Origin of the sequence: Amycolatopsis sp. NPDC051372 (assembly GCF_040682095.1) — a bacterium.
In the GTDB taxonomy this organism is placed as follows: domain Bacteria; phylum Actinomycetota; class Actinomycetes; order Mycobacteriales; family Pseudonocardiaceae; genus Amycolatopsis.
The window spans coordinates 55,144-141,735 of sequence record NZ_JBFBAF010000028.1 but is presented as its reverse complement, the minus strand read 5'-3'; the positions used below and the strand labels follow the sequence as shown (position 1 = coordinate 141,735).

At 69.9% G+C, this 86,592-nt stretch carries 81 protein-coding genes and 5 pseudogenes; 37 read left to right on the top strand and 49 right to left on the bottom strand.

Annotated features, from left to right (window positions below):
• Positions 1-135 precede the first annotated feature (135 nt).
• The 9 genes from AB0M56_RS35675 to AB0M56_RS35635 form a co-directional block, all read right to left on the bottom strand.
• Positions 136-1,974, bottom strand: a complete 1,839-nt coding sequence (locus AB0M56_RS35675; RefSeq protein ID WP_364184605.1) for a feruloyl-CoA synthase — start codon at positions 1,972-1,974, stop codon at positions 136-138.
• A 48-nt stretch (positions 1,975-2,022) separates the two neighbouring features.
• Positions 2,023-2,499, bottom strand: coding sequence for a MarR family transcriptional regulator (locus AB0M56_RS35670; RefSeq protein ID WP_364184603.1), 477 nt, complete (start codon positions 2,497-2,499; stop codon positions 2,023-2,025).
• A gap of 27 nt (positions 2,500-2,526) precedes the next feature.
• The gene (asnB, locus tag AB0M56_RS35665) at positions 2,527-4,362 is read right to left on the bottom strand and encodes an asparagine synthase (glutamine-hydrolyzing) (RefSeq protein ID WP_364184615.1); all 1,836 of its coding nucleotides are present in this window, start codon (positions 4,360-4,362) and stop codon (positions 2,527-2,529) included.
• A 165-nt stretch (positions 4,363-4,527) separates the two neighbouring features.
• The gene (locus AB0M56_RS35660; protein ID WP_220243583.1) at positions 4,528-5,118 is read right to left on the bottom strand and encodes a TetR/AcrR family transcriptional regulator; all 591 of its coding nucleotides are present in this window, start codon (positions 5,116-5,118) and stop codon (positions 4,528-4,530) included.
• Positions 5,119-5,140: 22 nt separating this feature from the next.
• Positions 5,141-6,445 carry an ABC transporter substrate-binding protein gene (locus AB0M56_RS35655; protein ID WP_364184601.1) on the bottom strand — a complete coding sequence of 435 codons (1,305 nt, stop codon included), beginning with the start codon at positions 6,443-6,445 and terminating at the stop codon, positions 5,141-5,143.
• On the bottom strand, positions 6,442-7,512 hold the full coding sequence (locus tag AB0M56_RS35650) for a branched-chain amino acid ABC transporter permease (protein WP_364184599.1): 1,071 nt from the start codon (positions 7,510-7,512) through the stop codon (positions 6,442-6,444). Before AB0M56_RS35650 ends, AB0M56_RS35655 begins: the two co-directional genes overlap by 4 nt.
• Positions 7,509-8,387 carry a branched-chain amino acid ABC transporter permease gene (locus tag AB0M56_RS35645; protein WP_364184598.1) on the bottom strand — a complete coding sequence of 293 codons (879 nt, stop codon included), beginning with the start codon at positions 8,385-8,387 and terminating at the stop codon, positions 7,509-7,511. The genes AB0M56_RS35650 and AB0M56_RS35645 overlap by 4 nt, the downstream gene beginning before the upstream one ends.
• Entirely contained in the window at positions 8,387-9,094 is a 708-nt protein-coding gene (locus AB0M56_RS35640) for an ABC transporter ATP-binding protein (RefSeq protein ID WP_364184596.1), read from the bottom strand. Before AB0M56_RS35640 ends, AB0M56_RS35645 begins: the two co-directional genes overlap by 1 nt.
• Entirely contained in the window at positions 9,087-9,965 is an 879-nt protein-coding gene (locus tag AB0M56_RS35635) for an ABC transporter ATP-binding protein (protein ID WP_364184594.1), read from the bottom strand. Before AB0M56_RS35635 ends, AB0M56_RS35640 begins: the two co-directional genes overlap by 8 nt.
• Positions 9,966-10,031: 66 nt before the next feature.
• Between AB0M56_RS35635 and AB0M56_RS35630 the strand changes: the two genes are divergently transcribed.
• Positions 10,032-12,242: a DUF6351 family protein gene (locus tag AB0M56_RS35630; protein ID WP_364184592.1), complete on the top strand. Its 2,211-nt coding sequence runs from the start codon at positions 10,032-10,034 to the stop codon at positions 12,240-12,242.
• Between the two features lie 58 nt (positions 12,243-12,300).
• Here the strand turns inward: AB0M56_RS35630 and AB0M56_RS35625 are convergent, their stop codons facing one another.
• The 3 genes from AB0M56_RS35625 to AB0M56_RS35615 all read right to left on the bottom strand — a co-directional run bounded on the left by AB0M56_RS35625 (position 12,301) and on the right by AB0M56_RS35615 (position 15,055).
• Positions 12,301-12,471, bottom strand: coding sequence for a hypothetical protein (locus AB0M56_RS35625; protein ID WP_364184591.1), 171 nt, complete (start codon positions 12,469-12,471; stop codon positions 12,301-12,303).
• A gap of 41 nt (positions 12,472-12,512) precedes the next feature.
• Entirely contained in the window at positions 12,513-13,385 is an 873-nt protein-coding gene (locus AB0M56_RS35620) for a hypothetical protein (protein ID WP_364184588.1), read from the bottom strand.
• Positions 13,386-13,513: 128 nt separating this feature from the next.
• The gene (locus AB0M56_RS35615) at positions 13,514-15,055 is read right to left on the bottom strand and encodes an alpha/beta hydrolase domain-containing protein (protein WP_364184586.1); all 1,542 of its coding nucleotides are present in this window, start codon (positions 15,053-15,055) and stop codon (positions 13,514-13,516) included.
• Positions 15,056-15,428: 373 nt separating this feature from the next.
• Between AB0M56_RS35615 and AB0M56_RS35610 the strand changes: the two are divergent.
• Positions 15,429-15,557: pseudogene (locus tag AB0M56_RS35610) on the top strand (oleate hydratase); the annotation flags it as partial.
• A gap of 37 nt (positions 15,558-15,594) precedes the next feature.
• On the opposite strand, the gene AB0M56_RS35605 reads toward AB0M56_RS35610, so the two are convergent.
• On the bottom strand, positions 15,595-15,951 hold the full coding sequence (locus AB0M56_RS35605; protein WP_364184584.1) for an oleate hydratase: 357 nt from the start codon (positions 15,949-15,951) through the stop codon (positions 15,595-15,597).
• Between AB0M56_RS35605 and AB0M56_RS35600 the strand changes: the two genes are divergently transcribed.
• Both AB0M56_RS35600 and AB0M56_RS35595 read left to right on the top strand, forming a co-directional pair.
• Positions 15,935-16,324 (top strand): oleate hydratase, encoded by a 390-nt coding sequence (locus AB0M56_RS35600; RefSeq protein WP_364184581.1) that lies wholly within the window; start codon positions 15,935-15,937, stop codon positions 16,322-16,324. The genes AB0M56_RS35605 and AB0M56_RS35600 overlap by 17 nt on opposite strands.
• Positions 16,325-16,456: 132 nt before the next feature.
• Complete coding sequence (locus AB0M56_RS35595) at positions 16,457-17,917, top strand: alpha/beta hydrolase (protein ID WP_364184578.1); 1,461 nt, start codon at positions 16,457-16,459, stop codon at positions 17,915-17,917.
• A gap of 51 nt (positions 17,918-17,968) precedes the next feature.
• Here the strand turns inward: AB0M56_RS35595 and AB0M56_RS35590 are convergent, their stop codons facing one another.
• Positions 17,969-18,376, bottom strand: a complete 408-nt coding sequence (locus AB0M56_RS35590; protein ID WP_220243591.1) for a YbjN domain-containing protein — start codon at positions 18,374-18,376, stop codon at positions 17,969-17,971.
• Between the two features lie 124 nt (positions 18,377-18,500).
• Here AB0M56_RS35590 and AB0M56_RS35585 point away from each other — a divergent pair, with 124 nt between their 5' ends.
• Complete coding sequence (locus AB0M56_RS35585) at positions 18,501-19,052, top strand: dihydrofolate reductase family protein (protein WP_364184575.1); 552 nt, start codon at positions 18,501-18,503, stop codon at positions 19,050-19,052.
• Here AB0M56_RS35585 and AB0M56_RS35580 read toward each other — a convergent pair.
• Together AB0M56_RS35580 and AB0M56_RS35575 are read right to left on the bottom strand one after the other, a co-directional pair.
• Positions 19,049-20,440 (bottom strand): aspartate aminotransferase family protein, encoded by a 1,392-nt coding sequence (locus AB0M56_RS35580; protein ID WP_364184572.1) that lies wholly within the window; start codon positions 20,438-20,440, stop codon positions 19,049-19,051. The two genes, AB0M56_RS35585 and AB0M56_RS35580, sit on opposite strands and share 4 nt — an antisense overlap.
• A gap of 178 nt (positions 20,441-20,618) precedes the next feature.
• Positions 20,619-21,116, bottom strand: coding sequence for an Lrp/AsnC family transcriptional regulator (locus tag AB0M56_RS35575; RefSeq protein ID WP_364184569.1), 498 nt, complete (start codon positions 21,114-21,116; stop codon positions 20,619-20,621).
• Between the two features lie 166 nt (positions 21,117-21,282).
• Here AB0M56_RS35575 and AB0M56_RS35570 point away from each other — a divergent pair, with 166 nt between their 5' ends.
• Positions 21,283-21,864, top strand: coding sequence for an amino acid permease (locus AB0M56_RS35570; RefSeq protein WP_364184566.1), 582 nt, complete (start codon positions 21,283-21,285; stop codon positions 21,862-21,864).
• Between the two features lie 40 nt (positions 21,865-21,904).
• Positions 21,905-22,816 (top strand): APC family permease, encoded by a 912-nt coding sequence (locus AB0M56_RS35565; RefSeq protein ID WP_364184564.1) that lies wholly within the window; start codon positions 21,905-21,907, stop codon positions 22,814-22,816.
• A 4-nt stretch (positions 22,817-22,820) separates the two neighbouring features.
• On the opposite strand, the gene AB0M56_RS35560 is transcribed toward AB0M56_RS35565, so the two are convergent.
• The 3 genes from AB0M56_RS35560 to rho all read right to left on the bottom strand — a co-directional run bounded on the left by AB0M56_RS35560 (position 22,821) and on the right by rho (position 26,736).
• Entirely contained in the window at positions 22,821-25,049 is a 2,229-nt protein-coding gene (locus AB0M56_RS35560; protein WP_364184561.1) for an LLM class flavin-dependent oxidoreductase, read from the bottom strand.
• Between the two features lie 105 nt (positions 25,050-25,154).
• On the bottom strand, positions 25,155-25,646 hold the full coding sequence (locus tag AB0M56_RS35555) for a MarR family winged helix-turn-helix transcriptional regulator (RefSeq protein ID WP_364184559.1): 492 nt from the start codon (positions 25,644-25,646) through the stop codon (positions 25,155-25,157).
• A 22-nt stretch (positions 25,647-25,668) separates the two neighbouring features.
• Positions 25,669-26,736: a transcription termination factor Rho gene (gene rho, locus AB0M56_RS35550; protein ID WP_364184556.1), complete on the bottom strand. Its 1,068-nt coding sequence runs from the start codon at positions 26,734-26,736 to the stop codon at positions 25,669-25,671.
• A gap of 207 nt (positions 26,737-26,943) precedes the next feature.
• On the opposite strand from rho, the gene AB0M56_RS35545 reads away from it, so the two are divergent.
• The gene (locus AB0M56_RS35545; protein ID WP_364184554.1) at positions 26,944-27,249 is read left to right on the top strand and encodes a DUF6412 domain-containing protein; all 306 of its coding nucleotides are present in this window, start codon (positions 26,944-26,946) and stop codon (positions 27,247-27,249) included.
• A gap of 81 nt (positions 27,250-27,330) precedes the next feature.
• Complete coding sequence (gene yidC / locus AB0M56_RS35540) at positions 27,331-27,909, top strand: membrane protein insertase YidC (RefSeq protein ID WP_364184552.1); 579 nt, start codon at positions 27,331-27,333, stop codon at positions 27,907-27,909.
• 220 nt (positions 27,910-28,129) lie between these two features.
• On the opposite strand, the gene AB0M56_RS35535 is transcribed toward yidC, so the two are convergent.
• Entirely contained in the window at positions 28,130-30,145 is a 2,016-nt protein-coding gene (locus AB0M56_RS35535) for a glycogen debranching N-terminal domain-containing protein (protein WP_364184550.1), read from the bottom strand.
• A 175-nt stretch (positions 30,146-30,320) separates the two neighbouring features.
• Here AB0M56_RS35535 and AB0M56_RS35530 point away from each other — a divergent pair, with 175 nt between their 5' ends.
• Genes AB0M56_RS35530 through AB0M56_RS35515 form a run of 4 tightly spaced genes read left to right on the top strand, consistent with a single transcriptional unit; the run spans position 30,321 to position 34,517 of the window.
• A complete protein-coding gene (locus AB0M56_RS35530) occupies positions 30,321-31,322 on the top strand; it encodes a LacI family DNA-binding transcriptional regulator (protein ID WP_364184547.1) in 1,002 nt (333 codons plus the stop codon).
• A gap of 30 nt (positions 31,323-31,352) precedes the next feature.
• Positions 31,353-32,594, top strand: a complete 1,242-nt coding sequence (locus tag AB0M56_RS35525) for an extracellular solute-binding protein (protein ID WP_364184545.1) — start codon at positions 31,353-31,355, stop codon at positions 32,592-32,594.
• A gap of 7 nt (positions 32,595-32,601) precedes the next feature.
• Entirely contained in the window at positions 32,602-33,693 is a 1,092-nt protein-coding gene (locus tag AB0M56_RS35520; protein ID WP_364184542.1) for a sugar ABC transporter permease, read from the top strand.
• Positions 33,690-34,517, top strand: coding sequence for a carbohydrate ABC transporter permease (locus AB0M56_RS35515; RefSeq protein WP_255638388.1), 828 nt, complete (start codon positions 33,690-33,692; stop codon positions 34,515-34,517). Before AB0M56_RS35520 ends, AB0M56_RS35515 begins: the two co-directional genes overlap by 4 nt.
• Positions 34,518-34,531: 14 nt before the next feature.
• Here AB0M56_RS35515 and AB0M56_RS35510 read toward each other — a convergent pair whose 3' ends face one another.
• The 3 genes from AB0M56_RS35510 to AB0M56_RS35500 all read right to left on the bottom strand — a co-directional run bounded on the left by AB0M56_RS35510 (position 34,532) and on the right by AB0M56_RS35500 (position 38,337).
• A complete protein-coding gene (locus AB0M56_RS35510) occupies positions 34,532-35,299 on the bottom strand; it encodes a metalloregulator ArsR/SmtB family transcription factor (RefSeq protein WP_364184613.1) in 768 nt (255 codons plus the stop codon).
• Between the two features lie 429 nt (positions 35,300-35,728).
• Positions 35,729-37,192 (bottom strand): M81 family metallopeptidase, encoded by a 1,464-nt coding sequence (locus tag AB0M56_RS35505; RefSeq protein ID WP_364184539.1) that lies wholly within the window; start codon positions 37,190-37,192, stop codon positions 35,729-35,731.
• Complete coding sequence (locus AB0M56_RS35500; protein ID WP_364184537.1) at positions 37,189-38,337, bottom strand: ROK family protein; 1,149 nt, start codon at positions 38,335-38,337, stop codon at positions 37,189-37,191. Before AB0M56_RS35500 ends, AB0M56_RS35505 begins: the two co-directional genes overlap by 4 nt.
• A 162-nt stretch (positions 38,338-38,499) precedes the next feature.
• On the opposite strand from AB0M56_RS35500, the gene AB0M56_RS35495 reads away from it, so the two are divergent.
• The 5 genes from AB0M56_RS35495 to AB0M56_RS35475 are packed head-to-tail and all read left to right on the top strand — an operon-like array spanning position 38,500 to position 44,617.
• Positions 38,500-40,311 carry a peptide ABC transporter substrate-binding protein gene (locus AB0M56_RS35495; RefSeq protein ID WP_364184535.1) on the top strand — a complete coding sequence of 604 codons (1,812 nt, stop codon included), beginning with the start codon at positions 38,500-38,502 and terminating at the stop codon, positions 40,309-40,311.
• 4 nt (positions 40,312-40,315) lie between these two features.
• Positions 40,316-41,275 carry an ABC transporter permease gene (locus AB0M56_RS35490; protein ID WP_364184533.1) on the top strand — a complete coding sequence of 320 codons (960 nt, stop codon included), beginning with the start codon at positions 40,316-40,318 and terminating at the stop codon, positions 41,273-41,275.
• Positions 41,272-42,102: an ABC transporter permease gene (locus tag AB0M56_RS35485; protein WP_364184530.1), complete on the top strand. Its 831-nt coding sequence runs from the start codon at positions 41,272-41,274 to the stop codon at positions 42,100-42,102. The genes AB0M56_RS35490 and AB0M56_RS35485 overlap by 4 nt, the downstream gene beginning before the upstream one ends.
• On the top strand, positions 42,099-43,724 hold the full coding sequence (locus AB0M56_RS35480; RefSeq protein WP_364184528.1) for an ABC transporter ATP-binding protein: 1,626 nt from the start codon (positions 42,099-42,101) through the stop codon (positions 43,722-43,724). Before AB0M56_RS35485 ends, AB0M56_RS35480 begins: the two co-directional genes overlap by 4 nt.
• Positions 43,721-44,617, top strand: coding sequence for an ROK family protein (locus AB0M56_RS35475; protein ID WP_364184526.1), 897 nt, complete (start codon positions 43,721-43,723; stop codon positions 44,615-44,617). The genes AB0M56_RS35480 and AB0M56_RS35475 overlap by 4 nt, the downstream gene beginning before the upstream one ends.
• Here AB0M56_RS35475 and AB0M56_RS35470 read toward each other — a convergent pair.
• The gene (locus AB0M56_RS35470) at positions 44,604-45,356 is read right to left on the bottom strand and encodes an MBL fold metallo-hydrolase (RefSeq protein WP_364184523.1); all 753 of its coding nucleotides are present in this window, start codon (positions 45,354-45,356) and stop codon (positions 44,604-44,606) included. The two genes, AB0M56_RS35475 and AB0M56_RS35470, sit on opposite strands and share 14 nt — an antisense overlap.
• Before the next feature lie 86 nt (positions 45,357-45,442).
• Between AB0M56_RS35470 and AB0M56_RS35465 the strand changes: the two genes are divergently transcribed.
• Positions 45,443-46,396 (top strand): helix-turn-helix domain-containing protein, encoded by a 954-nt coding sequence (locus tag AB0M56_RS35465; RefSeq protein ID WP_364184521.1) that lies wholly within the window; start codon positions 45,443-45,445, stop codon positions 46,394-46,396.
• Here the strand turns inward: AB0M56_RS35465 and AB0M56_RS35460 are convergent.
• Positions 46,374-48,419 carry a glycoside hydrolase family 2 TIM barrel-domain containing protein gene (locus AB0M56_RS35460; RefSeq protein ID WP_364184518.1) on the bottom strand — a complete coding sequence of 682 codons (2,046 nt, stop codon included), beginning with the start codon at positions 48,417-48,419 and terminating at the stop codon, positions 46,374-46,376. The genes AB0M56_RS35465 and AB0M56_RS35460 overlap by 23 nt on opposite strands.
• A 494-nt stretch (positions 48,420-48,913) precedes the next feature.
• On the opposite strand from AB0M56_RS35460, the gene AB0M56_RS35455 reads away from it, so the two are divergent.
• Both AB0M56_RS35455 and AB0M56_RS35450 read left to right on the top strand, forming a co-directional pair.
• Complete coding sequence (locus tag AB0M56_RS35455; protein ID WP_364184515.1) at positions 48,914-49,846, top strand: MBL fold metallo-hydrolase; 933 nt, start codon at positions 48,914-48,916, stop codon at positions 49,844-49,846.
• Positions 49,847-50,076: 230 nt separating this feature from the next.
• The gene (locus AB0M56_RS35450) at positions 50,077-50,238 is read left to right on the top strand and encodes an aldehyde dehydrogenase family protein (protein ID WP_364184512.1); all 162 of its coding nucleotides are present in this window, start codon (positions 50,077-50,079) and stop codon (positions 50,236-50,238) included.
• Positions 50,239-50,307: 69 nt separating this feature from the next.
• Here AB0M56_RS35450 and AB0M56_RS35445 read toward each other — a convergent pair whose 3' ends face one another.
• The 10 genes from AB0M56_RS35445 to AB0M56_RS35400 all read right to left on the bottom strand — a co-directional run bounded on the left by AB0M56_RS35445 (position 50,308) and on the right by AB0M56_RS35400 (position 60,241).
• A complete protein-coding gene (locus tag AB0M56_RS35445; protein WP_364184510.1) occupies positions 50,308-51,312 on the bottom strand; it encodes an iron-siderophore ABC transporter substrate-binding protein in 1,005 nt (334 codons plus the stop codon).
• Between the two features lie 16 nt (positions 51,313-51,328).
• Positions 51,329-52,129 (bottom strand): ABC transporter ATP-binding protein, encoded by an 801-nt coding sequence (locus AB0M56_RS35440; RefSeq protein ID WP_364184611.1) that lies wholly within the window; start codon positions 52,127-52,129, stop codon positions 51,329-51,331.
• Positions 52,130-52,162: 33 nt separating this feature from the next.
• Positions 52,163-53,209 carry an iron chelate uptake ABC transporter family permease subunit gene (locus AB0M56_RS35435; RefSeq protein ID WP_255638390.1) on the bottom strand — a complete coding sequence of 349 codons (1,047 nt, stop codon included), beginning with the start codon at positions 53,207-53,209 and terminating at the stop codon, positions 52,163-52,165.
• Positions 53,206-54,225 (bottom strand): iron chelate uptake ABC transporter family permease subunit, encoded by a 1,020-nt coding sequence (locus tag AB0M56_RS35430; RefSeq protein WP_364184507.1) that lies wholly within the window; start codon positions 54,223-54,225, stop codon positions 53,206-53,208. Before AB0M56_RS35430 ends, AB0M56_RS35435 begins: the two co-directional genes overlap by 4 nt.
• Before the next feature lie 206 nt (positions 54,226-54,431).
• Entirely contained in the window at positions 54,432-54,851 is a 420-nt protein-coding gene (locus AB0M56_RS35425) for an Lsr2 family protein (RefSeq protein WP_364184505.1), read from the bottom strand.
• A 57-nt stretch (positions 54,852-54,908) separates the two neighbouring features.
• Positions 54,909-55,487, bottom strand: coding sequence for a GNAT family N-acetyltransferase (locus AB0M56_RS35420; protein ID WP_364184502.1), 579 nt, complete (start codon positions 55,485-55,487; stop codon positions 54,909-54,911).
• Positions 55,488-55,575: 88 nt separating this feature from the next.
• Entirely contained in the window at positions 55,576-55,959 is a 384-nt protein-coding gene (locus tag AB0M56_RS35415) for a hypothetical protein (protein ID WP_364184500.1), read from the bottom strand.
• A 180-nt stretch (positions 55,960-56,139) separates the two neighbouring features.
• Positions 56,140-57,780: an alkaline phosphatase family protein gene (locus AB0M56_RS35410; RefSeq protein ID WP_364184497.1), complete on the bottom strand. Its 1,641-nt coding sequence runs from the start codon at positions 57,778-57,780 to the stop codon at positions 56,140-56,142.
• 59 nt (positions 57,781-57,839) lie between these two features.
• On the bottom strand, positions 57,840-59,069 hold the full coding sequence (locus AB0M56_RS35405) for a Dyp-type peroxidase (protein WP_364184494.1): 1,230 nt from the start codon (positions 59,067-59,069) through the stop codon (positions 57,840-57,842).
• A complete protein-coding gene (locus tag AB0M56_RS35400; RefSeq protein ID WP_364184491.1) occupies positions 59,066-60,241 on the bottom strand; it encodes an EfeM/EfeO family lipoprotein in 1,176 nt (391 codons plus the stop codon). Before AB0M56_RS35400 ends, AB0M56_RS35405 begins: the two co-directional genes overlap by 4 nt.
• A gap of 608 nt (positions 60,242-60,849) precedes the next feature.
• Between AB0M56_RS35400 and AB0M56_RS35395 the strand changes: the two genes are divergently transcribed.
• The 4 genes and pseudogenes from AB0M56_RS35395 to AB0M56_RS35380 all read left to right on the top strand — a co-directional run bounded on the left by AB0M56_RS35395 (position 60,850) and on the right by AB0M56_RS35380 (position 66,058).
• Positions 60,850-61,554 carry an RraA family protein gene (locus tag AB0M56_RS35395; RefSeq protein ID WP_364184488.1) on the top strand — a complete coding sequence of 235 codons (705 nt, stop codon included), beginning with the start codon at positions 60,850-60,852 and terminating at the stop codon, positions 61,552-61,554.
• The gene (locus AB0M56_RS35390) at positions 61,544-62,266 is read left to right on the top strand and encodes an SDR family oxidoreductase (RefSeq protein ID WP_364184486.1); all 723 of its coding nucleotides are present in this window, start codon (positions 61,544-61,546) and stop codon (positions 62,264-62,266) included. The genes AB0M56_RS35395 and AB0M56_RS35390 overlap by 11 nt, the downstream gene beginning before the upstream one ends.
• Positions 62,263-62,648, top strand: a pseudogene (locus tag AB0M56_RS35385) (NUDIX hydrolase). The gene AB0M56_RS35390 and the pseudogene AB0M56_RS35385 overlap by 4 nt, the downstream one beginning before the upstream one ends.
• Before the next feature lie 158 nt (positions 62,649-62,806).
• Positions 62,807-66,058 (top strand): AAA family ATPase, encoded by a 3,252-nt coding sequence (locus tag AB0M56_RS35380; RefSeq protein WP_364184483.1) that lies wholly within the window; start codon positions 62,807-62,809, stop codon positions 66,056-66,058.
• A gap of 6 nt (positions 66,059-66,064) precedes the next feature.
• Here the strand turns inward: AB0M56_RS35380 and AB0M56_RS35375 are convergent.
• From AB0M56_RS35375 to pucL, 8 genes and pseudogenes are all read right to left on the bottom strand, one after another.
• Positions 66,065-67,147 (bottom strand): annotated as a pseudogene (locus AB0M56_RS35375) (glycerate kinase); the annotation flags it as partial.
• Positions 67,144-67,521 carry a gamma-glutamylcyclotransferase gene (locus tag AB0M56_RS35370; RefSeq protein ID WP_364184480.1) on the bottom strand — a complete coding sequence of 126 codons (378 nt, stop codon included), beginning with the start codon at positions 67,519-67,521 and terminating at the stop codon, positions 67,144-67,146. The gene AB0M56_RS35370 and the pseudogene AB0M56_RS35375, both read right to left, overlap by 4 nt.
• 29 nt (positions 67,522-67,550) lie before the next feature.
• Positions 67,551-68,993, bottom strand: a complete 1,443-nt coding sequence (locus tag AB0M56_RS35365) for an NCS2 family permease (RefSeq protein WP_364184477.1) — start codon at positions 68,991-68,993, stop codon at positions 67,551-67,553.
• 210 nt (positions 68,994-69,203) lie between these two features.
• Positions 69,204-69,692, bottom strand: coding sequence for a nucleoside deaminase (locus AB0M56_RS35360; RefSeq protein ID WP_220243638.1), 489 nt, complete (start codon positions 69,690-69,692; stop codon positions 69,204-69,206).
• 30 nt (positions 69,693-69,722) lie between these two features.
• Positions 69,723-72,032 carry a xanthine dehydrogenase subunit D gene (gene pucD / locus AB0M56_RS35355; RefSeq protein ID WP_364184474.1) on the bottom strand — a complete coding sequence of 770 codons (2,310 nt, stop codon included), beginning with the start codon at positions 72,030-72,032 and terminating at the stop codon, positions 69,723-69,725.
• Positions 72,029-72,498: pseudogene (locus AB0M56_RS35350) on the bottom strand ((2Fe-2S)-binding protein). Before AB0M56_RS35350 ends, pucD begins: the two are co-directional and overlap by 4 nt.
• Positions 72,489-73,373, bottom strand: coding sequence for an FAD binding domain-containing protein (locus AB0M56_RS35345; protein WP_364184471.1), 885 nt, complete (start codon positions 73,371-73,373; stop codon positions 72,489-72,491). Before AB0M56_RS35345 ends, AB0M56_RS35350 begins: the two are co-directional and overlap by 10 nt.
• A 13-nt stretch (positions 73,374-73,386) precedes the next feature.
• Positions 73,387-74,259 (bottom strand): factor-independent urate hydroxylase, encoded by an 873-nt coding sequence (gene pucL, locus AB0M56_RS35340; protein ID WP_364184468.1) that lies wholly within the window; start codon positions 74,257-74,259, stop codon positions 73,387-73,389.
• Positions 74,260-74,425: 166 nt separating this feature from the next.
• On the opposite strand from pucL, the gene AB0M56_RS35335 reads away from it, so the two are divergent.
• Positions 74,426-75,976, top strand: coding sequence for a helix-turn-helix domain-containing protein (locus AB0M56_RS35335; RefSeq protein WP_364184466.1), 1,551 nt, complete (start codon positions 74,426-74,428; stop codon positions 75,974-75,976).
• On the opposite strand, the gene AB0M56_RS35330 is transcribed toward AB0M56_RS35335, so the two are convergent.
• Entirely contained in the window at positions 75,977-76,483 is a 507-nt protein-coding gene (locus AB0M56_RS35330) for an SDR family oxidoreductase (protein WP_364184463.1), read from the bottom strand.
• Positions 76,484-76,676: 193 nt separating this feature from the next.
• Here AB0M56_RS35330 and AB0M56_RS35325 point away from each other — a divergent pair, with 193 nt between their 5' ends.
• The 3 genes from AB0M56_RS35325 to AB0M56_RS35315 are packed head-to-tail and all read left to right on the top strand — an operon-like array spanning position 76,677 to position 77,553.
• Positions 76,677-77,066 carry a hypothetical protein gene (locus AB0M56_RS35325; RefSeq protein WP_364184460.1) on the top strand — a complete coding sequence of 130 codons (390 nt, stop codon included), beginning with the start codon at positions 76,677-76,679 and terminating at the stop codon, positions 77,064-77,066.
• Between the two features lie 5 nt (positions 77,067-77,071).
• A complete protein-coding gene (locus tag AB0M56_RS35320; RefSeq protein WP_364184609.1) occupies positions 77,072-77,383 on the top strand; it encodes a DddA-like double-stranded DNA deaminase toxin in 312 nt (103 codons plus the stop codon).
• Positions 77,296-77,553: an Imm1 family immunity protein gene (locus AB0M56_RS35315; protein ID WP_364184457.1), complete on the top strand. Its 258-nt coding sequence runs from the start codon at positions 77,296-77,298 to the stop codon at positions 77,551-77,553. The genes AB0M56_RS35320 and AB0M56_RS35315 overlap by 88 nt, the downstream gene beginning before the upstream one ends.
• 93 nt (positions 77,554-77,646) lie before the next feature.
• Here the strand turns inward: AB0M56_RS35315 and AB0M56_RS35310 are convergent, their stop codons facing one another.
• Both AB0M56_RS35310 and AB0M56_RS35305 read right to left on the bottom strand, forming a co-directional pair.
• On the bottom strand, positions 77,647-77,832 hold the full coding sequence (locus AB0M56_RS35310; protein WP_364184454.1) for a DUF397 domain-containing protein: 186 nt from the start codon (positions 77,830-77,832) through the stop codon (positions 77,647-77,649).
• Positions 77,829-78,689: a helix-turn-helix transcriptional regulator gene (locus AB0M56_RS35305; protein WP_364184451.1), complete on the bottom strand. Its 861-nt coding sequence runs from the start codon at positions 78,687-78,689 to the stop codon at positions 77,829-77,831. Before AB0M56_RS35305 ends, AB0M56_RS35310 begins: the two co-directional genes overlap by 4 nt.
• Between AB0M56_RS35305 and AB0M56_RS35300 the strand changes: the two genes are divergently transcribed.
• The 4 genes from AB0M56_RS35300 (at position 78,688) to AB0M56_RS35285 (ending at position 80,796) form a co-directional block, all read left to right on the top strand.
• On the top strand, positions 78,688-79,041 hold the full coding sequence (locus AB0M56_RS35300) for a hypothetical protein (RefSeq protein ID WP_364184449.1): 354 nt from the start codon (positions 78,688-78,690) through the stop codon (positions 79,039-79,041). The genes AB0M56_RS35305 and AB0M56_RS35300 overlap by 2 nt on opposite strands.
• A 67-nt stretch (positions 79,042-79,108) precedes the next feature.
• Positions 79,109-79,336, top strand: a complete 228-nt coding sequence (locus tag AB0M56_RS35295; RefSeq protein ID WP_364184447.1) for a hypothetical protein — start codon at positions 79,109-79,111, stop codon at positions 79,334-79,336.
• Positions 79,333-80,163 (top strand): Scr1 family TA system antitoxin-like transcriptional regulator, encoded by an 831-nt coding sequence (locus AB0M56_RS35290; RefSeq protein ID WP_364184444.1) that lies wholly within the window; start codon positions 79,333-79,335, stop codon positions 80,161-80,163. Before AB0M56_RS35295 ends, AB0M56_RS35290 begins: the two co-directional genes overlap by 4 nt.
• A gap of 69 nt (positions 80,164-80,232) precedes the next feature.
• Positions 80,233-80,796 carry a TetR family transcriptional regulator gene (locus AB0M56_RS35285; protein ID WP_364184441.1) on the top strand — a complete coding sequence of 188 codons (564 nt, stop codon included), beginning with the start codon at positions 80,233-80,235 and terminating at the stop codon, positions 80,794-80,796.
• Here the strand turns inward: AB0M56_RS35285 and AB0M56_RS35280 are convergent.
• Entirely contained in the window at positions 80,772-81,665 is an 894-nt protein-coding gene (locus tag AB0M56_RS35280) for a hypothetical protein (RefSeq protein WP_364184607.1), read from the bottom strand. The two genes, AB0M56_RS35285 and AB0M56_RS35280, sit on opposite strands and share 25 nt — an antisense overlap.
• 214 nt (positions 81,666-81,879) lie before the next feature.
• Between AB0M56_RS35280 and AB0M56_RS35275 the strand changes: the two genes are divergently transcribed.
• The 3 genes from AB0M56_RS35275 to AB0M56_RS35265 all read left to right on the top strand — a co-directional run bounded on the left by AB0M56_RS35275 (position 81,880) and on the right by AB0M56_RS35265 (position 83,897).
• Positions 81,880-82,179, top strand: coding sequence for a hypothetical protein (locus AB0M56_RS35275; protein WP_364184439.1), 300 nt, complete (start codon positions 81,880-81,882; stop codon positions 82,177-82,179).
• A 117-nt stretch (positions 82,180-82,296) separates the two neighbouring features.
• Positions 82,297-83,166: a dihydropteroate synthase gene (gene folP / locus AB0M56_RS35270; RefSeq protein WP_364184436.1), complete on the top strand. Its 870-nt coding sequence runs from the start codon at positions 82,297-82,299 to the stop codon at positions 83,164-83,166.
• A complete protein-coding gene (locus AB0M56_RS35265; protein WP_364184434.1) occupies positions 83,166-83,897 on the top strand; it encodes a pyrimidine reductase family protein in 732 nt (243 codons plus the stop codon). Before folP ends, AB0M56_RS35265 begins: the two co-directional genes overlap by 1 nt.
• Before the next feature lie 250 nt (positions 83,898-84,147).
• Here the strand turns inward: AB0M56_RS35265 and AB0M56_RS35260 are convergent, their stop codons facing one another.
• The gene (locus AB0M56_RS35260; protein ID WP_364184432.1) at positions 84,148-85,245 is read right to left on the bottom strand and encodes a DNA alkylation repair protein; all 1,098 of its coding nucleotides are present in this window, start codon (positions 85,243-85,245) and stop codon (positions 84,148-84,150) included.
• Positions 85,246-85,281: 36 nt separating this feature from the next.
• Here AB0M56_RS35260 and AB0M56_RS35255 point away from each other — a divergent pair, with 36 nt between their 5' ends.
• Positions 85,282-85,974 carry a TetR/AcrR family transcriptional regulator gene (locus AB0M56_RS35255; RefSeq protein WP_364184430.1) on the top strand — a complete coding sequence of 231 codons (693 nt, stop codon included), beginning with the start codon at positions 85,282-85,284 and terminating at the stop codon, positions 85,972-85,974.
• A gap of 87 nt (positions 85,975-86,061) precedes the next feature.
• Here AB0M56_RS35255 and AB0M56_RS35250 read toward each other — a convergent pair.
• Positions 86,062-86,395, bottom strand: a pseudogene (locus AB0M56_RS35250) (DUF664 domain-containing protein); the annotation flags it as partial.
• Positions 86,396-86,592 lie beyond the last annotated feature (197 nt).

Below are 86,592 nucleotides of genomic sequence, written 5' to 3'. Positions count from 1 at the left end.
GCGTCCGAGAAGAGGATCCGCACGTGAACGACGACCGCAACCGCTCCTGGCCCGACCGGGATCCCGATCCGCGGCGTCACGATCGAGACGCCGGCACGATCTCGCGGGGGGTGCCTCAAGAGGCGAGGGGGGCGGTCAGCCCGCGGCGATGATGGCGACGTCCGGGCTGTCAGCGTAAAGGCGTTCGACGAACGCCACGCGCCGGGCCAGGACGCGGCGCTGGTTGAGGTAGCCCTTGTCCGTGATCTCGCCCGCGTCGAGGTTCGGCGGCTCGGCCAGCACCACGAGCCGCTCGACTCGGCCCGCCGACCCGGCCGCCGCGTTCATCGCGGCGAGCAGCTTCCCGACGTGCGCGCGCAGCTCGGTGTGGACCACACACCCGTCCGAGGCATCGAGCGAACCCCCGAACAACGCCCGCGCTTCGGCCTGGTTGAGCCAGGCCAGCGCGCTGACGTAGGAGCGGTTCTCCCCCGCGATCACCGCGTCGGACAGCAGCGGCACGGCCGAGAGCAGCCCCGTGCGCAGCGCGCCGACGCGGACGAACGTGCCCGTGTCGAGCTTGAAGTCCTCCGCGATGCGGCCACCGAACAGCAGCCCGGCGTTCGGGTCGGCCGAGGCCGGCACGGCGGCGTCGCCGGTGCGGTAGAAGCCTTCGTCGTCGAATGCCGCGTCCGTGAGGTCGGGCCGGTGCAGGTAGCCGGGCGTCACGGAGGCGCCGCGCACGCGGATCTCCCGCGCCTCGCCCACGGGCGCGAGCTTGACCTCGAGCCCCGGCAGCGGCACGCCGATGCACCGCGCGTCGTCGAACGGGAAGTGCGCGCTCGTCACCGCGGGCGCCGTCTCGGTCGCGCCCCACGAGCTCGTCAGCGGCACGTCGACGCCCGCTGCCCTGGCCGCATCCGCCAGCCGCGTGCGCAACGCCGCCGGCAACGCGGCCGCCGCGTTGAACAGCAACCGCAGCCGCGAGAAGAACACGCGCGCGAAGTCGGGGTCCTGCTCCAGCACGGGCACGAGCTGCGCGTAGCCGGCAGGCACGTTGAAGTAGCGCGTGGGCTGCGCCGAACGCAGGTTCTCCAGGCTGCGGCCGAACAGCTGCGGCGCCGGCTTGCCGTCGTCCACGTAGAGCGTGCCGCCGTTGTGCAGCACCAGGTCCACGTTGTGGTTGCCGCCGAAGGTGTGGCTCCACGGGAGCCAGTCGACGAGCACGGGCCGCTCCTCACCCAGGAACGGCCACGCCTGCCGGATCGACTGCTGGTTCGCGCACAGCATCCGGTGCGTGTTGAGCACGCCCTTCGGCGAACCGGTCGAGCCCGACGTGAAGAGCACCTTCGCGAGCGTGTCCGGTCCCGTCGCGGCGTACGCGGCTTCAAGCTCCGGGCCCGGCGAAGTGGCCAGCAGGTCGTCGAGGGATTCCGCGCCCGGCACGGTGTCGACCTCGCGCGCCAGCACCACGCTGGGCCGCTCAAACCTGGGCCGATCAACACCGCGCCGATCAACGCCAGGCCCCTCGACGGCGGCGAGCGCCTTCGCGAACGGACCACCGGCCTCTGCGAACACCAGCCCCGGCTTCAGCACCTTCGCGATCTCCCGGATCCGCGCGTGGTCGCCGCTGAGCAGGGAGTACGCCACACTGATCGGCGCCACCGGCACGCCCGCAGTCAGCGCGCCGAGCGTGAGCGCGAAGTGCGCGACGGAGTTGCCCGAAAGGATCATCACCGGCCGGTCCGGCCCCAGGCCGCGGTCGAGCAGCGCCTGCCCGAGCGCGTCGGCGCGGCGGCGGACCTCGCCGTAGGTCAGCGTCGTCCAGCCGTCGCCGTCGCGTTCGGCCACCAGCGGGTAATCCGGGTCGGCTTCGGCCCAGTCCCGCAGCATCGCGGCCACGCTGCGCGGATAGGCGCCCAGCGGGTCGCGGGAGCGGAAGACGACGCTCCCGTCCGGCCGGTCCTCGCGTTCGACGTCGGGTTCAGCGAACATTCGACCGTCTCCTCCGTGAGACCCGTGAGAACGCAGCATCTCACGCAACTATTGCGGGTCGCGAGAAATTTGTCGAATGTCAGTTTCCGCGCCGTCGGTCATCCGGCGCAGCACGGCGCCCGCCTTGAGCAGCAGCTCGACCTCGTCCTGCTCGAGGTCGCCGAACCGCTCCACGAGCACCCGCGACTCGTCGCGCACCACCGCGCCGAGCCGGCGCCGGCCCAGCTGGGTGAGGTGCACGTAGCTCACGCGCTTGTCGCCGGCGTCGGCCGCGCGCGCGACGAAGCCGGCCTCCTCCATGGCGTGCACGACCTTCGTGGCCGTGGGCTGGGAACAGCCGACCTCCTCGGCGAGCGCGCCGATGCGCAGGGGTCCGGAGCGGGCCAGCTTGGCGAGCACCAGCAGCTGCGTGCGCGGCAGATTGTCGGGTGGCGCCGCCCGGTGCAGCTCGCGCAGCAGCCGGTACAGCGACAGCACGAACTGGAACGCCTCGTCGGCGTCGACGTCCGGCGACTCGCCCACCATGGCCCGCTCCTCACCCTCGTGGTCACCTCACCGGATGCGCAGCTCCGGTGAGTACAGATCGAACCAGGTCGCGAAGTTCAGCACACGCTCCACGAGTGGCCGGAGGAAGGGCACGGTGTCCTCCCGGGCAAGCAGGCCCACGAGCAGGCCGCGGTCGAACAGGTCGAACACGGGGTGTGCCGGCGCGGCCAGCAGGTCGCCGACCTGGTCGCGCAGGGCTTCGAGGTACTTCGGGTCCTGCGTCGACGGGTACGGGCTTTTCACCCGTTCGGCCACCGACACCGGCAGCACATCGCGGGCCGCCGCGCGCAGCAGGCTCTTCTCGCGGCCGTCGAACGTCTTGGTCGTCCAAGGTGTGTTGTAGACGTACTCGACGAGCCGGTGGTCGCAGAACGGCACGCGCACCTCGAGGCCGGTGGCCATGCTCAGCCGGTCCTTGCGGTCGAGCAGGATGCGCACGAACCGCGTGAGGTGCAGGTAGCCGATCACGCGCATGCGACGCTCGTGCTCGGTCTCGCCGGGCCGCGTGCCGGCCTCCGCGACCGCGGCCGAGTAGGAGTCCCGCAGGTGCGTGGCAAGGTCCAAAGAAGACCGCACACCCTCGGCGAAGATCCGGCTCACCCCGCGCTCGCCCGACTGCAGCCGCCGCACGAGCCACGGGAAGGTGTCGGCCTGCTGCACCTCCGGGTCGTGGAACCACGCGTAACCACCGAAGACCTCGTCGGCCGATTCACCGGACAACGCGACGGTGGAGCGCTCGCGGATCGCACGGAACAGCAGGTACAGCGAGCCGTCCATGTCTCCCAGCCCCGTCGGCAGGTCGCGAGCGCGCACCACGGCGCGGCGCACGGCCGGGTCGGCGAGCTCCGCCGAGTCGAGCACGATGTCCTGGTGCATCGAGCCCACGTGCTCGTGGACATCACGCACGTACGGCGCGTTCGGAGTGGACCGCAACGCGTCCGGCACGAAGTTGTCTTCCTGCCCCACGAAATCCACGGCGAAGCTGCGCACCCGCTCGTCCTGGTCGGCCAGCTGCCGCGCGGCCAGCGCGGTGATGACACTGGAGTCGAGACCGCCCGAGAGCAGCACGCAGCGCGGCACATCGGCCACGAGCTGGCGGCGCACGATGTCGTCGAGCAGCTCGCGCACGTGCTGCACGGTCACGCCGATGTCGTCGGTGTGCTCGGCCGGCTGCAGCTGCCAATAGCGGCGCACCTTCAGGCCGGTGCGGTCCAGGGTCACGACGGTGCCGGGCTCGACCTCGCGCATGCCCGCCCACACGGCCTGGCCCGGGTTCTTGGTGAACGACAAGAGCTCACGCAGGCCGTCCGTCTCCACGACGGGCCGGATCTCCGGGTGCGCGAGGATCGCCTTGGGCTCGGAGCCGAACAGCAGCCCGTCGCCGTGCGGCGAGTAGTACAGCGGCTTGATGCCCATCCGGTCACGGATCAGGACCAGGCGCTCCTCGCGCGGGTCCCAGATCCCGAACGCGTACATGCCGTTGAGGCGCTCGGCCAGGCCGGTGCCCCATTCCAGGTAGCCGCGCAGGACCACCTCGGTGTCGCTGTTGGTGGTGAAGCGGTGTCCGCGCGTCTGCAGCTCCGTGCGCAGCTCGGCGAAGTTGTAGACCTCACCGCTGTAGGTCAGCGCGACGGTGCCGCCGGCCTCGGCCGTCATCGGCTGCGTGCCCAGCTCGAGGTCGATGATGGCCAGGCGCCGGTGGCCGAAGGCCACGTGACGGTCGAACCACATCCCGCTCGCGTCCGGCCCGCGGCACGCCATGGTGGCGGTCATGGCCGCCACCGTCTCCCGCTCGGCCGCCAGGTCGCGGCCGTAGTCCACCCATCCCGTGATCCCGCACATGTCCAGCCCCCGGAACATCTTCAGAGAGAAACATTCATAGGGAATGAAACTGGTTTACGGGTGCGGGCGCCACCCGGACGAACCGGACTTGCGCGTGCCGATCCGGCCGGGACGCCGACGTTTGCGCTGCTTGAGCGAGCGTGGGACCGAGAGGGGTGACCTGCGTCACGAAGTGGGGTAGAGGCGGCCCATCAGCTCGAGGACCTCCTCGATCATCTGCCCCGCCTTCGCCTTCGACCCAGCGGCCGCGACCTCGCGGCCCGCCTCGGTCGACATCGCGGTGAGCGAGAGCACGAGCATGTCCGAAAGCGGCCGGGTGTGGCCGTTGACCAGCGTGGCGTTGGCCGTGAGCCACTCCCGGAACCGCTCGCGCGTGAGCAGGCCGAAGCCCGCCGGGCCATTGCCGGACAGGAACAGCCGGGCGAGCTTGCGCTCCTGCCAGCACCCTTCGAGGTAGGCGCGCGCTCCGGAGATGTAGAGCCGGAGCGCGTCCTCCTCGCCCTGCGCCAGCGCCGTGCGGAACGCCTTGGCGGACCGGTGCTGCTGGCGGCGGTTGTATTCGTTGTAGAGCGTGATGTACAGATCGGACTTCGCGACGAAGTGGTGATACAGGCTGCCGATGCTGGCGCCGGCCCGTTCGGCGATGGCGGCCATGCTCGCCTGCTCGTACCCCGACGCGGTGAAGACCTCACCGGCCGCCTCGAGCAGCGCCGCGCGGGTCGCTTGCGCCCGCTTGCTCCCTGTCGCCTCCGTCATGGCGTGATTGTGCCGGACGGACTCACGCCGCGGGGATGCCGTTGGCCGGAGCCGGAGGTTGCGGTTGTGTGTAGGGGGTCACGGGACCGTCACCGTCGTCCGTGGTGAGCGGCGTCCCGGACGGCACCTGCTTGCCGTCCTTGATGGTCGCGATCTGCCCGCCGGTGTAGCCGGCGTGCGAATCGGCGCCGTAGCGGAACGGCACCAGGCCCGGCCCGGTGAGGCCGCCCTTCTTCAGCGCGTCGACCACGCCCTGGCGCGTCGGGTTCTGCCCGGCGCGGGCGAGCGCCTGTGTGAACGTGTAGGCGTAGGCCATGGCGTAGTAAACGTTGCCGTCGAAGGGCACATTCGGGATGTACTGGTCGTGGATCTTCTTGAACAGCGCGGTCCACGAGTTGCTCGTGTCGTCGAGCGGCGGCAGGTAGGCCGAGGTGACCAGGCCTTCGATCAGGTCCTGGCCCTTCACCGACGAACCCGCCTGCTTGGCGAAGTTCTCCAGCAGCCCCGACACCGTGATCGGGTCGGCGCCCACACTGGACGCGACGAGCGTCGGCGAGTAACCGAGCTTCAGCGACGTCAGCTTGAACAACGCGGTGTAGGCCGGGATCGCCTCGAGCACCACGACGTCGGCCTTCGACGCCGCGATCGCCGACACCTGCGCGGCCACGTCGGTGTTGCCCGGCTGGTACGGCTGGCGCGAGACGACGAGGCTCTGGTCGATGTACTTGTCGAGGCCCTTCATGCCGTCGCGGCCGAAGTCGTCGTCCTGGTAGAAGTACGCGACCTTCTTGCCGGCCAGGTTCTTCTTCACGTAGTCGCCGAGGATCTTGCCCTCCACCGTGTAGTCCGGCTGCCAGCCGAACGTGTAGGGGTTCTTCTGCGGCTGGTCCCAGCATGTGCAGCCGGACGCGACGAACAGGTCGGGCACGCGCGAGGAGTTGAGGAAGTCGACAACCTTCGTGTGCGTCGGTGTGCCGAGCGAGCCGACGATCGCGAACACCTTGTCCTGCAACACGAGCTGCTTGGTCAGCGTGACGGTCTGGGCCGGGTTGTAGGCGTCGTCGAGGTACTTGAGGGTGATCTTGCGGCCGTTGATGCCACCGTTGGCGTTGACGTAGTCGAAGAACGCCTTCGCGGCCGGGCCCTGCTCGCTGTAGCCCGGCGCGGCCGTGCCCGTGAGCGGGATGGTGGACCCGATGGTGACGGTGTCGGCGGTGATCCCGGGCGTGGACTCCGCGGCGTCGTCGCCCGAGGCACAGGCGGTGGCGGTGAGGGCGACCACCGCGGCCAGGGCGACCGCGACGGATACTGGTCGGCGTACGGTCATCTTCTCGTCTCCTGACGGGTCTGGAGTGGACGGACGAAACGAGCCTTGAGCAGGGCGCCGAGTTTGCGGACCCCCGACTGGATGCCGCCGGGGAACGCGATGATCACCACGATCAGCACCAGCCCGTAGAGCACGAGCGGGATGTTCGCGTAGATCGCGCGGGGCAGGTCGGCCTGCTGCGCGAGGTCGGCGGTCCAGTTGGGCAGCAGGGTCACGATCACCGCGCCGTACACCGCGCCGGCGAGGCTGCCGAGCCCGCCGAGCACGGCCGCGGTGAGCAGGGACAGGGAAAGTGACAGCGTGAACGCCCCGGGCGCAGCCAGGCTGTTGACGATCGCGAACAGCCCGCCCGCCAAGCCCGCGAACGCCGCGCTGATGCCGAAGGTGACGATCTGCGTGCGGGCCACGTGCACGCCCGACAGCGCGGCGGCCTGCTCGTCTTCGCGCACCAGCCGCATGTCCCGGCCGATGCGGCTGCGCGTGAGGTTGGCGAGCAGAAACAACGTGAGCACCAGGCACAGGCCGCAGATCCAGGCCTGCCAGCGTTCGAGCGGAAAGGTCTCGCCGAGGGAAAGCGGCGGCGGGTCGGAGGTCACGATGAGGCCGTTGGCGCCGCCGAGCAGGTCGCGCAGGCCGTGGTAGTCGGCCAGCGACGGCAGGCCGACGGCGAGCGCGAGCGTCGCACCCGCCAGGTACGGCCCGCGCAACCGCGCCGCCGCGACGCCGACGAGCGAACCCAGCGCGCCGCCGACGACCACCGAACCGAGCAGCACGAGCACGAGCGGCCAGTCGAGGTGTTCCAGCAGCAGCGCCGTGGTGTAGGCGCCGACGGCCACGAACGCGCCGTGGCCCAGGGAGATCTGGCCGGACAGTCCGGAGAGGACGGTCAGGCCCGCCGTCGCGATGGCGGTGTAGCAGATCTGGGCGAACTGCAGGTTCGCGAACGAGTCGAGCGAGGTCGTGACGAAGTACAGCACGATCAGGCCCAGCACCGAGAGCGTGAGGTGGCGGACCAGCGTGGACCGCTGCCAGACGCGGACCGGTGCCGCCGCGGCGAGCGCCGTCATACCCGCCTTCCCTTCGTCGAACCGAACAGCCCTTGCGGACGCAGCATCAGCACCCCGATGAGGACGACGAGCGAGGCCAGCGTGACGATGTCGGACCCGAGGTAGCCGGCCACGTAGCTGAGCACGATGCCGAGCGCGAGCCCGCCGACGACGGCGCCCGGCGGGCTGTCGAGGCCGCCGATCACCGCCGCGGTGAAGCCGAACACCAGTACCGCGTCGAACGCCGTGGGGCTCACGAACGTGCTGGGCGCGACGAGCACACCGGCGATCGCGCCGACCGCCGCGGCCAGGGCCCAGCCGACCGTGAGCATCCGCCCGACGCGCACGCCGAGCAGGCGCGCGACTTCCGGTGCGAAGGCCGAGGCCCGCATCCGCAGGCCGAGGTTCGTCTTGCGGAACACCAGCGCCAGCACGGCCATCACGACGAGGACCACGAGCACGATCCACAGGTCGTTGGGTGCGAACAGCAGCTGGCGGTCGCCCGCCTTGAACCCCGCGATTCCGAACGCCGGCGGGTACGAGCGCGGGGTGCCACCGAAGAGCATCCCGGCCACGCCCTGCAGCAGCACGAGCAGGCCGAAGGTGACCACCACCGCGTCGAGCGGCGATCTCTTCTCCACCGGCCGCACGAGCACGCGTTCCACCACGGCGCCGAGGACCAGTCCACAGAGGACGGCCACGATCAGCGCCAGCCAGTACGAGCCACCGTGGGAGACGATCGTGTAGGCGATGAACGTGGTGATCATCAGCATGCCGCCCTGCGCGAAGTTCACGATCCGCGTGGAGCGCCAGATCAGCACGAGCGCCAGCGCGACGGCCGAGTACACGGCCCCGCTGGTGAGCCCGGCGAGGGTCAGGTCGAGGAAGCGGCCCATCACACCTCCAGGTAGGCGCGGCGCACGCGGTCGTCGGCCGCGAGGGTGTCGGCGGTGTCGTCGGCGACCTTGCGGCCGAGGTGCAGGACGACGGCCCGGTCGGCGACCGACAGCGCGGTCGCCGCGTTCTGCTCCACCAGCAGCAGCGTGAGGCCGTTCTCCTCGCGCAGTGTCCGCAGCACGGCCACGATCCGGGCCGAAACCCGTGGTGCGAGGCCGAGTGAGGGTTCGTCGAGCAGGAGCAGCTCGGGCCGGCTCATCAGCGCGCGGCCGATGGCGAGCATCTGGCGTTCACCGCCGGAAAGCGCTTCCGCGCGCTGGTGGCGGCGTTCGGCCAACGGGGGGAACAGGTCGTACATCTCGCCGGTGCCCGAGCGCAGCCAGTTCCGGTCGCGCCGCCACAGGCCGCCGAGGCGCAGATTCTCCTCCACCGTCAGCTCGGCGATCACGCCGCGACCCTCGGGCACGTGCGCGACCCCGAGGCGCACGAGATCTTCGGGCGCCAGGCGGGTGATGTCGTGGCCGTCGAGCTGCACGGCGCCGTCGCGCGGGCGGTGCAGACCACTGAGCGCGCGCAGCAACGTGGTCTTGCCGGCGCCGTTGGAGCCCAGCACGGCGGTGATGGATCCCTGCTCCACCACCAGGTCGACATGGTCGAGCGCCCGCACCGGCCCGTAGTCCACGACGAGCCCGCTGACGTCAAGCATGCGCACCGCCTTCTCCCGCGACGGCCGCCACGGGGTCGCCCAGATAAGCTCGCTGCACCTGCGGGTCGGCTCGCACCTGCGCCGGCGTGCCGCGCGCGATGACTTCGCCGAAGTCGAGCACCACCAGCCGGTCGCACAGGTTCATCACGAAGTCCATGTGGTGCTCGACGAGCATCACGGTGGTGGCCGGCGCCAGGCCGCGGACGATGTCGGCCAGCTCCCCCACCTCTGTCGCCGACAGGCCGGCCGCCGGTTCGTCGAGCAGCAGCAACCGGGGCTCGCTCACCAGGGCGCGCGCGAGGGCGACGCGTTTGCGCACTCCGTAGGGCAACCCGGCGCAGATCCGCCCCGCGTCACCGTCGATCCCGAGCTCGCGCAGCACCTCCATGGCGCGGCCGGCGAGGGCTCGCTCGTCGCGGTCGGCCCAGGGCGACGCGAGCAGCGCGCCGCCGAGGCTCGTGCGCGAGCGGTGCGTGGCGCCCGCGACCACGTTGTCCAGCACAGTCAATCCCGCGAACAGACCGAGGCCTTGCAACGTGCGGGCGATGCCGTGGCGGGTGAGCCGCTCGGGCCTGGGCCGCTCGAGGGCGTGGCCGGCGAAGGTGATCGTGCCGGAGTCGGGCCGCACGAACCCGCAGATCGTGTTGAACAGCGTGGTCTTGCCCGCGCCGTTCGGGCCGATGACGCCGAGCACGCACCCGGCGTGAACCTCCAGCGAAACCTGCCTGAGCACCTCGAGCCCGCCGAAGGAGACACAGAGTCCCTCAGCGCGCAGGAGTACAGGATCCTCGACCACGCTCACCCCACCGCCTCGTTGCAGTGACACCGGCAAAGCAGAATCCGATTCGGACGCGACGAACAGTACAGTCATCTCCCTTGCTTGCCCAGACCTGTTATCGGGCCGAGTTCGCGGTTACCGAAGCTTGATCCGGCTCGTTTGATCAACTCGGGTGGCCGAATGTTGTTCTGGCTAAGTAACGCGTGCTATACCCGGCACTTGCGTGGCACCGCACCCGAGCGGTGCCGTGAGCAACGAGGTGCGAAGTTGAGAAACCGTACTTGGCGCTCGACCGCGGTAGTGGCCGCTCTGGCCGTGCCGATCCTCCTCACCACAGCGGCGACCTCGGCCGTCGCGCAACCGGATCACCACTCCCGGTTGGGAATCACGACCGTCTCCAACCCGCGGCCCGATCTGGTCAGCGGAGGCCAGGTCCTGGTCAGAGTCACGCCGCCGGACGCGCACTCCGGTGTTCGTGTCTCGGCCGGCGGCCATGACGTCACGCGGGCCTTCCACGCCGAGTCCGACGGGAGCCTGCTCGGGCTCGTCACCGGACTGCGCGACGGCTCGACCGACCTGGTCGCGACGGCCGGGCATGATCGCGCGAGCGTGCGCGTGGTGAACCATTCGATCACCGGTCCCGTGTTCTCGGGACCGCAGCAGAAGCCGTTCTACTGCGAGACCACCGCGTACGGCCTGCCCCCGGCGACCATGCCGCTGTGCAGCGCCCCAACGCAGGTTACCTACCAGTACAAGAACACCGCCGGGAAGTTCGTGGCCTTGGCCGACCCGGCGAGCCGCCCGGCCGACCTGGCTTTCGCGACCGGCGGCGCGCCCTACATCGTCCGGGTGGAACGCGGCACGATCGACCGCGCGGTGTACGAGATCGCCGCCCTGGCTTCCGGGCCGGCCACCCCGTCACCGTTCGCTGCCACTCCGGGCTGGAACGGCAAGCTGGTCTACACCTTCGGCGGCGGCTGCAACTCCGGCTACCACCAGGGCGCCGGCACCGGTGGCGTGGTCAACGACCTGTTCCTCTCCCAGGGCTACGCGGTCGCGTCGTCGAGCCTGAACGTGCTCGACAACAACTGCAGCCCGATCATCTCGGCCGAGGCCGCGATGATGGTGAAGGAACACTTCATCGAGACCTACGGCCCCGTCCAGCACACCATCGGCTGGGGCGGTTCCGGCGGCGCGATCCAGCAGTACGACATCGCCGAGAACTACCCCGGCATCGTCGACGGCATCATCCCCGGGGTGTCCTTTCCGGACCCGATCACCACGGCCGGGCCGGTGGCAGACTGCCGGTTGCTGAACCGGTACTTCTCTTCCGCTTCGTTTACGGATGCCCAAAAGCTCGCCGTAGCGGGCTGGAACTCGTACTCGAGCTGCCTCTCGTGGGACGCCACCTTCGCCAGCCGTGCGACCGCCACGGACAGCTGCAACTCGGCCATCCCCGTCGACGTGCGGTGGGATCCAGTGACGAACCCGCATGGCGTGATCTGCAATTCCAACGAGCAGTTCGCGAACCAACTGGGGCGCGACCCGCGCACGGGGTTCGTGCGGAACACGCTGGACAACGTGGGAGTGCAGTACGGGTTGGACGCGTTGAAAGCGGGTGCGATTTCGGCGGCGCAGTTCGTGTCGCTGAATGCCTCGATCGGCGGGCTGGACTACACGGGTAAGCCGGTGGCCGCGCGGTCTTCGGCTGACCCGAAGGCCCTGGATGCTTTGTACCGCGACGACATTTTCAACACAGCGTCGCAGGGCCTGGCGTCGACGCCGATCATCGATCAGCGCACGGACCTCGACCTGGCGGGCGCGGGGAACGACATCCACACTTCGGAGTGGTCGTTCGTGCTGCGGCAGCGGTTGTTGGCCGCGAATGGGACTGCGGCCAATCAGGTGATCATCGCCAACCACCCGACGGCTGCGGAGCAGGCCGCCGCGAGCGCGTATGAGCTGGACGCGATGGACCGCTGGCTGACGGCGATCGACCGGGATCACTCGGGTCGGAGTGCTGCTTCTCGCGTCATTGCGAACCGACCGCACGACCTTTCGGACGGTTGCTACCTCTCCGCAACCCAGCGCGTGCAGGAAAAGCTGACCGACCCGTCGTCGGGCCAGTGCGGTGCGCTGTACCCGGTGGCCGAGAACACCCGCATGGCAGCGGGTGAGAGCCTGGCCATGGACGTGCTGAAGTGCCAGACGAAGCCGCTGGACTTCGGCTCGTACCCGGTCAAGTTCACTTCCGCCGAGAAGGCCACCCTCCGGGCAACCTTCCCGACCGGCGTCTGCGACTACCACCGCAACGGCGTCGGCGAGCGCAAACCCGCCGGCGTGTGGCGAAACTACGGAAGCCGCGCGTAAGCACTGCTCGAAAACGGCTCCTCGCCAGGGTTCCCGCCCTCGCGAGGAGCCGTTCTCGTCAGTGGTGGAACAGGCGCAACCCGGTGTGGGTCAAGCTCATGCCGTGTCGCGCGCACGCGTCGGCGACACCCGGGGAACGCGTGGAGCCGCCAGGTTCGACCACGTGACTGATGCCGATCGTGGCGGCGTGCTCGATGTTGTCGCGGAACGGCAGGAACCCGTCGGACACGAGGGTCGCGCGGCTGGCCCACGGCCCAGGGTCGGGCAGAACTAACGGGAAACCTGGGAAAAGCTCGGTGAACTCCACTTCCTGGGCCGGCGTGAGTCGGCCCTCGGCGAGGCGGATCTGCCAGTTGAGGCGATCCTGCCGGGACATGCCGGGGACGCGGGGCAGCGTGCGCACCACGGGGTGCCGGCGCAGCCACCAGGTGCGGCCTTGCCGACGGCGAGGCGGACGCAGTCGACGCGGTTCTGCTGCCCGGCGCCGATGCCGAGGGGCATCCCGTCGCCGACGACCGCCACGGAGTTGGACTGCGTGTGGCGAAGGGTGGCCAGGCCGAGCAGGGCGTCGCTCGGGAGTCCAGGCAGGAACGGCGCACGGTCGCGGCGCTGCGCGACAACGACACCGTGGACGTCGCGGCGCTCGCACTCGGGTGGCTCGTACGCCGGATCTGCTTCCAGGACCAGGAAAGTGCCGGATTTCTTGCGCACGAGCACTTCCAGCGTGCCGGGCTCGAAGCCGGGCGCGATCGCGGCGTCGGAGATCACCTGCGACAGCAGGTCGGCCAGCTCCGCGTCGACGGGCGCGGAAACAGCGACGACGTCACCGAAGCCGGACTTCGGATCGGCGTCGCGGGCGCGCACGTAAGCGCCGGTGAGCGGGCCGGGTTCGGTGACGCGCCAGGTTTCCCGAATCACGTCGTCCAGCGGGCCGGCCGAGGCCACACCCGCGGGAGACACGTGTTTGAACGACGCCGCGACCACGGCCCCGGTGGCGGCCGAGGCCGTGCGAACGAGCTGCCACGCGTTGAGCGCGTCGAGCAGGTTGATGAAGGACGGGGTACCGGCGCGGACCCGTAACGGTCCGTCGTCCAGTACCCAGGCGGGTTGGTGGGGGTGCGTGCCGTAACGCAGGTCGATCACGCGAAGCGCTCCTCAGTGCCGGGCACCGAGGAGCCCCCAGGCGGACGACGCTCCCACTGCTCGCGCTCCCCGGTGGTGACCCACCCTCGCCAGTCGCGCGGGGCCAGGCTACCACCGGGGAACGTCCGTCAGAACAGCTTGCGCTTCGCAGCCTGGTTGATCAGCGTGCGACCGTCCTCCGGGAGAAGGAAACGCTGGGTCTCCAACCGCTGCACGACGTCAGCCACCTGCTGCCGGTAGTCGTTGTTGTTGTAGTACAACGACTTCAGCTGCGCAGCGTCGAAGTCGCGGTGGGTGCCGTACAGGACGCAGAACGAAGACAACGGGTTGTCGAGGTTGGCGGGGGAGTTGATGCCGTCGTTGAGGCCTGTGGGGACTTCCACGTCGGGCAGGCGGATGCCGCCCTGGGCGATGCCGTTGGCGTCGCGGGCGATGTCAGCGGGTGGGCCCGGGTCGATCAAAGCCAGCGGCGCAGCGCGGCGCGGCGGGATGCCGCGGCTGACCCACTTGTCGAGGGCGTCGTAGGCGGCGTGGAAGACCGTCCAGGATTCGACCTGGCTCGGGCCGGGGTTGGTGCAGGAGAAGGGAGCCTGCTCGCCGAACTCGCGGGACTGGATGGCGCCGAGGGTGGTGCGGAAGTCGTTCGGGTCGGTGCCGGTCGAGTAGGCGGGCACGTGCGAGGCGCCGGCGATTTCCCAGGTGCGCAGGGAATCGCTGTCGGGCGCGGTCTTGCTCGGCACGCCGGCGCCGCGGTAGACGTCGTTTTCGGTGTAGACGCGGATGGCCTTGGTGCCGACGCCGTCGCGCGGGGGCAAGGAGCTGTCGGACAGCGCGAAGAGGAAGCCGTCGTAGACGTGGCGCAGGGGCTGCACGGTGTTGTAGTACACGCCGAGGTAGCGGCCGGACTGCGACGCGCCGCCGGCGTACACGCGGTCGATGCCGAGGTCGGCCAGCGGGTTCTTCTTGCCGCGGCCCTTGAGCAGCTGCGCGATCTGCGTGTAGATGTCGAACGACTGCGAGTCGTCGAGCACGGCGCCGCCGTTGGTGACGTCGAGCGAGCCGTAGCGCTGCGGGCTCCACTGGGTGAGGCCCAGGCCGGCGGTCCCGCCGGTGGTGGCGCCGTTGACGCCGACGCGCTGCACCGAAGCGCCTACCCACGTCCAGCCGTTGCGGACGTAGTAGTCGGCGCTCGTGCCCCACTCGGTGTCGATGTCGTGCCCGGCGGTCACGTTCTGCCAGTCGACCACCGCGACGCCGGCCGACTTCGCGGGCTTCACCGGGCGCCGCACCACGATCCGGGTCGTGTACGGCGTGGTGCCCAGGGGGATGGCTGCCTGCTTCTGCTCGTCGACGGTCGGGTTCGGGTTGTACCGCGTGGCGGTGCCGGAGATGAAGAACTCCTCCTCCTCGTAGCCGGCCTTCTTCAGGTCGTACGGCGTCGAGTAGAAGACGTAGTCGTGCGCAGAATCCCCAGGTTTGCCCTGCGCGGGGATGGGACCGGTGATCTTCGCCGGGCCGTTGCCCGGGGCGGAGGTCGGGGGCTTCGGCGGCGGGGCCTTCGCAGCAGGAGCGGCAGGAGCGGCGAGCGCCGGCGTCGCGGCGAGCAAGAGGGTGAGCGGTGCCAGGAGGATGGTGGTTCGCAGTCTTCGTTGAGTGCGGTTTCCGGACATGTACGTCCCTTCACGAGGGTGACAGCCTCTTTCCGGCGCCAGCCAGTGAACGCCCGCTTAGTGAGCGATGTCAAGAATCTGATTCGGTTTTGACCGCCGGCCACGGCCGCGCCGGCACCGAGGCGAGCGGACACCCACCACCCGGACCGGCGAACACTCTCCGTCACCCGAACAGGTGCAGCCCGTCGCAGGGCCCGGAACCCCTGTTATGTTTCGAAGGGAAGCGTGCTTACTTCCGAGCCCATTCCCGCGGCGTTTTCGCCGCCTTCACTGAAAACAATTCAAGTTCCTCCCCGTGGCCATAACAGCGGGTTGAAACCTGTCATTTTCCGGGGAGCGCTTGGTCGGAGGAATCCTCGAGCTCGCCAAGTGCGTGTCGACGCCGGAAAGACTCCTTGACGGCAAGCGGATCTCCGAATGCTTCCAACCTGAGTTCTTCACCACGAACTTCTGGTACATGTGATGCACGACGTTCGCGTTCGAGTCCTGGCACAGCGCGATCGAGTTCCGCCGGTACCTCAACCGGTTCGTCCACCTTTTCAAGACCTTCGACACGATGTCGCCGCCAGCGTGCGCCACAGCTTCCACGCGTCCGCCGAACGGGTGGTGTGCAGCGTCGGGGGCGTGGTGGTCGAGCCCAGCGTGGAGTCGGCGGTCATCGAGCCGTCGGTGACGAAGACGAACTCGTCGGGTCCGAGGGCGATCTGCTCGGTGGCGCCGTTGCGGGTCCAGTGCAGTGCCTGGACGGTGACCTCGGAACCGGCGGCGAACGCGAGGTCAGTCACGGTCGTGCCGAGCTGGATGGTGACTCCCTGTGCGTCGAGCCAAGCCAGCAGGGCGCGAACGATCGAGTCGTACTGGTTGAACTTCGTTCGGTAGATGCCCGGCACAACCATGGCCGAGAGCTCCGGGCGCGACATCCTCGCCGAGGTACTGGGCCACCTGCACTTCGACGACGTCCGCGACCGGATCCTCGACAGCTCCATCGTGCTGCCGGCGACCATGCCGTACATCACCAGCCAGTTCCTGGTCCGCAAGACCGGCGACCGCCCGCAGGTCGTCCCGCCGGGCTCCACCAACCTGGCCTTCATCGGCCAGTACGCCGAGGTCTCGGACGACGTCGTCTTCACCGTCGAGTACTCCGTCCGCACCGCGTGGACGGCCGTCGCACAGCTCCTGCGCCTGGACCGGCAGCCGCCGGCCGTCTACAAGGGACAGCACAACCCCAAGGTGCTCGTGGAAGCGCTCGAGACGCTGCACCGCCGCTGACGCCCTGGCTCGCCGAGCTCCCCCGGTACGACCGGGGGACTCGGCGAACCCCTCCTCACCGGGCCAGGACGACGTTCTTCTGGCAAGATCCACGCCCGAACGGTTGATCTTCACCACCGGAAGGCGTGGCGCATGGCCCTGGGCCGGAAACTGACCGTCGTCACCGCGGCGGCCACCACTCTCGCGGCCCTGCTCGCCGCCCCGGCCGGCGCCGCGCGCGAGACCGTCGACTGGAAACCGTGCCCCACCGCCGCCGGCGTCGACTGCGGCACGGTCACCGTCCCGATCGACTGGGCGAATCCCGGCGACGGCACGATCCAGCTCGCCCTCGCGCGGCGCGAGGCCACCGACCCCGCCCACCGCATCGGCTCCATCCTCATGGATCCCGGCGGCCCGGGCGGCGAGGGCGCGGGTGAGGTGCAGGACGGCTGGACCCTGTCGCCGGCCATCACCGCCCGCTTCGACACCGTGGGTTTCGACCCGCGCGGCGTCGGGCAGAGCAGCCCCGTGCGCTGCGGCCTCACCGAGGTCACGGCCCCGAACCCGCAGCTGCCGAAGAGCGTCGCCGAGTTCCGCCAGCTCACCGCCCGCAACGAGGCCCTCGGCACGAGCTGCGCCAAGACCACCGGACCGCTCGCCTCGCACGTCGACACCACGAGCGTCGCCCACGACATCGACGCCATCCGCGCCGCACTCGGCGAAAGCAAGCTGACGTACTACGGCACTTCCTACGGCACGCTCATGGGCCAGGAATACGCCGAGGCCTATCCCGGCCGCGTCCGTGCGCTGGTGCTCGACGGCACGATGGACCACTCCGTGCGCAGCACCTGGGCGTTCCTGAGCTCGCAGACTCGCGCCACGCAGGAGATGTTCGACCAGTTCGCCCACTGGTGCGCCACCACCCCGTCCTGCGCTCTGCACGGGCAGGACGTCCGCTCGGTCATGGCCCAGCTCTACACCCGCGCCGAACACGGCAACCTCGGCACTCCCGACGACTCCCTCGACCCGGTCGCGCTGATGGGCATGATCACCCACGCCTTCTACGGCCCCGACTGGTCCGGCCTCGCCACGAGCATGGTCAACCTGCGCGACGGCAAACCCGCCGAGTCCGCGTTCGGCGACATCACCGTGCCGACCTCGTTCAGCAGCATCTTCTGCTCCGACTGGCGCCTGCCCGTCAGCGGCTACGGCGAGCTCGAAACCTTCCGCCGCTCCCTCAGCGCGATCGCCCCGGACATCCGGTTCTCACCCCTGGCCTGGACCTCCGCCACCGGCTGCCTCGGCTGGCCCGGCACCGTCCGCGACCCCCAACGCGCGCCCGGCTTCCTGGGCAACCTGCCCGTTCTCCTGCTGAACAGCCGCTACGACCCCGCCACGCCGTACTCCTGGGCCCAGCACGTCTCCCGCCAAACCGGCGCACCCCTGCTGACCTACGACGGCTGGGGTCACAGCGCGTACTTCAAGAACAGCGACTGCATGGTGTCGGCCACGGACAAGTTCCTCATCGACGGCGTGCTTCCCGCCCGCGGAACCCACTGCGCCGCGGTGACTCCTGGTCCGTCGAAGTCCAGAATGGACGGACCTGCCTACTGAACCGAGAAGGGCCTCCCAGGTTTCCCGGGGAGGCCCTTCTCGGTTTACAGGTCAGTAATCGTCACGTCCGGTGAACTGCTGCTCCAGCAACTCCGCCGACCCCGCCACCAGCTCCAACGGGTCCGTGAACTCGTTGATGTCGAGGTTCACCAACGGCAACGAATGCCGCAGGACGACGTGCTCCCCCATCACCACGATCCCCCCGACGACGAGCGTGTGCCCCACCTCGGTCAGCACGTCGAGCAGGTCCACCTCGTCCACCCGCGCGAACGGCGTCGCGATCTGCACCCAGTCTTCCTTCTTGTCGAAGACCTCGTGCGCGACCACGACCACCTGCGCGCGCCCGGTCGTCTCCGCATCCTCCCCGAACGCCATGCGAATCCGCACCTCGTCGGGCTCCTCCCGGATCACCCGGTACTCCTGCCTCATGAACGCGACCAGATCGGCCCATCCCGCCACGCGGCTTCCTCCGTTTCGTGAGTGAACAGGGGAAAGCGTAGTGAAGGCGGGCACGCGCGGCTCGCCTTGCGCAAACTGTCCGCTTTGCGTAGTTCGGCAGCCCGTCCGCCGCTATTCTGACTCCATGCGACCCTTGCGGTACACCATCAACGTCACCCTCGACGGCTGCGTCGACCACCGCGCCATCGAGCCCGACACCGACACCCATCAGCACGCGACGGCCGCCCTGCGCCGCGCCGACGCCCTGCTCTTCGGCCGCGTCACTTACGAAATGATGGAAGCAGCCTGGGGCCCGCACGCGGACATGGCGGCGATGCCGACGTGGACGCGGCCGTTCCACGAGGTGATTGACCCGGCGAAGAAGTACGTCGTGTCAAGCACGTTGGCCGCCGTGGACTGGAACGCCGAACTGATCACCGGCGACCTCGCCGACTCCGTGCGGCGCCTGAAAGCCGAGCCGGGCGAGGGCCTCTACGTCGGCGGCGTGAGGTTGCCACTGGCCTTGGCCGAGCTGGGCCTGATCGACGAGTACGAGTTCCTGGTTCACCCGAGAATCGCCGGCTACGGCCCGAAGCTGTTCGAAGGCCTGCCCACCCCGCTCGACCTGCGTCTGGTGAACCGCCACGAGTTCGGCTCCGGCGCCGTGGCCCTGACCTACGAACCCAAGACGACTTAGAGCAGCTTCCACGCTCCCGTCAGCGCCTCGCGGAGGATCTGCTCCATCTCGTCGAATTCCCTCTGCCCGCAGATCAGCGGCGGCGACAGCTGGATCACCGGCTCGGCACGGTCGTCGGCTCGGCAGTACAAACCAGCTTCGAAAAGGGCGTCGGAGAGATAGCCGCGAAGAACGCGCTCTGATTCCTCAGCCGTGAAGGTCTCCTTCGTGGACTTGTCCTTCACCAGTTCAATACCGTAGAAGAAGCCCGCACCGCGGACGTCACCGACGATGGGGAGATCCAGCAGGCGGTCGAGGGTGCCGCGGAACACTGTCTCCTGGGTGAGGACGTGGCCGTAAAGATCCTCCCGCTCCATGAGGTCCAGGTTCGCCAACGCGACAGCACACGAAACCGGATGACCACCATACGTAGAGCCGTGCATGAACGTCGTGGATCCAGTCTCAAAAGGCTCCATCAGACGATCACTGGCCAGCACGGCACCCAGCGGGGCATACCCAGACGTCAGCCCCTTGGCCGTCGTGATGATGTCGGGCTGATACCCATACCGCTTGGCCGCGAAGTCATACCCGACCCGACCGAACGCACAGATCACCTCGTCCGAAACCAGCAACACATCATGCCGGTCACAGATCTCGCGAACCCGCTCGAAGTACCCAGGCGGCGGAACAAAACACCCACCAGTGTTCTGCACCGGCTCCAGAAACACCGCGGCGACCGTGTCCGCACCTTCGAACTCGATCGCCTGCTCGATCTGATCAGCAGCCCACCGGCCATAAGCCGCATAGTCATCAGCATGCTCGGGAGCACGGTAGAAATTCGTGTTCGGCACCCGCACCGTACTGGGCACCAACGGTTCGAAGTCCGCCTTCGCACCAGGGATGCCCGTGATCGACAGCGCCCCCTGAGAAGTGCCGTGATACGCGAGCGCGCGGCTGATCACCTTGTGCTTGGTCGGTTTCCCGACGATCTTGAAGTACTGCTTGGCCAACTTCCACGCCGTCTCCACGGACTCACCACCGCTGACAGTGAAGAAGACCCGGTTCAGATCCCCAGGCGCGGCAGCCGTCAGACGCTCGGCCAACTCGATCGCCGGCGGATGCGCATGGCCCCACAACGGGAAGTACGCGAGCTGCTTCGTCTGCCGAGCAGCCGCCTCCGCCAGCTCATCGCGACCATGACCAACCTGCACCGCGAACAACCCGGCAAGCCCGTCGAGGTAACGCTTCCCACGGGAGTCCCAGATATAGGCACCTTCCCCGCGCACGATCACGGGGACCTCGGCGGAGTCAAAGCCCGAGTGGCGCGTGAAGTGCAGCCAGAGGTTGTCGCGCGCGGACTCGGCCAAGGCAGTCGCGGGGGCGGCGTTGGGGTCGGCGGTGGTGGTCATGGCTCCTCGCAAGCGGGCCTCGAAGTGCCGGGCACGCATGGCGGCGCGAACCGGCCGGACCTCTTCGTTATCGCACGAGCCCGCCACTCAACGCAAGCGTATCGGTTGCCGAACGGAGTAACCTCGACTAATTCTAGGCCAGTGGGCGCCAAAGACCTTCGGATTTAGTCGCTCAGGATCAGCGGGTGCCCCACTGGTACGACTGCTTGCGCAGCTTCAGGTACACGAGCGTCTCCGCAGTACGCACACCAGGCAAGGTGCGGATCCGGTTCGAGATCAAATCCAGCAACGCCTCGTCGTCGGCGCACACCGCCTCGCACAGCACGTCGAAGCGGCCGGCGCAGAGCACGACGTAGTCGATTTCCGCCATCTCCGCGAGCGCGTCCGCGACGGGCTCGAGCGGACCGTCCACGGTGATCGCCACCATGGCCTGACGCAAAAGCCCTACCTGCAAGGGATCCGACACCGCGACGATCTGGATCACCCCGGAATCGGACAGGCGCTGCACGCGCTGGCGCACCGCGGCCTCCGACAGGCCGACGGCCTTGCCGATCGTCGCGTAGGCGCGGCGGCCGTCCTCCTGGAGCTGGGCGATGATCTTCTTCGAGATGTCGTCGATCACCGGCGGCGCGGGCCGGGGGTGGTTCGGTTCCTGGCTGGTCACCCCCGGGATCATCCCCGACCCGCCCGAGGCCCGGCAAGCCAGCGCGTGTGCCGCTGAACGCGACCGTCCACAGTGCGACGGGCGACGGATTTAGTCGTCTTGGTGGCGTTGACAACACCGAATCAGTGCTGTTCCATCCGTCGAAACATTGCGCCGCCGACGGAGGGACATCGCCCCCATGCCCCCTGAACCGGCTCTCGCCGAGTCCACCACGACAGGCACCGCAGCACCCCGCGAGCTGACCCGCTCCATCGGCGTCACCGGCGGAACACTGCTGACACTGAGCTGCGTGACGCCCGCGTCCTCATTGTTCGTGCTCGTGCCGCCACTGTTCGCCGACCTCGGCACGGGCACCGCGCCGGCCATCGCGCTGGCCGTGCTGCTGTGCGTGGGCATCGCGTTCTGCTATTCGGAGCTCGGCACGCTCGTGCCCAGCGCGGGCGGCGAGTACGCCATCGTCACCACGGTGCTCAACCGCTTCTCCGGCTGGATCACGTTCGTGCTGTCGTTCATCGTGATCCTGGTCGTGCCGCCGATCATCGCGCTCGGCGTGGCCGACTACCTCGCGCCCATCGTGCACCTCGACCCCTCGCCGGCCGGCGCCGCGGTGATGCTGGCGTCGACCGTGATGGGGGTGCGCCATCGTGTTCTCCACGAGCTCGGTGACGACCAGGCAGGCGTCGTCGCCCAGGTGCGGTACCCGCCAGTCCGCGCACTTCTCCCTCACGAACCATCTCGCGTGCGCCGCCGCCCGCGGTGAGCGCACGATCTCCTGCTGCCCTCTGAGCCGGACGGGCCGGATGGCGAACCTGCGCTCCAACGCGTGGATCACCGGCGTGTTCCTCGCCATCGAGCTCATCGCCGTGGTGGTCGTGTCGGTGCTCGGGTTCGCGCACGCCGACCGCTCGCCCGCGGTGCTGGTGCGCCCGAGCCTCGACGGCGTGAGCGGCGTCGGGCTCGTCACGGTGATCGCCGGGCTCGCCATGGCTCTCTTTGTGGTGCAAGGGTTTTCGACGGCCGTATACCTGGCTGAGGAGATGCGCGAGCCACACCGGACCGTTTCGCGAACCGTGCTGTGGACGCTCGGCATCAGCGCGCTCGTCATCCTCGTCCCCGTCGTCGCCATCACGCTCGCCGACACCGGCTCCCTGGGCGAGGTCGATCTCACCGCCCTCGTCGTGAGCTGGAGCGGCTCGACACTCGGCACCGTCATCAGCCTGTGCATCGCCGCCGCGATCGTGAACGCGGTGATCGTGATGGTCATCCAGAACTCGCGCGTGCTCTACGCGTCGGGCCGCGACCGTGCCTGGCCGGACCCGGTGAACCGCGCCCTGAGCGTGGTCAGCTCCCGATTCGGCTCGCCGTGGGTCGCGACGCTGGTGGTGGGCCTGTCGGAGGCCGTGCTGTGTTTCGTCCCGGTCGAGACGCTGAGCGGCGTCACGGGTGTCGCCGTGGTGGCGCTCTACCTGGCCATCGCGATCACCGTGCTCGGCGCCCGCCGCGCTGCCCACCGCGGCCCGCACGTCTGGCGGATGCCGGGCTGGCCCGTGATCCCGGTGGTCGTGGTGCTGGCGCTGGGGTACGTGCTCGTCGAGCAGACCGCGCTGGACCTGGGCATCACGGCCGCGGTGCTCGTGGTGTCGGGCGGGTACTGGCTTGGCTACCTGCGCCGGCGATCCGACCGGTGGCTGGTGACCATTCCGGGCCACTGACCCGTCAGCTGATCGGGAAGTTGCGGTTGAAGACGCCGTCCGGGTCCCATTCCGCCTTGAGGGCGCGCAGTTTCGTGAGCACCGGCTCGGGGAACGCGTCGAGCAGGCGTTCGGGGCGGGTGTCCGTCTCGAAACTCAGGTACATGCCGTCCAAGTACGGGCGGAAGCCGTCCCAGCGGCGGTCCATCCTCTCGCGCAACGCGGGGGCGGTGGTGGCCAGCACGGAGAAGTTCTGCGTGCGGTGCGAGTAGGCCATGGCGTCGGCCGGCTGGTCGTTCACCGCGCCGCCGGCCGAGCGGAACTGGACCATGAGGATGTCGCCGGAAGCCACGAGGTCGGCGACGGCGTTCGCGACCGGCGGGGTCACGTGCGTGAGCAGGCCGCTGCGGGTGTCGGACAGGCCTTGGCCGTGGTGCGGACCGTGGTGGGCCACCATGATCGCCGAGTACGGCACGAGCTGCGCCTGCTGCGCGAGCACCGGGCCGACGTCGAGGAAACGACTGAAGACCTCCTGTGCGGCTTCGACGTCGTCGTTGGCGTAGATCAGGGTGATCTGCGCGGTGGGCGCGCTTCGGCGGCGCCCGGGCAGCAGAGCCAGGAAGCTGCTCAGCTCGCGCGGCGCGCTCTCGACGGTCGCGGCCCAGGCTTCCAGCAGGCCCGCAGTATCGGTGGCGTCCACGGTGAGGTTGGCGAACGCGACATTGTCCACTTCGTACGCTTCGAGCTCGAACGCCGTGACCACACCGAAGTTGCCGCCCGCTCCGCGGATGGCCCAGAACAGGTCCGGGTAGTGGGCGGCATCCACGCGCAGCACCCGTCCGTCGGCGACCACCAGCTCGGCCGCGACGACGTGGTCGATGGTGAGCCCGTACTTCCGGGCCAGGTACCCGAGACCGCCGGCGGTGGCGAGGCCGCCGACCCCGACGTCGCCGTAATCACCGGAGCTCATGGCGAGGCCTTCACGCGCCAGCACCTGCGCGACGTCACCCCACCGCGCACCCGGCTCGAGGCGCACCAAGCGTTTCGCGCGATCCAAGACCTCAACGGAGTTCATCCGGCCCAGGTCGAGCACAACCCCACGGTCGAGCGTCGATCGACCACTGATGCCGTGGCCACCGCTGCGCACGGCCAACGTCAGGTTCTGCTTACGCGCAAAAGCGAGTGTGTCCACCACGTCCTGTGTGGACCGAGCGCGGACCACCAGGCTCGGCGACCCCGTGCGCACGTACGTGTGCCGCACCTGCTCGTACGCGGAATCCCCCGGCTCCACAGCCTTGCCCGCCAACGACGACGGCAGCGCGTCGTAGTCCACCCCATGGTGCCGCTGAGCCAACGCAGCCGCCGAGCGCACCCCACTGCGTTCCTTCTCCACGGCCTCCCGCACTGCCGGCGCGACCTCCTCGCCGAGGATCCGCATCACGCGCGGATCGTCACCGCCGAAGAGGAAGCCGGTGATGCCGACGTCGAGGATCAGCGGCAGCAGCTCGTCGACCCACTGTTCGGGCGGCCCCTGCAGAAACCCTTGCCGCGTGGGCGAAAAGCCGACGTTCATCACGTTCAGCAGCCGCCGCACCGCCGCCGGGTCGCGCCCGGCTTCGGCGGCGGCGTGGTCGATGCGCTTGATCGCCTCGGTGAGGCCGGGGTTGCGGAGGTACTCGTAGGTGGGCAGCCAGCCGTCGGCCGCGCGGCCGGTGAGGGCGAGCATGCGCGGCTGGTACGCCCCGAGCCAGATGCCGATGTCGTGTGCCGGCCGCGGCCCGCGGTTGAGGCCCGGGACCTGGTAGTGCTTGCCGTCGTGGCGCAGCGGACCGGACGTGTCGGTGTCCCAGATGCCCCGCAGGATGTCGATGGCTTCGGTCAGCGCCTCGATCGACTCGCCCGTGGTGCGGCGCTCGCCGGTCATCCGGAACGCGGCGTCGGCGAACGCGCCGGCGCCCAGCCCCAGCTCGAAGCGCCCGCCGGACAACAGGTCCAACGACGCCGCGGCCTTCGCCAGCACCTGTGGCGGGCGCAGCGGCAGGTTGGTGACGTTCGCCGCGACCCGCAGCTTCGTCGTCCTCGCCGCGAGCCAGGTCAGGAGCGTCTGCGTGTCGAGGTAGCCGGCGTTGTACGGGTGGTCCTGCACGGTCACCAGGTCCAGCCCCGCGCGTTCGGTCTCGATCGCCAGGTCGACGACGTGCTCGGGGTGGTGCGCGTCGGGCGTCAGGAACGTCCCGAACAGCAGGTCGTGCATGGGTTGCCGCCTTCTCGTCTGTGCTGCAACTTATATAACTCACAACTCATCTGTTTGACAACCTATTCCGGGGCAAGCGTCAACCAGGTGACAAGGCGAGAAGGATCAGCGCAGGGCTTCGGAGACGGTGCGGCACGAGTCCGCGACCGGGTCTTGCTCGTGGATCAGGCACGCGGCCTGGTAGGTGAGGTTCTGGAACAGCGCGCGCTGCTCAGCGCTCAGCCCGCCCAGCACGGCTTCCTCCACGGCGGCGACGCGGCGCTCGGCGTCGGCCAGCGCTTCGCGGCCCTGGACCGTGGCGACGATGCGGCGGACCCGGCGGTCTTCCGGCGCGGGCTTGCGTTCGACGAGATCCGCGGCGACGAGCTCGTCGATGAGGTAGGTCATCACCGTGCGGTCGATGCCGAGGTGCGCGGCGAGCGCGGCCTGCGTCGGGATGTCGGCGTGGACGACGGCGCCGAGGACCTGGAAGCCGCGCGGACCTTGGGGCAGGCCTGCGAGGACGTGGTCGACCTCGCCGTTCCAGCGGCGCAGCACCGTGCCCAGTGCCCAGCCCAGGTTGCCGGCCGGCCGGTCTTCGGGCCCGTGTGTCGCCATGTTTCGAGATTACCTCCCGCGCTCACGCGGCGAGCTCGGCCGGCGTGCCGAGCGACGCGGCGACCCGGGCGATGAACTCGGAGTTGGACTTCGTGGTGCGGACCTGGTCGAGGAACTGTTCGGTCGCGCGCTTGGGGTCCTGGCCGGACAGGGCGCGGCGGACCTCGTTCATGACCTGGAGCTCCGCGGCCGGCACGAGCAGCTCGTCGCGGCGGGTGCCGGAGCCGAAGAGCTCCACGGCGGGGAACACGCGGTTGTCGGCCAGCAGGCGGTCGAGGCGCAGCTCGGAGTTGCCGGTGCTCTTGAGCTCCTCGAAGAACACCGTGTCGGCGAGCGAGCCGGTGCCGACGAGCGCCGTGGCGATGATCGTGAGCGAACCGCCGCCCTCGATGTTGCGCGCGGCGCCGAGGATCTTCTTCATCGGGTGCAGCGCACCGGCGTCCACACCGCCGGAGAGGACGCGGCCCGACGTGCGAGCGGCGAGGTTGTAGGCGCGGCCGAGGCGGGTGAGCGAATCGAGCAGCAGCACGACGTCGCGGCCGCTTTCCACGAGCCGCTTGGCGCGCTCGACGGCCAGTTCGGCCACGGCCACGTGCTCGGACGGCTTGCGGTCGAACGTCGACGCGACGACTTCACCGCGCACCGACCGCTGCATGTCGGTGACCTCCTCAGGCCGCTCGTCGGCGAGCAGCACCATGAGGTGCACGTCGGGGTGGTTCACGGCCACCGCTTGCGCGATCGCTTGCAGCACCGACGTTTTCCCGGTGCGGGGCGGCGCCACGATCAGCGCGCGCTGCCCCTTCCCGACGGGCGCGACGAGGTCGAGCACGCGGGTGGTGAGCTGGTGGCGAGTGGTTTCGAGGACGAGGCGCTGGTCGGGGTGCACCGGCGTGAGCCGTTCGAACTCCGGGCGGTTCTGCGCCGGAGGAGCACCGTTGACCGAGACGACCTGCTCGCCGTCGACGACGATCTCGTCGCCGCGCCGCAGGTCGTGCTTGCGGATCAGTCCAAAGGGGACGGACGGACCGCCCGGCGTGTAGCCGAGGGTGGCGGTCTTGCCGTGGATGTCGAGAATTCCTTGGTATGACATGGTTTTGACTCCTTGAGGATGAAAGGCGCGATCAGTGGGATCGCGAAACGAGCGAACGCCACATCGAGATCGACGGGGCTTTCGTGAAAGTGAGAACTCCCCCGGGCGGCCGGGCCGGCATCCATGGGGATCGAGGTGAGCATAGCGCAAGGGCGCCGAGGACCACAACCGGCTACAATCGCGGCGACGGAGAAAGGGGGCGTCACCATGCATACGCTGCTGCACCTTGCTTCACCACTGCAGCTGGCGTTCCCCGCCGTGCACGTCTTCGACCAAGCCGGCCCGGCCGCGATCCTCGCGTTCGCCTCCGTGGTGGCCGCGAGCCTGCTCGTGGTCCTGGTCGTCAGCAACGCCAACCGCGGTGAGCTGGCCGCGTGGACCGTACCGGTCCGCGCCCGCCGCACCGCTCTGAACCAGCGCGCGCGTCGCGCGGCTTTCCTGCGGCTGCGCGATCCCGGCGCCCCCGGCCGAAGCCGGCCCCGCGCACCCGGGTGGCACTCCCCGGCTGCGTAACGCCTTTCCAGGTCAGTCCGATCAGGACGGTCCGCAGCCGATTCCGCCTGCCCTGAAACGACTTTCCCCTGGAGTGCTGTCATGCCCGAAATCTTCGACGTGCCCGTCGCCGGCGCGTACCACCTTGTCGGTTGGCTCGCCTCGGCGACCGAACCGCTCACCGGCTCGTTCGCGGCCGCCGCCGCGATCGTGCTGTTCACCGTCGCCGTGCGGCTGCTGCTCGTGCCGTTCGCCCGAGCCGCGGCGCGCGGTCAGCAGGCCCGCACCGCGTTGGCCCCGGAAATCCGCAAGCTGCAGGAGAAGCACGGCAAGAACCGCGAACGGCTCGCGGCGGAGATGGCGAACCTCCAGCAGGAGTCGGGCACGTCGATGTTCGTCGGGTGCCTGCCGATGCTCGCGCAGCTGCCGTTCTTCTGGGTGATGTACCACCTCTTCAGCACGGCCGTGATCTCCGGCGCGCCCAATGCCCTGCTCGGCAGCACGTTGTTCGGCATCACCCTCGGCGCCCACGGACTGGCGGCGGCACCGGTCGTGTTCGTGGTGGCCGGCCTGCTCGCCGTGGTGTCGTGGTTCTCGATCCGGTGGCAGGACCGCCGGCGCGACTCACCGCTCCCGGCGCTCGGTTCCTGCGCCTCCTGCCCTATGGAACAGTCGCGGTAACCGCTTTTGTTCCCTTGGCCGCTTCGCTGTATCTGCTGACGACCACGACGTGGACGGTCGTGGAGCGGGCGATGCTGTATCGGATGAGCTGAACTCACGACACCGAGGTCCCCTGGCGCAGGGTCGTTCCAGGGAACCTCGGGTTCGTGGCAGGAGCAAGGTGACTTTCACACCACGGTTCGGCGGCACCCCCCGAAGCGTGGCGTGAGACTCGAGGGCCTCAGCCCAGCCGCAGGCCCGGCGGCAGTCGCAGCTCCGTCACCGTCCCATCGGCGGCCACACTGACGTCCAGCGTGCCCCCGGCCAGCGGCAGGTCCGTCACGCGCAGGGCACCCACCGGGCTCGGCCGCGGCGGGTCGAGGGTGACCACGCCGGCGGGCACGTCGACGCGCAGGCCCAGGAACGTGACGAGCAACGTCACCGCGGACGCCGCCGCCCAGGCCTGAGGACGGCACGACGCGGGGTACGGCAGCGGTGACGACACGTCGGCCGAGCCGTAGCCCGAAAACAGCTCCGGCAGGCGGTTGTCGAACCCGCCGGCCGCACGCACGAGTTGCAGGCCGAGCGCAGCGGCGCGCGACGACTGGCCCGCCGCGTGCAGGCCGCGGACGACCACGGCCGTGTCGTGGGGCCAGACGGAGCCGCAGTGGTAGCTCAGCGGCGAGAAGCCGCCCGCGGTCGAGGACATCGTGCGCAGGCCGAAGCCGGCGGCCATCGACGGGTGGAGCAGCAACTCGCCGACCGAAGCACTCTCGGCCGGGTCCAGGATGCCCGTACCCAGCAGGTGCCCGATGTTGCTCGTCAACGAATCCACCGGTTGCTTCGCGCCGTCCAGGGCCAGCGCCGGGAAATGACCGTCTGCAGTGGACACCCAGAAGTGCGAGCGGAAGCGCGCGCGCAGGGCCGCGGCCCACGAAAGCAGCCCGTCGGCCGGTTCGCCGAGCGCCGCGAGCAGCTCGGCGGCGTGGACGGCTGCCTCGTACTGGTAGCCCTGCACCTCGGACAGCGCGACGGGCGGCTTGGCGATCGTGCCGTCGGCGAAGCGCACGGCGTCGCCCGAGTCCTTCCAGCCCTGGTTGGCCAGGCCGCGGCCGCTTTCGTCGAGGTACTCCGCGAAGCCGTCGCCGTCGGTGTCGGACAGGCCGGTGATCCAGAACAACGCGGCGCGCAGGTTCGGCAGCAGCGCGCGGACCTCGGCCTCGGGCAGGCCCCAGCGCCAGGCGTCGTACAGCAGGCCGACCCACAGGGCGGTCGCGTCGACGGTGCCGTAGTAGCGCGCCGGCAGTGACATGCCGTGGACCTCGAAGCCGGCGCGACGGCGTTCGTGCAGGATCTTGCCGGGCGCCTCGCCGGTCGCCGGGTCGTGGCGCTCGCCCTGGGCCCGGGCGAGCGTGCGCAGCGTGCCGCCCGCCAGCGAAAGCGAGAGCGGCAACGCCAGGCGCGCGGCCCACAGGCTGTCGCGGCCGAAGAGCGTGAAGAACCAGGGTGCACCGGCGCCCGCGAACACGTCACGCGGGTGCTCGCGTTCGGCCAGCAGCAACGCATCCAGGTCGTCGAGCGAACGGTTGAGCAACGCGGTGAACCGCCGGTCGTCGGCCTCCACCACGGGCACCGGCAGCCGCGCGGCGGAGCCCGGCACGAAGGGTGCTTCCGGGTCCGTGGCGGTCAGCGTCCAGTGCAGCTCCACGCGGTCCTCGACGCGCACGCGCCACTTCACCAGCACGCGAGCACCGTCCACAGTGGTCCCGCCGTCGGTGGCGACCACCGCCTTGACCAAGTCCTGCTCCCACCGCACGCCACCGTCGACGCGCACCGGCTCCAGCGGGACCGTCGAGCCGCCGGACTTGATCACCTCGATCGACGCGAAGTCCGCCGCCAGCGCGAGCTCGACCACGCACTCCACGGCCTCAGATGCCGAGGACACCAGCTCCAGCTCCTCCGTCACCCCGCTCGCCGTGACGCGGCGGTGGCGGCGCAGCCACACCGTCGGGTCCGGGCCGGGATTGCCGAGGTGGCGCACCAGCCCGGTGAAGGTGCCGCGGTCCGCCGCCGGCTCCTCGAAGCCGATCGGTTCGGGCTCGTGACCGTCGACGGTCACCACCGCTTCGCTCACCAACCGCAGGTCACCGTGCAGCAGACCCTGCGTGCCGTTGCCGCGGATCTGCCCGTCGCGACCGGAGAGGACGACGGTCGGCGCGCGCAGGGCGATCGCGAGGTCATGGAGCAGCGGCTGCATGGAAACGTCCTCCGGTGGGGTCGGGTGCCCTCGATTTGATCGATCAAACCAGGTTCGTGTCAAGTTCAATTGAAGTCTTGACAGGTCAGCGGCCACCGTTCAGAGTAGCCGCCAGATTGAACGTTCAAATCGGTACCTCGATCGAGGTACGACACCAGGTCACCAGGAGGCGAGCATGGCGCAGCGGGCCACGCTGAACTCGGTCGCGGAAGCCGCCTCCGTCTCGCGCCAGACCGTGTCGAACGTGATCAACTCGCCCGAGCTCGTGAGCCCGGAGACCCGCGAACGCGTACTCGAGGCCATCGACCGCCTCGGCTACCGCCCGTCCACTGCGGCCCGCCAGCTGCGCACCGCGCGCTCGCAGATCATCGGGATGCGCATCGCGCCGGTCGGCAACGGCGTGAGCGGCGTGGTCCTCGACCAGTTCCTGCACTCCCTCACGGCCACGGCCGAGGAGTACGACCACCGGATCATGCTCTTCACCGCCGCCGACGACGAAGCCGAGACGCGCGCGTACGCCGATCTCATCGCGTCGGTCGGCGTCGACGGCTTCGTGCTCACCCATACCCACCACGACGACCTGCGCACGCGCTGGCTCAAGGAGCGCGAGCTGCCGTTCGTCACCTTCGGGCGGCCGTGGGGCGACGAGCGGGCGCACGGCTGGGTCGACGTCGACGGTGCCCGCGGCACCCGCCTGGCCACCGAGCACCTCGTGCGCCAGGGCCACCGCCGCATCGCGTTCGTCGGCTGGCCCGCGGGCTCCGAGACCGGTGACGACCGGCGCGCCGGCTGGGAGGCGGGGCTCGCCGCCGCCGGACTGGCGGACCGGCCGCAGATCCCCGTGTTCGACGGCGTGGAGGGCGGGCGCTCGGCCGCCGCCCGGCTGCTCGACGAGCCCGCCGCGCCCACCGCGTTCGTGTGCGCCAGCGACTCCCTCGCGCTCGGCGTGGTCGGCGAGCTGCGCGACCGCGGCCTGCGCCCCGGCGCCGACGCGTCCGTGATCGGTTTCGACGACACCCCGACCGCCGCCGTGCTCGGCCTGAGCTCCGTGGCGCAGCCCATCGCCGAAGTCGCCGCCGAATGCGTGCGCCAGCTGCGCGCGACCCTGCGCGGCACCGCCGGCCCCGAACCCGCTTCGACCCTGCTCGCCCCCCGGCTCGTGCTGCGCACGACCTGACATCCCCACCTGCACGATCAAGGAGGATCGATGCGTCACCCCCGTTCCCTCCCGCGCACGACTGTCGCCGCTGCCGGCCTGTTGCTCACGCTCACCGCGTGTGGCGGCGGCTTCGACGACTCGACGGCGCCCGCCACCCAGCAGTCCGGCCCGGCGTCACTCAAGCTGATGATCGCCTCCAGCGGCGGCGCCGAGCTCACCGCGGTTCAGGACGCCACCGCGAAGTGGGCGGCGGGCTCCGGCGGCTCGAAGGTGCAGGTGATCGCCGCCAACGACCTGCCGCAGCAGCTGAGCCAGGGCTTCGCCGCGGGCAGCCCGCCCGACGTGTTCGCCGTGGACGCCACCAAGTTCCAGAGCTACGCCGACGAGATGCTGCCCTACGGCGATTCGGTGTCCTACAAGGACGATCTCTACCCGACGCTGCGCACCACGTTCACCAAGGACGGCAAGCTCTACTGCGTCCCCAAGGACTTCTCCACGCTGGCGCTGGCGATCAACACCGACCAGTGGACCGCCGCGGGCCTGACCGACAATGACATCCCGAAGAACTGGGACCAGCTCAAAGCCGCCGCGCAGAAGCTGACCACCGGCGGGCACACCGGGCTCGTGTTCAACGACACCCGCGACCGCGTCGGCGCGTTCCTGGTCCAGGCCGGCGGCTGGCCGCTCGACGCGGACCAGAAGAAGGCCACGGCCGACACCCCGCAGAACCTGCAGGGGCTCACCTTTGTGCGCGACCTGCTGGCCTCCGGCGTCGCCAAGTACCCGAAGCAGATCGGCGCGGGCGACTCGGGTGAGGCGTTCGGCCAGGGCAAGGCCGCGATGAGCGTCGACGGCAACTGGATGGTCGGCGGGATGACCAAGGACTACCCCAACGTGAAGTACCGCGTGGTGCCGCTGCCGGCCGGCCCTGCGGGCGCGGGCACGCTCTCGTTCACGCAGTGCTGGGGCATCGCCGCGAAGAGCAAGTTCCAGGACCAGGCCAAGCAGCTCGTGGACGCGCTGATGCAGCCGCAGCAGGAGCTGGCGTTCGCGAAGACGTTCGGCGTGATGCCCTCGCGGCAGTCGGCGCGGACGCAGTACCAGCAGGAATTCCCGCAGCAGGCGGCGTTCCTCGCCGGGGCCGACTCGGCACACGGCCCGGTGACGCTCACCAAGATGGACCCGGTGCTCACCGACTTCGACGCCCAGATCCAGCAGCTGCCCGGCGCGGACCCGAAGCAGATCCTGCAGCAGCTGCAGACCAACACCACCGCCGCGCTCGGTCAGTGAGCTGGGCATGACGACCCTGCTCACCACCACGAGCACCCCCGCCGCGCCACCATCCCCGGCGCGGCGGGGGAAGGGCCCGAGCCGACGTGAAGGCCGCGTGGGCTGGCTCTTCCTCGCGCCGACGCTGGTGGTGCTCGCTCTGTTCTTCGTGCTGCCCATCGGGATGGCGCTGTGGGTGAGCGTGAGCGACTGGACCGGCAACGGCAGTCCGTTCTCCTCGCGCGTGCACTTCGTCGGCGGCGACAACTACGCAGCGCTGCTCACCGAACCCGGCCTCACGCAACGCAACTTCGCCACGAGCATCCGCAACAACGGCTACTTCGTGCTGTTCGTGGTGCCGCTGCAGACGGCGCTCGCGCTGTTCCTCGCGATGGTGCTGAACCAGCGCCGGCTCAGGGGCAAGCAGTTCTTCCGCACGGCGTTCTACTTCCCCACCGTGACCAGCTCCGTCGCGATCTCCGTGGTGTTCCTGTTCCTCTTCTCCAGCACCGGCACGGTGAACGCCGCGCTGAAGCTGTTCGGAGTGGACGGTCCCAGCTGGTTCGCCGACCCCCGCGGCGTCTTCCAGATCGTCCTCAACGGACTCGGGGTGCCGAAGAACCCGGCCGCGCTGACGTCGCACGGTTTCCTCGGACTGACCTGGTGGGACTGGCTCTCGGGCCCGAGCGTGGCGATGTGCTCGATCATCGTGCTCGTGGTGTGGACGACCACCGGCGGCTTCATGCTGATGTTCTACGCGGCGCTGCAGAACCTGCCGCCGGGCATCGACGAGGCCGCGTTGATCGACGGCGCCAACGGGTGGCAGCGCTTCTGGCGCGTGACTCTGCCGCAACTGCGCCCGACGTTGTTCCTCGTGCTCACCCTCGGGCTGATCGGCACGTGGCAAGTCTTCGACCAGATCTACGTGCTCAGCCGCGGCGCCCCCGCCAACACCACGCTCACCCCCGCGTACCTGTCCTACTCGACGTCGTTCATCGGGAAGGAATGGGGCCAGGGCTCGGCGATCGCGTTCCTGTTGTTCTTGGTGATCGTGGTGCTCACGCTCGTGCAGCGCTGGCTGTTGAAGGAGAAGGACGGAAAACGGAGGAGCCGGCGGTGAAGCGACGCGGATACCTTCGGTGGGTCGGTCTCGGCGTGCTGCTGCTGGTCGCCGTGGCCTACATCTACCCGTTCCTGATCCAGCTGGCCACGGCGTTCAAGACCGACGCCGACGCCACGGCCCACCCGCTCACCCCCTGGCCGCACGAGTGGTCCGTGGCCGTGTTCTCCACGCTCGCCCAGCAGGACTTCCCGCGCTGGGCGCTGAACTCGATCTTCATCTCGGTCACGATCACCGTCGGCCGGGTGGTGTTCAACTCGATGGCCGGTTACGCGCTGGCGCGGCTGCGGTTCCGCGGCCGGAGCGCGGTGTTCGGCGCGATCGTGGCCGTGCTCGCCGTGCCGAGCGTGGTCCTGCTCATCCCGAAGTTCCTGGTGCTCAACCAGTTCGGCATGTACGACACCTACGCGGCGATGATCATCCCGCTGCTGGCCGACGCGTCGGGCGTGTTCATCATGAAGCAGTTCTTCGAGAGCGTGCCGCTGAGCGTGGAAGAGGCGGCTCGCATCGACGGCGCCGGACCGCTGCGCACGTTCTGGTCCGTGGTGCTGCCGATGTCGAAGCCGGCACTCATCACCATGACGATCCTGGCGTTCCAGGGGTCCTGGAACGAGCTGCCGCACTACATCGTGTCGCGGCAGGACCCGGCGCTGAACACGCTCACCACCGGCGTCGCCTCGCTCGTGTCCGGCGAGCTCGGGCAGGGCAACCAGTTCCCGCTCAAGCTCGCCGCCGCGCTGCTGATGACGGTGCCGGTGGCGATCGTGTACTTCGTCTTCTCGAAGCGCTTCACGCGAGGCACGTACGAGGGTGTCGACAAATAGCCGGCGCCTGGTGATCAGGGCATCGTCCACGGCTGCTGCGGCAGCACGTGACCGGTTTCCAGCAGCGACTTGAGGTTCGCCAGCACGGCGGGCCAGCCGCGGCCGACGTCGCGCTTCGCCTGCTCGTCGGGCAGCTCCTCGTGGGTCACGGTGAGCCGCACGATCGCGTCGTACTGCTCGATGTCGAACGTCGCCCGGGACGGCGGGACCTCCGGGTTGCCGACGTCGTACCAGCTGGTGACGAGCCGCTTCGGCGGCACGGCCTCCAGCACATCGCCGTAGACGTCGGCGATGCCGGAGCCGTCGAGGCGCACGTGCTCCCAGCGTGAGCCGACCTGCCAGTCGGATTCGTTGCGGTGGCCCCAGAACTGGCCGGTCAGCTCGGCGCTGGTGAGCGCCTGCCACACCTTCTCCGGTGTGCTCTCGATGTAGGTGACGTAAACGTAACTCGGCTTGTCGGTCATGGCTTCCTCTGCTCGGCGTTTGACGGCGCTCAGCGCGCGCAGCCGGGGGCGCTCGAACTTGTCCACCCAGCGTTCCTGCATCTCGTGCAACGGGACCGGATTGAGGTAGTGCAGCTTCTCCCGCCCGCGGCGCACCGTGCTGACCAGGTTCGCCGCCTCGAGGACGGACAGGTGCTGCGTGACCGTCTGGCGCGTCATGTCCAGCCGGGCGCACAGCTCGTTGAGCGTCTGTCCGTTGTCCTCGTGCAGCTGGTCGAGCAGGTAACGCCTTGTCGGGTCGGCCAGCGCCTTGAACACCGCGTTCAAATCCGGTTGCACACTCACAGTAAGGCAGTCAAACGACTGCATGTCAAGCCCTCGGGCATACTGGCCTGGTGAAGAGCGTGGTCAAGGCCTGGACAGTGGCAGCGACCGGCAGCGGGCTGCCGTCGACCCTGCACGCAGTGATCACGCGTGGTGATCCGCTGGCGGCGACGCGCGCGGCAGGCACGCTGGCGCCCGGCGGCAAGGTCGGACTGGTCCGCGGCGCCCTCGTCCACGGGCTCGTGTCCGCAGGCTGGACGGCCGCGCTCGCCTACGTGGACCGCCGCCGGCCGCTCTCGGTCGCCGACGGGGTGGCCGCGGGAGCGGCCATCGCGGTGCTGGACCTGGAGATCGTCGGGCGGCACAACGCGGCGATCCGGGCGTTGCCGCGCGGGGCGCAGTGGCTTGACCACCTGGCCTTCGGCGCGTTGACGGCCGTGGCGCTCAGAGCAGCTCGGGCAACAGCTTCGGGCCCGCCATCTCCGCGTCGAAGGGGAACATCGGCCGCTCGATCCCGGCGTGCCCGAGGCGCAGCAGGTCTTGGTCGACGCCCCCGGGCGTGAGGGCGAGCAGCCAGTCGGCGGCCATGTCGTACAGCTCCGGTTCCAGGTAACCGATTTTCACGATCACCACGTCGGCTTCACGCGGGCGCAGGCCGAGGGCGAGGAAGTCGGACTCCAGGTGGTACGGCTTGCGCAGTGCGGTGACGATCACGCGCAGGCCGCCGACGGCGAACACCGCGGCCGTGCCCGCGACCGGGTCTTCGGTGTCGATCGCCTCGACGCGCGCGGTCACCGGCACCGGGCCGTGCGGGCCGGAATCGACCTTTCCGCCCAGTTCCACGGAAACCGTGGCACCCACGCCGGCCGATACCGCCGCCGCGACGGCTTCCGGGTCCACGATCGCGGCGTACAGCGCGGTCAGCTCGGAGTCCACAATGGCCGGAGTGCGCAGGAGGACGTCGAGGCTCCAGGAGGTGTCGCCGGCGCCACCGGCGGTCGGGTTGTCGCCGGAGTCGCTGACGAAGAACGGCCGCGCGGTCGACGCGACGGCTTGCTCCAGACATTCGGCCAGGGTCCCTGTCGGGGCGACGAAGGCGAAGTCGCGGCGGGCGTCCCAATAGGACTTGGCAAGCCGTTCGGCCTGCTGCAGGAGCACGTCTTCATCGTCGCCGGACACGACCACGGCCGCTTGGCAGCGTGGTTCGTCGGCCCAGGCGTAGCCGACCCAGATGGCGGCGTCGAGCACCCCGTCGAGCGCTTCGACCTCGTCGACCGCCGCGTAGACGCTCTTCGCGGGTTCGAGGCGGGTACTGGTCTTCTCGCCGGGCAGCAGCACCGGCACCTGCACCCACGCCTTCTTCGGCTTGCCCCCGTGCCGCAGGCGAGCGGCGAGGTTGCGGGCCGCGCGCTCGCGCGTGTCCCACGCGTCGATGTGCGGCGCCTTGCGATAGCAGGTGATCAGGTCCAGCGCCGCGGCCAGTTCACGCGAAACGTTGCCGTGCAGGTCCATCGACGCCGAGATGAGCACTGAAGGCCCGAGGATCGAGCGGATCTCCTCGGCCAGCGCGGCTTCGACGTCCGTCCGGCCGACCACACTCATCGCGCCGTGGATGTCGAAGAACAGCCCGTCGAGCTGCTCCGCCGCGCGCACCCGCTCCAGGATCTCCCCCGACAGCTCCGCGTACGCCTCCTCCGTCACCGCGCCACCGGGCAGCGAACGGGCGTGCACGAGTGGCACCCATTCGACGTCGTCCGTCCATGAAGGACGGTCATCGCGCAGGAACGGGTAGCGGGCCAGCAGTTCGTCGCCCCGGGTCACGTGGAAGTCGGCCACGGTCGAGCGGTGCGGGGAGAACGTACTCGACTCGATGGCGATCCCCGTGATCCCGATCCGCACCTTCGTCATCGTCTGCTCCGTATCGCTTCGTCGAAGACCTCGTCCAGCACCAGCGCGCCCGCGCCGTAGAGCCCGGCGTCCGGGCCGAAGCGCACCCGATCGATGCGCAGTTCCCTGGTGGCCAGGGGAAGACAGCGTTCGTAGAGCGCGCCGCGCACGGCGGCCACGAACGCCTCCGAACCCGACAGTGCGCCGCCGAGCAGCACTTCGTCGGGGTTGCCGAAGTTCACCACCGTGGCCAGCACCTCGCCGAGCTGCAGGCCCGCGCGCCGCACGGCCGTGGTCGCGTCGGGGTGCCCGTCCTCCGCCGTCGCCATCACCTGCGCGGTGCTGTTCACGTCGACCCCCTGCTCGCGCAGCTGCGCGACGAGGGCCGCACCGCTGGCCACCGTCTCCAGGCAGCCACGGTTTCCGCAGGTGCACGGACGATCTCCGGCCGCGGGCACGCGCACGTGGCTGATGTCGCCCGCGACGCCGGCACGGCCACGGTAGAGCCGGCCGGTGACGACGAGGCCCGAGCCGATGCCCGTGCCCGCCTTCACCACGAGCAGCGTGCGCCCGGGCGCCCCGGCGACGGATTCGCCCAGCGCCTGCAGGTTCGCGTCGTTGTCCACCGCCACGGGCAGGTCGAAGTGCTCGCACAATGCGTCGCGCACCGCGAACCCGCGCCAGCCCGGCATGCGCGAGGGCAGCGTGATCGTGCCCGCGCCGACGTCGACCGGTCCGGGGAACGCGACGCCGATGCCGAGTTGCCGGCCCGGGCACCGCGCCTCGGCCGCGACTTCCCGCACGGTGTCGGCGAAAGCCGCGACGACCTGCATCGGTTCGCGGTTGATGTCCAGCGGCCGCTCGGCCACGTGCAGCAGGTTGCCCGCGATGTCGAGCGCGCCGATGCGCACGTGCCGCGAACCGACGTCGGCGGCCCAGACGTGGCCGAACCCCGCGTTGACGGACAACAGCTTCGGCCGCCGCCCGCCCGCCGAGCTGCCCTCGCCGGACTCGACGAGAACCCCGGCGGAGATCAGCGCCTGCGTCCGGACGGACACCGTCGACTGCGGCAGACCGAGCACGCGCGCGAGGTCCATTCGCGAGACGGCGTGCTCGTGGGCGACGAGCCAGAGCAGCCGCAGCAGACCGGCGGGATCCTGGGCCACGGCCGTCACCTACTTACTTCATGTCTGATGTAACTGTCCGGAAACTTGCCCCCGAAATCACCTCTTGGCAATTTCCAACGCGCATGCGACATTACACGGCAACCAAGAACACGCCCAGTCCCTCGACATCGACTTACACCAAGGATGTTGGAAGTGATGCGGATGGCTCGACACCGGTGGCGCGCCGCGCTCGGGGTCACGCTCGCCGCCGCGCTGGCGCTCTCCGGCTGCGCGACGAGCCGCGAGCAACACGGCGGTGGCGCGGGCAAGCCGGTGACCGGCGGCAGCGCGCGGTTCGCGCTGCCCCCGTCGGCGACCCCGAACTGGATTTTGCCGATCTCGATCCCCGGCTACGGCGCGAGCTACAACGGCGTCGTCCGCAACGAGTTGTACGTGCCGCTGTACAACTACGACGGCAGCTCGGGCTCGGTCACGCTCGACGATCCCTCCAGCGCCGCGAACCCGCCGGGCTACTCGGCCGACGGCTTGACCGTGACGATCACGCTCAAGCCGCTGACCTGGTCCGACGGCACGCCGCTGACCAGCCGCGACGTCGAGTTCTGGCTCAACCTGGTGCGCGCGGGCAAGGACAATTGGGGCAAGTACTCCGAAGGCCTGATGCCCGACAACATCAAGGCCTTCCACGCGGTGGACGACCACACGTTCACGCTCACCCTCGACAAGCCCTACAACGCCGACTGGTTCACGGCCAACCAGCTCAGCCTGGTGGTGCCGATGCCACAGAAGGCGTGGGACCGCACGAGCGCGGGCGGCCCGGTCGGCGACTTCGACCGCGACCCGGCCGGCGCCAAGCAGGTGTTCGACTTCCTGGTGGGGCAGGCGAAGCAGCTCGGCACGTACTCGGCGAATCCACTGTGGAAGGTCGTGAACGGGCCGTTCACGCTCGGTGGGTTCACCGCGGCGGGCCAGGTGACGCTGAACAAGAACCCGAAGTACACCGGGCCGGACGCGGCGAAGCTCGACACCGTGCAGTTCCTGACGTTCACGAGCTCCTCGGCCGAGTACAACGTGCTGCGCGCCGGTGGCGTCGATTACGGCTACGTGCCGACGACGAACCTCGGCCAAAGCCCGAAACTCGAGGCGCAGGGTTACCGGATCGAACCGTGGAACGGCTGGTCGATCACGTACTCGCCGTTCAACTTCAACAACCCGCAGCTGGGCGCCGCGTTCAAGCAGCTGTACGTGCGCCAGGCCCTGCAGCACGCCGTGGACCAGGACAGCATCACGTCGGTGATCTGGCGCGGCACGGCCCGCGTGGACTACGGCCCCGTGCCGCAGGACAACGACGTGAAGTACCTGTCGGCGCGGCAGAAGACCAACCCGTACCCGTTCGACCTCGACGCGGCACGCGAGCTGCTCACCCGCCACGGCTGGAAACCCGGCTCCGACGGCATCCTCGAGTGCGCGGCGCCCGGCAACGGACCCGCGCAGTGCGGCGAAGGTGTCAACGCCGGCACACGGCTGTCGCTCACGATGCTGACCGAGTCGGGCTCCGACGAGACCGACGGGACGATGCAGGAGCTGCGCTCGGAGCTGTCGAAGATCGGCGTGGAGCTGAAGATCAACGCGCAGCCGCTGAACACCGTGCTGGCCAACGGCACGGCGTGCAAGCCGGAAGAGCCGTCGTGCTCGTGGCAGCTGTCGTACTTCGGCACGCAGGGCAGCTGGTACTTCCCCGCCAACCCCAGCGGCGAGGACCTGTTCGCCACCGACGCGGGCACGAACTTCGGCAGCTACGCCGACAAGCACGCCGACGAGCTGATCACCGCGACCAACCTGGCCACGGGCGATCAGCCGATGCTCGACTACAGCGCCTACCTGGCCGAGCAGCTGCCCGTGCTCTGGCTGCCCAACCCGCCGTACCAGGTGTCGGCGATCGACACCGCGCTGCGCGGGGTGAACCAGGATCCGCTGGCCGGGCTGCAGCCGCAGCGCTGGTACTGGACGAGGTGAGGACATGACCCGCTACCTCCTCAAGCGGCTCGTGCTGGCCGTGGTCGTGGTGCTGCTGGTCACCGTGGTCACGTTCGTGCTGCTGCATCTGCTGCCCGGTGGTCCGGCGCGTGGTGTGCTCGGCGTGAAGGCCACGCAGGAGCAGATCGACGCGTTCAACAAGGCCCAGGGCTTCGACCAGCCGCTTCCCGTGCAGTACTGGGAGTACCTGGTGCGCCTGCTGCACGGCGACCTCGGCGACTCGTACACGCAGAACTCCCCCGTCTCGACGCTGCTGGAACAGCGCGTGCCGAAAACGCTGCTGCTCACCGCGATCTCGACGCTGCTCGCGATCGTGGTGGCGCTGCCGGTGGGCGTGTGGCAGGCGGTGCGGCGCGGCAAGGCCGCGGACCACGTGACCACCGGCGTGACGTTCCTGCTCTACGCGACACCGGTGTTCTTCCTCTCGCTGGTGCTGATCATCGTGTTCGCGCAGGTGCTCCCGTTGTTCCCGGCGCAGGCCGCGCAGGGCGAGACGATCGGTGAGCTGCTCTCGCAACCCGGCTCGCTGGTGCTGCCGGTGGTGGCGGGCATGGGGGCGGCGCTGGCCGCGTTCAGCCGGTACATGCGAGCGTCCACTCTGGACAACCTCGCCGAGGACTACGTGCGCACCGCCCGCGCGAAGGGCACGCCGGAGCGCACGATCATCTGGCGGCACGTGTGGCCGAACTCGCTGACGTCCGTGGTCTCGATGCTCGGCTACTACGTGCCGGTGGTGTTCAGCGGTTCGCTGGTGGTGGAGTCGATGTTCAACTATCCCGGCGTCGGCCTGCTGTTCTGGACGGCCGCGCGCAACGCCGACTTCCCCGTACTGCTCGGGGTGGTGCTGGTGATCGCCGTGGCGACCGTGATCGGCTCGCTGCTCGCGGACGTCGTGCAGCTCGTGATCGATCCGCGCGTGCGGGTGAAGGGGGTGCGGTCTTGACCGTCCTTTCGCGAGTGTTCGCGCGGCGCACGGCGCTCGTCGGCGCGATCCTGCTGCTGGCGGTGATCCTGTTCTGCTTCTTCGGGCCGCTGCTCTACGGCACGGACCAGTCGCACACCGATCTCGCGGCCGCGCGGCTCGGGCCCGGCAGCGGCCATCCGCTGGGCACCGACGACCTCGGCTACGACGTGCTCGGCCGGCTGATGGTGGCCGGGCGGACGTCGCTGATCATCGGCGTGCTGGCCGGGCTCATCGCGACCGCGATCGGCGCGGTGTGGGGCGCGCTCGCCGGCTACACCGGCGGCTGGCTCGACACGGTGCTGATGCGCGTGGTCGACACCGGCGTCGCGATTCCCGCGCTGTTCCTGCTGCTGGTGGCGGCCACGCTGGTCACCCCGAGCGTCGGGGTGCTGGCGCTGATCATCGGCTGTGTGTCGTGGCTGGTGCCGGCGCGGCTGATGCGCGCGGAGACGGTGAGCCTGCGCGAACGCGACTACATCCGCGCGATCACGGTCCTCGGCGCGAGCCGCACGCGCGTGGTGTTCCGGCACGTGATCCCCAACGCCATCGGCACGGTGGTGGTGAACGCGACGTTCCAGATCGCGGATGCCATCCTGCTGGTGGCGTACGTGAGCTTCCTCGGCCTCGGCGTGCCGGCGCCGGACACCGACTGGGGCGCGATGCTGTCGAAGGGCATCACCTACACGTTCGACGGCGCGTGGTGGCTGATCCTGCCGCCGGGCATCGCGATCGTGCTCGTGGTGTGCGCGATCAACTTCCTGGGCGACGGACTGCGCGACGCGTTCGCGGTGAAGGGACGGCGATGAGCGAGCCGGTGCTCGACATCCGTGGCCTGCGGGTGTCCTACGGGGACGGTGACCCGGCCGTCGACGGGCTGTCGCTGACGGTCGAGCCGGGTGAGATCGTGGCGGTGGTCGGCGAATCCGGCTCGGGCAAGAGCACGGCCGCGCTCGCGGTGCTGGGACTGCTGCCCGAGTCGGCCTCGGTGTCCGGGGCGATCGAGCTGGCCGGGCACAACGTGCTGGAGCTGCGGGGCGAGGAGCTGCGGAAGCTGCGCGGGCAGGGCGCGGGCATAGTGTTCCAGGAGCCGATGACGGCGCTGAACCCCTTGCTGCGCATCGGTTTTCAGCTCGCGGAGGCGATCCGCAACCACGATCCCCGGAAGCGGCGGCACAAGCACTATCACCCGCGGTGTGTGGAGCTGCTGGAACGCGTCGGGGTACCAGAGCCCGAGGCGCGGCTGAAGCAGTACCCGCACGAGCTTTCGGGTGGGTTGCGCCAGCGCGTGATGATCGCGATCGCGCTGGCCGCACGGCCCAAGCTGATCATCGCGGACGAGCCGACCACCGCGTTGGACGTCACCGTTCAGCAGCAGATCCTGGACTTGCTCAGGGACATCCGTTCGACGGAAGGTACGGCGACGCTGCTGATCACGCACAACATGGGCGTGGTGGCGGACGTCGCCGACCGCGTGCTCGTGCTGCGGTCGGGACGGCTGGTGGAAGAGGCTCCGACTGCCGAGCTGTTCTCCTCGCCGCAGGCCGCGTACACGCGTGAGCTGCTGGCTGCCGTGCCACGGTTGGGCACGGGCGAGCATGCCGAAGCCGCTGCGGCGCCGGAGAAGCCGGTGCTGGCATTGACGGACATCGTGGTGGAGTACGGCGGGAAGCGGGCCGTGGACTCGGTGTCGCTGAACGTCAGGCCGGGCGAGATCGTGGGGCTGGTCGGGGAGTCGGGCTCGGGCAAGACGACGCTGGGTAACTGCGCGCTGGGCCTGGTCACGCCGAAGTCGGGCCGGGTCGAGGTGCTCGGCGGGCCGCTGCCACGCGGTACCGGACGCTCGGCGCGGGCGGTGCGGCGACAGATCGGGGCGGTGTTCCAGGACCCGGCGTCTTCGCTGGACCCGCGGATGACGGTGGCCCAGACCGTGGCCGAGCCGCTGGTCATGCACACCTCGGCCGGCCGGTCCGAGCGGCGACGGCGCGTGCGCGAGCTGCTCGACGCCGTGGAGCTGCCGGAGTCGCTGATGGAGCGCTACGGCCACGAGCTGTCCGGCGGGCAGCGGCAGCGCGTCAGCCTCGCGCGGGCGCTCGTGCTGGGGCCGAAGCTGCTGATCGCGGACGAGCCGACGAGCGCGCTCGATGTGTCCGTGCAGGCCGTGGTGCTGGACGTGTTCAAGCGGCTGCACGAGGAGTTCGGGTTCGGCTGTCTGTTCGTGAGCCACGACCTCGCCGTGGTCGACAGCCTGTGCGACCGCGTCGGCGTGCTGCGCGGGGGCCGGCTGGTGGAGCAGGGGCCGGCCGCGCGGGTGCTGCGCGAGCCGTCGCACGCGTACACGCAGGCGTTGCTGCTGTCCTCGCCCGTGCCGGACCCCGCGGTGCAGCGGAGCCGTCGGGACGCGCTGGCGGACGTGGATCCCGCGGCGTGAGCGAAGTGTGGGCCGGGGTCGACATCGGCGGGTCGAAAACGCTCGTGGTCGTGTGCGATGCCGACGGCCGGGAGGTGGCGTCGGCGTCGGCGGATTCGGGAGCGCACCTGGGCGGTGCGGCGATCCTGGACCGGGCGGCCGCGTTGGTGTTGTCGCTGGCGCCCGGCGAACTGGCGGGGGTCGGCGTCGGCGCGGCCGGCGTGGTGGAGCCGGAGACCGGGACGATCGTGGTCACCGGCGACTCGTTCACGGGCTGGGCAGGCACGGCCGTCAACGCCGGGCTGTCCGCCCGGCTGGGCGGCGTGCCGGTGGTGACGGAGAACGACGTGAACGCGTTCCTGCTGGGCGAGCTGTCCACAACGGACCGGCACGTGCTCGGCGTCGCGCTGGGCACGGGTGTCGGCGGCGCGCTGTACGTGGACGGCACCCTGCTGCACGGCGGCGGCACGGGCGCCGGCGAGATCGGCCACGTCGGCACCTACGGACCGGCGCCGTGCACCTGCGGGCAGACCGGTCACCTGGAGGCCTACGCGTCCGGCCGGTCCCTGGCCCGCCGCTACACGGAGGCGACGGGGGTTTCCCTGCCTGCCGAGTCCGTCGCGGCCGCCGCCCTCGACGGCGACGAGGCCGCGTCGGCGGTGTTCACCGACGCCGGGCGCTTCCTCGGCGAGGCGATCACGCACGCGTGCGGCCTGCTCGGCATCGCGACGGCCGTGATCGGCGGCTCCGTGACGAACTCGTGGGCGCTGCTGGAGAAGCCGATGCAGGAGGCGCTGACCGAGCACCCCCTGCTGTCGGGCTCTCCGGTGGAGGTGCGGCTGGCCCGGGGCGGCGCCAAGGCGGTCGCGCTGGGTGCGGTCGCCCTCGCGCGATCGACGTTCAGCCGAGGGTGACCTCAGCGCCTGGCTCCAGCAGGTGCAGCCGCGGCTTGCCGGCGGCGGCAAAGGCTTCCGCCAGCGTTTCCGGTCCCTGCGTGAAGTGTCCCCAGCCCTCGAAGTGCAGCGGCACCACGTCTTCGGCGCCCAGGATCTCCGCGGCTTCGGCGGCGGCCGTGGACTCAAGGGTCAGGTAGGCGTCGATGAGCGGCGTGCGCGCGGCACCGGCGAAGAGGACGGCGATGGGCACGGGCCCGAAGCGACCGGCGATTTCGCGGACACGGTCGAGCGAGGCGTTGTCACCACTGACGTAGACGGTCGGCAGGCCGTCTTTCGACAGCAGGAACCCCGTGACCTCACCGACCTTGGCCTCGGCGCCTTCCGGCCCGTGCAAAGCCGGCAGTCCGGTCACCCGCACTCCCCCGACGTCCGCGTGTGTCCAGTTCGGCAGCGCCCGCGCCGTGCCGCCGAGCCGCTCGGCGCCCGACGTCGTCGTGAGGGTGAGCGGCGCCGTCGCCAGGTACTCGCGCCCGCCGCGGTCGAGGTTGTCCGCGTGCTGGTCGTGCGACAGCAGCACGGCGTCCACGGCGCCGACCTCGGCGGGACTCGCCACCGGCCCGGTCGTCTTCACGAGCACGCGGTTGCCGACCGGGTACTCGCCCGGCTGGTCGAACGTCGGGTCGGTCAGGAACCGCACCCCGCCGTAGGTGATCAATGACGTCGGTCCGCCCAGGTGGCGCAGCGAGAAAGTGGTCATGCCGCCATCCTGCCCCGGCGCGCCGGCGAGCAGTGAGTGGCAGTGACGTCGTTCATCGATGAGATCCTGCCAGCTACTGTGGAACCGTGCAGAAGATCGCGCTGGTGCTGTTCGACGGGGCCCGGCTGTTCGACACGGCGGTGGTCGACGAGGTGTGGGGTGCGCGCAGCGGGCCCGGGGCGGAGCTGCGCCGGTGCGCGGCCACGAAGGAGCCGGTGGAGCTGGCCGGCGGGGCCGTGCTGAAGCCCGAGCGGACGTTCGCCTGGTTGCGCACGGCGGACGTCGTCGTGGTTCCGGGCCTGGCGAACGTCGATGCCGAGCCCGCGCCGGAGCTGCTGGCCGCGTTGCGCGCCGCCCATCGGGCCGGGGCGCAGGTGGCGGGGCTATGCCTGGGCGCGTTCGTGCTGGGTGCGGCCGGGTTGCTGGACGGGCGACCGGCCGCCACGCACTGGCGCTTCACGACCGAGCTCGCGCGGCGGCATCCGTCCGCGCGGGTCGACCCCGGCGTGCTGTACGCGGGCGGCGACGGCGTGTGGACGTCGGCGGGTGTCGCTGCCGGCATCGACCTGTGCCTGCACCTCGTGCGGATCACGCAGGGCGCGGACGTCGCGGCGGGAATCGCGCGGGCCATGGTCACGGCGCCGTTCCGCTCGGGCGGGCAGGCGCAGTTCATCACGGTGCCCACGCCGCCGCGCGACGAGGAACCGCTGGCCGCCGTGCGGGAACGCGCGTTGCGGGAACTGCGGCGGCCGCTCACGGTCGCGGAGCTTGCGGGCTGGGCGTCGATGTCCGAGCGCACGTTCGCGAGGCGGTTCGTGGCCGAGACGGGCACCACGCCCGTGCGCTGGCTGCTGGACCAGCGCATCGCCCGGGCGCAGCAGCTGCTGGAAAGCTCCGACCTGCCCGTCGCCGAGATCGCGGGCTGTTGCGGGTTCGGCTCACCGGTGTCGTTCCGGCAGCACTTCACCCGCCACGTCGGTGTCGCGCCCAGCCGCTACCGCACGGATTTCCGCCCTGCTACTGCGCCAGCGTCCAGGTGACGGTGTCCGTGTAGGAGTGTCCCTTGCGGACTCCGGTCACCTTCACGACGTTCTTGCCGGGCTCGAGGGTGACCGGCCAGGTGTAGATGTGATCGGGTGACGCGGCGGGCGTGCCGACCGGCTTTCCGTTCAGGGTGAGCGAAACCGTGTCCACGCCGTTGCCGTACGCCTTCACCGTGGTGGCCGCGGTCGTGCGGTCGGTCCAGCGGCGGCTGGTCAGGTAGACGAACGGCGTGGTGGTCCAGTTGGCCTTGTACCAGTAGAACGCGTCCTTGCGGACCTGCCGGTCGTAGGTGACCAGGCCCTTGTCGTTGCGGCCCAGGGTGTCGCCTTCGGTGCGGCCGTCGGAGGCGAAGTCGAACATGTTCCACACGAACGTGCCCCACAGGTAGGGCCGCGTTTCGATCTGCTTCCACGAGTTCTCGTGCACGAAGGTCTCGTACTCCTCGGGGTGCACGCGCGACGGGATCACGGGCGGCTTCACCGTGGAGTTCTCGACGTGGTCGTAGATGCTGCCGCCGGCGCCGTACTCGCTGATCGCGATCTTGCGCGCGGGGTCGGCCGCGTGCAGCTGGTCGGTCCACGGGCCGGGGCCGGGCGCGGACAGGTCGTACCAGCCGTAGTACTTGTTGTAGGCCGCGAGGTCCGCGTGGCCGGAGACGGCGTCCTGCCCGCCCTTGTGGTTGGCGTACACGGAAAGCCGCGCCGGGTCCTCGGCCTTCACCTGGTCGGCGAGGCTTTGGAGGATGCCGTTGGTGACGTCGTCGTTCTTGGCCTGCTCGTTGCCGATGCCCCAGAACGCGATGGACGGGTGGTTGTAGTTCTGGCGGATGAGCTCGGACATCTGCCGGGTGGCGTTGGCGCGGAACGCGGCGCTGTCGGTGATGCCGTTGACCAGCGGGATCTCCGCCCACACCACGTACCCGCGCTGATCGGCGAGGTCGTAGACGTGCTGCGACTGCTGGTAGTGCGCGGTGCGCAGCGCGTTGACGCCCATCTCGTCCATGAGGTCGAAGTCCTGGTCACGCTGCCGGTCGGCCACGGCCCAGCCTTCGTCGAGGCGGTCCTGGTGCGCGTTGACGCCGTGGAGGGCGACGTGCTGTCCGTTGAGGAAGAATCCCTCGTCGGAGTCCACTGTGGATTCCCGGAGCCCCAGCGGTTGACTCACGGTGTCGGTGACGCGACCGGTGCGCGCGTCGAGCACGTCGACGGTCGCGTGGTAGAGGTACGGGTCGGCTTTGCCTTGCCAGAGGTGGGGCTTGGCGATACCCAGCTGCTGCTTGATGTCGGCGTCACCGGTGAGCTGCTGCGGCTCCGACGTGGCCTGCGCGACGACGTGACCCCGGGCGTCGGCCACGGTCGTGCGCACGGATGCCTCGCGGCCGGCGCCGGAACTGTTGCGCACCTTGGTGACCACGTCGACGTTCGCCGCCTCCGCCGTCACCTCGCGCGGCGTGAGATAGAAGCCCGAGCCGCCGAAATCGTCCATCCGCACGGCGAGCGGGTCGACGGCCACCAGCGAGACGTCGCGGTAGATGCCGCCGAAGAACGTGTAGTCCGCGCTGAGCGGGGCGACATCGGCCTGCGCCGAGTTGTCCACGCGCACCGCGATCACGTTGTCGCGCCCGGGTTTCAGGGCGTCGGTGGCGTCGAAGCGGAACGTCGCGTAACCCCCGCGGTGCTGCCCGAGGTGCACCCCGTTGACCCACACGTCGGCGACGGTGTTCACGCCGTCGAACTGCAGCCACAACCGCTTGCCCTGCGCGGTTCGCGGCGGCGTGACGTGCTTGCGGTACCAGCCGGCGCCCCGGTAGTAGTTGCCGCCGCCGTCCTGTCCGTCGAGCGCGTTCCACGTGTGCGGCACACTCGTGCGCTCCCACGACCCGTCGGCGAACCCGGGCTTCTCCGCTCCGGGCACATCGGCCCGCACGAACCGCCACCCCGCGTCGAGGTCCGTCTGCACCCGCCCCGCGTCCTTCGCGGCGCTCGAAACCGCCGGCGTGAACGCCAAACTCAGAGCCACGGCCAACACCACGGGCAACCAGCGCCGCACGACACACCTCGTCATTCACAGATATGAACGGGGTTCAACAGATTGAACGGACTGTAGGCGGCTGGTCACCGAGGAGTCAACGCACGAAGCTGACAAAGGCGAGTCAAGCGCCGGAAGCAGTACCAAAGTTCTGGACCGCACCCACGAACTGGTCCGGGTCGAAGTCCATCGCCTGGTGCGCCTGCCCGCTCGGCGGCACCACCTCGGCGCCGAGAGGCGGGGACGTCCTCACGAGAAGTGACCACACCGTCACCATAAGTCGCCGACCTGAGGGAAGTTCGAACCGGAGGTATGGTCTGCCCGTCGGCGTAGGGAGGAATCGGCCCGGGCTGTGCGACGTAGCACACGGTGGGCTCGCAGCCTGCTGACATACGCCCACCTGGTCTATACCATTCAGAGGGCCAGTGATCCACTACCATGCAGTGGTCCGGGATCACGGCGGCGCAGCCCACGAGGGGGACCCCATGCCCGCCATCAGGCGAAACATCGTGCCGCTCAGGTACTCCGACCCGAGCGTGGTCGCCTACGTCCGCAGCCCGACCGACTGGCTCGTGTCCAACTGCGGCTGGATCCGCGGCCGGTCCGGCGTGATGCTGGTCGACACGTGCGGCACTGAGCGGGACACGCTCGACCTGGTCTCCGACGTCCGCAAGTACTCGACCGTCGAAATGCCGCTCACGCTCGTGCTCACCCACGCCCACGGCGCGCACCACAACGGCGCCGGCGTGGCGTTGCGCAATGGCGGGCGCATCCTCGCCGCCGAGTCGGCCGTGTCCGCGGTGCGGGCGGGGCCGCAGCGGTACGAGGACACGTTCGACTGCAAGAACTGGGGCACGCTCGAAGCGCCCGAACCCGAGGCGGTGCACGCCGTCACCACGCCGCGCGAGGTCGACCTCGGCGGGGTGGTCGTGGAGGTCGTGCCGTTCCCCGGCGTCGCGCACACCGACGGCGATCTGGTGGCGTTCGAGCCCAAGACCGGCACGCTGTTCACGGGCGACTTGCTCTCCGTCGGCTCCACGCCGATGGCGCTGCACGGCTCGATCCCCGGCTGGCTCGACGCGCTTTACTGGCTGGACAAGACTTTCCCGACCGTCCGCACGTTCGTGCCCGGCCACGGCGCGCTCAGCCACCCCGGCAGCTTCCCGGTCGCCGTGCTGCGCACCTACCTCAACTGGCTGCTCGACGCGACCACCCCGGAAACCCCCGACTTCGCCGAGCTGGCCACGATCGCGCGCCGCCGCTGGCCGAACTGGAGCAACCCCGAGCGCCACATCGGCAACCTCATGCGCGCGCACGCCGACCAGCACGGCCGGACGCTGCAGGAGAAGACGGCGCTGCGCGCGATCCTCGACGCGGTGGGCGGCAAGATCGACCTCGACGCGCGACTGGGCCGCTAAGACCCGGTCATCCGCCGCCGAAGCCCCGAGGGCGTCACCCGTACTCCGCCCGGAACGCCCGCGAAAGCCACGGCTGGTCCGTGATCCCCCAGCGCGCCGCCACGGCCGCGATGCCGCGCCCCGCCAGCAGCGGATCGGTGAGATCCCGCCGATCTTCGCCGACGTGGACAACTCCGCCACGATCTCGCGCGAGGAGATCTTCGGACCACCGACGCCGACCGCGGCATGCCGTGGCCCGGCGCGTCGAGACGGGCACGATCGGCGTGAACACCTACCTGCCCGACCCCGTCGCGCCGTTCGGCGGCGTGAAGGCCGGCGGCATCGGCCGTGAGCTGGGCCCGGAGGCGCTGGGCAACTATCAGCAGTTCAAGACGATCTACTGCGGCGCCTGACGCCACAATCGGACAGGCCTTCCCGGGATCACCCGGGGAGGCCTGCTCGGTGCCACAGCGGAGAAGCGGTCAGCCGAGGTACTTCTTCAGGTCGTCGAGCACGTGGTCGGCGCCGATCGGGCCGAGCCCGAGGAACCACACCTCGTCGGAGACACGGATGGCGTGCTGCGACTTCACGGCGCTCAGGCCGGCCCACAGCCCGCTGCTCGTCACGGCCTTCTCGTCCGCGTTCGGCCCCGCGCCGTAGCTGGAGTAGAAAATCCAGTCGCCGTTGGCCTCGTCGATGCGCTCGCGCGAGATCTGCTTGGCCAGCTCGTTGATGTGCTGGTTGTCCGGCCGCTGCAGGCCGACATCCTTGAAGATCACGCCGATGAACGACAGGTCACCGTAGATCCGGATGCCCGTGGAGTGGAAGCGCAGCAACGAGATCTTGGGGTTGCCCTTGATCCCGGCCTTCACCTCGTCGGCCTTCTTCTGGTACGCGTTGAGCGCCGCCACGGCCTTGTTCTCCTGGCCCAGCGCCGCGCCGATCAGCAGCAGGTTCTCCTTCCACGGGAAGCCCGGGCGGATGCTGAACACCGTCGGCGCGATCTTCGACAGCTGCGGGTACAGGTCGTTGGCGCGCAGCTTGCTGCCGAGGATCAGGTCCGGCTGCAGCGAAGCGATCTTCTCGAGGTTGAGGTTGCTGACGTCACCGACGGTCGGGATGCCCTTGACTCGGTCGGCGAGGTAGCTCGGCACGCCGGTCTGGCCGGCGGTCGTGGCCATACCGACGGGCGTGACTCCCAGCGCCAGCACGTCGTCGAGCTCACCGCTGTCGAGCACGACCACGCGGGTGGGCGCTTTCTCGATCTTCGTCTGGCCCAGCGCGTGGGTGACCGTGCGCGGGAAGACGCCGGGGCCGACGTCGGCCTTCAGCTTGGCGGTCTCGGAGTCGGCCGTGGAGAACAGGCGGCCGCCGGTGGCGACATCCTTGTCCCCGACGCCCGAAGTGGTCGTGTTGGCGGGCTGGCTGCACGCGCCCAGGAGCGTGGCGGCGGCGAGGACGCCGAGGACCTTGGTCCATCTGGCCATCGTGGGGTGTTCCTTCCTAGGGCTGTGTGGTGGGAATACCGGCGCGGTGGCGGCCGATCGGGACGACCATGGGGGTGCCGGACACGGGATCGGCGATGATCCGGCAGGGCATGCCGAACACGTCCTCGACGAGCTCGGCGGTGAGGATGTCGCCGGGAGCTCCCTCTGCGGCGATCGACCCGTTTTTCATGGCGATGAGGTGGTCGCCGTAGCGGGCCGCGAGGTTGAGGTCGTGCAGCACGATCACGACGGTGGTGCCGTCGTTGTGGTTGAGGTCCGCGAGCAGGTCGAGCACCTCGACCTGGTGGCTGATGTCGAGGAACGTGGTGGGCTCGTCGAGCAGCAGCAACGGCGTGCGCTGCGCGAGCGCCATCGCGATCCACACGCGTTGGCGCTGCCCGCCCGACAGCTCGTCGACGGGCCGGCCGGCCAGCTCCACGGTGTCGGTGGCCAGCATCGCGCGCGCCACGGCGTCGTCGTCCTCGTCGTTCCAGCGGCGGAACACGCCCTGGTGCGGGTAGCGGCCGCGGCCGACGAGGTCGGCGACCGTGATGCCCTCCGGCGCCGTCGGCGACTGCGGCAGCAGACCGAGCACCCGGGCGACGTCCTTGCTGCGCAAGGAGGAAATGCGCTCGCCGTCGAGGAACACCGCACCGGCCGAGGGCGCGAGCAGGCGCGCCAGGCCGCGCAGCAGCGTCGACTTACCGCACGCGTTGGTCCCCACGATCATGGTGACCTTGCCCTCGGGGATGCGCACCGAGAGGTCCTTCACCACGGTCACGGGCCCGTAGCCGAGCTCGAGACCTTCGGTGTGCAGGGTGGGTGTCGTCGGTTTCACGCGCCTTCTCTCTCAGACTCGGCCGGCCCGGTTCGCCGTGGCGAGGAGGTACAGCAGGTACGGCGCGCCGACGGCCCCGGTCACGACACCGACCGGCAGCTGCGTGCCGAGCAGGTGCTGCGCGACGAAGTCGCCGAGCAACGTCACGAGCGCGCCGGTGAGGGCGGGCGCGACGAGGCCGACGCGGGCGCCGCCCACGAGCCGCGTCGCCACGGGGTTCGCCACGAACGCCACGAAACTCACGGGCCCGGCCGCCGCCGTGGCGAACGCGGCGAGCGCGGTGGCGACGAGGAGCAGCAGCAGGCGCATGCGTTCCACGCGCAGGCCGAGCCCGGCCGCGGTGTCGTCACCCAGCTGCAGGCCGGTGAGCGCGCGGCTGAGCAACAGCGCGGCCGGCCCGAGCACCACGAGGGCGATCGCGAGCGGCACCACCTTGTCCCAGCTCGCGCCGTTGAGGTTTCCGGTGAGCCACACCAGGGCCTGCTGCGCCAGCGTCACGTCGGCCCAGGTCATCAGGTACGACACGATGCTGGCGAGCACCGCGCCGACTCCGACGCCGATGAGCACGAGGCGGTAGCCGTTCACGCCGCCGCGGCGCGAGAGCACGTAGATGATCACGCCGGTGAGCAGCGCGCCGACGAACGCGGCGGCCGAGAGCACCGGACCGGACACCCCGAACAGGACCAGGCAGATCACCGCGGCGGCGCTGGCACCCTGCGTCACGCCGATCACATCGGGGCTGGCGAGCGGATTGCGCAGCAGGCGCTGGAAAAGCGCGCCGCCGAGTCCGAACGCGACACCCACCAGCACAGCCGCCACGGCACGCGGCAGCCGCAGCTGCGTGACGACGTAGGCGCCGCCGCCCGTGCCGTCGCCGAAGAGGATGCCGGGCAGCTGTCCCAAGGGGACGTCGAAGTCACCGACGGCCAGGGACAGCGCGAAAACTCCGACCAGCAGCACGAAGAGCACGATCGACACGAGCCACACCCGCGCCGCGCCCTGGCGACGGGCGGCCGAGACCGCCTTCAGCGCGTCGGGGAGCGCCTGCGGCGGGTTCACACCTTCACCAGCTTCCGGCGCCGCACCAGCACGATGAACACGGGCGCGCCGATCACGGCGGTCACGATGCCCACCTGCACCTCGGCCGGGCGCGCGATCACGCGGCCGATCACGTCGGCCACGAGCAGCAGCAACGGCGCCAGCAAAGCGGAGTACGGCAGGAGCCACCGGTGGTCGGGCCCGGTGATCAGCCGCGCGACGTGCGGCACGGTCAGCCCCACGAAGGCGATCGGGCCGGCGATGGCCGTCGCCGATCCACAGAGGACGACCACGGCGAGCGCGCAGATCGCCCGCGCCACGGCGACGTTCTGCCCGAGCGCGCGGGCGACGTCCTCACCCAGCGCCAGCGCGTTGAGCATCCGCGCGGACACCAGCGCGAGCACCACGCCGACCACGATGAACGGCACGGCCTGCGTGATCGTCGATGCGTCGCGCCCGGTCAGCGACCCGACCTGCCAGAAGCGGAACTGGTCGAACGTGGTGGTGTCGGTGAGCAGCAGCCCGCTCGTCACCGATTGCAGCGCCGCCGTCACCGCGGCGCCCGCGAGCGCCAGTTTCACCGGTGTGGCGCCGACTCGCCCGAGCGCGCTGATCCCGTAGACGACCACTGCGGCGGCAGCCGCACCGGCGAAGCCGAACCAGACGTAACCGGTGACGGTGGTGATACCGAGCGTGCTGATGCCGAGCACCACGAACAGCGCGGCGCCCGCGTTCACGCCCAGCAGGCCCGGGTCGGCGAGCGGATTGCGCGTGGCACCTTGGATCACGGCGCCGGACAGTCCCAGCGCGACACCCGCCAGCACGCCCACGAGCGTGCGCGGCAGGCGCAGCTCGTGTACCACGAGGTGATCGGGATTCGAGGCGTCGTAGTGGAACAAGGAGTCGAGGACGGTGCCGAACGACAACCCGCGCGATCCGACGGCGATGCTCAGCGCGGCGGCGAGCACGAGCGCCACCAGGAGCACCACGAGCCCCGCCGTCAGCGAGAGTGTTCTCGGGCGGGCTCTCTCGGCCACAGTCGGTTACCTTCACTCACAGGACATTTAGGCTTGGCTACCCTACCCCGCGCGTGGCGCCGCCGTCGTGTGGCCATCACCACGGTCGTCGCGTGTCATCACTGCTACACCGCCCGGTGATTCCGCCGTGGCGGGCGAAGCATCCCAGCAAACGCCGAAAGGGGTCCGTCACCGCGGTGACGGACCCCTTTCACGGAAAGCTCGGCTCAGGCGTTCGCCTTCTTGCGCGGCGCACGCTTGCGGGCCGGCTTGGCGGGAGCCTCTTCGACCTCGTCGATCTCTTCTTCACGCTCTTCGAAGGCCCTCACGATCTCCGCGGGGAGCCGGCCCCGGTCGGACACCTTGAAGCCGTTGGCCTCGGCCCACTCCCGCATGAGGCGGTTGCGCTCCCGATCGGCGGCGGACGACGTCGCCCGCGGCGCCTGCCCGGCGGCCATGCGCACCTTGCGGCCCCCGACGCGGCGGGAAGCGGTGACGTAGCGCGCGAGCTCATCACGAAGCGCGGCGGCGTTGTCTTCGGACAGATCGATCTCGTAACTCACACCGTCGAGGCTGAAGGGGACGGTCTGATCGGCAATGCTGCCGTCGATGTCGTCCACCATCTCGACGTGAACCTTCTGCGCCATGGTTCGTCGTTCCTTCACCTTCTACAGGACGTGCCTGGGGGAACCCTATCGTGTCGACTAATGTCGCGCGGTGCTGGACACCCATTCCTCTCTGGACAGCGCGTACTCGACATCGCCGTGTTCCGCGCCTTCCAGGTATTCCGGCCACTCGAGGAAGAAGGTGCGCACGAGCTTGAGCCCCGCCTTCTCGAGCACGCGACGGGAACGGGTGTTGACCGTCATCGTCGTCGCGACGACCCGCTCGACACCGAGTTCCGCGAATGCCTTGCGAAGCACCGCTTGCAGCCCTTCCGTCGCGAACCCGCGCCCCCACACCGCGGGCAGCAGGCGGTAGCCGACTTCGATACCGCCTCCCCCGAGTCCACGGCTCGTCGCCGGCCGCACCGAGAACCACCCGGCGAATTGGTCCGTCTCCGAATTCACGGCGGCGAAACACCCGAGTCCCGCGGGCAGATCCCGGTATTCCGCGAGGAAACCCGGAAGTGTCATGCCCTCGACGACTTCACGGGACACCGGACTGCCGTCGTCGATGAAGCGCATCACCCCGGGATCACCGTGGAGATCCGCGAGCACGCCCGCATCGGCGGGCGTGAACCGGCGCAGCCGCAGTCGCGGCGTTTCGGTCCACGTGGCCATGGCGGGGATTGGACCAGTGCGGCCGTCCGAGCGCAAGGGGCATTTCCGAACTGTTGCCCCCTGCCGGAAAATCGCCGCGAAAATGTGCTCAGGCGCGCGTGAAGCCGCCCAGGTGGTGCGGGAAGACGGTGATCGGCACACCCGCGCCGGCCAGGTCACGCAGCATCGTCAAGATCGCCTCGGTGGGCGTGCCGTGGACGCGGATGTTCGTGGTGGCCGTGAGGTTCTCCCGGAACGCCGGGTCGGCGTGCTCGGTGAGCACGCGCATGTGGTGCTCGAACGAGTCGGTGTCCGGGTGGATCTGCACGAATTCGACCTCGGTGCCGTCGGCGTTCGCGTACTCGTGGAACGCGATCAGCCGCGGCTCATGGTCCTCGACGAACCGGGCCCAGCCGGGCGCGCGGTCCTTCTCGGCGTCGAACCTGCCGGGGACCACGCTGTTGGTGGCGATGAAAACGAACGGACCGGACATGATTTCTACCTCCCATGTACTATCCAACCAGTTGGTTACCTGATTCGCTACCGCCGCCCGCTGTCTCGTCGCCCACAGCAGGCGAGCCCGGAAACGGCCGAAGGCCACCGGATTCGACGAACCCGGTGGCCTTCGGAGTGGTGCTGGGTACTGCTGGTGTTACTGGGTACTACGCGGTGTTCAGTGGTGCCCGTTCTTGACGGCCGCACCCGTCTTCGGGTCCAGCGGCAGCTTGCCCGCCTGCGGGTACCAGAAGTTGAACATGTTCCACAGCCCGCCGGCACGGGAGTCGAACGACGAACCGCCGACGCGACCGGTGAACCAGTTGTCCTCCACGAACTGCAGCACCGAGGTCTGGTCGGTGCGGGTGTGGTCGACGAAGTTCACCTTGCTGTAGGGCGAGATGACCTGCAGCGGCAGACGCGGGCCGTAACCGCAGCGGTCCGCGGTCGTGCCCAGCTTGGTCTTGGTGCCGGTGCAGACCGACTGGTCCTGCGCGGCGTCGTTCGACCCGTTGACGATCGTGGACTTCTGGTGGTCGTACCAGCCGTCCGAGTCGTCGTAGGCGAGGACGATCGCGGTGGACTTCCACTCCGGCGACTGCTGGATCTTGTTGATCTCGCTGACCGCGAACTGCTGCTCGTCGAGCGGGTCGGAGTTGGCCGCGTGGGCGTCCTCGTAGGCCGGGGCCTTGAGGTAGCTCACGGCGGGCATCGAGCCGGCCTTCAGAGAAGCGTCGAAGTCGCTGATGTCGTACTGGTGGTTGGCCTGGTCGGTCTGACCGATGGCCTGCACCGAGGACGGCGGCAGGTGGTGCGGGTTCGACGTCGACTTGTAGTACGAGAACGCGTTGTGGTGCGGGCTGTAGTCCGTCACCGGGATGCCGCCGACGTTGTTGTGCTGCGCACCGCAGACCGCGAACCCGTTCTGGGTGCCGGTCGGCTTGAAGCCACCCTGGAACCAGCCCCAGGTCACGTGGCGCTGGTTCAGCATGTCACCGATGTTCTTGCCCTGCAGCGAGGCGAGGTTCTCGGTGGCGGTGTGGTTCTTGTCCGAGCAGTCGTCGTACGCCGGGTCAGGGTCGTTGATGACCGTGCCGATCCCGTTCTTGTCCGGGGAAACGACGGCGTAGGAGTCGGTGGTCGGCTGGTGCGTCACCGAAGTGAGCGCCTGCGCCCCGCCCGTCTGGCCGGAGATCAGGTTGAGCGCACCGGGGGTCGACGGGCCGAAGTTCGTGTTGTAGGAGTTGTCGCTCATCGCGTAGTTCTGAGCGTAGTTCCACAAGCCCGTGACAGTGTTGCCGTCGTAGTAGTCCATGACCAGGCCCGGCGCGCCGTAGAGGATCGGCTGCCCCGTGCACTTGTCGGTCTCGGTCTTCTCGACGAACTTGTCCATCTTGCCGCCGTTGAACGCGGCCTGCTCAGCACCGTAGGAGTGGTTCTGGTCGCAGGTCAGCGCCCGGTCGGGGGAAAGGCGCTTCGGGTCGTAGGCGTTGGGGTTGTTGTTCAGCAGCTTCTTGTCGAGGCCGTTGACCTTCGGGGTGTTCTTCGCGGCCTTGAACGGCGTGCCGTCCTGGTTGGTCGCGTTGGGGTAGGTGCCGAAGTAGTGGTCGAACGAGATGTTCTCGCCGAAGATCACCACGACGTGCTTGATCGGGGTGAGCGTCGGCAGCCACGACGCCGGCAGCGTGTGCAGCGCCTGGGCGTCTGCGGTCGACGCCGCGGAGCCGGTGACGATCGCCAACACGGCGGCCGAAGCGAGCGCACCCGCGCCGATCAGCCCGCGTGAACGGCGACGCCGTCTGCCGATTCCTTTGTCCACTGGGGAATCCTCCTGATTTCGATGACTTCGTGGTGGGAACTGCAACTGCGGGAACACGGTCAGGCCAGCAAAGCCCGTCCGTAGTGGTCGTCGGGACCGGTCACCCCCGGCAGCGCCAGGAAGTAGCCGCCACCGAACGGGGAGATGTAATCGACCAGCGGCTCGTCGATGAGCCGCTTCTGGACCGCCTCGAACTGACGCTCGAGGTCCTGCTGGTAGCAGGTGAAGATCAGGCCCATGTTCAGGTTGCCGTTGGTGTCCACGCCGCGGTCGTAGTTGACCGCGCGGCGCAGGATCCGGCTGGAATCCGTCTCCGGCTTGCGAGGGTTCGCCATGCGGATGTGGCTCGTGAGGGGGATGACGGTGCCGACTGGGTCGTCGGCGTACTTCGGCACGTCCTGCTCGTCGGCGCCGTCGAGGGGCGCGCCGGTGTCGCGGCGGCGGCCGAACATGTTCTCCTGCTCGGTCAGCGACACGCGGTCCCAGAACTCGACGAGCATCCGGATCAGCCGCACGACCTGGTAGCTGCCGCCCTTGGTCCACGCCGGCTCGCCGCTGCCCTCGCCGAGCCAGACCAGCTTGTCGTACTCGGCGTCGGTCGGGTTCGAGATGCCGTCCTTGAAGCCCATGAGGTTGCGCGGAGTGCCGGAAGGCCGCGGCTGCGAGGCGAAGCCGTTGATCTTCCAGCGCAGCTGCATCCCGCCGCGGGTGGCGCGGGCGATGTCGCGCAGCGCGTGCAGCACGGTGTCGGTGTTGTCCGCCGAGAGCACGAGCGACAGGTCACCGTGGCACTGCGCGGCGTCGAGCGCGTCGTTGGGGAACATCGTCATCGGCTTGAGCTTCTTCGGCTTGAGCGCCGCGAGACCGTAGCGGTCGTCGAACAGCGACGAGCCGACGCCGAGCACCACGCCGAGGTTGCCCGCCGGCACGACCGGGCCCAGCACGCCGGAGTCGGCGGGCGGCGCGGTGATGCCGAGCGCCGCGGGGGCGCCGCCGGTGGTGAGGAAGCGGGCCCGGTCGGTGATCTCCTTGAACAGGTCCGTGAGCTCGGCCTTGTTGTCGGCCACGACGTCGAACGACGCCACCACGCTCTGCGCGGGCGGCCGACGCACGATCGCGGCCTGGCGGTCGCCGTGGAACGCGACGGAACCGGAGCCGGAGTCGGCGGCGCTCGCGGCGACCGAGCCGACCCCCACACCCGCGGCGGCGGTCAGGCCGGCACCGACGACGGTGCGGCGCAGGAACGTCCGGCGGGAGGACTCCCCCGGCTGGGCGGGCTTGGCGGTCACGAAACCCTCCTGGGTTCGGCGATGGCCGCGATCGGGGCGAGCCGCTCGGTGAGCTCGCTGACGTCGGCGTTGATCTTCTGGCGTTGTGGCGCGGTGAGCGCGGACACGGGCGTCCACGAACCGTCGGGCTTGCGGGCGCCGTCGAGGGTCGTTTCGGTCCGCTTCATCCAGCTGTCCACACCGGACAGTGCGGGGTAGCGCGGGGCGAGCACCGGGCGCAGGACGTCGAGCACGGTCTGCACGCCGTCGAGGTTCGCCCGCGTGGTGGCGAGGTTGGTGCCGCTGCCGTAGTCGGTCTTGGCGGTGAGCTCGAACTGCAGGGCGTTCTCCACGATCTCGTGGGCGCGCAGGCCGAGGTCGTTCGCGTCGACCTGGCTCTGGGGGAAGGCCGTGCGCAGGTCCTGCACGTCGGAGGACAGCTGGTCGACGACGCCGCCGAGCGAGCCCATGTCCTCGTTGTGCCAGAGGCCGTACTCGAGGCGGTGGAAGCCGGTGAAGTCCGGGTCGGAGGTGCCGCCGGGCAAGCCGGCGGTCGTGCCGTTGATGGCGCCGTCGGAGTCGCCGAAGGCGTCGTACGCGGCGCCGAGGCGCTCGTAGGTCAGGTGCGCGGTGAGCCAGGTGGACTCGGCGGCGCCGCGGTCGCCGCGGTGCACGGCGTCCTTGAGCGCGCCGACGTCGGTGACCAGTGTGTCGAGCCCCTGCGTCACCTTGGCCTCGTAGACCTTGAGCGGTTGCAGAAGGTCGTTCTGCGTCACCGCCGCGACACCCGGGCCGCGCTCGGCGCCGCCACTGACGGTCGTCGTCGGGCCCACGATCGCGGACGAGTCCTCCGGCAGGCACCGGAAGGCGTACAGCCCATTACCGAGTGTCACCGACATCGGCCTGGTCGTCCCGGTGCCGAGACCCTCGACCTCGCCGTAGATCACGCCGGTCTTCGGGTCGATCAGATCGACCTCCGACGTGACGGCGCCAGTGTTGTGAAGGTTGAAGATTTGCGGACCCGGCTTGGGGTCCGTCCAGCCCTGACCACAGGCGGAGCGGGAGATCTGGATCTCCGGATCCTGCGCGGACGCCCCGTCGGGCCAGACCGCGAAGGCGATTCCCACGGCAGCGGCGGCGACCACGACACCCGCGGCCCCCACCACCCAACGGGCACGTACAGACCCCGGCACGCGCACACTCCTGCCACTCGTTCGGACTACCGGGACGGAATTATGCGTGCGGAACGTGAAGAAACAGGGGGTCGAGACCACCTCCCGCCCGGGAATTCACCAGGACTTCAACCAAAAACCCGATGAAATCGGATATAAGGACCAAAGCGCCGCACCGCCATAAGTCCCTTTCGGCACTTATGGCGGCTTTTGTATCTTGGACCTGTGTCTTCGACCCCGGCTCGCCCGCGCACGCCGCCACCGGACCGCCCAGCCGCCGCACCTCGGCCACGGGGTTGTCCGGCACCGCGAGCCGGGTGCGGACCTCCCGCCACACGCGCTCCCCGACCCAGCCCGCCGAAGATCTCCGAGCACCACAGCAAAAGACACCCGCCCAAAGCCGACCCACCTGCGAGATCGCGCCGGCTTCCGGATGTGGGTGGTTCGATCGGCCCCCGGCCGATCCGACCGCCCACATCCGGAAGCCGGCTCAAAGGCGATCTCGCACGCCCCGGCGAAGCCGGGGCCAAAGACATTGCGCGCGAGACTCCGTACGGCGATTTCCGTGCCATGGTGCGGGATCCGTCCGGCAACGTCTTCCAGCTCGCTGCGAGAAAGGCCTGAACGAAATGAAGAACGACGAGCTGCGGCGCCGCTTCGAAACGCTCACCACCGCGCACCTCACCGACGGCTGCATCCGCGCGCGGTTGCAGGTGCGCTGTGCGCCGGCGGGCACGCGGGCGGCGATCGGTGGGCGTGTGGCCGGGCGGGTGTTGCCGGCGCGGCACGCGGGCAGCGTCGACGTGTTCCTGGAGGCGCTGATGAGCGCCGCGGAGGGCGACGTACTGGTGGTGGACAACGGCGGGCGCCTCGACGAGAGCTGCGTCGGCGACCTCGTGGCGATCGAGGCCGCGACGGCGGGCGCGTCCGGCATCGTGATCTGGGGCCTGCACCGCGACACCGCCGACCTGCGCGCGATCGGGCTGCCCGTGTTCAGCCTCGGGTCCCTGCCGACCGGACCGCTCTCGCTCACCGACCGCGCCGCGAACGCGCTCGAGTCCGCGCGCGTCGGCGAGTGGGAGGTCACGTCGGACGACCTGGTGTTCGGCGACGACGACGGCGTGGTCTTCATGCCCGCCGCCGAGGCCGACGACGTGTTCCGCCTCGCGGAGTCCATTCGCGACACCGAGCGCCGCCAGGCCGAACTCATCCGCGGTGGCAAGACGTTGCGCGAGCAGGTGCGCTTCGCCGAGTTCCTGCGCGCCCGCGAGGCCAACCCCGCGCTGACCTTCCGCGAGCACCTGCGCGCCGTGGGCGGGGCCATTGAAGAGTGAGCGCCCGGTCGCCCTGGTCACCGGCGTCGGCCGACGCGCGGGCATCGGGGCGGCCATCGCCGAACGCCTCTCGACGGACGGTTGGCTCGTCGCGTGCACGCACTGGCAGGCCTACGACGCGCGCATGCCTTGGGGCGCGGATCCGGTGCGGGCCGGGGATTTCTCGGTCGAAGCGGACTTGGCCGATCCTGCGGCACCGGCTTTGCTGTTCGACCGCGTGGCTTCTTCTCTGGGCGAGGTGACGGCTTTGGTGCTGGCGCACTGCGAATCCGTCGACTCCGGTCTCCTCGACACGTCGCCCGAAAGCTTCGACCGGCACTTCGCGGTGAACACGCGCGCGAGCTGGCTGCTGATGCGCGAGTTCGCGGTGCGATTCGGCGGACCCCACGGCAACGGCCGCATCGTCGCCCTGACGAGCGACGCCGTGGTCCACAACGTCCCCTACGGCGCCAGCAAAGGCGCCCTCGACCGCCTGATCGTGGCCGCCGCCGCGGAACTCGGCCCCCGCGGCATCACCGCCAACGCCGTCAACCCCGGCCCGACCGACACCGGCTGGATGGACGGCCCCCTGCGCACCGCCCTTCGTGATCGCACACCGCTGGGCCGCCTCGGCACCCCGCGCGACTGCGCCAACCTGGTGTCCTTCCTCTGCGGCCCCGACGGCACCTGGGTCACCGGCCAGCTCCTCACCTCCAACGGCGGCTTCTCATGACCACCAAGCTCCTCGCCTACGTCTGGCTCTCCCGCGGCGCCACGGTCCTCCTCCTTCGCCGTGCGCCCGGCACGTTCCTCGGCGAGCACTGGGAGCTCCCCGGCGGCACCGCCGAGCCCGGCGAAGCCCCGGAGACCACCGCGGTCCGCGAGGTGGCCGAGGAAACGGGCCTGCACGTCCGCCTCCTCGGTGAACGCGCCCGCCTCTCGTGGCCCGACCTCGACGGCCGCCCGCTCACGATCCACGCCCGCGTCTACGACGCCGCCGAACCCACGCCGGGCACGGTGACCCTCAACCCGCCGAACACGACGACTTCATCTGGGCGACAACCGAAGATGCCGCGGCACTCCGTCTGGCGCCCCACCTCCACCTGCTCGGATAGGGCGGCGGCTGGTCACCGGGTGCCGCTGGGGGTGGTGAAAAGCGGGCGAATCCGGGGAAGAAGAAGCCGGTTCACCGCCGGCCCGGAAGGGTCGCGATCGCGCTGAGATGGGTGTAGGCAGAGGTTGCGTCGAGACCGACGGTGCGTGGAGGTGTCGGGTGGGCACAGCTGAGCTACCGGGCCGAGATCCGGACACCCGGGTCTCAGTACTTCGCGAGGACGAGCGCACGCGGATCGTCCGGCTGTTCCTCCCTGATCACACCGTCGTCTGCAAACAGCCGCTCGGGCCGGACGCGCCGGGACGGCTGCGGCACGAGCGGGCGGTGCTGGAACAGCTCCGCGGGGTCCCGGGGGTGGCGCAGCTGGCGGACGCACCGCAGTACGCGGGGGCGATCGTGCTGGCGGACGTCGGCGGCACGAACCTGGCCGGCCTGTCGAAGCCGCTTCCCGTCGATGTCCTGGTCGACGTCGCGCTGGGCCTGGCCAGAGCCGTGGCGGCCATGCACCGCCGCGGCGTGCTGCACCGGGAAATCACCCCCGCGAACGTCGTGATCTCCCGCGACGGTGCTCCGTACCTGGTGGACTTCACGCTGGCCACTTCGCTCGCCGACGCCGGCCGTCCGTTCTCCGATCGCAGCGAGATCGTGGGGACTCTCGCGTACCTGGCGCCGGAACAGACCGGGCGGACCGGCCGTTCCGTCGACCAGCGGGCCGACCTGTACTCGCTGGGTGCGACGCTTTACGAACTGGCGACGGGGGCACCGCCGTTCGGCTCCGGCGATCCGCTTCGCCTCACCCACGACCACCTGGCGCAGGTCCCGGTGCCGCCGGACGAGGTGAACCCGGCTTTGCCGGCGGCCCTGCCCGAGATCATCCTTCATCTGCTCGAGAAGGAGCCGGACAGCCGGTACCAGACGGCGGAGGGCGTGGTCCACGACCTGGAGCGGCTGCGGGACGCCCGGGCGGGACCGGTCCGGGTCGGTGAACACGACTTCCCGCTCCGGCTGGTCGCGCCACCGAGACTGGTCGGGCGCGAAGCCGAGGTGGCCGTGCTCCACGCGGCGTTCGAGGACGCGCTGACGGGCCGGTGCCAGGGAGTCATGATCAACGGCGAGGCGGGGGTGGGCAAGACGGCGTTGGTCGACGAGCTGCGCCCGGCCGTGACGAGCCGGGGCGGCTGGTTCGTGGCGGGCAAGTTCGACCAGTACCGGAGGGATCTGGAGTTCGACGGGGTGCACCAGGCGTTCCGGGCGTTGGGAAGGCTGCTGCTGGCCGAGCCGGAGGGCGAGCTGACCGAGGTCCGGCAACGCATCTTCGCCGCAGCCGGCCCGAATGTGGGCCTGCTGACCGCTGTGGTGCCGGAGTTCGCCGCGCTGCTGAAGGTGCCGCCCGATCCCGGCGATCCGCTCACCGCGCAATCGCGGGCCCAGCACAACAGCGTCCAGATCCTGCGGGCGATCGCGTCGCCGGAACGACCGGTGGTGCTGCTCCTCGACGACCTGCAATGGGCCGGGCGAGTCCCACTCGGGTTCGTCGACCTCCTGCTCGACGAGGAACCGATCGCCGGCCTGCTGCTGGTGGGTGTGCGCCGCGACGACGACGTGGCTTCGGCAGAGCCACCGGCAGGGTCGGAAGACCGAGCCGGTGTGCGGTACCTGCGGCTGGGCAACCTGCCCAACCCGAGCCTGGTCGCCATGGTCGCCGAGATGCTGCACGCCGACGCCGTCGCGGCGGCGAGCCTGGTAGAGGTGATCGAGCCGCGCACGTCCGGCAACCCGTACGAAACCGTGCAGCTGCTCAACGCGCTGGGCCGCCACGGTGTTTTCGAGCGCGGAGCTCCACTGTCCGAATTGGACGAGGTGATGCGGTGGCTGGCCGCGCGGGTCAGGGACGCACCGGAAAACTTCCTGCACCTGGTGCGGTTGCTCGAGGCCGAGCGGGCCTGGGCGGTCGACGACTTCCGCGGTGCCGTGCGGGCGTTCGACGCCGCCCGGCGCGAGGTCGTCCAGCGTCGGCGCCCCTGGCACCGGGCCCTGATCGCCGAGCGCGCGGCGCGCTTCCACTTGGCGCACGACATCGACCACACCGGCTTCGACCTGCTCGCGCAGGCCCGCGACGACTACGCCGCCTGGGGCGCGACCGCGAAGGTGGCGCAGCTCGACTGGGCCTACCCGGCTCTGCGATCAGGAGCCGGCGCGACGGCCAGTCTCGAGGAGGCCCGACCGGCGGGTGCCGTCCACGAGCGCTCCGCGGTCACCACGGGCACCCTCGACCTGCTCGGCGTCCTGTCCGCGTCGCGGGCGCTGAGCTCCGGGACGAGTATCGAACGCCTGCATTCGCGGGTCGTCGATGTGCTCAGCGCGATGACCGGTGCCACCGTCGTCCGCCTCGTGCTGTGGAGCGACGACCGGCGGGACTGGCTCCTGCCCGCCTCCGCTCCCCCGAACACAGCGACGGGCGCCGATCATGACCACGCGGTGCCGATGTCGGTGCTGCGCTACATCCGCCGGACGGAGGCACCACTCGTCGTCGACGACGTCACCCGCGACGACCGCTTCGCCCACGACCCGTGCTTCGCGGGCCTCACGCGCTGCTCCTTCCTCGCCGTGCCCGTCCTCAGCCGCGGCACTCCGCGGGCGGCGCTGCTGCTGGAAAACCGGCTGATCCGCGGCGCGTTCACCGCGGAGCGGCTCGACGCCGTCAAGCTCATCGCGGGCCAGCTCGCCGTTTCCCTCGACAACGCCCAGCTCTACGCCCAGCTCACCGCGTCGCGGGCGCGGATCGTCACGGCGGCCGACCAGGCACGCCGGCGCATCGAACGGGACCTGCACGACGGTGCTCAGCAACGGCTCGTCGCTCTCGCGTTACGGCTGCGCGCGACACAGGCGCAGGTGCCACCGGAACTCACCGAACTCGCCGCCGATCTCGGTGACCTCGCCGCCGAAGCCACCAGTCAGCTCAACGAGCTGCGCGAGATCGCGCGCGGTATCCACCCGGGGATCCTCGACACGGGAGGACTCCAGGCGGCCGTGCGCACGCTCGGCCGCCGCTCGCCCATCCCGGTCGACGTCGACCAGCAGCCGGCGCAGTCGCTCCCCAAGCACGTCGAGGTCAGCGCCTACTTCGTCGTCGCGGAGGCGCTGACCAACGCGGCCAAGCACTCACGAGCGTCTTCCGCCTCGGTGACCATTCGCCTCGACGCCGCGAAAGCCCTCTTGCTCGTCACGGTCCTCGATGACGGAGTCGGTGGCGCCGACTTCACCCGGGGCACCGGTTTGCTCGGCCTCAAAGACCGGGTCGAAGCGATCGGCGGCCGGATCGTCCTGCAGAGCCCGCTCGGAGCCGGGACCAGCCTGCACGCGGAACTTCCGCTCGCCGACCCCAGCCGATCCTCCGCGCTGGACGGTTGAGGCGCGGTCGCGGGCCAGGCGTTCGGCGAGGCGGCGCAGCAACGGCGCCGCGTTCGTCATGCAGCGCGCCGGGTCCGGTTCGAGGTCGGTGAGGGCGTGGACGGCGGTGAAGCCGGCCGCGCGCCACTCGGCCGGGGACAGCAGGCAGCGGCCCGCCACGGCAACCGTCGGGACGCCGGCGCCCGTGGCCGCGCGCAGGACGCCGACAGGGGCCTTGCCGTGCAAGGACTGCGTGTCCAGGGAACCCTCGCCGGTGATGACGAGACGGGCATCGCGAACCGCGGCGGAGAAGCCCAGGAGGTCGAGCAGCAAGGAAATACCCGGCCGCAGCCGAGCGCCCAACGCCGCCAGCGCCGCGAAGCCCACCCCGCCCGCCGCGCCGGCGCCCGCGGCCGAGGCGGACGAAGGACCCAGCACCGAAGCCCACTGGCGCAACCCGGCTTCCAGCACGGCAACATCCTCAGGGCTCGCACCCTTCTGCGGCCCATACACCGCCGCCGCACCCGAAGGCCCCAACAGCGGGTTGTCCACGTCGCAAGCCAGGTCGATGTCCACAGCGGACAGACCAGATAAGTCCACAGTAGACACCGAGGCCAACCCGATACCGCCAAGAGGCACCGCGGCGCCGGAAGAATCCAGCACCCGCGCCCCCAGCGCCGTCAGCATCCCGGCACCACCATCCGTGCCCGCACTCCCGCCGACACCCAGCACGATCCGCGACGCCCCGGCGGCCCGCGCCGCCGCGATCAGCTCGCCTGTGCCATAACTCGACGCCGTCAGTGGCGCCGGCAGCCCACCCGGCAACCGCTGCAAACCGGACGCCTCGGCCAGCTCCACGACGGCAACGTCACCCCGGAGCGCGAAGAACGCCGTGATCCGCCGCCCCGTCGGCCCGGACACGCGCACCGGCACCCGGCGGAACCCGGCGGCGACGGCGGCGGCCACCGTGCCGTCACCGCCGTCCGCCACCGGGAGCTCGACCACCGGCTCGTCGCGGGACACCTCACGCAAGCCGGCAGCGACCGCCGAAGCGACCTGCGCCGCCGTGAGCGAGCCCTTGAACTTGTCGGGCGCGACCAGCACCGTCATGACTGAGACCGGAACGCCCGCCAGTCACCGATCTCGGTGATGTCGCGCAGCTGCACGTGGGACGTCTGCGGCCGGCGCAGCAGCATCGCGAACGCCGAGCTCCCGTCCGCCAGCTCGATCACGCCCAGCTCCAGCTCGGGCGGTTCGGCCGGCAGCACCCGGTCCCGCAGCGCGTCCAGGGACACCTCGTACACCTCGCCCGCCACCGCACCGCCGCCGTGGGCGACCGGGACCAAAGCCGGGCACTGGCCGCCCACGGAGTAGAAGCGGTACTTCGGCGCGGTCGTCGTCGAGGCGACGAGAGGGGCGCCGTCGAGCAGGTGGTGCAGCGGTTCGCCGCGCATGGCGCCGCCGTTGAGGAACATCAGGGTCACAACGGTTCCTTTCCTCCGAGCTGCCACAGCTACAAGACAGCCTTGACGACGTCGATTCCGAAGTAGACGGTGAACACCAGTGCCAGCACCGTCAGGATCCAGCCGGCCTCGCGCCACTTGCCCTTGCACGTCTTGATGAGCACGAACGCGATGAGGCCCGCGCCCACACCGTTGGTGATGGAGTACGTGAACGGGATCAGCGCGACGGTGAGGAACACCGGGATCGTGTAATCACTGTCCTGCCAGGGGATGTTGCGGCACTGCGCCACCATCATCCCGCCGATCACCACGAGCGCCGGCGCCGCGGCCTGCGCGGGGACGATGCCGGCGATCGGCGTGAACAGCAGCGTCGCGGCGAACAGCGCGCCGGTGACCACGCTCGCGAGCCCGGTCCGCGCGCCCTCCCCCACGCCCGCCGCCGACTCGAGGAACACGGTGTTGGGCGAGGAACCCGAGAGCCCGCCGGCGATCGCGCCCGCGCCGTCGACGAACAGGATCCGGCCCATCCGCGGCACGCGGCCGTCCTTCGACAGCCCGGCCTCGGCCGACACACTGGTGATCGTGCCCATCGCGTCGAAGAAGCCGGACAGCACGAGCGTGAACAGGAAGATCGTGGCGGTCAGCGCACCCGCTGAAGCGAAGCCGCCGAACAGGTCGATGTGGCCCAGCAGTCCGAAATCAGGCACCGCCACCACGTGGCTCGGCAGCGTCGGGGTGGTCAGACCCCAGTTCCCCACGTGGAAACCGTCGTGCAGCACCACGGCGAGCACAGTGGACACCGCGATGCTGATCAGCACCGCGCCCGGGACTTTGCGCGACATCAGCACCGTCATCAGCAGCAGCCCGAAGCAGAACACCGCGATCGGCCAGCCGTCGAGGTGCCCGTCGAAACCGAGCCGAACGGGCACAGTGGACTCGGCCGAGTCCGGCGTCCGCGTGACGAACCCGGCGCTGACCAGGCCGACGAGCGCGATGTAGAGCCCGATGCCGACCGTGATCGCCATCTTGAGCGATGCCGGGATCGCGTTCATGATCCGTTCCCGGATCCCGCTCACGGCCATGATCACGATGCAGACGCCTTCGAGCACCACGAGTCCGAAGGCCTGGGGCCACGTCATCGCCGGCGCCATCTGGAACGCGACGATGCCGTTGATCCCGAGACCCGCGGCCAGCGCGAGCGGCGCGTTGCCGACGAGTCCCATGAGGATGGTCATCACCGCGGCCGCCAGCGCCGTGGCCGTGGTGACCTGGGCAGCGCTGAGCTTCGCGCCGGTGATGTCGGCGGAAGCGCCGAGGATGAGCGGGTTGAGCAGCACGATGTAGGCCATCGCGACGAACGTGGTGATGCCGCCGCGCACCTCGCGGCCCACGGTCGTGCGACGGGCGGTGATGTCGAAGAGCCGGTCCGTAATGGACTTACGAGCTGGTCCTGGAGCCGGGGTCACAGCGTCGTCGATGTGTACCTGGGTCATGCGTCGTCCCCTTGCCGGTGGGTGTGCTCCACCGCGCCCCGTGTTCGGACGGGACGCGGCGAGCCTGACGAGTTGCGTTTTTTGTGGTGCTCCGGTCAGCACCGGGATGTGCCCGGGGTACGGGCTTCCGGTGTCGGGCGCTTCTTTATCGGGCGCTTCTTTGTCGGGCACTGCGGGGCCGGACCGGGGAGAACCGCCGGCGCCGAGCGCCTAGTAGTCGACGCGGTCGGGCCGGTCCAGCCAGGCGTCGAACGGTGCGAAGCCGTCTTTGAGGGACAGCCGGGAAACGGGTACTTCCCAGGTTTCGCGGGGCTTGTCGAACAGTTCGTAGAACGCGCGGTCGTCGAAGCCGGCCTTGGCCGCGTCGTGGCGGTCGGCCGCGTAGACCACGCCGTCCACCCGCGCCCAGAGCGCGGACGAAAGGCACATCGGGCACGGTTCGCACGAGGACACGAGCACGCAGCCGGTGAGCTTGAACGTGCCGAGTGCCTGGCAGGCCGCGCGGATGGCGACCACCTCGGCGTGGGCCGTGGGGTCGAGCGAAGGGGTGACGCGGTTGACGCCGGTCGCGATGATGTCACGGCCCTTGGCGACGAGCGCGCCGAACGGGCCGCCGCCGTCGGCGACATTGCGGGTCGCGATGCGCACGCTCTCGAGGAGCCATTCGCGCTCGAGGTCGGCGTCGAGGGAGAGGGTCATTTCGCTTGCGCTCCAGACAGTTCTCGGAAATCAGGTTCCGGTGATGTGCTCGGGCCGGATCGGGACCCGGGGCAGTTCGAGGCCGGTCGCCGCGCGGATGGCGTTGGCGACCGCGGGCGTCGAGGAGATCGTGGGCGGTTCTCCGACGCCGCGCACGCCGTAGGGCGCGTGCGGGTCGGGCCGCTCCAGCACGTCGATGCGCATCGGCGGCATGTCCAGCACGGTCGGGATGAGGTAGTCGGTGAACGACGGGTTGCGCACCTTTCCGGCCACCACCTGGATCTCCTCCATCACGGCCAGGCCGAGACCCTGCGCGGACCCGCCCTGGATCTGGCCGAGCACCGCGTCGGGGTTCATGGCCTTGCCCACGTCCTGCGCGCAGTCGAGCTGCACGACCTTGACCAGACCCAGCTCCACGTCGACGTCCACCACGGCGCGGTGCGCGGAGAAACCGTACTGCACGTGGGCGTCGCCCTGGCCGGTCTCCGGGTCGAGCGGGTAGGTCTTGCGGTGGTGGAACTCCCGCGTCTCCTCGACGATCTCCTCACCGAGAAGGTCCACAAGGGACACGACGACCTCACCGTCACCGGCCACGATCTTGCCGCCTGCCAGCGACATACCTTTCGCAGCACAGCCCAGCCGGCGTTCGGCCAGCGCGTACACGGCGTCGGCCACCGCACGGCACGCGTTGCGCACGGCACCACCGGTCACGTAGGTCTGCCGCGAAGCCGAGCTCGAACCCGCGTCGCCGACGCTCGTGTCGGCCGGGTGCACGGTCACCCGCGGCACGCCCAGCTCGGTGCGCGCGATCTGCTGCTGCAACGTGACGAGCCCCTGGCCCACCTCGGCCGCGGCCGTGTGCACCAGCGCCACCGGCTCGCCGCCGATCACCTGCAGCCGCACGCGGGCGGTGGAGTAGTCGTCGAGCCCTTCGGCGTAGGAGATGTTCTTGATGGTCACGCCGTAACCGACCCCGCGTACCACGCCTTCGCCGTGGGTCACATTGGACGCACCGCCGGGCAGGTCGCGGATGTCCGCGTTCTCACCACGTTCCGGCGGCAACGGCATGTCCTTCAGCCGCTGGATCAGCTCGGCCACGGGAGCCGGGAAGTCCACGAGCTGGCCGGTGACATTGGTGGAGCCCTCGCTCATCGCGTTGCGGATCCGCAGGTCGGCGGGGTCCATGCCGAGGGCCGTGGCGAGTTTGTCCATTTGGGACTCGTACGCGTACGTCGGCTGCACCGCGCCGAGGCCGCGCATCGCGCCGCACGTCGGGTTGTTGCTGTACACACCCCAGCCCTCGATCTTCGCGTTGGGCACGTTGTACGGGCCGACACTCAGCGTCGTGCCGTTGCCGACCACCACCGGCGTCTTCGACGCGTAGGCACCGCCGTCGAAGTACATCCGGGCGCGCACGTAGACCAGATCGCCCTCGCGCGTGGCGCCGTGCTCGTAGTACATCTTCGCCGGATGCCGGTGCACGTGGCCGAAGAAGGACTCCTCGCGGTTGTAGACCATTTTCACGGGCCGGCCGGTGTGCAGCGCGAGCAGGCACGAGTGGATCTGCATCGACAGGTCCTCGCGCCCGCCGAACGCGCCGCCGACGCCGCTGAGCGTGAGCCGCACCTTCTCCAGCGGCAGGCCCAGCGCCCGCGCGGTCTGCTTCTGGTCCACGTGCAGCCACTGCGTGGCGAGGTAGAGGTCCACGCCGCCGTCGTCGTCGGGCACGGCGAGGCCGGACTCCGGGCCGAGGAAGGCCTGGTCCTGCATGCCGATCTCGTAGACGCCGGACACGACCACGTCGGCCTCCACGGCCGGGTCACCCTTCACGATGCGTTGGTAGCGCACGAGATTTCCGCCGGGGTGCAGCTTCGGCAGGGTCTCGTCGTGCGCGGCGCGCTCGGGATCGGTGACCGGTTCGAGCACCTCGTACTCGACCGCGATGTGCTTGAGCGCCTGCCGCGCGATCTCCGGGTGGTCGGCCGCGAGGATCGCCACCGGCTCACCCTGGTAGCGCACGCGGTCCTCGGCCAGCGCCGGCGTGTCCTGGTACTTGAGGCCGTAGAGGTTCTCGCCGGGCACGTCCTCGTGCGTCAGCACCGCGTGAACGCCGGGCTGCGCCAACGCGCGGGAGACGTCGAGGCGCACGATCCGCGCGTGCGGGTGCGGGCTGCGCAGCGTGGCGCCCCACAGCATGTCCTCGTGCCACAGGTCCGAGGAGTACGCGAACTCGCCGCGCACCTTGAGCGTGCCGTCGGGTCGCAGCGGGCTCGTGCCGATGCCGCCGGTGACGGTGTCGGCCAGCTCCTGCGGTGACCGGGCCGGGGCCGGGCGCGTCATGCGTGCTCCTTCCGCGCGGCCGCGAGCCGGACCGCGTCGAGGATCTTCTCGTACCCGGTGCAGCGGCAGAGGTTCCCGGCCAGCGCTTCGCGGATCTCGGCGTCGCTCGGGTTTTCGGTGCGCGCCACGAGATCGTGGGCAGTCACGAGGAGCCCGGGCGTGCAGAAGCCACATTGGACGGCTCCGCATTCCACAAAGGACTTCTGGATCGGGTCCAGGTTCTCACCGTCGGCGAGCCCTTCGACCGTGCGCACCTCGCGGCCCTCGGCCTGCCCGGCCGCGACCAGGCAGGCGCACGCCGGCACCCCGTCGAGGTATACCGTGCACGAGCCGCACTCGCCCTGCTCGCACGCGTTCTTCGAGCCGGCGAGGCCGAGCCGTTCGCGCAGCACGTAAAGCAGGCTTTCGCCTTCCCACACGTTGTCCGCCTGGCGTTTTCGCCGTTGACGTTCACGTTCACGCGCATTCCGTGCGCCTCCCTCCGCAGTATTCGGTCCAGGCCCAGCCGAGCGTCCGGCGCGCCAGCACCGACAGCGCGTGGCTGCGGTAGTCGGCGCTGCCGCGCACGTCGTCGATCGGCGCGGCCGCGGCCGCCACCAGCTCGCCGAAGCGGCGTTTCACCGAGTCGGCGAGCGCTCGCGGGCGGTCCCACTGGTCGTCGGCCGCCAGCTCGCCCGCGAGGAACGCCTCGGCGTCGAATGCGCAGCGCGGTGTCGGGGCGGCCGAGCCGACGCCCGTGCCCACGCGGCGTTCGGCCGGGTGCACCGCGAGGCCGAAGGCGCAGACCGCAATCACCATCGCGTTGCGGGTCCCCACCTTGCTGAACTGCTGCGGCCCGCTCGCCGGTGCCAAGTGGACGGCCGTGATCAGCTCGTCTTTTTCGAGCACATTTCGCTTCACACCAACATAGAAGTCCTTCGCCGCCACGCGCCGGGTGCCGCGAGTGGACGCGATCTCCACTTGTGCGTCGGCCGCGAGCAGCGCCGGGTGCGAGTCACCCGCGGGCGAGGCCGCGCCGAGGTTGCCGCCGACGCTGCCGCGGTTGCGGATCTGCGGCGAGCCGACCGTGCGGGCCGCCATCGCGAGTCCCGGCAGCCGGCCGCCCAGCTCCGCGATGATCCGCGTGTACGGTGTCGCGGCAGCGATCCGGATATGGCCTTCCACGACGTCGTGGCCGTAAAGCTCGCTGACGCGGTTGAGGTCGAGCAGCGCCGGCGGGCGGCGGTGGTCGAAGTTGATCTCCACCATCACGTCGGTGCCGCCCGCGATCGGCACGGCGTCGGGGTGGGCCGCCTTGGCCTCGAGGGCCTCGGCGAGCGTGGTCGGGCGCAGGAACTCCACTTCGGCCTGCGTCTCAGGACCAGGCCGGCCCGGCGGGCGGCGCGTCGTCGCGCAGCACGGTGCCCTCGATCAGCCCGTACGGCCGGTCGGCGGCGTGGAAGACCTCACCGGGGTTGTCGAGACCGAACGGCGACAGGTCGGTGAGGAAGTGGTGCTTGTTCGGCAGCGACAGCCGTACCTCCACGATCTCGGGCACGGTTTCGAGCACGCGCGAACCCATCGCGTACAGCGTCTGCTGCAGCGACTGGCTGTGCGTTCCGCCGAAGGCGTCGAGCAGCGAGGCCAGGGCCGTGTCGTACGCGCCGGCCCAGTCGACGTCTTCACGGGCGAAGCGCCAGCTCGCGTTGACAGCCGTGGCCAGGATGCGGTCCTTCGTTTCCGGCAGCGTCGTGTAGCCGTCGCGCGGGAAACCCCAGAACTCCGAGCCGGTGGTGTCGAGCACCGTGAGGTCCTCGACGCCGCCGAGCACCCAGGCCTGCGCGCCGTCGTAGTGCACGGTCGTGGTGCGCGTGCCGCCGCCCGAGCGGGCGAACGAGTGGTGGGCCGGCTGCCCGCCGACCGTCAGGCGCTGCCACGGGTACGACTCCACGTGCACGCGGGCGCCGTGGATGCTCTCCTGCGTGGTGACGAAGTGGCGCGCGAGGCGCAGCGCGTAGTCCTCGATCTCGCCGACGCCGTCGCGGGCGAACGCGAACACCGTGTTCTTCTGCGTGTCGGTGGCCAGCACCTTGTCGTTGGCGCCGGTGAGGTGGGTGTCGCTCATGTCGCCGGACAGCGAAACGCTGACGTTGAGGTCGGTGATCCGGTGCTCGTCGCCGTCGCGGTCGACGCGCACGACCCGGTTCTCCGCCTTTCCGTAGCGGTTGTCGCCCAGAACGATCGCCATGGTGTTCCTTCCCTTCGCTCGTCGGCCAGTACACACGCCGTGACGTGGCGCGGACCACGGCAGATCCACCGAAACCGGGTGGGCGTCGAGGGTGGTTTTTCGTAGGTTCCTCCAAACGACGGCGGCGCCGGCGTGTGCGCTACTTGAGCCTGGAAGGAGGTGCCGCGTGCGGCTGGGTGCGCTGCTGGACACGGCGGAGCTCGGGCTGACCCTGCTCACCGGTGAGTCGGCACTGGACCGCGAGTTCGGGCGCGTCTTCCAGGCGACGCTGCAGGATCCGACGCGGTACCTCAGCGGCGGGGAGATCGTGCTGTGCGGCATGCGCTGGCTGCCCGGGCCGGCCGAGGCCGAGGAGTTCGTGGGCGTGCTGGCGGCGGCGGGCGTGGTCGCGCTGGGTGCCGGGACGGCGGAGGTCGGAGGGCCCGTGCCCGAGCACCTCGTGGAGTCGTGCCGACGGGTCGGGCTGCCGCTGTTCGAGGTCCCGCTGTCGGTGTCCTTCGCGACCGTGACCGAGCGTGTGATCCTCGGCCTGGCCGCCGAGCGTTCCGCCCCCGCGCACGACTCGCACCGGCGGCTGGTCGCGGCCGTGACCAGCGGCGACGGCCTTCCCGCGCTGGTTTCCGCGGGCGCTGCCGAGCTTGGCGTGGACTGCTGGGTGCTGAGCGCGACCGGCCGGCTGATCGCCGGCACGGGCTCGCCACCTTCCGATGCGCGCCGGGCCGCCTTGGCGCGCCGGTTCCTCCGCGCGGAACGACTCCCGTTGACCGTCCCCGGCGACGACGGTCCCGTCACGCTGCTGGCCGCCGCCAGCCGCTCGGGCCACCGCGTGGCGAGCTGGTTCCTGGTGGCCTCCGGCGACATCGGACGCTGGGCTGTTTCCCGGCGCGAACTCGCTCTGGAGCTGGCTCCGTTGATCGGGCTGGAGCGTTCCCGCGTCGACGAGGCCAAGCGCATCGAGAACCGGGCGGCCGAGCCGCTGCTGCGGTTGGCCCTCTCCGACGACGCTTCCCCGGCTTCGTTGTCCGCGCGGCTCGCGGCGCTGGACTTCCCGCCGTCGGCGCACGTCGTGACCCTCTCCGCCGCAGTCGAGGGCGGCGGGCCAGGCCTCACCCAGGTGCTGGTGGAGGAGCTGCTCGCTTCGGCCCCCGCTCCCACGCTGGTGGCCACCGTCGACGGCGAGACCTTCGGGCTGTTCCCGGCTCACGACCGCCTGGGCCGCCTCGCCGAGACCCTGCGCGAGTCCGTCCGCGCGGTCGAACCGGCCCTCGGCTCCGCCCGCCTGTCCGTCGGCCTCAGCCGCGCGCCCGACGTGGCCGGCCTGCGCTCCGGCCTCCAGGAGGCGCGCCACGCCCGCACGCTGGCCGCCCTTTCGCCGGGCCGCGCGGCCGTGCTGGCGGGCGACGAGGTGGCCTCTCACCTGCTCCTGCTGGCCGCCGTGCCGGATGATTTGCGCCGATCTTTCGGCTCGAAGGTCCTCGGACCCGTGCTGGCGTACGACGCCGCGCACGGCTCGGAGCTTCTCCCGACTCTGAAGGCTTTCCTCGAGCACTCCGGCTCCTGGACTCAGACGTCGGGAGCGCTGCACCTGCACGTGAACACCCTGCGGTACCGGATCTCGCGCATCTCGGAGCTGACCGGCCGCGATCTGGGCCGGTTCGCGGACCGGGTGGATCTTTACCTGGCGGGGTGTTTCACGCAGGACTGGGGTTGGTCGTGATCAGCACTTCCCGCTCCCAGACGCGCTGGGTGTGCAACCGCCAGTAATGCTCGGCGACGACGTCCGGGTCGAACGCGGTGCCCTTCTCCACGGTGCCGCCGACGGTGACCGTGGCGAAGTGCAGCGTGGGGACTGCTCGGCGAACAGCGCCGTCACCGTGCGGAGGCCGGCTTTGCCCAGCGAGAGGCTGGTGTAGGCGGCTTGGGGCTCCGGCATCCCGCCGGTGGTGAGGAAGGTGCCGTGGCCGCGCTGGGCCATCTCGGGCGCGAGGTGCGCCGCGGCGGTATAGGCGCCGAGGACGTTGACGCGCCACAGCCTGAGGTGCTCCTCCGCGTCGAGCTCCCCTGGCGCGTTCCTGCGGATGGCGGCGGCGTTGTAGACCACGACGTCGGGCAGGCCTTGGTCTTCGGTCACCGCGTCGAGCGCGTGGCGCAGGGACTCCTCGTCGCCCACATCGGCGAGGTGGGTCACCGCGTCGACCCCGAGATCTTTCGGCTGCCGCGCCACAGCCGCCACCCCGAACCCTCCCGCGCGAACCGCCGCGCGACCGCCGCCCCGATCCCCGGCCCCGCCCCGATCACGACGATTCCCGCCATGAGTCGACCGTAGCCGTCCGGGGCGGTTCTCCTGCGTGCCGTCCAAAGAGTGACGGCGCTCCGCTGAACTGCCAGTATGGCCGCAGGGGGCGGTACTGGCAGGAGTGCAGGCGCTGGCGGCGACCATACGGACGGCACTCACCAAGCTGTCCACCGCCGGCCTGAAACAGCCCGCTCAGATGCTCGAAGAAGCCACCCAGGCGCTCAGCCAGACCGGCTCTCAACAGCCCGAATCGCGGAATGCCATCGCCTGCCACAACGCCGCTGCGCGGGACATCGACGGCGTGGTGGAGACGATCGGCCGAGTCACCGGCACGCTCACCGGCTACCTCGATCGCATCGGAGCACATGATCCGCCGTACGAAACCACTGGCCCGGCGGTCCGGCAACGCAGACGACAACTGCCGCCGAGCCGCCCGCCGCGGTCCCGGACGGTCAACGTCTCACACGCGAGCAGGCCGAAAGCTTGCAAGCCGAGTTGCCGCCGCTGGTAATCACCATGACCGGTCAGAAGACTCATGGCCGGAGGGTCGACGAACATGGCCAGGCGCATGAGATCGTCAGCGGGAACGACGCGGACGCGGCGGAAGCGGCGCGATTGCTGCGCGAAAAGGGCATCCCGCAGCGCGGCGACGAGACCACCACCGCCGACGTCGAGCAGAAGATCGCCGCCCGTATGGTGCGGGAGGGACGCAAACACGTGGACATCGTTCGGTGCCGCCCATGGCCGAATGCTCGGTTTCCGGCGGCACCGGCCGTGGCGTGTTCTTTCTGGGCGTTGGACAGGAGAAGGGCTTCGTCGTCTTCATGACGCCCCGAGCAGCGCAGACAGTGGGCAACCCTTCACTTGCCGGAAAGGTGCTCTACGACTACATGGCACACGTCCGAGAGATCCCGGCCCAGTACGAAGTGCCCATGGACCAGGCTCGGGCCGCGGCGCTGGCGTTCCTGGAACGAGAAGAGCTCCCGCCGAGCGTGTAGTTCGGAGTCAAGAAAAGCGCGACCGCAGGCCGGCGTTCGCCATGAGATGCGTAACCCGCTCAGAGTGCGCGAGGTTCCACAATGGACAATCGGCTACCGGTCGGCGGCCACGGACTCAAGCAAGGCGGACCACGCTTGCGGTCGGAGGCCGAGCTGCCCGCCGGTTCGGTCCTTCGTGTCACGGACGCCGACGTGGTCCTCCGCGAACCTCACCTCAACGCAGTCCGCGTTGTTCACGCTTCGGCTCGACTTGAACCAGTTGTCCCGCCGCGTGGTCACTTCTGCTTCTCCAGATCCGTGAGTGCATCCGCGATGAGCTCTGCGGAAGCTCCAACGCTCATTGCCTTCTCGCGCGCAGCGGCTGCCGCCTGCCGATAAGCCTCGATGTCGCTGGGGTCGCGCAGAATCACACCGCTCTGCCCGAGTTCGAGGTTCACCATCGGTGGCGCCGAGTCCGAATCGAACACGATGAACGCGCCGCTGAGTCCTGCATTCCAGCCGGCCGCGAACGGCACAATGCGGATCTCGACGTTCGGCAGCTCGGTCATCTCGCTGAGGTAGCGCAACTGGTCGGCCATCACCTGGCGACCGCCGATCAGGTGCCGAATCGCGGCTTCACCCAGGAGCACGTCCAGTTCGGCCGGGCGCCGCCGGGTGATCAGCTCGCGGCGGCCGATCCTCATCGCCACTCGTTCATCGATCTCGTTTTCCGGTGCGCCGCCTTCGACCATGATCGTCCGGATGACGTCACTCGTCTGGAGAACACCCGGAATCAGCAGCGGCGCTACGTGGGTGACCGCCGTCGCGGTGCGTTCGGCGGCGAGCAATGCCGCCATCTGGGCTCGGCGCTCCGGCAAGGTGACCGCGAGCCACTGACCAGCCTGCTGCCGACTCGAAACGTCGGCCAAGTCGAGCAGCTCACCTGCCTCGTCGCCCTCGATCTCCAGCGCTTCGATGATCGCTTCGAGATTCTCCGGTGAGCACCTCCGCTCCCCGTTCTCCCACCGCGAGATCAAGCCGGAGTCGCGGCCGATCAGCTTGGCCAGAGCTCGCCCAGACACGCCGCGAGATTCCCGCGCCTTCTGCAGCGCTCGCCCCAGATCCACCGCAGCTTGACCACGGGTGCTGACAGCCATGCAGCACATCGTAATCGAGCCGGACCAGTACTTGAACGCCACCCATTCAGGTCATTGCTGCGTAGTGCTGCCATCGATGACACTGATGACGCATCACAAACATCACTGTCATCACCGGGGAGGCACCACCGTGGACGGCTTGGACTGGCGGTCGAGGTTGATCGCGCCGGCGCGGGCGCTGGACGGGGGTCCCGCGCAGGTCGTGGTGGGGCGGGTAGTGCATGCGGGGACGTTCTTCGCGGCGGCGCAGATCGATACCGGAGCGCCCGTGCTGCTTCGGCCGCAAGCAGCGAACGAGCTGATCGCGAACATCCGCCAGGTCGTCGACCGGAACGCACAGGGGAAATCGTGAGAGAAGCAGAGCACGGCGCCAACGCGAAGACACCTGCGGGCGACGCGATCACCACCGGCGTGTGGCGATGAGCTGGGAGGTCGCGTTCGTCCTGGTGGCCATGGCTGTTCCGATCGTTTTCGTCGGTGCCGTGGCCGTCAGCGAGAACCGGCACAACCGGCGCGTCCAGCGTTCTCCCGAGTCGGTGCGCGCCATCTGCACGCGCCTCGAGCGCGAGGAAGCCGGCGTCGGCCGCGTCCATAGGAACGAAGACCGAAACGAACACCGGAAGCAAGCTCAGGAAGAACAACAGTGAAAACCGGAAACCGCGCCACCTCACCTGCCGTCGTCGCGCTCGGTGCAGAGCTGCGCGCCGCGCGGTTGCAGGCCCACTTCGGCCTGCGTGAACTCGCGAATCGGGCCGGACTTTCGCCCGGTCACCTCACCAACTGGGAAGCCGGCTACCGCACGCCGCCACCGGACATGCTGTCCTTCCTGCTCGGCCTGCTCAAACTGCCCCAGGCCGAGTACACCAGGCTCCGAGACCTCGCCGCCAGCACCCACAGCACCATGCACGCGGTGCACCTGCGCGCCGGATCGACGCTCATGCTGCACGCGTATGAGCAGGCCGCGACGACCATCGCCGAGTGGTCGCCGACGTTCCTGCCCTCTCACCTGCAGACCCGCGCCTACACCTGGGAGATGCTCGAACACACGACACCTCCCGGCGGCAGTCCGGAGAGTCGCCTCTTCGAGCTGAGCGCCGAGCCGGCTCCCGCCAAACACGGTGTGGCGACGAGGAAATCGATCGTCAGCCGGCGATCATTGCGGAACCCGGTGATCAGCCGGGAGACGTCGATCGTCCAGCACGAGCAGCTGCTCCGCACCCTCGCCCGCGAGCCTCAAGCGATCCGACTCCTGGCCGCCGAGCAGGAGGATCTGCCCGGGTTCACGATCTACACCACAAGTGGCCAGAGCCCGACTGTCGCGTTGCGGCATTCGCACACCACTGTGTACCTGACCTCGGAGGAAGCTGTTGCCGACTACGTCGAAAAGCTGGCGCACCTCGCCGGCGAAGCGCTCTCATCAGCGGAAACGGAGGCTTTTCTCGCCGACGGGTTGCGAGACCTTCGGGCGCGGTGACGACGGCGCGCGCGTGACGTGGACGACCAAACCTCAACTCACCGACCAGTTGGTTGGTAACCTCACCGGATGGCGCGCGACGCGGAACAGACCAAGCAGCGGCTGCTCGAAGCCGCGATCAGCGAGTTCGCCGCATACGGGATCGCGGGGGCGCGGGTGGATCGGGTGGCCGCGGCGGCGGGGTGCAACAAGGCGATGATCTACTCGTACTTCGGCAGCAAGGAGGGGCTGTTCGACGCCGCGTTCGATGAGCGGACGGGGGCGTTCTTCGAGGCGGTGCCCTTCGACGCCGGGGATCTCGCGGGGTACACCGGGCGGGCGTTCGACTACTTCGACGAGCATCCCGAAACGTTGCGGCTCTCGACGTGGTACCGGCTCGAGCGGTCGGAGGCCGAGCATCTCGCGGCCATCACCGAGGCCAACGACGTCCGGCTGCGGGAAATCGGGCGGGCGCAACACGAAGGCGAGATCTCCGGGCACTTTTCGCCCGTGCAGCTGCTCGTGCTGATCCAAGCGCTTTCCGCGGCGTGGCACAGCACCAACCCGGAACTGGGGCCGCACCTGCCGAGCGCCCGCGCGGGGAGGCGGCGGACGCTCGTCGACGCGGTTCAGGGATTGCTTGCGCTGAAATAGCCAGCGGGGCTTTTCCCGCGAATCAACGAAAAAACAACGGTGCCGGCCAGAACGAGAGAGGCCGCGACCGAGAGCGCCAGTAAGAACCAAGGCGCGGCTAAGGGCGGAATTCCCGCGAAGGCCTCGATACCGATCACCGCGGTGAGCACGGCGTCGGCGGCCACGGCGAGCCAGACGACGCGCAGGCGAGCCCGCTCGGGCAACGCCGTAAAGCGCAGCAGCCACGCCAGCCCGGGCAGCACGAGGATCGCGTGCATCGCCACGGCGTGCAGGGGTTTCAGAGAACCGGCGTTCGTGTAGGCCAGCTCAGGGGACCCGCCGCGCGCCTCGACGACACCGCGGGCGATCATCACCGCGCCCGTGGCGAGGGCGACCATCAGCACCAGCAGGCCGAAGCGCACGGCGACCAGCATGCTCGGCGCCATGCTGCCCGCCGAACGGAAAGCCGCGGCTGTGAAGCCCAAAGCCGTCACCACGATCACGCCGCCACCGGCCGCGAGCGACATCGACACCACCGTGTCGAAGCCGGTCTCGAAGTTGAAGTGCGACGGAACCCCTCGCCACGCCTGCATAGTCACGAGCACGACCTCCGCCACGCACGCCACGACGAACGCACCGAGCAACCCGGTCCGGGCCCGCGGCCGCAGCACGACGTACGACGTCGCCCACGCCACCGACGCCAGCGTGAGACCGAACGACAACCCGAACGTGACCGCCTTGCGCAGCGACACCGGACCGAGCCACGTGCCGCCGCTGGCCAGCAGCACCACCGCGTTCACGACGCCGCTCGCGAAGAGCACCGCCCCCACCACGTACGCGACGCGTTCCACGCGCCTGCCGTCCCGCCAGATGCGGCCCACGGCGTCCATCACCGGCTGAGTCATGACGTCAGTTTGGTGCTGTGACGACGTTTCGTCGTCCGCTTGGTGTCGACACCCGCGTACGCAGATTTACGTACGCCGTCCATTGTGAAAACGCGAAAAAAGAGCACGTAAAGAACACATTGCAATTCCGGGATAACGCGTGGGCGCCGCCACTCGGCAGGAGGATGCGACTGCCGTGAATGAGTTCTACTCTGAAGACATGTACATAGCCTTGCTCGCCTACACGGCGCCTCGAAACGAAGTCGACTACGCACTGGCAGAACACGCGGAGTGGTTGCGCACGCACTTCTCCCGCGGATTGTTCCTGGTTTCCGGAAAAGGGGACACCGAGCACGACCAGGTCATCCTCACCCGCCCGTGTGTGCGCGGCAAGCTGGACGCCGTGCTCGCCACCGACCCGCTCGTGGTCCAGCGCCTCGCGCACTACACCGTGATCGAATTCTCCGCCACTCGTACCGCCCACGAATTCCACGCCATCAACGAGGCACTCGCCTCCTGAAGTCGCCGGCCCGGGAGCAGGTGGCCTTCGGCGGTGTTGCCCGCCACCTGCCCGCCGTATCACCGTCGTGCGCTCGCCTATGATCGCGGCAACCGACGTTCCGGTACGGGAGAAGCCATGCACACGCCCGACCTCGTCTTCCGAGGCCGCCGCCTCACCAGCGATCGCGCGCTGGTGATGGCCATCATCAACCGCACCCCCGATTCGTTTTACGACAACGGTGCGACCTACCTCGAGACCCGCGCGCAGGACGCCGTCCGCCGCGCGTACGCCGAGGGCGCGGACCTCATCGACATCGGCGGCGTGCCGGCCGGCAAGGGCCCCGAGGTCACCACGGCGGAGGAGATCGCCCGTGTGGTGCCGACCGTCGAATGGGCGCGCGAGACGTTCCCGGACCTCGTGATCAGCGTCGACACCTACCGCGCCGAGGTCGCGGACGCCGTCTGCCGCGCCGGCGCCGACATCGTGAACGACAACTGGGCGGCCTTCGAGCCCGAGATCCTGGACGTCGCGGCCGAGCACGGCGCGGGGTACATCTGCTCCCACACCAACGGCCTCACGCCGCGCACCGAAGCCGCGAAGCCGCAGTACGACGACGTGGTCGGCGCCGTGATCGACGGCACCACCGAGCTCGCCAAGCGCGCGTTGGAGCGCGGAGTGCCGCGCGAAGGGATCATGATCGACCCCTGCATCGACTTCGGCAAGAACTCCTACCAGTCGCTGGAGCTGATGCGGCACACGCAGGCGCTCGTGGACACGGGCTGGCCGGTGCTGATGGCGCTGTCGAACAAGGACGTGATCGGCGAGACGCTCGACGTGCCCGTCGGCGAGCGCGTGATCGGCACGCTCGCGGCCACGGCTGTCGCGGCGCTGCACGGGGCCGCGATGTTCCGCGCCCACCAGGTCGTGGAGACGCGGCAGGTGGCGGAGATGGTGGCCAGCATCGTCGGCACGCGCCCGCCCGCGCACGTGGTGCGGTCGGTCTGATGCGCGAGATCTTCCCGAGCGCGCGAGACCTGGCCGAGGCCGACCTGGAGGCCCTCTACGCATACCCGGCGCCTGGCAAGTGGCTCGCGGTGAACTTCGTGTCGAGCGCCGACGGTGCCGTCACCGTCGACGGCCGCTCGGCCGCGTTGTCCACGCCCGCCGACCGCGTGATCTACCGGCTGGGCAATGACCTCGCCGACGTCGTGTTGGTCGGTGCGGGCACCGCCCTGCTCGAGGGCTTCGAGGGCATGCGCCCCGACGAGCACTCCGCCGACCGGCGCCGCCGCCACGGCCTGGCGCCGATCCCGCCGGTCGCCGTCGTGACCTCGGGCCGGTCGCTGCGCCCGGACGCGCCGGTGATCACGAACGCCTTGGTGCCCACCATCGTCATCACCCACGCCGGCACCGACCCCGACCTGCGCGCCGCCTGGACCGCCGCGGGCGCCGACGTGCTCGTGGCCGGCACGGACGCCGTCGACCTCAGCTCCGCCGTGTCGGCCCTCGTCGCCCGCGGCCTCACCCGCATCGACTGCGAGGGCGGCCCGCGCCTCTTCGCGTCTCTCCTGGCCGCCGACGCCGTCGACGAGCTCCGCCTGACGATCTCCCCCTTCCTCATCGCGGGCCTCGCCCCGCGCGCGGCTTTCGGCGACACCATCGACCCCGAGCGGCTCCAGCTGGCCTCGGTCCTCGAGGACGACGGGACGTTGATGCTGCGGTACCTGCTCCACTGAGGTCACGGGGCGGCGCGGGGCCGCCCGCGCCCGCGCCGCTGCACGACGGCATGGAACCGCCTTGAAGCCGGTCCTGCCGCGAGGCTTCGGCGCGGCGTCCCGGCGGTTCGGCGGGCGCCGCGGCCACCTGAAGTCGATCGTCGCCAAGCCACTCGCGGCGACCGGATCTCGGCTCCGTGTCGCCGCGGCCCAAGCCGCTCTCGAGTACCTGCTTCACTGACTCAGTCCACAGTGGAGCGAAAGTGCGGACTCACGCCAGCAGCTCGAAATCCGCCTTCCCCAACGAAGTTCCGTTCACCTGGATCTCCAGCGCGTGCGCGCCCGGGTGGTAGACGCGGGTGGTGATGACGCGGAACGAGTGGGTGCGGTCCAGGAGCAGCTCGGCGCCCGGGTCGAGGACGCGGGTGGTGAGCTTGAAGACCTTCGGCGTGGTGGTGCCGTTGGCTTTGCGGTGGTGTACGACGTAGTCGACGACCAGGTTCATCGACGAGTCGCCGGTGTTGCGCAGCGTTCCGGTGAAGCCCAGGTCGGCGCCGATGGACACCGAAGGCGCCGAGAGCACGAGACCGTCGAAGGCGATGCCGGACGGTGGCGCGAAGCCGAGGAGCGCCAGCGCACCCGGGTCGCCTTGTTTGATCAGGGTGCGCAGGCCGTGCCGGACGAGTTGCGCGGTCTGTTTGTCACCGGAAGCACCCACCCAGCGGCCGGCCGCGGCCACCGCCGCCTCGGGACGCGCGCGGCTCAGATCGTTGAGGTGGTTGGCGACCGAACGCCGCACGTACGCCGAAGAGTCGCGGTGCAGCGCGTCGAGGATCGGCGCCGTGACGCCCGGCCGGGCGGTGATCGCCCCCACCCGGCGCGCCCACGGCAGCAGCGGCCGCGTGCCCTCCGAGGCCAGGCGGCGGACGTGCTCCGACGGGTCGGAAGTCCAGGTCAGCACTTTCGGCAACGCCCGCTCGAGGTCCGCGTCGAGCAGCGGCCGGATGGCGAACTCCGCCGTCAGCCGCGGGGTCAACAAAGCCAGCAGATCCAACGCGGCGTCGAACGCGACCGGCCCGCCGTCCGCCAGAGCCCGCGCCGAAGCCGCCTCCGAGACGGGCCAGATCATCCAGCCGGAGAACGACTCGTCGGCCAGCGCCCGCTCCACGACGTCCGACAGCTCGCGGTAGCCGCCCGGCAGGTCGGCCAGCAGTGCGTCGCGCACCGCGTCCGTGCGTTGCCGCAACCCGAGCCCACCCAGGCGGACCCGGCCCAGCTCCCCGAACGCGACGCCGGGCGCGGCTGCCTTCATCGACGCGAGCAGGCCCCTGACGACCGCGTCGTTGAGCATATCGTCGGCCAGCGGCATCCGCTTCTCCCCTCCGTCAAGCGCTACATTCGTTACATGCCCATCCAGAACACCAGCGCCAAGGACCGGCTGCTCCTGGCAGCGGCCCAGCTCCTCGACGCGGCGGCCGGCGGACCGGTGTCGACCCGCGCGATCTGCGAGCGGGCCGGCGTGCAGGCGCCGACGCTGTACCACCACTTCGGCAGCAAGCAGGGACTGCTCGACGCGGTGGTCAACTTCGGCTTCACCCAGTATGTGGAGAGCACCGACAAAAACCGCGCGGACGCCGATCCGGTCGAGCAGATCCGCGAAGGCTGGGACCGCCACGTGGACTACGGCCTGACCCACCCCGCCTTCTACGTGCTGCTCTACGGCCAGATCCAGCCCGGCGTCCCCTGCACCCTCACCTCCAGCGCCGAGGCGATGCTGCTGGAGCTGCTCACACGCGCCGCCCGCCAGGGTCGCCTGCGCGTGACCCCCGCCGAGGCCGCGCGGCAGATCGCGGCCGCCAACTCCGGCGTCACGCTCAGCCTCATCGCCCAGCCCGAAGACGGGCGCGACCTGGCGATGTCCCACCAGGTCCGCGATGCGCTGCTCGCCAGGCTGATCACCGACGAGGCCGCCGAAGCGCCGTCGAGCGTCGGCGCGCTGGCAGTCGCCCTCGCGACGGCACTGGACGGGAAGACCGAGCAGCTCACCCCCGTCGAGCAGACCATGCTGCGCGAGTGGCTGGACCGCCTGGCTTCGTGAGGCGGCCCAGGTCACCTGCGCGACCGCATTTCGCCCGAGTCATGTCCAGCGGCGCCACGGCGACGACGTCCGGCGGCAGAGTCCCGGTCAGGCCGTGGCCGGATCGGCGGCTTTGGCCGCCCGCTCGATTTCCGTCCGCCGGCTCTCCCAGAAGGCTGCATCCTGCCCCCGCCGGGCCATGCCTGCCGCATCCATCTCGACTTCGCCGTCCAACTGTTCGCGCAGGATGTCGGCGTGCCCGGCGTGCCGGCTGGTCTCCGTGAGCATGTGGACCAGGACGTTGAACAGCATCACGTCGGGACGTGGCCACCAGGGCACGTAGCCGGGCGAGCCGATGGCGAGCGCGGCGATTGTCGCGTCGGAGTGTTCCCGACAGGTGCTTGATCAGACCGAGCAGGTCGGTTCCGGTCGAGGTCAGGGGAGCATGCACCAACAGCCCCGCACCACGGCTCGCAACGACCTCTGCTGCCTGAACGTCCGCAAGGCTCAGGCCGGGTGGGGACATCGCGGCCAGGTCTACTGACCGCGGGCCACGCTGACGCCAACTCGACTGACCGCGGGTTAAACCCGGGCGATATATTTGCTACAGTCCTCTACATAAAAAATGTAGAGGAGGAT

Excerpts from the sequence above, each read along its gene's own strand:
- AB0M56_RS35675 (WP_364184605.1), bottom strand. The coding sequence starts at position 1,974 with ATGTTCGCTGAACCCGACGTCGAACGCGAGGACCGGCCGGACGGGAGC.
- AB0M56_RS35670 (WP_364184603.1), bottom strand. The coding sequence starts at position 2,499 with ATGGTGGGCGAGTCGCCGGACGTCGACGCCGACGAGGCGTTCCAGTTC.
- asnB (WP_364184615.1), bottom strand. The coding sequence starts at position 4,362 with ATGTGCGGGATCACGGGATGGGTGGACTACGGCCGCGACCTGGCGGCC.
- AB0M56_RS35660 (WP_220243583.1), bottom strand. The coding sequence starts at position 5,118 with ATGACGGAGGCGACAGGGAGCAAGCGGGCGCAAGCGACCCGCGCGGCG.
- AB0M56_RS35655 (WP_364184601.1), bottom strand. The coding sequence starts at position 6,445 with ATGACCGTACGCCGACCAGTATCCGTCGCGGTCGCCCTGGCCGCGGTG.
- AB0M56_RS35650 (WP_364184599.1), bottom strand. The coding sequence starts at position 7,512 with ATGACGGCGCTCGCCGCGGCGGCACCGGTCCGCGTCTGGCAGCGGTCC.
- AB0M56_RS35645 (WP_364184598.1), bottom strand. The coding sequence starts at position 8,387 with ATGGGCCGCTTCCTCGACCTGACCCTCGCCGGGCTCACCAGCGGGGCC.
- AB0M56_RS35640 (WP_364184596.1), bottom strand. The coding sequence starts at position 9,094 with ATGCTTGACGTCAGCGGGCTCGTCGTGGACTACGGGCCGGTGCGGGCG.
- AB0M56_RS35635 (WP_364184594.1), bottom strand. The coding sequence starts at position 9,965 with ATGACTGTACTGTTCGTCGCGTCCGAATCGGATTCTGCTTTGCCGGTG.
- AB0M56_RS35615 (WP_364184586.1), bottom strand. The coding sequence starts at position 15,055 with ATGTCCGGAAACCGCACTCAACGAAGACTGCGAACCACCATCCTCCTG.
- AB0M56_RS35600 (WP_364184581.1), top strand. The coding sequence starts at position 15,935 with ATGCCCGGCACAACCATGGCCGAGAGCTCCGGGCGCGACATCCTCGCC.
- AB0M56_RS35605 (WP_364184584.1), bottom strand. The coding sequence starts at position 15,951 with ATGGTTGTGCCGGGCATCTACCGAACGAAGTTCAACCAGTACGACTCG.
- AB0M56_RS35595 (WP_364184578.1), top strand. The coding sequence starts at position 16,457 with ATGGCCCTGGGCCGGAAACTGACCGTCGTCACCGCGGCGGCCACCACT.
- AB0M56_RS35585 (WP_364184575.1), top strand. The coding sequence starts at position 18,501 with ATGCGACCCTTGCGGTACACCATCAACGTCACCCTCGACGGCTGCGTC.
- AB0M56_RS35580 (WP_364184572.1), bottom strand. The coding sequence starts at position 20,440 with ATGACCACCACCGCCGACCCCAACGCCGCCCCCGCGACTGCCTTGGCC.
- AB0M56_RS35575 (WP_364184569.1), bottom strand. The coding sequence starts at position 21,116 with ATGATCCCGGGGGTGACCAGCCAGGAACCGAACCACCCCCGGCCCGCG.
- AB0M56_RS35570 (WP_364184566.1), top strand. The coding sequence starts at position 21,283 with ATGCCCCCTGAACCGGCTCTCGCCGAGTCCACCACGACAGGCACCGCA.
- AB0M56_RS35565 (WP_364184564.1), top strand. The coding sequence starts at position 21,905 with ATGGCGAACCTGCGCTCCAACGCGTGGATCACCGGCGTGTTCCTCGCC.
- AB0M56_RS35560 (WP_364184561.1), bottom strand. The coding sequence starts at position 25,049 with ATGCACGACCTGCTGTTCGGGACGTTCCTGACGCCCGACGCGCACCAC.
- AB0M56_RS35555 (WP_364184559.1), bottom strand. The coding sequence starts at position 25,646 with ATGGCGACACACGGGCCCGAAGACCGGCCGGCCGGCAACCTGGGCTGG.
- rho (WP_364184556.1), bottom strand. The coding sequence starts at position 26,736 with ATGTCATACCAAGGAATTCTCGACATCCACGGCAAGACCGCCACCCTC.
- AB0M56_RS35545 (WP_364184554.1), top strand. The coding sequence starts at position 26,944 with ATGCATACGCTGCTGCACCTTGCTTCACCACTGCAGCTGGCGTTCCCC.
- yidC (WP_364184552.1), top strand. The coding sequence starts at position 27,331 with ATGCCCGAAATCTTCGACGTGCCCGTCGCCGGCGCGTACCACCTTGTC.
- AB0M56_RS35535 (WP_364184550.1), bottom strand. The coding sequence starts at position 30,145 with ATGCAGCCGCTGCTCCATGACCTCGCGATCGCCCTGCGCGCGCCGACC.
- AB0M56_RS35530 (WP_364184547.1), top strand. The coding sequence starts at position 30,321 with ATGGCGCAGCGGGCCACGCTGAACTCGGTCGCGGAAGCCGCCTCCGTC.
- AB0M56_RS35525 (WP_364184545.1), top strand. The coding sequence starts at position 31,353 with ATGCGTCACCCCCGTTCCCTCCCGCGCACGACTGTCGCCGCTGCCGGC.
- AB0M56_RS35520 (WP_364184542.1), top strand. The coding sequence starts at position 32,602 with ATGACGACCCTGCTCACCACCACGAGCACCCCCGCCGCGCCACCATCC.
- AB0M56_RS35505 (WP_364184539.1), bottom strand. The coding sequence starts at position 37,192 with ATGACGAAGGTGCGGATCGGGATCACGGGGATCGCCATCGAGTCGAGT.
- AB0M56_RS35495 (WP_364184535.1), top strand. The coding sequence starts at position 38,500 with ATGGCTCGACACCGGTGGCGCGCCGCGCTCGGGGTCACGCTCGCCGCC.
- AB0M56_RS35490 (WP_364184533.1), top strand. The coding sequence starts at position 40,316 with ATGACCCGCTACCTCCTCAAGCGGCTCGTGCTGGCCGTGGTCGTGGTG.
- AB0M56_RS35480 (WP_364184528.1), top strand. The coding sequence starts at position 42,099 with ATGAGCGAGCCGGTGCTCGACATCCGTGGCCTGCGGGTGTCCTACGGG.
- AB0M56_RS35470 (WP_364184523.1), bottom strand. The coding sequence starts at position 45,356 with ATGACCACTTTCTCGCTGCGCCACCTGGGCGGACCGACGTCATTGATC.
- AB0M56_RS35455 (WP_364184515.1), top strand. The coding sequence starts at position 48,914 with ATGCCCGCCATCAGGCGAAACATCGTGCCGCTCAGGTACTCCGACCCG.
- AB0M56_RS35445 (WP_364184510.1), bottom strand. The coding sequence starts at position 51,312 with ATGGCCAGATGGACCAAGGTCCTCGGCGTCCTCGCCGCCGCCACGCTC.
- AB0M56_RS35425 (WP_364184505.1), bottom strand. The coding sequence starts at position 54,851 with ATGGCGCAGAAGGTTCACGTCGAGATGGTGGACGACATCGACGGCAGC.
- AB0M56_RS35420 (WP_364184502.1), bottom strand. The coding sequence starts at position 55,487 with ATGGCCACGTGGACCGAAACGCCGCGACTGCGGCTGCGCCGGTTCACG.
- AB0M56_RS35415 (WP_364184500.1), bottom strand. The coding sequence starts at position 55,959 with ATGTCCGGTCCGTTCGTTTTCATCGCCACCAACAGCGTGGTCCCCGGC.
- AB0M56_RS35395 (WP_364184488.1), top strand. The coding sequence starts at position 60,850 with ATGAAGAACGACGAGCTGCGGCGCCGCTTCGAAACGCTCACCACCGCG.
- AB0M56_RS35365 (WP_364184477.1), bottom strand. The coding sequence starts at position 68,993 with ATGACCCAGGTACACATCGACGACGCTGTGACCCCGGCTCCAGGACCA.
- AB0M56_RS35360 (WP_220243638.1), bottom strand. The coding sequence starts at position 69,692 with ATGACCCTCTCCCTCGACGCCGACCTCGAGCGCGAATGGCTCCTCGAG.
- pucD (WP_364184474.1), bottom strand. The coding sequence starts at position 72,032 with ATGACGCGCCCGGCCCCGGCCCGGTCACCGCAGGAGCTGGCCGACACC.
- pucL (WP_364184468.1), bottom strand. The coding sequence starts at position 74,259 with ATGGCGATCGTTCTGGGCGACAACCGCTACGGAAAGGCGGAGAACCGG.
- AB0M56_RS35320 (WP_364184609.1), top strand. The coding sequence starts at position 77,072 with ATGACCGGTCAGAAGACTCATGGCCGGAGGGTCGACGAACATGGCCAG.
- AB0M56_RS35315 (WP_364184457.1), top strand. The coding sequence starts at position 77,296 with ATGGCCGAATGCTCGGTTTCCGGCGGCACCGGCCGTGGCGTGTTCTTT.
- AB0M56_RS35300 (WP_364184449.1), top strand. The coding sequence starts at position 78,688 with ATGCAGCACATCGTAATCGAGCCGGACCAGTACTTGAACGCCACCCAT.
- AB0M56_RS35305 (WP_364184451.1), bottom strand. The coding sequence starts at position 78,689 with ATGGCTGTCAGCACCCGTGGTCAAGCTGCGGTGGATCTGGGGCGAGCG.
- AB0M56_RS35295 (WP_364184447.1), top strand. The coding sequence starts at position 79,109 with ATGAGCTGGGAGGTCGCGTTCGTCCTGGTGGCCATGGCTGTTCCGATC.
- AB0M56_RS35285 (WP_364184441.1), top strand. The coding sequence starts at position 80,233 with ATGGCGCGCGACGCGGAACAGACCAAGCAGCGGCTGCTCGAAGCCGCG.
- AB0M56_RS35280 (WP_364184607.1), bottom strand. The coding sequence starts at position 81,665 with ATGGACGCCGTGGGCCGCATCTGGCGGGACGGCAGGCGCGTGGAACGC.
- AB0M56_RS35275 (WP_364184439.1), top strand. The coding sequence starts at position 81,880 with ATGTACATAGCCTTGCTCGCCTACACGGCGCCTCGAAACGAAGTCGAC.
- folP (WP_364184436.1), top strand. The coding sequence starts at position 82,297 with ATGCACACGCCCGACCTCGTCTTCCGAGGCCGCCGCCTCACCAGCGAT.
- AB0M56_RS35265 (WP_364184434.1), top strand. The coding sequence starts at position 83,166 with ATGCGCGAGATCTTCCCGAGCGCGCGAGACCTGGCCGAGGCCGACCTG.
- AB0M56_RS35260 (WP_364184432.1), bottom strand. The coding sequence starts at position 85,245 with ATGCCGCTGGCCGACGATATGCTCAACGACGCGGTCGTCAGGGGCCTG.
- AB0M56_RS35255 (WP_364184430.1), top strand. The coding sequence starts at position 85,282 with ATGCCCATCCAGAACACCAGCGCCAAGGACCGGCTGCTCCTGGCAGCG.